This is a genomic window from Nocardia rosealba (assembly GCF_020216065.1).
Taxonomy (GTDB): domain Bacteria; phylum Actinomycetota; class Actinomycetes; order Mycobacteriales; family Mycobacteriaceae; genus Nocardia; species Nocardia rosealba.
This window is the reverse complement of the sequence record NZ_JAIWNA010000004.1, coordinates 227692-341154: the sequence shown is the minus strand read 5'-3', so window position 1 is coordinate 341154 and position 113463 is coordinate 227692. Positions and strand designations below refer to the sequence as shown.

General features: G+C 68.3%; 114 protein-coding genes, 1 tRNA gene and 1 pseudogene (1 of these 116 only partly in view). 41 read left to right on the top strand and 75 right to left on the bottom strand.

Annotated features, from left to right (window positions below; translation table 11 throughout):
• Positions 1 to 256 (bottom strand): annotated as a pseudogene (locus tag LDL21_RS18445) (DUF6223 family protein); the annotation flags it as partial.
• 528 nt (positions 257 to 784) lie between these two features.
• Between LDL21_RS18445 and LDL21_RS18440 the strand changes: the two are divergent.
• Positions 785 to 1873 carry a sensor histidine kinase gene (locus LDL21_RS18440; protein WP_225281092.1) on the top strand — a complete coding sequence of 363 codons (1089 nt, stop codon included), beginning with the start codon at positions 785 to 787 and terminating at the stop codon, positions 1871 to 1873.
• Positions 1870 to 2532, top strand: coding sequence for a response regulator (locus LDL21_RS18435; protein ID WP_225281091.1), 663 nt, complete (start codon positions 1870 to 1872; stop codon positions 2530 to 2532). The genes LDL21_RS18440 and LDL21_RS18435 overlap by 4 nt, the downstream gene beginning before the upstream one ends.
• A 188-nt stretch (positions 2533 to 2720) precedes the next feature.
• Here LDL21_RS18435 and LDL21_RS18430 read toward each other — a convergent pair whose 3' ends face one another.
• The 7 genes from LDL21_RS18430 to LDL21_RS18400 form a co-directional block, all read right to left on the bottom strand.
• Positions 2721 to 3056, bottom strand: a complete 336-nt coding sequence (locus LDL21_RS18430) for a hypothetical protein (RefSeq protein WP_181698034.1) — start codon at positions 3054 to 3056, stop codon at positions 2721 to 2723.
• 26 nt (positions 3057 to 3082) lie between these two features.
• Positions 3083 to 4324 carry an oxygenase MpaB family protein gene (locus LDL21_RS18425; protein ID WP_225281090.1) on the bottom strand — a complete coding sequence of 414 codons (1242 nt, stop codon included), beginning with the start codon at positions 4322 to 4324 and terminating at the stop codon, positions 3083 to 3085.
• A gap of 466 nt (positions 4325 to 4790) precedes the next feature.
• Positions 4791 to 5189, bottom strand: coding sequence for a DUF4870 domain-containing protein (locus LDL21_RS18420; protein ID WP_225281089.1), 399 nt, complete (start codon positions 5187 to 5189; stop codon positions 4791 to 4793).
• 71 nt (positions 5190 to 5260) lie between these two features.
• Positions 5261 to 5680 carry a hypothetical protein gene (locus LDL21_RS18415; protein WP_225281088.1) on the bottom strand — a complete coding sequence of 140 codons (420 nt, stop codon included), beginning with the start codon at positions 5678 to 5680 and terminating at the stop codon, positions 5261 to 5263.
• A 92-nt stretch (positions 5681 to 5772) separates the two neighbouring features.
• A complete protein-coding gene (locus LDL21_RS18410) occupies positions 5773 to 6000 on the bottom strand; it encodes a hypothetical protein (RefSeq protein ID WP_181698038.1) in 228 nt (75 codons plus the stop codon).
• Positions 5997 to 6653, bottom strand: coding sequence for an RNA polymerase sigma factor (locus tag LDL21_RS18405; RefSeq protein WP_225281087.1), 657 nt, complete (start codon positions 6651 to 6653; stop codon positions 5997 to 5999). Before LDL21_RS18405 ends, LDL21_RS18410 begins: the two co-directional genes overlap by 4 nt.
• Positions 6650 to 6883, bottom strand: coding sequence for a hypothetical protein (locus tag LDL21_RS18400; protein ID WP_225281086.1), 234 nt, complete (start codon positions 6881 to 6883; stop codon positions 6650 to 6652). The genes LDL21_RS18405 and LDL21_RS18400 overlap by 4 nt, the downstream gene beginning before the upstream one ends.
• 87 nt (positions 6884 to 6970) lie before the next feature.
• Here LDL21_RS18400 and LDL21_RS18395 point away from each other — a divergent pair, with 87 nt between their 5' ends.
• Together LDL21_RS18395 and LDL21_RS18390 are read left to right on the top strand one after the other, a co-directional pair.
• Positions 6971 to 7456, top strand: a complete 486-nt coding sequence (locus LDL21_RS18395; RefSeq protein WP_225281198.1) for a hypothetical protein — start codon at positions 6971 to 6973, stop codon at positions 7454 to 7456.
• 46 nt (positions 7457 to 7502) lie between these two features.
• The gene (locus LDL21_RS18390; protein ID WP_225281085.1) at positions 7503 to 7778 is read left to right on the top strand and encodes a hypothetical protein; all 276 of its coding nucleotides are present in this window, start codon (positions 7503 to 7505) and stop codon (positions 7776 to 7778) included.
• Positions 7779 to 7839: 61 nt separating this feature from the next.
• On the opposite strand, the gene LDL21_RS18385 is transcribed toward LDL21_RS18390, so the two are convergent.
• The 3 genes from LDL21_RS18385 to LDL21_RS18375 all read right to left on the bottom strand — a co-directional run bounded on the left by LDL21_RS18385 (position 7840) and on the right by LDL21_RS18375 (position 8530).
• Positions 7840 to 8094 (bottom strand): Txe/YoeB family addiction module toxin, encoded by a 255-nt coding sequence (locus LDL21_RS18385; protein WP_067486864.1) that lies wholly within the window; start codon positions 8092 to 8094, stop codon positions 7840 to 7842.
• Positions 8091 to 8348: a type II toxin-antitoxin system Phd/YefM family antitoxin gene (locus LDL21_RS18380; RefSeq protein WP_067486861.1), complete on the bottom strand. Its 258-nt coding sequence runs from the start codon at positions 8346 to 8348 to the stop codon at positions 8091 to 8093. Before LDL21_RS18380 ends, LDL21_RS18385 begins: the two co-directional genes overlap by 4 nt.
• Before the next feature lie 109 nt (positions 8349 to 8457).
• Positions 8458 to 8530: transfer RNA gene (locus LDL21_RS18375), tRNA-Asn, on the bottom strand.
• Between the two features lie 196 nt (positions 8531 to 8726).
• Between LDL21_RS18375 and LDL21_RS18370 the strand changes: the two genes are divergently transcribed.
• Positions 8727 to 8978 carry a hypothetical protein gene (locus LDL21_RS18370; protein WP_067486858.1) on the top strand — a complete coding sequence of 84 codons (252 nt, stop codon included), beginning with the start codon at positions 8727 to 8729 and terminating at the stop codon, positions 8976 to 8978.
• Here LDL21_RS18370 and dnaG read toward each other — a convergent pair.
• The 4 genes from dnaG to LDL21_RS18350 all read right to left on the bottom strand — a co-directional run bounded on the left by dnaG (position 8975) and on the right by LDL21_RS18350 (position 13664).
• Positions 8975 to 10915: a DNA primase gene (dnaG, locus tag LDL21_RS18365; RefSeq protein ID WP_225281084.1), complete on the bottom strand. Its 1941-nt coding sequence runs from the start codon at positions 10913 to 10915 to the stop codon at positions 8975 to 8977. The genes LDL21_RS18370 and dnaG overlap by 4 nt on opposite strands.
• Positions 10916 to 10938: 23 nt before the next feature.
• Positions 10939 to 12192, bottom strand: coding sequence for a deoxyguanosinetriphosphate triphosphohydrolase (locus tag LDL21_RS18360; RefSeq protein WP_225281083.1), 1254 nt, complete (start codon positions 12190 to 12192; stop codon positions 10939 to 10941).
• A 1-nt stretch (position 12193) separates the two neighbouring features.
• Positions 12194 to 12772 carry a YdcF family protein gene (locus LDL21_RS18355; RefSeq protein WP_181701335.1) on the bottom strand — a complete coding sequence of 193 codons (579 nt, stop codon included), beginning with the start codon at positions 12770 to 12772 and terminating at the stop codon, positions 12194 to 12196.
• Positions 12773 to 12986: 214 nt separating this feature from the next.
• Positions 12987 to 13664 (bottom strand): MBL fold metallo-hydrolase, encoded by a 678-nt coding sequence (locus tag LDL21_RS18350; protein ID WP_225281082.1) that lies wholly within the window; start codon positions 13662 to 13664, stop codon positions 12987 to 12989.
• 262 nt (positions 13665 to 13926) lie between these two features.
• On the opposite strand from LDL21_RS18350, the gene LDL21_RS18345 reads away from it, so the two are divergent.
• Together LDL21_RS18345 and LDL21_RS18340 are read left to right on the top strand one after the other, a co-directional pair.
• Positions 13927 to 15795 (top strand): TPM domain-containing protein, encoded by a 1869-nt coding sequence (locus LDL21_RS18345; protein ID WP_225281081.1) that lies wholly within the window; start codon positions 13927 to 13929, stop codon positions 15793 to 15795.
• 44 nt (positions 15796 to 15839) lie between these two features.
• Positions 15840 to 16658 (top strand): MerR family transcriptional regulator, encoded by an 819-nt coding sequence (locus LDL21_RS18340; protein ID WP_225281080.1) that lies wholly within the window; start codon positions 15840 to 15842, stop codon positions 16656 to 16658.
• 143 nt (positions 16659 to 16801) lie between these two features.
• Here LDL21_RS18340 and LDL21_RS18335 read toward each other — a convergent pair whose 3' ends face one another.
• Entirely contained in the window at positions 16802 to 18058 is a 1257-nt protein-coding gene (locus tag LDL21_RS18335; protein ID WP_225281079.1) for a phthiocerol/phthiodiolone dimycocerosyl transferase family protein, read from the bottom strand.
• Between the two features lie 127 nt (positions 18059 to 18185).
• Entirely contained in the window at positions 18186 to 19586 is a 1401-nt protein-coding gene (locus tag LDL21_RS18330) for a glycine--tRNA ligase (RefSeq protein WP_210740697.1), read from the bottom strand.
• Between the two features lie 178 nt (positions 19587 to 19764).
• On the opposite strand from LDL21_RS18330, the gene LDL21_RS18325 reads away from it, so the two are divergent.
• The 9 genes from LDL21_RS18325 to LDL21_RS18285 all read left to right on the top strand — a co-directional run bounded on the left by LDL21_RS18325 (position 19765) and on the right by LDL21_RS18285 (position 26352).
• Positions 19765 to 20115: an ArsR/SmtB family transcription factor gene (locus tag LDL21_RS18325; protein WP_067486782.1), complete on the top strand. Its 351-nt coding sequence runs from the start codon at positions 19765 to 19767 to the stop codon at positions 20113 to 20115.
• Positions 20116 to 20120: 5 nt separating this feature from the next.
• Positions 20121 to 20564: a Fur family transcriptional regulator gene (locus LDL21_RS18320; RefSeq protein ID WP_225281078.1), complete on the top strand. Its 444-nt coding sequence runs from the start codon at positions 20121 to 20123 to the stop codon at positions 20562 to 20564.
• Between the two features lie 85 nt (positions 20565 to 20649).
• Positions 20650 to 20943 (top strand): hypothetical protein, encoded by a 294-nt coding sequence (locus LDL21_RS18315; protein ID WP_225281077.1) that lies wholly within the window; start codon positions 20650 to 20652, stop codon positions 20941 to 20943.
• Positions 20943 to 22745, top strand: a complete 1803-nt coding sequence (locus tag LDL21_RS18310; protein WP_225281076.1) for an alpha/beta hydrolase — start codon at positions 20943 to 20945, stop codon at positions 22743 to 22745. Before LDL21_RS18315 ends, LDL21_RS18310 begins: the two co-directional genes overlap by 1 nt.
• Complete coding sequence (locus LDL21_RS18305; RefSeq protein ID WP_225281075.1) at positions 22742 to 23242, top strand: hypothetical protein; 501 nt, start codon at positions 22742 to 22744, stop codon at positions 23240 to 23242. Before LDL21_RS18310 ends, LDL21_RS18305 begins: the two co-directional genes overlap by 4 nt.
• 80 nt (positions 23243 to 23322) lie before the next feature.
• Positions 23323 to 23901, top strand: a complete 579-nt coding sequence (locus LDL21_RS18300; protein ID WP_308017146.1) for a DUF3558 domain-containing protein — start codon at positions 23323 to 23325, stop codon at positions 23899 to 23901.
• Between the two features lie 12 nt (positions 23902 to 23913).
• Entirely contained in the window at positions 23914 to 24294 is a 381-nt protein-coding gene (locus LDL21_RS18295) for a hypothetical protein (protein ID WP_225281074.1), read from the top strand.
• Positions 24291 to 25607: a hypothetical protein gene (locus tag LDL21_RS18290; protein WP_225281073.1), complete on the top strand. Its 1317-nt coding sequence runs from the start codon at positions 24291 to 24293 to the stop codon at positions 25605 to 25607. Before LDL21_RS18295 ends, LDL21_RS18290 begins: the two co-directional genes overlap by 4 nt.
• Complete coding sequence (locus LDL21_RS18285; RefSeq protein ID WP_225281072.1) at positions 25594 to 26352, top strand: ESX secretion-associated protein EspG; 759 nt, start codon at positions 25594 to 25596, stop codon at positions 26350 to 26352. The genes LDL21_RS18290 and LDL21_RS18285 overlap by 14 nt, the downstream gene beginning before the upstream one ends.
• Before the next feature lie 5 nt (positions 26353 to 26357).
• Here the strand turns inward: LDL21_RS18285 and LDL21_RS18280 are convergent, their stop codons facing one another.
• A complete protein-coding gene (locus LDL21_RS18280) occupies positions 26358 to 26660 on the bottom strand; it encodes a hypothetical protein (RefSeq protein ID WP_225281071.1) in 303 nt (100 codons plus the stop codon).
• A gap of 156 nt (positions 26661 to 26816) precedes the next feature.
• Between LDL21_RS18280 and LDL21_RS18275 the strand changes: the two genes are divergently transcribed.
• Positions 26817 to 27344: an HAD domain-containing protein gene (locus LDL21_RS18275; protein WP_225281070.1), complete on the top strand. Its 528-nt coding sequence runs from the start codon at positions 26817 to 26819 to the stop codon at positions 27342 to 27344.
• A gap of 283 nt (positions 27345 to 27627) precedes the next feature.
• Here the strand turns inward: LDL21_RS18275 and LDL21_RS18270 are convergent, their stop codons facing one another.
• Positions 27628 to 28593, bottom strand: coding sequence for a hypothetical protein (locus tag LDL21_RS18270; protein ID WP_225281069.1), 966 nt, complete (start codon positions 28591 to 28593; stop codon positions 27628 to 27630).
• Positions 28594 to 28695: 102 nt separating this feature from the next.
• Here LDL21_RS18270 and LDL21_RS18265 point away from each other — a divergent pair, with 102 nt between their 5' ends.
• Both LDL21_RS18265 and LDL21_RS18260 read left to right on the top strand, forming a co-directional pair.
• Positions 28696 to 29298, top strand: coding sequence for a TetR/AcrR family transcriptional regulator (locus tag LDL21_RS18265; protein WP_181698393.1), 603 nt, complete (start codon positions 28696 to 28698; stop codon positions 29296 to 29298).
• Positions 29299 to 29415: 117 nt separating this feature from the next.
• Positions 29416 to 30159 carry an LGFP repeat-containing protein gene (locus tag LDL21_RS18260; protein WP_225281068.1) on the top strand — a complete coding sequence of 248 codons (744 nt, stop codon included), beginning with the start codon at positions 29416 to 29418 and terminating at the stop codon, positions 30157 to 30159.
• A 3-nt stretch (positions 30160 to 30162) separates the two neighbouring features.
• On the opposite strand, the gene LDL21_RS18255 is transcribed toward LDL21_RS18260, so the two are convergent.
• From LDL21_RS18255 to LDL21_RS18235, 5 genes are all read right to left on the bottom strand, one after another.
• A complete protein-coding gene (locus LDL21_RS18255) occupies positions 30163 to 30516 on the bottom strand; it encodes a hypothetical protein (RefSeq protein ID WP_225281193.1) in 354 nt (117 codons plus the stop codon).
• Between the two features lie 74 nt (positions 30517 to 30590).
• Entirely contained in the window at positions 30591 to 31403 is an 813-nt protein-coding gene (locus tag LDL21_RS18250; protein WP_067486738.1) for an isoprenyl transferase, read from the bottom strand.
• Between the two features lie 119 nt (positions 31404 to 31522).
• Positions 31523 to 32293 (bottom strand): DNA repair protein RecO, encoded by a 771-nt coding sequence (recO, locus tag LDL21_RS18245; RefSeq protein ID WP_067486735.1) that lies wholly within the window; start codon positions 32291 to 32293, stop codon positions 31523 to 31525.
• Positions 32294 to 32358: 65 nt separating this feature from the next.
• Positions 32359 to 32961, bottom strand: coding sequence for a TetR/AcrR family transcriptional regulator (locus LDL21_RS18240; RefSeq protein ID WP_225281067.1), 603 nt, complete (start codon positions 32959 to 32961; stop codon positions 32359 to 32361).
• The gene (locus LDL21_RS18235) at positions 32948 to 33814 is read right to left on the bottom strand and encodes an alpha/beta fold hydrolase (RefSeq protein ID WP_225281066.1); all 867 of its coding nucleotides are present in this window, start codon (positions 33812 to 33814) and stop codon (positions 32948 to 32950) included. Before LDL21_RS18235 ends, LDL21_RS18240 begins: the two co-directional genes overlap by 14 nt.
• Positions 33815 to 33963: 149 nt before the next feature.
• On the opposite strand from LDL21_RS18235, the gene LDL21_RS18230 reads away from it, so the two are divergent.
• The gene (locus tag LDL21_RS18230) at positions 33964 to 35388 is read left to right on the top strand and encodes an amidase (protein WP_225281065.1); all 1425 of its coding nucleotides are present in this window, start codon (positions 33964 to 33966) and stop codon (positions 35386 to 35388) included.
• Between the two features lies 1 nt (position 35389).
• Here LDL21_RS18230 and LDL21_RS18225 read toward each other — a convergent pair whose 3' ends face one another.
• From LDL21_RS18225 to hrcA, 12 genes are all read right to left on the bottom strand, one after another.
• Positions 35390 to 37123: a serine/threonine-protein kinase gene (locus LDL21_RS18225; protein ID WP_225281064.1), complete on the bottom strand. Its 1734-nt coding sequence runs from the start codon at positions 37121 to 37123 to the stop codon at positions 35390 to 35392.
• Positions 37120 to 38331, bottom strand: a complete 1212-nt coding sequence (locus LDL21_RS18220; protein ID WP_225281063.1) for a DUF7373 family lipoprotein — start codon at positions 38329 to 38331, stop codon at positions 37120 to 37122. The genes LDL21_RS18225 and LDL21_RS18220 overlap by 4 nt, the downstream gene beginning before the upstream one ends.
• Complete coding sequence (locus tag LDL21_RS18215) at positions 38318 to 39961, bottom strand: serine/threonine-protein kinase (protein WP_225281062.1); 1644 nt, start codon at positions 39959 to 39961, stop codon at positions 38318 to 38320. The genes LDL21_RS18220 and LDL21_RS18215 overlap by 14 nt, the downstream gene beginning before the upstream one ends.
• A 182-nt stretch (positions 39962 to 40143) precedes the next feature.
• Entirely contained in the window at positions 40144 to 42984 is a 2841-nt protein-coding gene (locus tag LDL21_RS18210; protein ID WP_225281061.1) for an ABC transporter substrate-binding protein, read from the bottom strand.
• A gap of 91 nt (positions 42985 to 43075) precedes the next feature.
• Entirely contained in the window at positions 43076 to 43981 is a 906-nt protein-coding gene (gene era, locus LDL21_RS18205) for a GTPase Era (protein WP_181698384.1), read from the bottom strand.
• Positions 43974 to 44309, bottom strand: coding sequence for a cytidine deaminase-like protein (locus LDL21_RS18200; RefSeq protein WP_225281060.1), 336 nt, complete (start codon positions 44307 to 44309; stop codon positions 43974 to 43976). Before LDL21_RS18200 ends, era begins: the two co-directional genes overlap by 8 nt.
• Positions 44302 to 45651, bottom strand: coding sequence for a hemolysin family protein (locus LDL21_RS18195; protein WP_225281192.1), 1350 nt, complete (start codon positions 45649 to 45651; stop codon positions 44302 to 44304). Before LDL21_RS18195 ends, LDL21_RS18200 begins: the two co-directional genes overlap by 8 nt.
• Positions 45652 to 45656: 5 nt before the next feature.
• The gene (gene ybeY / locus LDL21_RS18190) at positions 45657 to 46211 is read right to left on the bottom strand and encodes an rRNA maturation RNase YbeY (protein ID WP_067486705.1); all 555 of its coding nucleotides are present in this window, start codon (positions 46209 to 46211) and stop codon (positions 45657 to 45659) included.
• Between the two features lie 110 nt (positions 46212 to 46321).
• Positions 46322 to 47416, bottom strand: coding sequence for a PhoH family protein (locus LDL21_RS18185; protein ID WP_067487115.1), 1095 nt, complete (start codon positions 47414 to 47416; stop codon positions 46322 to 46324).
• A 172-nt stretch (positions 47417 to 47588) separates the two neighbouring features.
• Entirely contained in the window at positions 47589 to 48329 is a 741-nt protein-coding gene (locus LDL21_RS18180) for a 16S rRNA (uracil(1498)-N(3))-methyltransferase (RefSeq protein ID WP_225281059.1), read from the bottom strand.
• A 6-nt stretch (positions 48330 to 48335) separates the two neighbouring features.
• A complete protein-coding gene (gene dnaJ, locus LDL21_RS18175; RefSeq protein WP_067642316.1) occupies positions 48336 to 49490 on the bottom strand; it encodes a molecular chaperone DnaJ in 1155 nt (384 codons plus the stop codon).
• Between the two features lie 133 nt (positions 49491 to 49623).
• Positions 49624 to 50658 carry a heat-inducible transcriptional repressor HrcA gene (gene hrcA / locus LDL21_RS18170; RefSeq protein ID WP_181698380.1) on the bottom strand — a complete coding sequence of 345 codons (1035 nt, stop codon included), beginning with the start codon at positions 50656 to 50658 and terminating at the stop codon, positions 49624 to 49626.
• Positions 50659 to 50954: 296 nt separating this feature from the next.
• On the opposite strand from hrcA, the gene LDL21_RS18165 reads away from it, so the two are divergent.
• Together LDL21_RS18165 and LDL21_RS18160 are read left to right on the top strand one after the other, a co-directional pair.
• Complete coding sequence (locus tag LDL21_RS18165) at positions 50955 to 51308, top strand: hypothetical protein (RefSeq protein WP_225281058.1); 354 nt, start codon at positions 50955 to 50957, stop codon at positions 51306 to 51308.
• Positions 51305 to 52675 carry a hypothetical protein gene (locus LDL21_RS18160; RefSeq protein WP_225281057.1) on the top strand — a complete coding sequence of 457 codons (1371 nt, stop codon included), beginning with the start codon at positions 51305 to 51307 and terminating at the stop codon, positions 52673 to 52675. The genes LDL21_RS18165 and LDL21_RS18160 overlap by 4 nt, the downstream gene beginning before the upstream one ends.
• 57 nt (positions 52676 to 52732) lie before the next feature.
• Here LDL21_RS18160 and LDL21_RS18155 read toward each other — a convergent pair whose 3' ends face one another.
• The 4 genes from LDL21_RS18155 to LDL21_RS18140 all read right to left on the bottom strand — a co-directional run bounded on the left by LDL21_RS18155 (position 52733) and on the right by LDL21_RS18140 (position 55692).
• On the bottom strand, positions 52733 to 52975 hold the full coding sequence (locus tag LDL21_RS18155; protein ID WP_067486687.1) for a hypothetical protein: 243 nt from the start codon (positions 52973 to 52975) through the stop codon (positions 52733 to 52735).
• 189 nt (positions 52976 to 53164) lie between these two features.
• Positions 53165 to 53698, bottom strand: a complete 534-nt coding sequence (locus tag LDL21_RS18150) for a DinB family protein (protein WP_308017145.1) — start codon at positions 53696 to 53698, stop codon at positions 53165 to 53167.
• Between the two features lie 131 nt (positions 53699 to 53829).
• On the bottom strand, positions 53830 to 55050 hold the full coding sequence (gene hemW / locus LDL21_RS18145) for a radical SAM family heme chaperone HemW (protein ID WP_372462201.1): 1221 nt from the start codon (positions 55048 to 55050) through the stop codon (positions 53830 to 53832).
• A gap of 216 nt (positions 55051 to 55266) precedes the next feature.
• Positions 55267 to 55692 (bottom strand): SgcJ/EcaC family oxidoreductase, encoded by a 426-nt coding sequence (locus tag LDL21_RS18140; protein WP_225281056.1) that lies wholly within the window; start codon positions 55690 to 55692, stop codon positions 55267 to 55269.
• A gap of 430 nt (positions 55693 to 56122) precedes the next feature.
• Between LDL21_RS18140 and LDL21_RS18135 the strand changes: the two genes are divergently transcribed.
• From LDL21_RS18135 to LDL21_RS18115, 5 genes are read left to right on the top strand one after another with little or no spacing between them, the layout of a single operon-like run.
• Positions 56123 to 57916 carry a nitrite/sulfite reductase gene (locus tag LDL21_RS18135; protein WP_225281055.1) on the top strand — a complete coding sequence of 598 codons (1794 nt, stop codon included), beginning with the start codon at positions 56123 to 56125 and terminating at the stop codon, positions 57914 to 57916.
• A gap of 20 nt (positions 57917 to 57936) precedes the next feature.
• On the top strand, positions 57937 to 58656 hold the full coding sequence (locus LDL21_RS18130) for a phosphoadenylyl-sulfate reductase (protein WP_067642387.1): 720 nt from the start codon (positions 57937 to 57939) through the stop codon (positions 58654 to 58656).
• Positions 58635 to 59612: a sulfate adenylyltransferase subunit CysD gene (gene cysD / locus LDL21_RS18125; RefSeq protein ID WP_443678044.1), complete on the top strand. Its 978-nt coding sequence runs from the start codon at positions 58635 to 58637 to the stop codon at positions 59610 to 59612. Before LDL21_RS18130 ends, cysD begins: the two co-directional genes overlap by 22 nt.
• Position 59613: 1 nt before the next feature.
• Positions 59614 to 60909: a sulfate adenylyltransferase subunit 1 gene (locus tag LDL21_RS18120; RefSeq protein WP_067642321.1), complete on the top strand. Its 1296-nt coding sequence runs from the start codon at positions 59614 to 59616 to the stop codon at positions 60907 to 60909.
• Positions 60909 to 61754 carry a sirohydrochlorin chelatase gene (locus LDL21_RS18115; RefSeq protein WP_225281053.1) on the top strand — a complete coding sequence of 282 codons (846 nt, stop codon included), beginning with the start codon at positions 60909 to 60911 and terminating at the stop codon, positions 61752 to 61754. The genes LDL21_RS18120 and LDL21_RS18115 overlap by 1 nt, the downstream gene beginning before the upstream one ends.
• A 333-nt stretch (positions 61755 to 62087) precedes the next feature.
• Here the strand turns inward: LDL21_RS18115 and LDL21_RS18110 are convergent, their stop codons facing one another.
• Positions 62088 to 62363 carry a hypothetical protein gene (locus LDL21_RS18110; protein ID WP_225281052.1) on the bottom strand — a complete coding sequence of 92 codons (276 nt, stop codon included), beginning with the start codon at positions 62361 to 62363 and terminating at the stop codon, positions 62088 to 62090.
• Between the two features lie 30 nt (positions 62364 to 62393).
• Between LDL21_RS18110 and LDL21_RS18105 the strand changes: the two genes are divergently transcribed.
• A complete protein-coding gene (locus tag LDL21_RS18105; protein ID WP_225281051.1) occupies positions 62394 to 63089 on the top strand; it encodes a DUF8832 domain-containing protein in 696 nt (231 codons plus the stop codon).
• 54 nt (positions 63090 to 63143) lie between these two features.
• On the opposite strand, the gene LDL21_RS18100 is transcribed toward LDL21_RS18105, so the two are convergent.
• On the bottom strand, positions 63144 to 63752 hold the full coding sequence (locus tag LDL21_RS18100) for a TetR/AcrR family transcriptional regulator (RefSeq protein WP_225281050.1): 609 nt from the start codon (positions 63750 to 63752) through the stop codon (positions 63144 to 63146).
• Positions 63753 to 63854: 102 nt separating this feature from the next.
• On the opposite strand from LDL21_RS18100, the gene LDL21_RS18095 reads away from it, so the two are divergent.
• Positions 63855 to 65258 (top strand): MFS transporter, encoded by a 1404-nt coding sequence (locus LDL21_RS18095; RefSeq protein ID WP_225281049.1) that lies wholly within the window; start codon positions 63855 to 63857, stop codon positions 65256 to 65258.
• 147 nt (positions 65259 to 65405) lie between these two features.
• A complete protein-coding gene (locus LDL21_RS18090; protein ID WP_181698371.1) occupies positions 65406 to 65765 on the top strand; it encodes a hypothetical protein in 360 nt (119 codons plus the stop codon).
• Here LDL21_RS18090 and LDL21_RS18085 read toward each other — a convergent pair.
• A complete protein-coding gene (locus LDL21_RS18085; RefSeq protein ID WP_225281048.1) occupies positions 65739 to 66701 on the bottom strand; it encodes a helix-turn-helix transcriptional regulator in 963 nt (320 codons plus the stop codon). The genes LDL21_RS18090 and LDL21_RS18085 overlap by 27 nt on opposite strands.
• Before the next feature lie 92 nt (positions 66702 to 66793).
• Between LDL21_RS18085 and LDL21_RS18080 the strand changes: the two genes are divergently transcribed.
• Complete coding sequence (locus tag LDL21_RS18080) at positions 66794 to 67216, top strand: VOC family protein (protein WP_225281047.1); 423 nt, start codon at positions 66794 to 66796, stop codon at positions 67214 to 67216.
• A 2-nt stretch (positions 67217 to 67218) separates the two neighbouring features.
• On the opposite strand, the gene LDL21_RS18075 is transcribed toward LDL21_RS18080, so the two are convergent.
• Positions 67219 to 68013 (bottom strand): HAD family hydrolase, encoded by a 795-nt coding sequence (locus tag LDL21_RS18075; protein WP_225281046.1) that lies wholly within the window; start codon positions 68011 to 68013, stop codon positions 67219 to 67221.
• 723 nt (positions 68014 to 68736) lie between these two features.
• Positions 68737 to 70836, bottom strand: coding sequence for an Hsp70 family protein (locus LDL21_RS18070; protein ID WP_225281045.1), 2100 nt, complete (start codon positions 70834 to 70836; stop codon positions 68737 to 68739).
• Positions 70837 to 71361: 525 nt separating this feature from the next.
• Between LDL21_RS18070 and LDL21_RS18065 the strand changes: the two genes are divergently transcribed.
• Positions 71362 to 72123 (top strand): SDR family NAD(P)-dependent oxidoreductase, encoded by a 762-nt coding sequence (locus tag LDL21_RS18065; RefSeq protein WP_181698366.1) that lies wholly within the window; start codon positions 71362 to 71364, stop codon positions 72121 to 72123.
• Between the two features lie 70 nt (positions 72124 to 72193).
• On the opposite strand, the gene LDL21_RS18060 is transcribed toward LDL21_RS18065, so the two are convergent.
• From LDL21_RS18060 to LDL21_RS30210, 7 genes are all read right to left on the bottom strand, one after another.
• Complete coding sequence (locus tag LDL21_RS18060) at positions 72194 to 73786, bottom strand: FAD-dependent oxidoreductase (protein ID WP_225281044.1); 1593 nt, start codon at positions 73784 to 73786, stop codon at positions 72194 to 72196.
• 12 nt (positions 73787 to 73798) lie between these two features.
• A complete protein-coding gene (locus tag LDL21_RS18055; protein WP_370465790.1) occupies positions 73799 to 74812 on the bottom strand; it encodes an AurF N-oxygenase family protein in 1014 nt (337 codons plus the stop codon).
• 306 nt (positions 74813 to 75118) lie between these two features.
• Complete coding sequence (locus tag LDL21_RS18050; protein ID WP_181698364.1) at positions 75119 to 76114, bottom strand: sulfate/molybdate ABC transporter ATP-binding protein; 996 nt, start codon at positions 76112 to 76114, stop codon at positions 75119 to 75121.
• Complete coding sequence (gene cysW, locus LDL21_RS18045) at positions 76111 to 76917, bottom strand: sulfate ABC transporter permease subunit CysW (protein ID WP_067642329.1); 807 nt, start codon at positions 76915 to 76917, stop codon at positions 76111 to 76113. The genes LDL21_RS18050 and cysW overlap by 4 nt, the downstream gene beginning before the upstream one ends.
• Entirely contained in the window at positions 76914 to 77813 is a 900-nt protein-coding gene (gene cysT / locus LDL21_RS18040; protein WP_372462200.1) for a sulfate ABC transporter permease subunit CysT, read from the bottom strand. Before cysT ends, cysW begins: the two co-directional genes overlap by 4 nt.
• Positions 77814 to 77848: 35 nt before the next feature.
• Positions 77849 to 78898, bottom strand: coding sequence for a sulfate ABC transporter substrate-binding protein (locus LDL21_RS18035; protein ID WP_225281043.1), 1050 nt, complete (start codon positions 78896 to 78898; stop codon positions 77849 to 77851).
• Between the two features lie 209 nt (positions 78899 to 79107).
• Positions 79108 to 79197, bottom strand: coding sequence for an Ms4533A family Cys-rich leader peptide (locus tag LDL21_RS30210; protein WP_019045829.1), 90 nt, complete (start codon positions 79195 to 79197; stop codon positions 79108 to 79110).
• Positions 79198 to 79270: 73 nt separating this feature from the next.
• Here LDL21_RS30210 and LDL21_RS18030 point away from each other — a divergent pair, with 73 nt between their 5' ends.
• Entirely contained in the window at positions 79271 to 80320 is a 1050-nt protein-coding gene (locus LDL21_RS18030) for a M48 family metallopeptidase (RefSeq protein ID WP_225281042.1), read from the top strand.
• Between the two features lie 113 nt (positions 80321 to 80433).
• On the opposite strand, the gene LDL21_RS18025 is transcribed toward LDL21_RS18030, so the two are convergent.
• The gene (locus tag LDL21_RS18025; protein ID WP_067642389.1) at positions 80434 to 80673 is read right to left on the bottom strand and encodes a hypothetical protein; all 240 of its coding nucleotides are present in this window, start codon (positions 80671 to 80673) and stop codon (positions 80434 to 80436) included.
• Between the two features lie 96 nt (positions 80674 to 80769).
• Here LDL21_RS18025 and LDL21_RS18020 point away from each other — a divergent pair, with 96 nt between their 5' ends.
• Positions 80770 to 82743, top strand: coding sequence for a glycoside hydrolase family 15 protein (locus LDL21_RS18020; RefSeq protein ID WP_225281041.1), 1974 nt, complete (start codon positions 80770 to 80772; stop codon positions 82741 to 82743).
• Here LDL21_RS18020 and LDL21_RS18015 read toward each other — a convergent pair.
• Together LDL21_RS18015 and LDL21_RS18010 are read right to left on the bottom strand one after the other, a co-directional pair.
• Positions 82737 to 84539: a P-loop NTPase family protein gene (locus LDL21_RS18015; protein ID WP_225281040.1), complete on the bottom strand. Its 1803-nt coding sequence runs from the start codon at positions 84537 to 84539 to the stop codon at positions 82737 to 82739. The two genes, LDL21_RS18020 and LDL21_RS18015, sit on opposite strands and share 7 nt — an antisense overlap.
• Before the next feature lie 45 nt (positions 84540 to 84584).
• Positions 84585 to 86978, bottom strand: a complete 2394-nt coding sequence (locus LDL21_RS18010) for a hypothetical protein (protein WP_225281039.1) — start codon at positions 86976 to 86978, stop codon at positions 84585 to 84587.
• Positions 86979 to 87256: 278 nt separating this feature from the next.
• Here LDL21_RS18010 and LDL21_RS18005 point away from each other — a divergent pair, with 278 nt between their 5' ends.
• From LDL21_RS18005 to LDL21_RS17995, 3 genes are read left to right on the top strand one after another with little or no spacing between them, the layout of a single operon-like run.
• Positions 87257 to 87634: a hypothetical protein gene (locus LDL21_RS18005; RefSeq protein WP_225281038.1), complete on the top strand. Its 378-nt coding sequence runs from the start codon at positions 87257 to 87259 to the stop codon at positions 87632 to 87634.
• A gap of 35 nt (positions 87635 to 87669) precedes the next feature.
• On the top strand, positions 87670 to 88362 hold the full coding sequence (locus LDL21_RS18000; protein ID WP_225281037.1) for a response regulator transcription factor: 693 nt from the start codon (positions 87670 to 87672) through the stop codon (positions 88360 to 88362).
• A complete protein-coding gene (locus tag LDL21_RS17995; RefSeq protein WP_225281036.1) occupies positions 88359 to 89660 on the top strand; it encodes a sensor histidine kinase in 1302 nt (433 codons plus the stop codon). The genes LDL21_RS18000 and LDL21_RS17995 overlap by 4 nt, the downstream gene beginning before the upstream one ends.
• A gap of 1 nt (position 89661) precedes the next feature.
• Here LDL21_RS17995 and lepA read toward each other — a convergent pair whose 3' ends face one another.
• Positions 89662 to 91509: a translation elongation factor 4 gene (gene lepA / locus LDL21_RS17990; protein WP_181698354.1), complete on the bottom strand. Its 1848-nt coding sequence runs from the start codon at positions 91507 to 91509 to the stop codon at positions 89662 to 89664.
• 106 nt (positions 91510 to 91615) lie between these two features.
• Between lepA and LDL21_RS17985 the strand changes: the two genes are divergently transcribed.
• On the top strand, positions 91616 to 92170 hold the full coding sequence (locus LDL21_RS17985; RefSeq protein WP_067642340.1) for a type II toxin-antitoxin system PemK/MazF family toxin: 555 nt from the start codon (positions 91616 to 91618) through the stop codon (positions 92168 to 92170).
• A gap of 52 nt (positions 92171 to 92222) precedes the next feature.
• On the opposite strand, the gene LDL21_RS17980 is transcribed toward LDL21_RS17985, so the two are convergent.
• The 4 genes from LDL21_RS17980 to LDL21_RS17965 form a co-directional block, all read right to left on the bottom strand.
• Positions 92223 to 92999, bottom strand: coding sequence for an aquaporin (locus LDL21_RS17980; protein WP_181698353.1), 777 nt, complete (start codon positions 92997 to 92999; stop codon positions 92223 to 92225).
• A 64-nt stretch (positions 93000 to 93063) separates the two neighbouring features.
• Positions 93064 to 93894, bottom strand: coding sequence for a transglutaminase family protein (locus LDL21_RS17975; protein WP_225281189.1), 831 nt, complete (start codon positions 93892 to 93894; stop codon positions 93064 to 93066).
• Between the two features lie 8 nt (positions 93895 to 93902).
• Positions 93903 to 94880, bottom strand: a complete 978-nt coding sequence (locus LDL21_RS17970) for an alpha-E domain-containing protein (RefSeq protein WP_181698352.1) — start codon at positions 94878 to 94880, stop codon at positions 93903 to 93905.
• 4 nt (positions 94881 to 94884) lie between these two features.
• The gene (locus LDL21_RS17965) at positions 94885 to 96414 is read right to left on the bottom strand and encodes a circularly permuted type 2 ATP-grasp protein (protein ID WP_225281188.1); all 1530 of its coding nucleotides are present in this window, start codon (positions 96412 to 96414) and stop codon (positions 94885 to 94887) included.
• Between the two features lie 397 nt (positions 96415 to 96811).
• Between LDL21_RS17965 and rpsT the strand changes: the two genes are divergently transcribed.
• Together rpsT and LDL21_RS17955 are read left to right on the top strand one after the other, a co-directional pair.
• The gene (gene rpsT / locus LDL21_RS17960) at positions 96812 to 97072 is read left to right on the top strand and encodes a 30S ribosomal protein S20 (RefSeq protein ID WP_067486282.1); all 261 of its coding nucleotides are present in this window, start codon (positions 96812 to 96814) and stop codon (positions 97070 to 97072) included.
• 91 nt (positions 97073 to 97163) lie between these two features.
• Positions 97164 to 97409, top strand: a complete 246-nt coding sequence (locus LDL21_RS17955) for a hypothetical protein (protein ID WP_067486280.1) — start codon at positions 97164 to 97166, stop codon at positions 97407 to 97409.
• Between the two features lie 3 nt (positions 97410 to 97412).
• Here the strand turns inward: LDL21_RS17955 and holA are convergent, their stop codons facing one another.
• From holA to LDL21_RS17940, 3 genes are all read right to left on the bottom strand, one after another.
• Entirely contained in the window at positions 97413 to 98381 is a 969-nt protein-coding gene (gene holA / locus LDL21_RS17950) for a DNA polymerase III subunit delta (RefSeq protein ID WP_181698350.1), read from the bottom strand.
• Positions 98344 to 101094: a ComEC/Rec2 family competence protein gene (locus tag LDL21_RS17945; protein WP_225281035.1), complete on the bottom strand. Its 2751-nt coding sequence runs from the start codon at positions 101092 to 101094 to the stop codon at positions 98344 to 98346. Before LDL21_RS17945 ends, holA begins: the two co-directional genes overlap by 38 nt.
• Positions 101095 to 101287: 193 nt before the next feature.
• Positions 101288 to 102313 carry a ComEA family DNA-binding protein gene (locus tag LDL21_RS17940; RefSeq protein ID WP_225281034.1) on the bottom strand — a complete coding sequence of 342 codons (1026 nt, stop codon included), beginning with the start codon at positions 102311 to 102313 and terminating at the stop codon, positions 101288 to 101290.
• 161 nt (positions 102314 to 102474) lie between these two features.
• Between LDL21_RS17940 and LDL21_RS17935 the strand changes: the two genes are divergently transcribed.
• Complete coding sequence (locus LDL21_RS17935; protein WP_225281033.1) at positions 102475 to 103437, top strand: DUF2332 domain-containing protein; 963 nt, start codon at positions 102475 to 102477, stop codon at positions 103435 to 103437.
• A gap of 5 nt (positions 103438 to 103442) precedes the next feature.
• Here LDL21_RS17935 and lexA read toward each other — a convergent pair whose 3' ends face one another.
• The 12 genes from lexA to LDL21_RS17875 all read right to left on the bottom strand — a co-directional run.
• A complete protein-coding gene (gene lexA, locus LDL21_RS17930; RefSeq protein WP_255675189.1) occupies positions 103443 to 104051 on the bottom strand; it encodes a transcriptional repressor LexA in 609 nt (202 codons plus the stop codon).
• Between the two features lie 75 nt (positions 104052 to 104126).
• Entirely contained in the window at positions 104127 to 104615 is a 489-nt protein-coding gene (locus tag LDL21_RS17925) for a GNAT family N-acetyltransferase (RefSeq protein WP_225281031.1), read from the bottom strand.
• Positions 104616 to 104678: 63 nt separating this feature from the next.
• Positions 104679 to 105521, bottom strand: a complete 843-nt coding sequence (locus LDL21_RS17920; protein WP_181698346.1) for a DegV family protein — start codon at positions 105519 to 105521, stop codon at positions 104679 to 104681.
• Between the two features lie 3 nt (positions 105522 to 105524).
• The gene (gene octT, locus LDL21_RS17915) at positions 105525 to 107186 is read right to left on the bottom strand and encodes a diglucosylglycerate octanoyltransferase (protein ID WP_225281030.1); all 1662 of its coding nucleotides are present in this window, start codon (positions 107184 to 107186) and stop codon (positions 105525 to 105527) included.
• Entirely contained in the window at positions 107176 to 107835 is a 660-nt protein-coding gene (locus LDL21_RS17910; RefSeq protein WP_067486266.1) for a histidine phosphatase family protein, read from the bottom strand. Before LDL21_RS17910 ends, octT begins: the two co-directional genes overlap by 11 nt.
• Positions 107832 to 108248 carry a ribosome silencing factor gene (rsfS, locus tag LDL21_RS17905; protein WP_067486264.1) on the bottom strand — a complete coding sequence of 139 codons (417 nt, stop codon included), beginning with the start codon at positions 108246 to 108248 and terminating at the stop codon, positions 107832 to 107834. The genes LDL21_RS17910 and rsfS overlap by 4 nt, the downstream gene beginning before the upstream one ends.
• The gene (nadD, locus tag LDL21_RS17900; protein WP_067486262.1) at positions 108245 to 108889 is read right to left on the bottom strand and encodes a nicotinate-nucleotide adenylyltransferase; all 645 of its coding nucleotides are present in this window, start codon (positions 108887 to 108889) and stop codon (positions 108245 to 108247) included. Before nadD ends, rsfS begins: the two co-directional genes overlap by 4 nt.
• A gap of 11 nt (positions 108890 to 108900) precedes the next feature.
• Complete coding sequence (locus LDL21_RS17895; protein WP_225281029.1) at positions 108901 to 110058, bottom strand: hypothetical protein; 1158 nt, start codon at positions 110056 to 110058, stop codon at positions 108901 to 108903.
• A 161-nt stretch (positions 110059 to 110219) separates the two neighbouring features.
• Positions 110220 to 110555: an MmcQ/YjbR family DNA-binding protein gene (locus LDL21_RS17890; RefSeq protein WP_181698344.1), complete on the bottom strand. Its 336-nt coding sequence runs from the start codon at positions 110553 to 110555 to the stop codon at positions 110220 to 110222.
• Positions 110556 to 110566: 11 nt separating this feature from the next.
• Entirely contained in the window at positions 110567 to 111958 is a 1392-nt protein-coding gene (locus tag LDL21_RS17885) for a vWA domain-containing protein (RefSeq protein WP_225281028.1), read from the bottom strand.
• 3 nt (positions 111959 to 111961) lie between these two features.
• Positions 111962 to 112840 carry an AAA family ATPase gene (locus tag LDL21_RS17880; protein ID WP_157105062.1) on the bottom strand — a complete coding sequence of 293 codons (879 nt, stop codon included), beginning with the start codon at positions 112838 to 112840 and terminating at the stop codon, positions 111962 to 111964.
• Positions 112837 to 113463: the 3' portion of a glutamate-5-semialdehyde dehydrogenase gene (locus LDL21_RS17875; protein ID WP_225281027.1), read on the bottom strand. It continues 639 nt past the right edge of the window; 627 of the gene's 1266 nt are visible here — the last part of the coding sequence; its start codon lies beyond the right edge, outside the window; the stop codon is at positions 112837 to 112839. Before LDL21_RS17875 ends, LDL21_RS17880 begins: the two co-directional genes overlap by 4 nt.

The following is a 113463-nucleotide window of genomic DNA, read 5'->3' as shown; positions in this document are numbered from 1 at the left end:
CGGCGCCCCCGCCGTGGCCTACCTGCCCCGCCCCCAGCCCTAACACCGCTCGGGCCGCGGCGGGTCGGGCCAGCGCCCAGCCACCCGCGAGCACACCGAGCAGGCCGATGACCGCGGCCGATGACGCGACGAGACGACCGGAAGTCATGCCGTAGGACGCGGCGAGCGCAGTCGCCGCCGAAGCGGGGGCGGCCGTGCCGACGGCAAGCGGAGCGATGACAGCGAGCGCGGCCAGGGTGCGAATCGAGGTGGGCATGATGTTCTCCTTCGTGTGGACGTGTCAGTGAGATGCACGACCGGGCGGTCGTTGCACGCGCCGAAATCGATGTGGACGCGGCACCGGCCGATCGCCGACTGCGAACCGGAGGCGGAATCACCGCGTGGCGACGATCGACCTGCTTCGGAGTACGCCTCGCACGAGCGGCGCAGCCCACGAGCCGATGTGCCACCATCGACCTCCCCGGATGTCGAGGAGCGTCCCACCGCCGCGGGTGGTGGCGATCGGTTTTTGGAGTGCGCCGACGGGCGAGCGATATCGTTCACCGCGCCGATGTGCCGTCGTCGCCACCGGCTTCGTGCCGGAGGTCGTCGGCGATCAGTTCAAGAATGGCTGAAGCGCAGGGTCCGGTCATCATGCCGCAGTGGACAATTCGTGATGCTGCGGATGCGGTACCGACGGAGCGGGGCGGAGCCGTTCTTCGCTCGGAGTACCGCGTTCGTGGTAGTCGACGAGTCACCCAGCCGGACGACGCGGTCGATCGTGGGTCCGGGCTAGGGTGCACGGATGAGTAGGGCACGGGTGGTCGACTGGGTGGTCGCCGTCGGTGTGGCGGTGGCACTGCTGGTCACCGGGGTGAGCCGAGCGCACGGCAGCCCCGAGTGGCTCGGCTACGCGCTGCTCGTCGCGAGCGGTCTGGCCTTGGCCGGGCGTCGGCGTGCACCGGTGGCCGTGCTGGTGGTGACCGGGTTGTGCGCGGTGGGTTATCAGGCGCTCGGCTTCGACGTGCCCGTTGTGGCGTTCCTGTTCGCGGTGTATTTCGCGGTCCGCGCCGGGCACCATGTCGTGACGGTGATCGCGGCGGTCGCCCTGATCGTCGCATTGCCGCTGGCCGCCATGATCACCCTGCACGACACCGCCGCGGCCCTCGCTCGCGGTCGCGACGCACTCGAACTCGCCTGGTTGATCGCGGCGGGCGCGGCCGGTGAAGCCTTGCGGCAGGCCGAGCGCCGAGCCGACGAAGCCGAACGCACCCGCGAGGAGACCGCGCGCCGCCGAGCCGACGAGGAACGCCTGCACATCGCCCGCGAGCTGCACGACTCGCTCACCCACCAGATCTCGGTGATCAAGGTGCAGTCCGAAGCCGCTGTACACGTGGCACGCAAGCGCGGCGAGGACGTGCCCGCCGCCCTCCTCGCCATCCGGGACGCAGGCCGGGAAGCTGCCCGCGACCTGCGGGCGACCTTGACCGCCCTGCGCGACGACGAGGCACCACGTCCCGGCCTCGCCCACCTCGACGACCTGCTGGAACGTGCCCGCGCAGCCGGTGTGGCCACCTCGTTGACCGTCGAGGGAGACCGCACGGACGTGCCGGTGGCCGTCGACCGAACCGTGTACCGCATCGTGCAGGAAGCACTCACCAATACCACCCGCCACGCCGGCGCGACGACCGCGACGGTCCGCGTCGACTATCGAGCAGACGGTCTCGTCATCGACGTCGAGGACAACGGCCGCGCCGCTCCCGTCGGCACGGGCGGGGTCGGGCTACTCGGCATGCGTGAGCGGGTCACCGCACTCGGTGGACGCCTGCACACCGGGCCACGGCCGACCGGCGGTTTCGCCGTGCACGCCGAATTACCTTTGGAGCGATCGTGATTCGCGTTCTATTGGTCGACGACCAGCCCCTGATCCGCAGTGGGTTCCGCGCCCTGCTCGATATCGAGGACGATATCGAGGTGGTCGCCGAGGCCGGTGACGGTGGCGAAGGTGTCGACCTGGCCCGTACGCACCTGCCCGATATCGCGCTCGTCGACATCCAGATGCCACACGTCGACGGCATCGAGGCGACCCGCAGAATCGCCGCCGACCCCGCCCTTGCCCACGTGCACGTGGTCATCCTCACCAACTACGGCCTCGACGACTACGTGTTCGAAGCTCTCCGCGCAGGCGCCGCCGGTTTCCTCGTCAAAGACATCGAGCCCGAAGATTTCCTGCACGCCATCCGGGTCGCCGCCCGCGGCGACGCCCTACTCGCCCCGTCCATCACGCGCCGCCTCATCGCCCGCTATGTCACCGAACCACCCACTCCCCCAGTCGGTTCCGGTCTGGAAGAACTCACCACCCGTGAACGCGAGGCCGTCGCCTTGGCGGCACGAGGAATGTCCAACGACGACATCGCCAACCAGATGTTCATCAGTCCCCACACCGCCAAGACCCACCTCAACCGGGCCATGACCAAACTCCACGCCCGGGACCGAGCCCAACTCGTCGTCTTCGCCTACGAATCGGGCCTGGTCAGTCCCCGCAGCCGCTGAACCCCGCCCGGTGATGCTCGCGGCGGAGCTCTGCAAAGGGTCAGCCACCACAGCAATGCTGCGGTGGCTCGACGTGAAAGGAAGTTGGTCCAGGCCCCTCAGAACGAATGACAGTGCCCTGGTCAGGAGACGGAGTCGACTGGCCGCCGCCGGTTCGAGGTGAGCCCTCCGGCGGCGGCAAAGCCGATTCAGCTGTGTGGCAGGGGTTCCGAGTTCGCCACCGTGTAGTGGGCGCGCCCCGGCGAGCAAGGGCTGTAGAGCGACGACATGGTGGCGAGGTCGCAGATTCCGCTGGTCAGCATCTGGAAGGGTGTGATGCCGAGCAGAACGATGAGGCCTATCAGGTCGCCGTTCTGGGCGAGGTAGCCGGCCGACTGTGCTGCCGCCGACCCGGCGTCGGCTGCGGACGAACCGGTTTCGGATTCGGTGGCGATCGGCGCCGGTTGCGCTGCGGCGGTGGCCGTCGCGGTGAGTACGCCGGTCGCGACGATCGCGGCGGCGGTGAGGCGGAGGGTGGTACGCATAATGCTCCTCGGTCGGTGCGGGTGAATCAGCGTGGGGGAACGCTCATGTCGCGGTTCATGGTGGGGATCTCGATGCTGATCGGCAGGCGCAATTCGGCCAGATAGGTCAGCGCCGCCTTGCGCAGGAACTCGTCGAGCAGCCAGTAGGCGTCGGCCACCGGCGGGACGGCACCGAGCACGCCCTCGCGCACGGCGATGAACGGGCCCCAACTGAAGCGCAGCAACGGATCCCAGACCGGTTCGCGCGGGATGCCGAGACCGTCGGCGATCTTGTCGCCGAGCAGGAAGCGGGTGAACGAGCCGAGCACGGGCTTGGTCAACACAGCCAGGTCGATATTGGCGCCGAGGCTCAGCAGCCGGTCGGCGAGTTTCGCGCCCTCCGGGGTGGCGGCGATGATCGGGTCGAGCACTTGTGCCGCTTGGGAATTGGCGGCGGGCCAGGATTTCGGGATGTACTCGTCGCGCACGCCGAGCATGTGCGCGGCCACCTGCCAGGAATGCAGGAACGCTTCCGATTCGTACTGCGGGATGGGCACTTTCCAGTTGTTCAGATGCTTCATGACCGTGGTCGGCAAGCTGTGCCAGGTGACCATGATGTCGTTCTGGCTGATCGGCACGTCCTCCTCGGCCACGTGCACCCAGTGCGGCGACTGTGGCAGCAGGTGGCGCACCGCCGCGTGCACAAGGCGGGTCTTCACACAGGTGACGACCATTTCGCCATCGGGTGCGTAGGCGTTGGCACTACCGATGTCGTAGCCGAGTTTCGCGGTCTTGGAGATACGGTCTTCGAGGTCGTGGCCACCCTTGGAGTAGTAGACCGACCGTGCCTCCTTCGGGATGACGGTGCTCATCATCCCGCTGGCGAACCCGTACAGCACCCCGAGATACAGTCCGCGCTTCTTGTTGAATTCGATCGCGGTGTTCAGTTTCCCGTAGTCGGTCCACTGCGGCATCCGCCGCGCGTATTCCATGAAATCCCTTAGTTCCGAGGGCAATCCGTCGGGCAGCGGCTGACCGTTGCGCGTCCAGGTGCGCAGCAGTTCGTTGACCCGCGGCACCTGGCCGCTGTCGATCAGCCGTGCCACCACCGGGTCGGCCTCGGGATCCCACACCGTCAACGGGTCGGCCCCCGACCCCGACCCGGCGACTGATTCCTCCGGCGACCAACTCCACGGCTCCGCCCGCGCCGTCGTCGCCAACCCCAACGCCCCCAGCGCCCCCAGGACGCCACCAGCTTTCAGCGCATCACGCCTGTTGAGTCCATCCATTGCGTCACTCCTCGTCGAGTACAAGCACACCGCGACCGCAGGGAACGACCGATTCTGGTAGCCCGAGCACGCGCGGAATGAGTATTAACTTAACAGCGACGATCGCGGCTATGCAGGCGTTTTGCCGAGGATGGTCGGCAGCGCTCGATCCCAGAACTCAGCGGGCTATTCGGCCGTAACTTCTCCGATTGCAACCTGTTCTAGCCATATTTTCGACACCAGGGTCGTTAGCGACGACGGCCTTGTGCAACGTATACGGTCGCTACCCACAAGGCTGATGACGCCTACCGATGCCAGAAACAGCCAGTCACATAATTCGCAGTCGGCTTCGGAGCCGAGACGGGCGAGAATCGGGGGCATGCAGGACCGGGCTCCCCGAGCTCCTGCCGGACGGCACCGATGCCGACGGCCCGAGATGGACTCGGGCCGTCGGCTTCTCGGTGTCGTGGTTACTTCGGATACGCGGCTACTTGATCGAGCCGGCCAGCTGATCGGCGTAGGGTGCCGTGAACTTTCCGACGATGGGAAGTTCGGCACGGACACCGCCCTTGTTGTTCGCACCGACCATGGCCATGATCCAGACGACGAGCGCGAAGACCCCGAGCGCGAGCCCGGCGAGGCTGAAGATGATCCCCAAGGCCCCGAGGAGCGAGCCGGCGATGCTCAGGACGATGTTGAGTACCGAGACGGCGCCGAAGAAGACAATGGACTGTGCGGCATGGAATTTCACGTCCGGATCGTTCTTTCCCACGAAGAGGAAGATGATTCCGGTCAGCCAGCCCAGCGCGTACGACAGGATCGCGCTGGTCTTCTTGTCCAAGCCGGTGGACGGGGACTGGTTCGGGGGGAGCTGAGAAGATGTCATGGGTTCAGTAGACGGTGTCCCTCGCCGCCTACCGATCCCAACTTTCGACAGAAACCCCAGGTCGCGGGGGCTCAGGATCGGGCGGGCAGCCCGTTCGGGTAGGCCCAGGCCAGCCGGGTGAGCACCAGGGCCGCCGCCATGAGGCCGAAGTCGCGCAGGGCGATATCGCCGTAGCCGCCCACCATCAGCAGGTCGACGATGATCGTGCCCAGCCAGACCGCGACGAGCGGGGCACCGAGCCGAGGCAGCACCAGGACCGCGATGCCCGCGACGATTTCGATCACGCCGACGATCTGCATGGCGGTGTTCGCATCACCAGGGGCGAGGGTGTCGAACGCGTCGGCGAGATAGCGGGTCCAATCGGCGGTGAGGAGGGTGGTGAATTTGTCGATGCCGAACAGAATCGGGAGGACCCCGAATCCCAGCCGTAGAGCCCAGAAAGCTTGGTAGCCCGGATTTTTGACGGACACAGCGCGATCGGTGGCGGTCATGGTGTTCTCCTCGAAGTGGGCACGGCCGAGCGTCGGGCCGCGCGGAAGTGGTTCGTAGTGTTTGTTGCGGCGAGCGCGCCGTGTCTTACCGATCAGGACCTGTTCAGATCCTGGGCGAGCAGTTCGCGCAGGGTCTGTTCCTCCTCGGCGCACGCGCCGCAACCGGCCAGATGGATGCGCATGGCCGGGTCGTCGTAGCCGGGATCGGCGAGACGGCGCTCGACATAGACGTCGATGCGGTCGAAGCACTCGTCGCACGACAGGTAGGGGCTGGTGTCGGTCAGCAGGGCGTCGATCACCGTGGGAGTCGGATCGGTCATGGGGTGCTCCGATCGGGACGGTTGTCGAGATGCCCGCTCGCGATCAGAGCGGCGCGCAGCTTCCGGCGGGCATCGTGGAGTGTCTTGTAGAGGGCGTTGCGGGTACTGCCCAGCCGCTCGGCCAGCACGTCGATCGGCACCTGCTCCACCACCAGCGACAGCAGAATGCGGCGTTGGTGCGGCGTGAGTTCGCGGGAAATGGCCGCTTCGAGCGCGCGGGCGAGGTCGGCGGCGCCGGCGAGGGCGTCCGGGGTGGGTGCGGGATCGATGTGCCAGGCGAGGGCGTCGGGCAGCAGGATCTCGCGGTGCCGCCATGCCTGCCTGCGCACGGCCACACCGGCGATATTGACCCCGAATTTGTACGCCCAGGTGGTGAACCTGCTGCGTCCTTCGAAGGTCGAAAGTCGTTGCAGGACAGCTACAACTGCGTCGTCCGCGCACTGCTGGGCGAGGTCTTCCAGTTCGGTGGCGCCTGCTCCGGGCAGCAGGTCACGCAATCGCCAAATCTGATGCCGGGCGGCGCGCAACAACACCTCCCGCAACCGCCGCACCGCGTGCCGGCCCGCGGGCCCGTCGTCGACCAGGTCGGTGAGCCATTCCCGATCGGCGTCCGGCCGCGCGACCCCCGACGTGGTCGGCGGCAGCGTGCTCATCGCGGTTTCCCCGGCAACGGCGCCAGGATCCGCACCGCCAGCTCCGGCGCACAGCCCTGGTCGACGAGCTGCGACAACGCATGCACATCGACCTCGGGATCGGACGTCACCGTCTCAGCCAACCACGGCGGAAACCCCGACGCCACCAACCACCGGCTGCGCCATTCCCGCACCTCCCCCGGCACGGTGTCGACCGCGGACAACGCGGCCTGTGTGAGTTGAACAGTCATGATCTCTTGGTGTCGCGCGCCGCCGATTTCTTACCGGGTTGTTCGCGAGGCATTGGCGGGTCGCGAGGCCCGTGGTAGGCATGGAGCATGTCCACGCCGGACGATCCACGTGACGCCTCCCGGTTGCACCGCCTCGCGGGCCGGTGGGCCACCAAAGGCCACGTCCTGGCCGACCCACCCATTCCTGTCCTCGGTTTCGACACCTACGACGTCTTCCCCGGCGGACACTTCCTGATCCACCACATCGACGTCACCGTCGGCGACCAACCGGTCCGCGGTATCGAGATAATCGGCGAACCCGACCCCGACGGCCCCGCCTTCCTCGCCCGCTCCTACGACAACACCGGCAGCACCGAACTGATGCGCGTGGAAATCATCGACATCCACACCTTCCACTTCACCGGCGGCCCCCAAATAGCCACCCCCGCCGCCCCCACAAACACCGAAACCACCGCCGTCCGCTCCACCCTCACCGTCGCCCCCGACGGCACCTCGATGACCGCCCGGTGGGAACGCTCCGAAGACGGCACCACCTGGCACTCCTGGATGCACATCGCCTTCACCAAGCAATGACCGAACTCACGGGCAGCGATAGAACTCAAGCGCGGAAGGCCGACTCATGAAGGACGGACGGCCTTTTCGCCAACCCGCCCGGGTAACCATGCACCTGAACGGTGGGTTCACCAAGGTGGTGCTGGAGGGCGTCACCGGCGAGTCCGTCATCACCCGCGACATCCCCACCCGAACCATTCCCCTCCACCTCCGAGCCATCGGAACCCGCATACTCCTCGTCGGCCACTTTCAAATCCCAGAAACCGACGATTCCGCGGAGGACATCAGACGCGCCCTGCAACACCCCGAAGTTCTCGACTCGGGCAGGCACCCGTCCGGCTGAGGCTCTGTACGCTCGATCGTCGCCGCTGAGCGTCGAAGTCCTTCGGACAGCACAGGACTGATCAGTAGTGGTACCTGGCCTGAACGACCGTGACGGTATCTCCCGAGACCGAGTAGACCAGCCGATGCTCGCTATCGATGCGGCGAGACCAGTAACCCGACTTGTCACCGCGAAGCGGCTCCGGCTTGCCGAGGCCCTCGAACGGGTCGCGTGCGATGTCATCGATCAGGCGGTTGATCCGGATGGCGATCTTGCGGTCAGTGCTGACCCAATGTGTGTAGTCTTCCCAAGCAACCTTGACGAAGACGACTCTCATCGGTCTCCTTCAGGCTGGAACTCGACCACATCACCGGACTCCGCCTGTGCGATGCCCTGCGCCAACCTCGCCGCGTTGGCAGGCGAACGCAGCAGGTACAGAGTTTCCTGCATCGAGTTGAATTCCTCTTCACTCAGCAGGACGGCGTTGCCCTTTTTGCTGGTGATGTGAATGGCGGTGCGGTCGTTGTTGACCTCTTCGATGAGCGGGAACAGCTTGTTCCGTGCTTCGCTCGCAGAGACGGTATCTGTCATGAGATTCCCAATCCTTGTACGGGATACCTGTACCGTACAGGTTTTCGGCACGATACGCATCGTACTGCAACAAAAAAGCCCCCTACCGCTGCGGTAGAGGGCTTCACTGCTCCCCCATCTGGACTCGAACCAGAAACCTGCCGATTAACAGTCGGCTGCTCTGCCAATTGAGCTATAGGGGAATATCCTGAGCTGTAGGGCTCGGGTCAGCTTGGCTGGCTGAACGAGATGAAACTTTAGCGTATGGGGTCGTGGGTTCCCAAATCGGGCTGCTACCTGCGGACATGTGGGGCGGTTGGGGGGTGGGGCGGATCGACAGGGGTGGGGTGTGTCGGGCAGGATGGGGCGCGCACACAGACGTGGGAGGAGCTCCAGGAGATGCTGCGGTTGATCATCGGCGTAGCGGCCGGGTATGTGCTCGGCACGAAGGCCGGGCGGGCGCGCTATGAGCAGATCAGTGCGGCGACACGGGCGGTGACGGGTAGCCCCGTGACGAAGAAGCTGGTGTCGGTGGGCAGGCAGAAGCTGTCGGACAAGCTGAGCACTCAGCCGAAGCTGGAGCCGATGGAGCCGCTCGACGAGCGGACCACGGTGATGGTGCCGCACAACCAGCTGCGCCGGGGGCGTTAGACGCCGGTGACGTTGGGGTCGTTTCCCATCGCTCGCTGCCCGAGGTCCTTGCGGTACGCCTCGAGGGCCACCAGGTCGCCGAACAGCTCCATGTAACCGTCGGGCTGATCGGACGCCGACATGCGCTGCAGGCGCGACTTCAGCTCGGCGATCTGGCGGCCCACCCAGATCTCCTGCACGCGGGCGAGCACCCCGGAGATGAGCCGCGGGACGTCCTCCTGGGTGCGGACGGGCAGTTGTTCGTTGGCCAGCTCCGAGACGAGGGCCCGGATGAGCAGGTCCTCGCTCTGATCGGCTACTGCGGCGACCCACTCGGCGCCGGTGAGACCCGACGCGGTGCCGCCGGCTTTCGCGATCATCAATCGGACCATCACGTAGGCGGGGTGGATGAACGCGTCGGCCTCGACGTCGTCGAAGGCCGGGCCCGCGATCCCCGGGTATTGCAGAGCCGCGCACAGGCTTTGGCGCTGAGCGAGCAACGTCGGTTCGCGGGGGTCGGGGCGGGCCGAGTCGCCGTTGCCGCGGGCGGGCGCGACGGGCCGTGGTGCGACGGCGCCGCGGCGGCCACCCTTGTCGTCGGCGGGCGCCGCGCCGCCGCGGAAGTGCTTGCGGGCTTCGTCACCGACCTGGCGCACCAGGGACTGGATGTCGTCCACGCCGAGCCAGCCGGCCAGCTTCGTCGCATAACCCTTGCGGGTCGCGTTGTCCTTGATCTGGGCGACCACCGGAACCGCGCGCCGACGCGCCTCGACCTGTCCTTCGACCGTGTCGAGGTTGTATTCGGCGAGCACGCCGCGAATCACGAACTCGTAGAGCGGGGTTCGGCGGGCGACGAGGTCGCGCACGGCGGAGTCGCCCGAGCGCTGACGCAGCTCGCACGGATCCTGCCCGTCGGGCGCCACCGCGATATAGGTCTGCCCGGCCAGCCGCTGGTCGCCGCTGAAGGCCTTCAGCGCGGCCGCCTGGCCCGCCGCGTCGCCGTCGAAGGTGTAGATGATCTCGCCGCGCCAGAAGTTGTCGTCCATGAGCAGCCTGCGCAACACCTGCAGGTGTTCTTCGCCGAAGGCCGTTCCGCAGGAGGCGACAGCCGTCTTCACGCCCGCCAGGTGCATGGCCATCACGTCGGTGTATCCCTCGACGACCACGGCCTGATGCCCCTTGGCGATCTCGCGCTTGGCGTGATCGAGGCCGAACAGCACCTGAGACTTCTTGTACAGCAACGTTTCCGGCGTATTCACGTACTTGCCGGGCATGGTGTCGTCGTCGAAGATCTTGCGGGCGCCGAACCCGATCACCTCACCACCGAGGTTGCGGATGGGCCACAGCAGCCTGCGATGGAAACGGTCGATCGGGCCGCGTTTGCCCTGCTTGGACAGCCCGGCCGCTTCCAGTTCCTTGAACTCGAAACCCAGGCGCTGCAGGTGTTTGGTGAGGGTGTCCCAGCCCGCGGGCGCGTAACCGCAGCCGAACTGCTGCCAGACGGCCTGGTCGAAGTTTCGGTCGGTCAGGTACTTGCGGGCGGCCTCGGCCTCGGGTTCGTACAGCCGCTCGGCGTAGAACTCCTGCGCGGCGGCGTTGGCGGCGACCAGCCGGGAGCGGGTGCCGCGGTCGCGCTGCACCGAGGTGCCGCCGCCCTCGTAGTTGATCTGGTAGCCGATGCGGTCGGCCATCTGCTCGACGGCCTCGACGAATCCGATGTGCTCGATCTGCTGCAGGAACTTGTAGACGTCACCGCCCTCGCCACAGCCGAAGCAGTGGAACAGGCCGTGATTGGGCCGCACATGGAACGACGGGGACTTCTCGTCGTGGAACGGGCACAGGCCTTTGATCGAGTCGGCACCGGCGCGTTTGAGCGCCACGTACTCTCCGACAACGTCTTCGATCCGGACACGTTCACGGATCGCCGCGATATCGCGATCTGGGATTCGTCCGGCCACGCGGCAAGTCTAGTGGGTCCAGGTCAGCGGCAGTCCAGCGCGGTCGCGACCCGCTCGAAGCGGCTTTCGGTGTAGGAGGCGATCTGGTCGATCACCACACGCACCCGGGCGGTGTCGTCGGTGGCGGCGTTCCACCAGGGCAGCATCTGGTCGTCGAGGTGGGCCGGAGCGGTGGTGAGCAGGCGGTCCGCGACGGCCTGGACACGTTCGCGCTGGGTCTGCTGCCTGGCCAGGTGCCCACGATCGGAACGCACGTACCGCAGCGCGACCGTCTTGAGCACGGCCACCTCGGCCGCGACCACCGGCGGCACGATCAGATCGGCCTCGTAGCGCGTCAGCGGGCCCGGCCCGGCGTGCTCCTGGGTGGCGACGATGGCGGCGGTCGCGAAGCGCCCGACCAGTTCACTGGTGAGCCGTTTCAGGGCGACCGACGCGGCGAAGGTGCCGTCGTAGCCCGCCGCCTCGGCGACCACGTCGAGTTCGGACAGCCGTTGCGCGGCGGCGGCCAGGGCGTCGATCGACTGGTCGGGGTGTTCGCCGTGGCCCTGTTCGGCCAGGGCCGCCTGTTCGGCGGGGTCGGCGAGGGCACGCAGATCGATGCGGCCGACGATCACGCCGTCTTCCACATCGTGCACGGAGTACGCCACGTCGTCGGACCAGTCCATGATCTGGCATTCCAGGCTCTGCTTGCGCTCGGGAGCGTCCTTGCGCACCCACGCCAAGCGCTCCAGGTCGTCGACGTAGGCGCCGAACTTGGTGCCGGAACCGCTTCTGCCCCACGGGTATTTGAGGGTGGCGTCGAGGGCGGCGCGGGTGAGGTTGAGTCCGGCGCTCTCGCCGTCGGCGTCGAGGACCTTGGGCTCGAGGCGGGTGAGGATGCGCAGATTCTGGGCGTTGCCTTCGAAACCGCCGTAGGCGTCGGCGAATTCGTCGAGGGCGCGTTCGCCGTTGTGGCCGTAGGGCGGGTGGCCGATGTCGTGGGCGAGGCCGGCCAGGTCGGCGAGGTCGGGGTCGGCGCCGATGCCGTCGGCGATGCTGCGTCCGATCTGGGCGACCTCGAGCGAATGGGTGAGCCGGGTGCGCGGGGTGTCGCCTTCGCGCGGGCCCATGACCTGGGTTTTGTCGGCCAGGCGACGCAGCGCGGCCGAGTGCAGCACACGCGCCCTGTCCCGGGAGAATTCGCTGCGGTGGCCCTTGCCCGCCGCACCCGGCCAGGCGGTTTTGCCCGGTTCGGTGACCATGCGTTCGCGGTCGTGCGGGGTGTAGGTATCGGTCATCTCACTGTCCCGCCTCGTAAGGGAAATCTGCCGAGAAATGAGTGAGCTGGTACCACAGCAGCGCACCGGTCTCGCGGGCGATGCCGTGGAATTGCGACTCCCTCGTGTAGACGGCCGGCCCGGTGCGGGTGGGTGCGGTCCAGGCGTGCAGACCGGCGTCTCGCGCCATCGTCCTGGTTCGCAGTGAATGCCACGGGTCGCTCACGAGTACGGCCGATGACAAGCCGTTCTCGTGCATGGCGGCGGCGACGGCTTCGATGCTGCGCAACGTGTCGGAACCGGTTTCGACGGCGAGGATGTCGGCGCTCGGCACACCCTTGTCCTCGAGATATTGCTTGCCCGAGGCGGCTTCGGTGTAGAGGTCGCCCTCCTGCTTGCCACCGACGGTGATCACCAGGGGCGCCACACCCGTCTCGTAGAGCCGCCACGCCTGGTACAGCCTGGCCTCGAAGACCGACGACGGCGTCCCCGAGTACTGGGCGGCGCCGAGCACCACGATCGCGTCGGCCGGGGTGTGGTCGTCGATCCGCGCGACCTGCCACACCCGGAACGCCGTCCCACCGACCAGGACCAAGCCCATCACGATCGCGCCGGCGACCAGCCTGGTGATCCAGATCGAGACCGTCGAGAGCAGGCCGCGCCGGTGCCGGGCATCCGGAGCGGGCACGGTCGTGCGCGAAGAACCCGATTTCACCTTGCTCAGTCTGCCAGGTGGCACCGACCGGCCGTCGGCTCAGCGGTCACTACTGAATTCCGGTCCGGTGAACGACGCGCCGTGCCTGGTCGGCCTCGGACTACCAGCCCCGGGCCCGCCACTCGGGCAGCTGGGGTCGCTCCGCGCCGAGGGTGGTGTCGTCGCCGTGACCGGGGTAGACGACGGTGTCGTCCGGGTAGCGGTCGAACAGTTTGGTGGTCACATCGGTGAGCAGGGAGTCGAAATCCTCGGCGTTGTGCGTTTTGCCCACGCCGCCGGGGAACAGGGAGTCACCGGTGAACAGGTGAGTGCGGCCCGCGCCGTCGGTCAGGGCCAGCGCGATCGAGCCAGGGGTGTGGCCGCGCAGGTGGATGGCGGTGAGGGTGAGTTCGCCCAGGTCGATGGTCGCGCCGTCGGCGAGGAGGCGGTCGGGGGTGACGGGCAGTGGTTCGGCGTCGAGGGGGTGCGCGGCCGACGGGACGGCGAGGGCGCCTGCCACATCCGCCAGCGCCCACCAGTGGTCGGGGTGCTGGTGGGTGGTGACGATGAGTTCGACCTGCCCCTCCGCCTCCTGGTTCACCAGTTCGAGGATGCGGCTCGCCTCGTTGGCGGCGTCGATCAGCAGGGTTGATCCGGTGGCGGCGCATCGCACGAGGTAGGTGTTGTTGTTCATGGCGCCGACGGCCATTTTCACGATGCGGGCGCCGGGTACTTCGCGCTGGTGGGCGTCGCCGCCGGGGGCGACCTGACCGGTGTAGCGAGCATCGACAGTGACCATGCCCCGATGGTAATGAGGCACGCGCCGCCCTGTCGTACCCGTCTCACTCGGCCCGGGCCGTTAGATTCGACTCATGCCGCTGCCGAGGAAGAGTCCGCATATCCGATCGGTGAGGTGCGTCGAGCGAGCCCGCACGTCCGATCGATCAGCGGCGGGGCAACTCTGGGGCGCGGACACGGGGAAGCGCTTCGTCGCGAATCTGCTCGGCGCGTTGCTGCTTCTGCTGTGTGCCCCGGCGGCCGGTGCGGAGCCACCGACACGGATGGGTCCGCAACTGGTCGACTCCGCCGAGGCGCTCGGCCCGGCAGACGAACAACAGGTGCTCGGCGCCATCGACACCCTCTACCGCGATCACCAGGTGAAACTCTGGCTCGTCTACGTCCACGACTTCGGGTCCATGTCCGCCCGCGATTGGGCAGCGCGCACGGCCGAGCTCTCCGATTTCGGCGACCGCGATCTGCTGCTCGCGGTGGCCGTCGACGATCGCGGCTACTGGTTCGACGGCGTCCCACCCGCCAGCATCACCGACGCCGAGGTGGAGTCGCTGCTGGCCGACACGGTGGAACCCGATCTGCGCGAACAGAAATGGGCGCAGGCGGGGATCGACACCGCCGAGGGACTCGGGGCGGCGGCGCGCGGTGGTGGCACGTCGTGGGGTGTGCTGGTGTTGATAGCTCTGGCCGTGGTGGTGGCGGCCGGCCTGCTCGTTCTCGTCATGCGCAGGCGTCGCCAGACCAAGGACCGGGCGGAACTCGCGACAGCACGCGGCATGGACCCCACCGATTCGGCTGCGCTGTCGCGTCTTTCGCTGCCGACGCTGCACGCGTTGTCGAAGGAGCGCCTGGTCGAGATCGACGACGCGGTGCGGACGAGCGAGGAGGAATTGGCGCTGGCGACCGGCGAATTCGGCGAGACGGCGGTGACACCGTTCCGGAACGCCCTCGACGCGGCCCGCGCGGCGACCGCGAAGGCGTTCGCCCTCCGTCAGCAACTCGACGACGCCGTTCCCGAAACGCCCGATCAGCAGCGCGCCCTGCTGCTGGACCTGCTGTCGACCACCGGGACGGCCGACCGTGAACTAGACGCCCAGGTGGCCGACTTCGACGCTATGCGCGATCTGCTCATCGACGCGCCCGCCCGCCTCGACGCTCTCACCCGCACCGTCGTCGAGCTCACCGCGCGCCTGCCCGCCGCCGACACCGAACTGACCCGGCTCGACGCGACCTATCCCCCGACGATGCTGACCTCCGTGCGCGACAACGTGCGCATGGCCCGCGAGCGAATCGCCTTCGCCCAGACCAATATCGACGCCGCCCGCGACGTACTCACGAAACCGGCCGGGCAGCAGGGTGGTGCGGTGGCGGCGATCCGCGCGGCCGAGGCCGCTCTCGGCCAGGCCCGCACGCTGCTCGACACCGTCGAGCACGCTGCGGCCGACATCCAGCAGGCCCGCGACGGATTGCCCGCCGCTCTGGACGAACTGCGCGCCGATCTCGCCGCCGCGTCCACCCTGACCGAATTCGGTGGCACCCAGCTCAGCGGCGCGATGGCCACCGCGACCACCACTCTGAACACGGTGGACGACGCCGATCCGCTCGGCGCCTTCCACGAGGTGGTCACCGCCGACGCCGACCTCGACCGGGCCATCGCCGCCGCCTCGGACCGCAAGCTCGCCGTCGAGGACCTGCGCCGCCGGCTCGACCGCACACTGCTCGACGCGACCAGCCGTATCGATGCCGCCTCGTCGTTCATCACCACGCGGCGCGGCGGTGTCGACGCCGAGGCACGCACCCGGCTGGCGGAGGCACAACGTCATCTCGGACAGGCGCGGCAGCAGGCAGGCACCGATCCCGAACTGGCTTTGCAGAGCGCACAGGCCGCCGCCGAATTGGGCGGGCGGGCCCTGCAACAGGCGGAGGCGAGCGTACGGGCCTGGGAGACAAGACAACCCATGTCCGGAAGCGGACAGACCGGTGCGGTGCTCGGCGGGATCCTGCTCGACGGTCTGCTGCGCGGGGCGATCAGTGGCTCGCGTGGGGGCGGGTACGGCTCACGCGGGGGCGGGTACCGGCCCGGATCGTTCGGTGGATCGTCGGGGTCGCGCCGCGTGAGCCGAGGCGGCAGATTCTGATCGTTGACTCTCACACTGTGTGAGGCCGTACACCGGAGGGCGTCATGTTCAGTATCGGAGATTTCGCCAGACACGGTCAGGTGTCGGTGCGCATGCTGCGCCACTACGACGCGGTCGGATTGTTGCGACCAGCCCGGGTCGATCCGGCCACCGGCTACCGGTTCTATTCGGCCGCGCAGCTGGCCAGGCTCAACCGGATCGTCGCGCTCAAGGGGCTCGGGTTCAGTCTCGAGCAGGTGGGCCGGATGCTCGAGCCGGGGCCACAACCCCGGGAGCTGCGCGGCATGCTCACGTTGCGCCGGGCGGAACTGGAACAGCGGTTGGCGGCCGACCGCGCGCGGCTGACCGAGGTCGAGGCGAGACTCCGCATCATCGAGAAGGAGGGCGTCATGCCCGAGCAGGATGTTGTGATCAAGTCCGTGCCCGCGGTGCGGGTGGCCAGGTCGAGCGGGGTGGCGGCGGGTTTCGAACCCGCCCACGTCAGCCCGGTGATCCAGCCGTTGTTCGAGGGGCTCAGCGATCGGCTCGCACAGGCGGGCATCGCGATCGCCGGTCCGGCCATCGCGTACTACGAGCCCGCCGACGACGGCACCGTTCGGGTGCACGCCTGTGTGCCGGTGAATGCCGAACCCGGCGCGGTACCCGACATTTCGATCGTCGACCTGCCCGCCCACGACCGGGTGGCGACGACGGTTTACCACGGGAATGTCAGCGGGATCGGTGAGGCGTGGCAGGAACTGGGTCGCTGGGTGGAGGACAACGGGTACCGCACGGCCGCCCCGGTGCGTGAGGTGACGCTCGAATGGACACCGGATCCGAACGGATGGGTCACCGAGTTGCAGGAACCACTGGCCGCGAGGTAGTGGAATCGGCCCGCCGCTGCGGATGGACCCTCCATGGGCGGGCGCGCGGCACGACTTCCGGTCGGCCGCGTGGTCGAGTCGACCAGCCGCCTTGGCTCCGGTGCCGCGTGGGCGGTCGGCCGTCCCCGATGCGCCGGGTGACTTCAGGCGGACGCTGCGGTTTCGCGTGAGCAGGCCCAGGTGAGTTCTGCGACAACGGCTGTCAGCAATTCGGCTGCGCGTGCACCGCCGCCGAGGCGGCCGATCGTCAGCCTGCCGAGGTAGGTGTAGACGAGGAAGGTGACCGCTGCGGCCGCACCGGTGGACGGGCGGGGGTGGGCGGAGAGGTAGACGATCTCGTAGTCGTCGAGGATGAGGCCGGCCGGTGCGCGGAACAGCGGCACCGTTCCGGTGTTGGTGACGGCGATGTGGCCCGCGGTCGAGTGGATCCGGTCGGGGCCGTAGTAGTCCGGGAAATGCAGCACCGACTGTTCGACGACGCCGTCGGCCAGGTCGTTGTGCAGGCTGGTGCCGATGCGGCGGGCCAGGCCGACGACATCGTCGGTGTCGTCGGTCGCGAACGCCGCGAGCCCGGACACGTTCGTCCCCGCTTCCGCCGCCACCGGCGGGTCGAGTCGCCTGCGCAGATCGACCGGGTAGACACAGCCGACCCGCTCCCCGCCGTACAGCCCGCGGTATGCCCGCAGCACGGCGGCGGTGACCAACCCGTTGACGCTCACCGCATGCGCGCGAGCCAGCTCGAGCACGCGCGCGGTCTCGGCCGGATCCAGCTGCACGCGAGCGGGTCTGGCGAGGGCGGCGGGCTCGGCGCGCTGGGACCCACCGGTCTCGGCCACGACGAGCGGCCGCGTCACCGCTTCCAGCCCCGACCTCGGACCGCGCCCGATCCCCCGCTGCGCCAGCATCATCTCCAGCGACACCGGCAGCGTCCGCGCCCCCGCGGTGATCTTCCCGGTCTCCACATGATCGGTGTAGTACCCCCACAGCCGCGCGAACAGCTCGACGCAATGCCCGGCGTCGGCCACCCCGTGGTGCACGAACAACGTGACCCTGGCCCGATCCTCCTCGGCGAGAACGACATCCAGGTATCCGAGCTGATCGGCGGGGTCCATGGTCTCGGCGGGCACCCGCACCTCGTCGGGATCACCGAAACTCACCCACGCACCGACGGCCTCGAAATCTCCCGGCCGCAACAGGATTCCGTGTCCGTCGGAGTCCTCGACGATCCGGCACACCAGAATCGGGAACGCCCGCTGCAATGCCGCGAACGCCGCCCCCAGCGCGGCGGCGTCGAGTTCCCCGTGCACCGTCACCGAGCGCCCGGTGAACGTGCCGTGCCGAACGAATCGTTGTTCCGACGGGTCGAGCACCCGCACCACGTCTTCCGGTTCCCACAGCACACCGAAATCGTGAACTACCCACCCAGCCGACGCAAACCGTCAGCTACACAGTGTGATCAACGCGGCTCGACCATGATCACGTGTCCAGACATGCGAAAGCCCGCGACGAGCGCGGGCTTTCGGCGGGTCAGGCGCCGATGAGGCGCGCGGCGAGGTAGGACTCGACCTGGTCGAGGGCGATGCGTTCCTGGGCCATCGAGTCGCGCTCGCGCACCGTCACGGCCTGGTCGTCGAGGGTGTCGAAGTCGACCGTGATGCAGAACGGGGTACCGATCTCGTCCTGACGGCGGTAGCGGCGGCCGATGGCACCCGCGTCGTCGAAGTCGATGTTCCAGTTGCGGCGCAGCTGGGCGGCGAGGTCCTTGGCCTTCGGGGTGAGGTCGGCGTTGCGTGAGAGCGGCAGCACCGCGGCCTTGACCGGCGCCAGGCGACGATCCAGACGCAGCACCGTGCGTACGTCGACACCGCCCTTGGCGTTGGGCGCCTCGTCCTCGGCGTAGGCGTCGACCAGGAACGCCATCAGCGAACGGGTCAGACCGGCCGCGGGCTCGATGACGTACGGGATGTAGCGCTCACCGGAGGCCTGATCGAAGAAGCTCAGGTCGGTGCCCGAGTGCTCCGAGTGCGTCTTGAGGTCGTAATCGGTGCGGTTGGCGATGCCCTCGAGCTCGCCCCACTCGCTGCCCTGGAAGCGGAAGCGGTACTCGATGTCGGTGGTACCGGCCGAGTAGTGTGACAGCTTTTCCTTCGGGTGCTCGAACAGGCGCAGGTTGTCCGGGTCGATGCCGAGGTCGGTGTACCAGGCCAGGCGGGTGTCGATCCAGTACTTGTGCCACTCGGCGTCTTCACCGGGCTTGACGAAGAACTCCATCTCCATCTGCTCGAACTCGCGCGTGCGGAAGATGAAGTTGCCGGGGGTGATCTCGTTGCGGAAGCTCTTGCCGATCTGGGCGATGCCGAACGGCGGCTTCTTGCGCGCGGTGGTCTCGACATTCTTGTAGTTGACGAAGATGCCCTGCGCTGTCTCGGGGCGCAGATAGTGCAGGCCCTCTTCGTCGTCGACCGGGCCGAGGAAGGTCTTGAGCAGACCGGAGAAGTTCTTCGGCTCGGTCCACTTGCCGGGCTGGCCGGTCTCGGGGTCGTTGATATCGGCCAGGCCGTTGGCAGGCGGGCGGCCGTGCTTCTCCTCGTAGGCTTCCAGGAGGTGGTCGGCGCGGTAGCGCTTGTGGGTGTGCAGCGACTCGACCAGCGGGTCGGAGAACGTGGCGACGTGGCCCGAGGCCTCCCAGACCTGGCGGGGCAGGATCACCGAGGAGTCCAGGCCGACAACGTCTTCGCGGCTGGTGACCATGGTCCGCCACCACTGCCGCTTGATGTTCTCCTTCAGCTCCACGCCCAGCGGACCGTAGTCCCACGCCGACTTGGTGCCTCCGTAGATCTCACCGCACGGGTAGACCAGACCCCGGCGCTTGGCGAGGTTGGCAACGGTGTCCACCTTCGACTTGGGTGCCACGCGAGATTTCTCCATCCACTGCGAGTCGGTTGTTCGGTAACCAGCCTGCACGGTTTTCCGAACGCATTTGGTCCAGCGTATCGGGCCGGGTCCAGGGAGATATCAGCAGCCGACCCATGCCACGCCGCGCCACATTCGACATGCGCACTTTTGCATGTCAAAATGGTATCGGTTTCCATTAAGGAGTTGGTTGATGACCACCGATGCCGCGCCTGCGCACCAGCACAGCCCGTATCAGTCCCTGCCGCCCGCGCCGGTGCCCGCGCGCACGGTGCTCGAGGACGCGGGTGAGCTGCTGCGCGCCCTGGCCGCCCCGGTGCGGATCGCGATCGTGCTGCAATTGCGCGAGTCACCGCGCTGCGTGCACGAGCTGGTCGACGCGCTCGGGGTCACCCAGCCGCTGGTCAGCCAGCATCTGCGCATTCTCAAATCGGCGGGCGTCGTGCACGGGGAACGCTCGGGTCGCGAGGTGCTCTACGAACTCGTCGACGATCATCTGGCGCACATCGTCGTCGATGCCGTCGCCCATGCCGAGGAAGGGTGAAACCGTTGACAGACAACCACTCCGGCAAGCAGGTCGGTGTTCGCAGCACCCGTCAGCGCAGCGCCATCTCGGCGCTGCTCGGCGATATCGACGAGTTCCGCTCGGCGCAGGAGCTGCACGACGAACTACGCAAACGCGGCGAAGGCATCGGCCTGACCACCGTGTATCGCACCCTGCAATCGCTGGCCGACGCCGGCATGGTCGACGTATTGCGCACCGACTCCGGTGAGTCCGTGTACCGCCAGTGCTCGAGCGGACACCATCACCACCTGGTGTGCAGGCAGTGCGGCAGCACCGTCGAGGTGGAGGGCCCGACCGTGGAGGCGTGGGCCGAGGCGATCGCGGGCGAACACGGCTTCACCCAGGTGAGCCACACGTTGGAGATCTTCGGCACCTGCCGCGACTGCGTGCGCGCCGCCGCCGAGAACAGCGAGTCCGCCTCCGTGTGACTCACGTCACATGATGGAACCCTTGCTCCGCGTGCCCCGTCCAACCATCACAACGACGAGGCGCGGTAGCGGAGGAGGGGATTTCGTGAGTGGATTCTTGGGGGTCGAACCCGGGCAGCTGACGGCGATGGCGACCACCTGGCGTGCGGAGGCCGGGGCCGTGGAGGCGCTGAGCTGGGCGGTGATGAACGAGGCGACCGGCGAGGGAAGTGACGTGCTCGCCGTGCTGCGGGGCGTCCCCGATCCGGCGCGCCAGGCGATGACCTCGATCGCGACCAGGTATTCGGCGCTGGCCGATCTGCTCGACAAGTTCTCGGCCGACATCCAGGCCGCCGACGGCGCGACCGCCGCCGAGATCACGAAGCTGGAGCCGCGCTGATGCGGCCGACGATCCCCCAGCTCGACACCTGGAATCTCGACGCCGTGCACCGGGCCGCCGAAGCTGCCCGCGCGAACGCCGACCTGCTCTCCACCTCGGTGGACGATTGTTCGCGCGCACTGTCGGCGGCGGGAAGCTGGCACGGCCGGACGAAAGACGCGGCCACGCAGCGCATCGATGAGGAAGTCGATCACGGGTACGAAGTGCGTGCGGTGCTGCTGCGCATCGCCGACGACGCCGCCGATGTGTGTCAAGGGCTGAAGCACGCGAAAACGTATGTGCTGGAACAGAAGAACCTCGCGGTGTCGCAAGGGTTCACTGTTTCGGCCGACGGTGCCGTGAGTCATCCGGAGCCCGAAAAGGAAGGCGCCGCAGGGGTTTTCCAGCTGAACCTGCGCAGCGGACTGGACGAGATCGAACGGCTCGACACCCTGTTCGGTGGTCGATTGCGCGAGGCGGTGGGTGATCTGGCCGCCATTCGCGATGGTCAGCCCAGCATTGCGCTCGCCGATGGCTCGATGCACGACCCCGACGCGGTGGTGACACGGTTGGCGGCGCTGTCGCCCGATGAGCGGGCCGCCTTCCTGGCCGGGTTGAGTCCGGAAGCCCAGCGTCAGCTGGTGATCGCCGCGCCGGAGACCCTCGGCAACCTCAACGGCGTGCCGTTCGCGATGCGGGTCGAGGCGAACGAGATCAACATCCGCAACGCGCTCACCAGGGAGAAAGCCAAGCCGGTGCCGGATGCGGCCCGGGTGGGGCAGCTGGAAGCCATGCTGTCGCCGATCCCGGATCCGGAGGCGACCGTCTCGGCCGCGGCGCTGGGCATGGTGGACCGCAAGTTCGTCATGTTCAGCACGGAGGGCAACGGGCGGATGATCGAGATGCTCGGCAGCATCCGATCGGGGGTACCCGGTGTCGGTGTCTACGTGCCGGGCACCAGCACCAATCTCAATGCGTCCGGTTCGAACCACGTCGCCGCCTGGAACCTGGCCGACCGGACCGGCGGACCGATCCTCCTCTACATGGAGGGCGACTTTCCGCAGAGTCTCACCAGCCTGTCCGATGGTGCGCCGAGCCCGTCGTTCGCCGCGGAGATGGCGCCGAAACTGGTCGAGTTCGGTCGGGAAGTGGATCGGGAGGTGAGCAGCCACGCGCCGGGCACGCCCGTGACGTATGTCGGGCACTCCTACGGCGGGTCGGTGGTTGGTTCCGCCGAGCAACTCGGGCTGCGGGCCGACCGGATCCTGCACGCGTCGTCGGCGGGAACCGGTGTGTTCGAAGGTGGGTGGAACAACCCGAATCCCGATGTGCAGCGCTATTCGATGACCGCGCCCGGCGACCTCATCGGCGTCGTCCAGTCCTACCCGGATGCCGGGCTCAGCCTCCCCGGCCTGCGCCTGCCCGGCAACCCGCACGCCTCCGATGTCCTCGGCGGCGACCCCGACGAGGTTCCCGGCGTGATCCGGCTCGACACCGGCTACTACGGCGACAGCTCGTCGCGTGCGGGTGAGGTCGTGTTCGGCACCGACGGCCACGGCAAGTACTGGGACGATCCCGGATCGACCGCCTTCGGCAATATCGTCGGCGTCATCGCGGGAACGGACGCGACCGCCTACGTGGAGCGCGGCATCGAAACCCCCTGGGTGGATGTGGGTCTCGGCGACAACGGCAACGGCGGCAAGGAAGCGTTCGACGCCGGTCGCGCCGCCACCGCGCAGGCCGTCCTCGATATCGAGAACCCGTACGCCGACCCGCGCGTGACCGACAATCCGCAACTCGGCGCCCGGATCGAGATCCGATGAGAATCATTGCCGTGCTGGCGGTTTCGCTGGCGCTCACGGCGTGCTCACTGGTCGAGGAGCACGGTCCGACCAATGAGGACATCATGCGGCGGTCGGGGCTGACCGTGACCGAGAGCAAGCCGGTTGTGGCTGACAACTTCGAGCTGATCTGGCCGGAGGAGCTGTCCGTCGACCCGGCGACGGTCGACACGAGCACCGGATGCCGCAGCAGGATGGACTCGATCAGCATGGACGGCCCACCCTGGCGGCCCCGATATCAGCGGGAGCAGGTCGACCCGTCGCAGGAGTTCATCGACCGGGCGATGGCCAAGCTCGAGGCGATGACCGCTCGCGGGTTCACCCTGGTGCCGAGTCAGAACCCCGATGCGGACCCGGTGAGCAGGTATTACCGGGACGCGCGTGGGTTCTCGGTGTCGTCGTCGCGCAGCCGGGTGGGGCCCGACAAGCAGGAGGTGCGCTTCACCATGGCGTCCACCTCACCGTGCGCGGCCGAGTGAGACTTCGGGGTGTCGCAGTGGGAGACAACAGTGGCTACGATCGCGGGAACGTCGTGCACGGTACCGGTTCTGCGGGAGGGATGACAGACATGGCAGTTCGACGGGGTACAGGCATGGTGGGGGTTGTGGCGGCAGTGGGGTTTGCCGTCGCCGGGTGCGGGAGTGAGCAGGGGGCGGCCACTCCGCAGCCGAGCCAGGTGAGTGTGGCGGCCAGTCCTACCTCGGTGGATGCCGAGGCGAAGGTGTGGGATCCGTGTTCGCTGCCGGATTCGGCGGTCGGTGGGGTCGGGTTGAATGTGGGGAGTAAGAAGAAGGATGTTGCGGGGGTGGATTTTTCGGGGTGGAAGGTGTGCAGTTGGAGCGATTCCGCCAAGCAGTACACGTTCTCCGTGATGTCGTCGGAGCACCCGATCGCAGATTCGCGGGCGAGAACCGACTTCACCGACTTCGTTCCGATGACCGTCGGCTCCCACAACGCTCTGCAGCTCCGGACCACCGGGTCCACGCATGACAGCGGCTGCAGCATCGTCGTGGAAGTTCCCGACGGCTCCGTGATGTTCCGGGTGCTCAACCGCGTGAGCGCGTCGGCGCCGCCGTCTCCGTGCCCGGAGGTGGGGCGACTGGCCGACTCCTTGGTTCAGTACATTCCGGCGAACTGACCGGGAGCCACAATGCCGCTGAGCATCGACCCCAACGAATGGAATCAACTGCTGGTTCAGGCCGAGTCCGGTCAGCTGTCGCTGGACCCCGACATCGGCAAGGGCCTCGACCAGGCGTGCGACTACCACCTGGACCGGCTCGAGGAGATCTATGCCCAGGTCGACCAGGTACGCAACATCACCGGTTTCGGCTCGTTCAACTCCAGCCAGACCTTGGAGCGCAAGTTTTCGTTGACCGCGTCCGGCGGCGACCGCCCACTCGACGAAGTACTCAAGAAGCACATCGAAGTCGTCCAGACCGCGAAAGAGGTTGTCGCCAAGGCGATCGCGAATTTCGTCGCCCAGGACCAGGCGGCAAGCGACCAGATCTCCGCGACGGGAGAACACCTGTGACCTACGAGGATTACAAGAGCAGAGTGATCGCCGCGCAGGAACAGTGGAACATCGAACGGTCGAAGATCTACGCCAGCTATGCCGACGGCAACTACGCCACCATTTTCGACGGCGACCTGCAACCGCCGCATATCACCACCCCCGACAATTACGACAGCATGTCACTCGAACAGATGCAGGCCGCGGTCGCCGCGATGAAACCCCGCCTGGTCGACGACGCCGTGACTGCCTGGGCGAATATCGGCATGAATCTGATGGGCACCTTCCTGAAGTTCAATCAGGAGTTCTCCCGCACGGTCACCGGCGCCAACGGGCACAGCGGATGGACCGGTGCGGCGGCGTCGGCGGCGGTCGCGGCGGTGAACAACTACTCGGAACGTTCGATCCCGCTGTCGCAGGCGGCAACCGCGATCAGCTGGAAGCTCACCGAGATGCGCACCGGAATCGAGCAGACGCAGGCATTGATGCCGGGGCTCACCGAGCGCGAGAATGTCACCGGTAAGACGTTGCCGACCGAGGGGGTGATGAAGGTCGACGATCACAATCGCGAAGAAGCCACGCAGGAGGCGCGCAGGATTCTGCGCACCGTCTACAGCCAGGTGGCGGGACAGGCCGATGTTGGGGTGCCCTTCCTGCCGACCGCACCGGTCATCGCGGGCGACGGCGGCGGTCCCGGTGGTCCCGGCGCGGGCGGTGGTGATTCGAATACCGGCGACACTCCCGGAGACTCGGCCGGCAGCAGCCCTGAAGACACCGGCGCGGGCGACGACCCGACGACCACCGAGAACCCGAATTCCGACCCTGCTGCCACCACACCGCAATCCACCGACCCGAGCTCGACCACCTCGCAGAGTTCCACGGCGACACCACAATCCAGCACGCCGTCCACTTCGGCCCCGTCCGCCGGTTCCCCCACGGCGACCGGGCCCGGCGTGACCGCTCCCGGAGCGACCGGGCCCGGCGGCGGGAGCAACGGTGCCCGAGGTGGAGGCAGCAGCGCGGGCCGTGGCGGTGGCTCGGCAGCCGGCAGTCCCGCAGCGCCGGGCAAATCGAGCCCCGGCAACCACTCCCCTGCCGCAGCTGCCGCCGCCGGTTCACGGGCAGGCGCGGCGGCCGGTGGCGGTCGCGGAGCACCCGGGATGGGCGCCATGGGCGCGCCCGGTGCCAGGGGCGCCGGCTCGGACGAGGACCGGACCAAAGGCATTCCCGATTACCTGATCACCCAGGACAACGGCGACCTGCTGATCGGAACCGACGGAATCAAAACCGTGCCCCCAGTGATCGGCGGAGACCACGACAGTGCACCGAGTTGAGTTCACCGGCATCGAATTCGAGATCCTCTGGTCCGGTTACGGCCGCGACCGCCTCCCCTACCCACTCCAGTACCGCACCGACATCGCCGATTTCGACGAACTGAAACGCAACCGAGAAGCAGCCGTGGAAAAGCTGCTCGCCAAATACGATCCGGCGATCGAACAGGCCATCGACGTGCTGCTCGTACCCGATGCCAGGGTCGAGTCCAAAGGTTATGTCGGCCAAGACGTCTCGAACGTCATCCGTTTCCACGGCGCTATTCGGGGCCGGGCCGGCGCCACCCTCGCCCAGGCACCGGGGACCGCCGAGGACACCGGCAGCGATGTCGTTCTCACCTGTTGCACCGCGGACCAGGTCGCCGCCCTGACCGTCGCGGCGCTTCCCCGTACCAAGCCCGGCACCAAACCGCCCGTCGAGGTGCGTCGCGAACGCCTCGCCGAGGAAGAGGAACACTTCGAATACCGCGCGGGACGCCTGAGTTCCCTGGAACAGCTCAACCGGATCTTCAGCCGCCCCCGCCACGCTGTCGGCGAAATCTCCGCCCTCGCGGGCCCCGCCCTCGACTCGCGCCCCACCCCCGCCCGCAGCTTCTGGTGGATGGACTACCCCGACGGCCGCTACTACGTCAAAACCGGCGACCCGATCATCGCCGAACCCCTCCCCACCTCACGAATGATCGCCGGCATCCACCGCATGCTCACCCGAGCCCAGCGCTACCACCAGGAATTCGGCCCCAACCCCTGAATTCTCTACCGCTGAGGCGGCATCCCCTGCGGCGGATATCCCGGCTGCTGCGGGTAACCCTGCTGCACAGCATTCGGATTCCCCGGGTACTGCTGATATCCGGGCTGGGGCTGATACATCCCCTGCTGCGGGTACGCCCCCTGCTGCGGAAACTGCTGCCCCATCGGCGGAACCTGCCCCGGGTAATACGGCGGCACCCCACCACGGACAGGCGGCCGCCGAGACCCGGACGACACCTTCACGATCACAAGAATGATCCCCCCGAAAACCAGCACGAACGCAAACAAACTACCCAATGCTTCGAACATGCCCGCATCCTCTCACACCCGAGCGGGACACCCTCAATTCCCGAAAATCGTTGACCGAGGCCATCTTCGACTGGTCACCAGGTCGCGATGAAATCATCAGATCGTGGCCTACGGAGTAACACCCGAGATCGCCGCACAATCCACTAGCCTGCGAAGATGCCGAACGAGCTGCCTCGTCCACTGCTCTTCCTCGATGTCGATGGACCGCTGCTTCCTTTCGGTGAAATACCTGAACACGAGTCGGTTCCAGCGCCATGCCGCGAACCCCGGCCCGGCACCAATCCGCTTCTGGCACGCCTGGATCCCACGCTCGGCCCACTGCTGACGGCGTTGCCGTGCGAGCCGGTGTGGGCAACAACTTGGATGCATGAGGCGAACCGCGTGGTGAGCCCGGCCCTCGGGTTGCCGACACTGGCCGTTGTGGAGTGGCCCGAGACACACAACGATCGCGTCGACGAATGGTACGGATTGCATTGGAAGACACGCGCATTGCTCGCTTGCGCGTCGGGTCGCTCGTTCATCTGGATCGACGACGAAATCGGCGACGGCGACCGGGAATGGGTATCTGCTCACCACGACGGACGGGCGCTGCTCTACCGCGTCGAACCACAGATAGGCCTGCGCCACAATGATTTCCCTGCCCTATTGGACTTGATCCAGTCCCTGCCGGCTGAGAGCCGATAGTGACCAGACCTATGACTCCCTGTGCTACGCGACCGTTGACGACAAGCGGCCTGCTCCGTAAGTCGGTCGTATGAGGTTCAAGCGCTTCGCGAGCAGCGCGCTCGTTGCGAGTCCGGAGATCGACTCGGCGTGCAGCGATTACGCCCGCTATTCGCTGCACAATGTGAAGCGAATCCACCCGACGTCGACGTCCGCTGAACGCAGCGTGTGGGGGGTGGGCTTCCGAATGACGCAAAGATCCCCCACGCGACAGTTGTTCGCGCGGGGGATCTTTGGTGAATGGTCAGGCGGGGACGGGCTGGTGGGATTCGGTGGGGTGGGGCTGGCGGGTGCGGAGGGCGCCCAGACCGAGGAGGGCGATTCCGGCGATGGCCCAGGTGAGGAGGATGGCGAGGGGGAAGGTGGCTCCCGCGCCGTCGAAGTAGGCGATCGAGCGCATCAGGGTGGCGGCGGCGCCGGGTGGGAGGAGCTGGCCGAGGGTGCCCCAGGGCTGCGGGAGGAGTTCGGGGGCGGAGGTGGCGGCGGAGAAGGGGTTGCCGATGAGGAGCATGAGGAGGGCGCCGAGGCCGATGCCCGCGCGGCCGATGGTGGCGGCGAGGCCGACGATGGTCGCGGCTACGGCGAAGGAGGCAAGGGCGGCGATGGCGGCGAGGGTCGGGTAGGAGCCGGGGACGATCGAGAGCCAGGTGTGGAAGATCAGGGCGCTGAGGAGGCCGCCGACGATGCCGAAGGTGGCAAGACCCGCCAGGCGGGCACCGAGGGTGGGGACCACCAGGGTGAGCAGGACGCCCGCGGCGATGCCGGACATGACCAGCGGGAGCACCATCGCACCGAAGCCCGCGCCGCGCGGGTCGTCGGGGTCCGAGGCGATCACGTCTTGGACCGGGACGGAAGTGGCGCCGCCGAACTGCTGAGCCAGCGCGGTGAGCTGCTGGGCGACGGCCGGTGACGCGGCGGAGGCGACGAGCACCTGGGGTGCGCCGCCACCGGTGACGATCGCGCCGTAGACCTCGCGGTCGGCGAGGGCGGTGCGGGCGGCGTCCGCGCCGGCGAGGGTGGTGACCTCGAAAGCGCCGGGGCTGCGCTGTTGCAGCTGCTGACCGACCTGCGCGGCCTGCGGGCCTGCGACGGCGATCGGGAGGTCGCGGGGGGCGAGATTGACAGCGGGCCAGGCGAATGCAATCAGCATCAAAGCCTGCAGCAGGGTGGCCGCGAGCCCGAGACCGACCGCTCGGCGGGTGATCGTCATGGCATTTCTCCCTAAAAGCGAATGTTCGTTCTTTTTGTTGGTTCAACGATGACACCGCCCTCGCTCGCTTGTCAAGAACGAGTATTCGTTTTACTTTTAGGCATGCCCCGAGTCAGCGAAGAACACCTGGAACGCCGCAGGCAGCAGATCCTCGATGCCGCGCAACTGTGCTTCGCCCGCAAGGGCTTCCACGAGACGTCCATGCAGGACGTCTTCACCGAATCGGGGATGTCGGCGGGCGCTGTCTACCGGTATTTCGCGAGCAAGGACCAGATCATCTGGGCGCTCGTCGCCCGCACGCTCGGACCCCTGCGCGAGCTGCTCGCCAACAAGATCAGGGCAGAGAAACCGCCGACCCCGGCCGAGGTGGTCCGCATGCTCACCGGCGAGATCGTCGCGCGCAGCGGTCCGGACGGACCGTTGCGGCTCGCACCGCAGGTGTGGGCGCTGGCGATGGTCCAGCCCGACGCCGCCGCGATCCCGGTGCGCGAGTCGATCGCGGGGATGCGGGATTTGTGGGTCGAGTACGCGACCAGGATGCGCGAGCTCGGCTGGGTCCCGGCCGACACCGATGTCGACGCCCTCGCCAAGACACTGATCGGCCTCCTACCGGGTTTCATCCTCCAGCATCTGCTGCTCGACGACGTGACGCCAGAGGACTTCGCGCGCGGCGTCGACGTGATGCTTCCCGGGCCGCGACCGTAGCTGTTGTCAGGAACCTCACTGTTGAGACCGGCGCGTTCGGGGTAGGTTCGGGGGCGGCACCGGAGGGGGTCCCGTGCGCCGGACATCGCCGATATCGATCCGACCAGGGAGTTTCCTGTGGCACTACACCGACGAACGCTTCGCACACGCGGCCTGACCGTCCTGGCCGCCGTCACCGTGGCAGCCGCTGCCGCCGCCGGGACGGCACAGGCGAGGACGATCGGCGCATTCGAGGTGGGTGGTGCGATCGAAACCGAATACGACCAGGTGGGCGGTGCCGCGCTCGGCGACCCCACCGGCCCGGAGGCCGACGCGGCGGCGGGCGGCAAGTACCAGACCTTCGCCAACAACGCGGCGATCTACTGGCACCCCGACACCAACGCCAACACCGTCGCGGGGCAGATCCGAGACAAGTACGCGGCCCTCGGCAACGAGTCGGGGACACTCGGCTACCCGGTCACCCGCGAACTGTCCACCCCGGCGGGCAACGGCCGGTTCAACCACTTCCAGCGCGGCTCGATCTACTGGTCCGTCGGCACCGGCGCGCACCAGATCAGCGGCCCGATCAAGGACAAGTGGGCGGCCCTGGGCTGGGAGTCCAGCCCGCTCGGCTTCCCGCTCACCGATGTGGCCAAGGCGGGCAAGGCCGACGGCCAGTTCACCATGTTCCCCACCGGCGCCATCTACTGGTCCTCGACCACCGGCGCGCACGCGGTATGGGGCAGCATCCAGGCCGACTGGATCCGCGCGGGCGGCGAGAACGGCCGCTACGGCTACCCGACCAGCGACGAATACGACTACCAGGGCGGCAAGGCCCAGGACTTCCAGGGCGGCAAGATCACCTGGAAGCCGAGCAGCTAGCGGCTACGGCGCGAGTAGACCCTGCCTGGCCTTGCTCGCGCCGGACAGCGTGAGCAGCAGCATGGTGGTGAGGGCCTGATCGTCGAGGCCCTCGGCCGGGAACGTGTAGCGCAGGATGATGTCGGCCAGCTTGCCGCGCGAGATCAGGGTGACCGAACCGAACTGGATCTCGGCATTGCGTTCGGCGACCCGCTTGTGCAGTTGCGGCTTGAGCGGTCGGTCCCAGGCCAGCACACACGTCATCGACAGGACCGTGAGGCCGGGCGCCAGGGTGACAGCGCGGATCGACGACAGCGCGCCGTCGTACTCGAAACCGAGCGAACCGTCGGCGTCCACGCGCACGTCGACGTCCTGCATCTGCAGGCAGGCGCCGGTGCGCGCCTGCAGGTCCAGTTCGGGGGTGACCGTGGCGTCCATGTCGGCTCCGTCGCTCATTTGGTTCCACCGAAACGGCGGTCGCGCTTGGCGTATTCCAGGCACGCGGCCCACAGGTTACGCCGGTCGAAGTCGGGGAAAAGCGTGTCCTGGTAAACGAATTCGGCGTAGGCGGCCTGCCAGATGAGGAAGTTGGAGCTGCGGAACTCACCCGACGGGCGAAGGAACAGGTCCACATCGGGCATGTCCGGCTCGTCGAGGTAGCGGGCGACGGTCGACTCGTCGACCTTCTCGGGGTCGATCTCCCCCGCCGCCACCCGGCGCGCGATTTCGCGTGCGGCGTCGGCGATTTCGGCGCGACCGCCGTAGTTGACGCACATGGTCAGCGTCATCACGTCGTTGTCCTTGGTGAGTTCCTCGGCCACCTCGAGTTCCTTGATGACGCTGCGCCACAGGCGCGGTCGGCGCCCGGCCCAGCGGACCCGCACACCCATCTCGTGCATCTCGTCGCGGCGGCGGCGGATCACGTCGCGGTTGAAGCCCATGAGGAAGCGGACCTCGTCGGGGCTGCGACGCCAGTTCTCGGTGGAGAAGGCGTAGGCCGACAGCCACTTCACGCCGATCTCGATGGAACCCTCGACCGCATCCATGAGCACGGCCTCGCCGCGTTCGTGGCCCGCGGTGCGCGGCAGACCACGCTCTTGAGCCCAGCGTCCGTTGCCGTCCATCACCAGCGCGACGTGGTTGGGCACCAGCTCCGGCGGAATGGCCGGCGGGCGGGCACCGGAGGGGTGCTGCGACGGCGGACGGACGGTGCGGGTCGAGCTGCTCCCAGCGGCGGGGTCACGACGGAGGATCACGGCCTCCATCCTGCCTGATCCCCCGCTGCACTCCGCACGGGCTCCGACATCGCGGCCGGACCGCACGACAACACGGGCTCCCCCGTCGATGCCCGATCCCTCACAGAGCCCCGCACGCGCTCCGACTCTCAGCCCGCGCGACCGGCCGTCGCGGCGCCGGGTTCGACACGACTGCGCTCGATCAGCGGCAGGGTGCGCAGCTGGCGTTCGAGATGCCACTGCAGATGGGCGGCGACCAGACCGCTGGCCTGGCGGCGCACATTGTCGGGAACCTCCGCGATGTAGGCCCACTCCCCCTTCAGCAGCGCGACGAGCAGGTCGAGCACGCCTGCGGCGGGCGTGCTCGCGCCGGGTGGGCGGCAGTGCACGCACACCGCGCCACCGGCGGCGACGTGGAAGGCGCGGTGCGGGCCGGGGGTGGCGCAGCGGGCGCATTCGTCGAGCGCGGGTGCCCAACCGGCGAAACCCATGGCGCGCAACAGGTATGCGTCGAGGATCAGCTCGTGGGGGCGCTGCTTCGCGGCGATGGCACGCAAAGCGCTCGCGGTGAGCGCGTGCAGTTTCGGGGCGGGGGCGCGTTCCTCACCGGCGAGACGCTCGGCGGTCTCGAGGATCGCGCAGGCGGTGGTGTAGCGGCCGTAGTCGTCGATGATGTCGGCGGCGAACGCTTCGACGGTGGTGACCTGGGTGACGATGTCGAGGGTGCGGCCCGGGTGCAACTGCACGTCGATGTAGGCGAACGGCTCGAGCCGGGCACCGAACTTCGACTTGGTCCGCCGCACACCCTTGGCGACGGCGCGCACCAGCCCGTGTTGCCTGGTCAGCAGCGTGACGATGCGATCGGCCTCGCCCAGCTTGTGCTGACGGACCACCACCGCCTCGTCCCGATACAACCGCACGCGCCCAGTCTTCCACGTCGCCCCGACACCGCGTCCACGGACACGGCGGACTCCTCGCCCAGCGGTCAGCTCGGCCTGAGCAGACCGGTGATGAGCAACAGCAGCGACTGCTGGGTTTCGGCGCGAGCGCGGTCGGGGTCCTCGGCGTGCGCGACGATGAGCGAGGCTTCGGTGATCGCGCTGAGCAGCAGCTGCGCGAGCACCGGGACCGGGACAGCGGGGACGATGCCGGAATCGACGGCGCGCTGGAGTTCGGCGGTGATCAGACCGAGCCCGTGCCGGGACTCGAACTCCCGAAAGTCGGGCCAGCCCAGCACCGTAGGGGCGTCCATCAGGACGATGCGCACCATCTCCGGGCGGCCGCAGATATCGAGGAAACAGGCCAGACCGGCCGTCATGCCCGCGACGACGTCACCGGGGTCGACCGCGTCGATCGCGCTCGCGATCTCTGCCGTGGCCTCGGTCTCGATCTGTTCGAGCACCGCGAGGAACAGCCCGCGCTTGTCGCCGTAATGGTGGTGCAGGGCACCGCGGGTGACGCCGGCGGCCGCCACCAGTTGCTCGGCGGAGGTACCGGCGAAGCCGCGCTCGGCGAACAGGTCACGGCCTGCCCGCTCGAGCGCGGCGCGGGTGGTGCGGGAGCGGTCCTCCTGACTACGGCGCTGCATGCAGCCGAGTGAACTCCACGATCAGTTCGGCGAGCAACTCCGGCTGGTCCTCGGGCAGGAAGGTGTAGGAATCGCCGACGGTACGCAGGCTCGCCTGCGGCAGGTCGGCGACCAGCCGATGGGCCAGCGACATCGGGAACAGCTTGTCCTCGGTGGACCAGACGACGAGGACCGGCAGATCGACCTCGGCGAACCGTTCGGCGGCCGCCATGGTGTGCCGGGCGTCCACGCCCGCGGCGAAGCGACGCAGGTCCGCTCTGATCGCGGCGTCGCGCCGGGCTGGACCGAGGTAGGACTCCGCGATCGGTTGAGGCAGTGCGTGTTTGGTCACCCAGCCGAAGGCGAGCGGCAGTCGCTGTGCGGGCCGCCAGCGCAACGGGGCGAGCAACGCGGCGATTGCGCCGGGGATCTTCGTCAGGCGGACCAGGGTCGTGAAGGGCTGCGGCGGGAAGACCTCGTAGCAGTCGACGGCGGCGAGGACGACGCGGCCGATCCGCTCCGGGTGGCGGGTCATCAGGATCTGGGTGAGCGCGCCGCCGGTGTCGTTGGCGACGATCGTGACGTCGGTGAGGTCGAGCGCGTCGAGGAACTCCGCGATCAGGTCGGCCAGGCCGACGGGTGAGAGGTCGGCGTCGGGCATCGGAATCGAATGCGAGCCGAGCGGCCAGTCGGGTGTGAGGCAGCGATGTCCGGCCGCGACGAGGCCGGGAACGACACCGCGCCACAGATCGGCGTTGACGAGCAGGCCGTGGACGAAGACGACCGGCGATCCTGTTCCGGTGTCGTGATAGCGGATGCGGCCCGACGACAGCGTGAGGTCGTGCGCCGGGCCGAGTGCTGAGCTGATTCCCATGGGGTCCTCCCCTGATCGAAAGCTTGGCCTCACCACTGTCACATACATACCGTATGTATGTCTAGGCTGGAATATCCACCTAGGGTATGTGGACGAGTGACCAGTTGAGGGATAGCGTCGAGGCGACTACCTGCAGAGACGGAGTTCACATGTCCGCGCCCGACCGCATCGCGCCGCCACCGGCCGACCTCGGCCTCGCCGAACTCGCCTCGGCCCTGACCGGCGGCACGACCAGTTCGGTCGCCGCCGTCACCGACGCACTCGACCGCATCGAGGCGTCGCAGCCGACGCTCAACGCGTTCCGGGTGGTGCGCAGGGCGGCCGCCCTGCGCGAGGCCGCCGAGGCCGACGCTCGGCTGGCCGCCGGTGTCCGGTTGCCGCTGCTGGGGGTGCCGGTCGCGGTCAAGGACGACACCGATGTGGCCGGTGAGCCCACCGCCTTCGGATGCGGCGGCGAGTTCCCTACCGCCACCGAGGACGCCGAATCGGTGCGCCGGTTGCGTGCGGCGGGTGCGGTGATCGTCGGCAAGGCCAACACGTGCGAACTCGGCCAGCTGCCGTTCACCAGCGGCGCGGCCTTCGGGCACACCCGCAATCCATGGGACCGCACCCGTACGCCGGGTGGCTCCTCGGGCGGTTCGGCGGCGGCGGTCGCGGCCGGAATGGTCCCTGCCGCATTAGGATCCGACGGCGCGGGTTCGGTGCGGATCCCAGCGGCGTGGACCAATCTGGTCGGCATCAAACCGCAACGCGGCCGGATCTCCACCTGGCCGCTGCCGGAGGCGTTCCACGGGCTCACCGTCAACGGACCGCTGGCGCGCACGGTGGCCGACGCTGCCCTGCTGCTCGACGTGGCCGCCGGCCCGCACGACGGTGACCTGCACACCCCGACCCAGATCGACGCGCGCGCCGCAGTCGGGCGCGACCCGGGCAAGCTGAGAATCGCGGTGTCCCTGAACATTCCGTTCACCGCGACCAGGACAGCACTCGATCCCGAGATCGCGGCAGCCGTGCACGCGATGGCGGGCACCCTGCGCGAACTGGGACACACGGTGACCGTGGCCGATCTGCACTACGGTCTGCTGGTCGGCGCGTCGTTCCTGCCACGCTCGATGGCCGGGATCAGCCGAGTGCATCGTGCGATGCCCGGCGCCGTCGTCGATCCACGAACCACCGCCAACGCGCGCATCGGACGACTGCTCGACGGTCCGGCACTGTTCGCCGCCCGCCGCCTGGAACCATTGCTGCACAAGCGGATCGGCGGCTTCTTCGACGACTACGACCTGGTGCTCGCGCCCACCACCGCTACTCCCGCACCTCGCGCCGAGGACATCGACGGCATCGGCGTGAGCTCGACCAATGCGCTCATCACCGGCGCCTGCCCGTATACGTGGCCGTGGAACGTCCTCGGCTGGCCGAGTGTGAACGTGCCGGCGGGCTTCACCGAGACCGGCCTACCGATCGGCGCGCAACTGATGGGCACCGCGAACACCGAGCCCCTGCTCATCTCTGTTGCGGCGCAGCTCGAATCGGTCCTGCACTGGGAGCGCCACCGGCCGGCACCGTGGTGGTGAGTCAGAGCGGGGCGTTCACCCACCAGCGGTTGTAGAGGTCGGTGCCGTCCGTCCCGCCGAGGACGACGATCAGGCAGAAGTTGCGGGCGGTGTCGTCGAATTGGATGCTCAGCGCGCCGGCGACGGTACCGGGAACGCGGCCGGGGATGTCCTGGATGACGATCCGCCCCCGGCCCGACGGCCGCTCCCACAACTCTTCCCTGGTCGCGAAGGCATCGTCGAACTTACCGGCGGTGCCCGGTGCGCGATTGCCTTTGCAGGCCACCGTCATCCGCTCGACCGGAGCGCGATCGCCGTTGCAGCTGAGGGTGCCCATGTCACCGAGTTGGTCCAGCGGTACGGGGTCGTAGTTCTTGTCGATCGCGGCGCACCGGGTGCCCTGATACCCACTGGTGAACGGAGTCTTCGGGAGCAGCTCGGGAAACGCGCGCACGATGTATTCGTGGGCCTTCCAGGGTGATTCGGCGGCCGTCGTCGGGGCCGCCGATGTCGCAGCGATCTCGGGGGTCCTCGCGTCGTCCCGGTTCAGCGCGACGATCCCCACGGCGAGTGCGGCGACGGTGACCACGACGGCCGCGCCGGCCACCAGCGACCGCCGCCTGCGCGGTCGGTCGACGGTCAAGCCGCCGCCGGAAACCCACCCCTGCTGTGCACCGTGCGAAATAGCCTGTGTGTGTACTCCTCCCGGAGTCTCCGGTGCACGCCCCTGCACGCTGCGTGCGCCGTGCAAAGCGCCCTGTGTACCCGGCGATCCGCCCGGCATTGCCGGCACGTCGCGCGAAACTCCTGGCGCACCACTGGACACGCCGACCCCCGGTGACGCGCCGAGTTGTCCGATCGGTGGATTCCGCGGCAGCAACGCCCCGGGCTGCCCGGCGCGCGCCGGAGGCACCGGCGTGCCGAATGCCGCGGACGCGGCCGCGGCGAGGGCGCCGCAGCTGGCGTAACGATCGTCGGGGTTCTTGGCCAGCGCGCGGGCGATCACCGCGTCGACGGCGGGTGGTAGATGCGGATTCAGCTCGGTGGGCCGGGGCGGCGGCGCGGTCAGGTGGGCGTTGATGACGGCGGCGGGTGTGTCCCGGGGGAACGGCTTGCGGCCGGTGAGCAGCTCATACAGCGTGCAGCCCAGCGAGTACTGGTCGGCGCGGTGATCGACGGCGTCGAGCCGGATCAGTTCCGGCGCGGCGTAGGCGAGGGTGGCCAGGAAAGCGCCGGACTCGGTCAGTGCGGTGCCGTCGGCGCCGGATTTGGCGATGCCGAAATCGGCGACCAGCACTCGGTCCGGCTCGCCCGCACGCGATTCCAGCATCAAGTTGGCGGGCTTGACGTCGCGATGCAGCAGTCCGGCGCGGTGGGCCGCGTCCAGACCGGCGGCGGCGTAGGTGACGATGTGCAATGCCAGCCGCGGATCGGGCAGGCCGTTGCGCAGTACGGAAGCGGCATCAGTGCCTGCCACATACTGCATCGCGATCCACAGCACGCCCTGGTCCACCCCGCGATCGTGGACCGCAACCACATTCGGATGGTCGATCCGGGCCGCCAGTTCGGCCTCCCGGACAAACCGGGCCCGGAATTCGGCGGAGGTGCTGTGCGCGTCACCGAGCACTTTGAGCGCATCCCAGCGCGGGAGTCGCGGATGACGCGCGGCGTAGACGGTGCCCATGCCACCACTGCCGAGCACTCGCTCGATCACATACCCGGCGAAGACCGAACCCGGGCGCAACTGCGCGGTCATTCGGCCAGCTCCAGCAGGCTGTACTGGGCAGCCGACTTCTGCCGGATCTGCTGCTCGGTCGGCGCGAAGACAGTGGCGATATAGCGGCCGTGCAGCAGTGCGCACACATAGCGAACCTCCGGCTCGCTACCGGGCGCGCCGAAGTCACCGCACCGGATGTCCTCGATACCCGCGGGACCGGGCAGCGGTCGCAGGTCCGCCCAGTCTGTGTCGCCGCGCTCGTAGGCCTGGCGCGCCTCGGTGGCATCGGAATAGCGCTTGAGTCCGTCGAAGCCGATCAACGCCAGGGCATTCGCGGCGCTCCGGTGCTGGCGTGAACTCATCAGAAAGGTCGCGTTGGGGCCGTACACCACGCCCCGGGCGTGCAGCACGCCCTTGCCGCCCGCGATGTTGTCCGCGTCGACCAGCACCACCGCGGGCGCCGACCAGCGCCCCACCTTCTCCGGCACCATCCTGGCCAGCATGCCCTCACCGTCGATCGGCAGGTCGGCGAACCGCTCGGGCGGCGTCGGTACGAAGCGGTCCAGTTCGGGCAATTGCGCATCCAACGCTGCGCCGATCAGAGTGGTCAGCGCTGCGGCATCGGGGGTGGTGTGCACGGCGTACACGCTGACCACGAACGCGCCGTGCGCGATGGTGGCCGCCATGCTCGCCACCGTGGGACGCCAATGAGCTTTGGCCGCAGGATAGTTCGGGATCGATACCGCGACGTTGTCGGCGTTGACCGCGGCGTCGGTGGCGTCGAGTCCCGCCGCCGCCGCGGTCGCCGCATCCGCGGTCGGCATACGCAGGGCCAGCACGGTCAGTTGCCGGACCTGAGCCGTGTCGGTCCCGCCGACGACGAAACCGGCGAGCATGCCGTGCTCGGCGAGCACGGCACGTGCCTGATCGGACAGCACACCCGATACCTTCGCCGGAGTCGGCAGCGGAACGGCATCCCATCTGGAGGGCGGGACCGACAGCGCGGAATCGGCTTCGGCCGGATTGACCATGACCTCGCCGATCCGCAGCGACTCGATCACCCTGCCCGAGTATTCGGTTCCCGGCGGCGCCTGCAGCGGAACATGCTGGTAGTGCCCATAATCCAAGGTGGCGAGGTCGACCCGGACCGGCTCTGCCGTCCCGGAGACCCGGCAGCCCGTCACCCCGGCGGTCAACAGGACGGCACCGAGCAGACCGCGGGCGGCGCGGGAATCACAGCGGCGCATCGGCCCACCACCTTTCGCGCAGTTCGGCGCCGTTGGCGCCGCCGACGACCCTGATCCGGCAGAACGACCGGGCGGGATCATCGAAGTAGATCGACAGGTTGCCGAGGAGATTCCCGTCCACATCGGTGTTCCTGCCCCAGTGCAGATTTCCGGTCCCGGACGCACGCCGCCACTGTTCGCTGCCCTCCACCGTGTCCGTGCTCGGCGGCGGTGACATCAGCGAGCGGTCGGTCTTGCATTCGATGGTGACCGACACCGCCGGGTCGCGGTTGCCTTCACAGCGCATTCGCGCGAAAGGCGCGAGTGTGTCGGTCGGAACATGGTCGCCGTTGTCGTTGATCATGTAGCAGGCCGTCAACTCCTGGTATCCGACGCCGAGCTGAAAGGCGGGCAGCAGGTCGGGAAACAGGTCGGCGATGAAGCTGTAGGCGCCCCACGCGGTCGCCGGGGGCAGGGGCGGCGGCGAGGTGGTGGCCTGCGCGCTCGGCGACTCGGTGCCGCCACCGGTCCCGAGCATCGCGGCGGTGACGACGCCGATCATGAGCACCGCCGCTGCCGCGATCCAGAAACCACGGCGGCGGACGAGCCGGGCGAACGGGGTGCGCCGTGGTAGCAGCACCGCTGTGAAAGGGTCTTCGTGGATGAAGCGCGCTCGTGGATCCGGCACTGCCGCAGCAACTCCCGCGACGTACTGCGGAGACGGGGTGGACGGATGCACCGAGTTCGGGACAGCGGCGGAGGCGGGTGCCGCAGGGCTGCGCACCTGCGGTGCCGACGGTGCGGGTACCGACCCGTTCATCGCCTCGCGGGCCGCGGCGGCCAGCGCACCACACGAATCGAACCGCTGCGCCGGGTCTTTGGCCAGCGCCCGCGCGATCAACGCGTCGAAGCCCGCCGGAAGCTCGCGGCGCAACGCGGACGACCGCGGCGGCGGTTCGTGCAGGTGGGCATACATCACCGCGGCGGGCGTCTGCCGGGGGAACGGGACTGTGCCGGTGAGCAATTGGAACAGCGAGCAGCCGAGGGCGTAGACGTCGGCACGGCGATCGACGTGGTCACCGCCCAGTTGCTCGGGCGCGACATAGGACAGCGTCGCGGTGAAGCCGCCACCGGCCGACAGCGTCGCGGTGTCCTCGGCGTGCCGGGCGATGCCGAAGTCGGTGATCAGCACCCGATCGGGCAGGCCCGCCTCTTCGGCGACGAGGATATTGGCCGGTTTCACGTCGCGATGCAGCAGTCCCGCACGATGCACCTCGTCGAGGCCGCGGGCCGTTTCACCGATGATGTGCACCGCGCGCGCCGGGTCGAGCCCGCCGGGAGCGCGCCGGATCAGGTCGGCGGCGTCGGAACCCGCGACGTACTGGGTGGCGATCCAGAGCTTGCCGTCGGTTTCGCCGCGATCGCGCACCGCGACCAGATTCGGATGCTGCAGCCCGGCGGCGAATTCGGCTTCGCGCAGGAACCGCGCCCGGTACTCCGCGTCCTCGGCGTGGTCGTCGGCGAGGATCTTGATCGCGTCGTGGCGGGGCAGACGCGGGTGCCGCGCCAGGTACACGGTGCCCATGCCACCGGAGCCAAGCTTCCGCTCGATCAGATAGCCGGCGAACTCCGCGCCCTCGGCAATACTCACCCGCCTGGTCTCCCACGTTCACCACACTGCCGGGACCCTTCCGGCAGAGAACAGGCGCGAGGACCGCAATGGTCGGCCCGCACCAGGTCAGCCCCCGGAAATCGACGGTTCCCGACCATGCCCGAGCGACTATAACAGCACGGATCAGGCTGTGCGGTCCAGCAATTCCGGGTGCGAACGGGCTACCGGCCCGGTTCGCGCCAGCTTTCGAGATCGCTCTTGGTTCCGGACGGGCACCCGTCTTGGCCGGGTTGGCGGGGGAACATCATCAGGCAGCGCTGCGGCCCACCCCCGCCCACCGCGGTGGTGACGAGCACCGCGATCGACGACCCGTCGGCGACCCGTTTGGTGGAGAAGCCCAATGTGCCGGTGACACCGCGATAGTCGGCCTCGCGCAACTGCACCGCGATCGCCGTGCGGTTCGGCGGCTGGTCGCCGAGCACGCCACGGCTGGCGCGTACCGCCTGCAGGAACAGCCCGCTCACATCGAAGGCGAGCCCGGTCCTGTCCCCCGCCCAGGTCGGCTGGTATTCGGCCATGTCCGGATAGGCGCGCAGGTCCTCGATGAGACCGGCGAGCTCGGCGCACAACTGTTCGTGTTCGAACGGCACCGGCCGGTCACCGAGTTTGCCGACGCCCTTCACGCAGTCGGCACCGCCGAGCATCACCGGCGCCGCCTTGGCCACGTAGCGCACCGTCAGGTTGGCCGGCAGGGCGATGGTCGCACGCGGATCGGTGATCAGCCTCGTCACCGCGTCGTTGCCGAGCAGCGCCGGTCCGTCACCGCTGATACAACCGCGACTGAGGGCCTTGGCGAAGGTCGGGAAGTCGTCGTTGCGGCCCGCGAAGAAGAGCAGTTCGCGCCGATCGAAGGACTCCGCCTCGCACGGTGCGGGCAGACCGTAGAGCTCCTGCTGCGCGCGCCAGCTCGTACTCCGGTGCGTCACACCGCGTTCGGTGAGCTCCTTCTGCAGATCCTCGACCAGGGTCGTCACGTACAGGTCGTCGGGTGCCTCGGGGTGGTAGATGGTGACTTTGTCGTAGCGCGGAGTGCCGTCGGCGGCGCGCGCGCCCTGCATGTAGTCGGCGACCAACCGGGCCTGGACCGAATTGCTCGGCGCCGCTTGGAAATACAGCGGCGATGCCTGCTCCAGCCCGTCGGCCGACAAGGTGGTCGCCACCGCGGGCACGCCCAGCTCACCTAATCGCGTGATGGCCTTGCGGGTTTCGTCGGTGCTACGGTCGATGCCGACCACGCCGAGCACGCTCGGGTCGTCGGTGACGAGCGGGCGCAGCCGGTTCTCGACCACCCACCGGGCATGGCGCATATCCGAGCCGCCGTTGGCGATGATGATCCGCAGCAACGGCTCCGACTCGTCGGAGGCGAGCAGGGCACGGCGCTGCTGCACCGCGAGCCCCGCCAGTTCCTCCACCTGCGCGTGCGGGTAGCGCACATTCGTGTCGACATAACTCAGCCCGGCGAAGTACACCAGCGAGATCAGCGGCCGATTCGGGTTGCTCTCGCGCGCACTGACGGCCGCCTCGTTCAGGCGGAACACCTCGCGCTGCATGGCCGACAGTTCCGGATCGTCGGCGAAGGTCTGGGCGACGTTGTCGCTGTAGCCGACGCATTCGCCGTCGACCATGCTGACACTCACCCCGCCCGTCCACGGCCAGTGCGAGCACGAGGCGCCGCGCAGTGGCGGGAAGTACACCAGCGCGGCGGCCACCGCGAGCACGATCGGGATAAGCACACACAAACCGACGAACCAGCTGCGCGAGGCCATCGGCGGGGCGGGCGGTAACGACTGCCCACGGAAACGCGGATCACCTACGCGCGGTGCGGAATCCGGCGGTATCAGCGCGCGCAGCGGCAGGAACCAGGCGTCGGCCTGGCGGTGCGTGCGCCTGCTGTCGATCTCCCTGATCCAGGTCTGCAGCGGGTCGGGTGGCTGTGCGGTCGGCTGATCGGCGAGACTTTCCAGCGTGCGAAGGGTGCGCAGATCGCTGATGTTGGACAGCTCCCCCACCTCACGCGTCGGCCCTTCGTCACGGAAGGCGACGACCACCAGCGGATCGAAAAGGCCGGTCTCGTTGCGGATCTCGTTGATCCAGGTGAGGATGCGCGCACCGTCCCCGCCCTCGCTGAGACCACCGAGCAGGGCAACCGGGTAGGCGGTGCGCCGCCAGCTCGACGGCCGCCAGATGCGGCGGCGATACGCGTCGCGCAGGTCTTCCAGGAAGGCGTGGATCAGGAGTTTGGCGACCTGTTCCTCGTTCTCGTCCACCCGGTGCGAGGCGGTGAGGCGGGCGGCGAAACCCAGGAAACTGCCCGACAATTCGGGTGCGAGATAGCGCTGATGCAGGAACCAGCGGGTCACCTTCGACATGCCGGGAATGCGTCCCGACACCCACAACCACAGGCGCAGCACCGGCCACAGGGCCAGCACAGCGAAGACTACGCTCGAAATCATGCCGCCCGCTGCGCCTTCGGTGGCGTCGGCACGGTTGGCGGACGAACCACTACGGAGCAGTCTCGGCAGACGCCTACGCAGTTCGTCGGGCGCCTCGGATTCGTCGGCGGTGACGCGCTGCCTGGTCAGCCAGTCCGCGGTGCGGTAGCGCGGGAACTTGATGGCCCCCATCGCGGTGTCGTCGGTGGCGAAACCGGCGATCAGGTGCTGGATGATCGGCAGACAGTGGTCCGGGATCTCCTGGTCGTCGGCGTGCGGACCGGCGTTGAACGCGTTGACATCCGGGCTCAGCCGGGTGGGCGGCAGATCGGCGGCGTGCAGGTCGATCTTGGCGCGCGGAGCGGCCCGCCGACCGCCCGACTCCCCAAGCCAGCCGTAGAGATCGGCGACCAGCGCGGAGTGGCCCTGCAACCCGACCATCTCCACGATCGGGCGCGGCAGGGTGCGCCTGCCGTGCACCAACGTGCGCCACACGCGGGGGCGCGTGTCGGGGATCTCCAGTGCCCGCAGCAGCTCCAGCAGCTTGCCGACATCGTTGGCATCGGGCACGTCCAAGCCTCCCCGGGGTGATCAGCGAACAACGCCGATCACAATCGACGTGTTCGCCGAACGATACCCCGAACCGCCGACACGCAAACGGTCAAAAACCCAGCTTCCCCAGCTGTTTGGGGTCGCGCTGCCAGTCCTTGGCCACCTTCACGTGCAGATTCAGGTAGATGCGTGTGCCGAGGATGTGCTCGATCTGCTTGCGGGCATTGGTACCCACCTCCTTGAGGCGAGAACCGTTCTTGCCGATGACGATCGCCTTCTGGCTCGGCCGTTCCACATACAGCAGGGCATGCACCTCGAGCATGTCCTCGTTGGCCTCGTAGGGCTCGATCTCCTCGATCACCACGGCCAGCGAATGCGGCAGTTCGTCGCGCACACCCTCGAGCGCGGCCTCGCGGATCAGCTCGGCCATGAGGGTTTCCTCGGGCTCGTCGGTGATCTCGCCGTCGGGGTAGAACGCCGGTCCCTCGGGCATCTTCGAGGCGATCACGTCGATGAGCACCTCGACCTGTTCGCCCTTCACCGCCGAGACCGGAACGACCTCGCTCTCGGGGCCGAGCAGCTTCGACAGCGCCATCAGCTGGTGGGCGATCTCGTCGCGACCCACCTTGTCGATCTTGGTGACCACCCCGATCACGGTGGTCTTGGGCGCCATCTGCTTGATCTGCTCGACGATCCAGCGGTCGCCGGGACCGATCTTCTCGTCGGCCGGGATGCACAGCGCGATCACGTCGACCTCGGAGTAGGTGTCGCGCACCAGATCGTTGAGACGCTGACCGAGCAGGGTGCGCGGACGGTGCAGACCGGGGGTGTCGACCAGGATCAGCTGGGCGTGCTCGCGATGCACGATGCCGCGAATGGTGTGCCGGGTGGTCTGCGGACGCGAAGAGGTGATCGCGATCTTCGACCCGACCATGGCATTGGTCAGCGTCGATTTGCCGGTGTTGGGGCGGCCGACGAAACAGACGAAGCCGGAACGGAATTCGGTGTCAGCCACCGCGCACCTCGCTCAGCACGGCACCCGAACGGTCGGTGTGGATCACCGTCGCACCGGGCGACACCTCGTGCATTGCCGCGATGCCCGCGTCCGCCCCGCTCGTGCCGACCACCACGGCCGCCTCGAAACCCTCGGCGCCACTGGAGATCGCGGCGGCCACCGCGGCCTGCAACGCGGTCAGGCGGAGTGCTGCGAGGTTCACCTCGCCCGCGGCGTAGGTGCGGCCGTCGGTGTCACGCACCGCCGCGCCACTCACGCCACCGGTACGGCCGAGCGCGCCGCGCGCCAGTACCAGCAGTTTGTTGTCCTCTGCGTCGAGTTCACTCATCGGTCTCTCCATTGTCTGCGGGCACTGTCACCGGGTCGGTCTCGGCCTGCGCCTCGTCGGGCTTGCCCTTGCGGGCCTTGTCTGTCTTCTTCTCTTTGTCGGCCGCGCGGCGCACCAGCACGGTGTTCACCCGCATCCGCCCGCGCGCGTCGGCGCCACCCTCGCCGCGCAGCACCAGGCCGTGCACGGTCACCTTGGAACCCGGCAGCGGGACGCGGCCCAGTTCGTGGGCGAGCAGGCCACCGACGGTGTCCACGTCCTCGTCCTCGATGTCGAGGCCGTACAGCTCGCCGAGGTCCTCCACCGACAAGCGGGCCGACACGCGGTAGCGGCCCTCGCCGAGGTCCTCCACCGGTGGGGTCTCGTCGGTGTCGTACTCGTCGGCGATCTCACCGACGATCTCCTCGAGCACGTCCTCGATGGTGACCAGCCCGGCGATGCCGCCGTATTCGTCGACGAGCAGGGCCATGTGGTTGCGGCGGCGCTGCATCTCGTCGAGCAGCGCGTCGAGCGGTTTGGAATCAGGGATGAACACCGCCGGGCGCATCACCTCGCGCACCGCCACCTTGCGGGCGCGATCGGCATAGGGCACAAGGTCTTTCAGGTAGACCACGCCGAGTACGTCGTCGACGTTCTCGCCGATCACCGGGATTCGCGAATGTCCGGAGCGCACCGCGAGCGACATCGCCTGGGCGGCGGTCTTGTCGTTTTCGATCCACACCATCTCGGTGCGCGGCACCATCACCGCGCGGGCGGCGGTGTCGCCGAGTTCGAAGACCGACTGGATCATGCGGCGTTCGTCGTCGGCGACCACGCCGCGTTCGCGGGCCATGTCGACCACCTCGCGCAGCTCGATCTCCGACGCGAACGGACCATTGCGGAACCCCTTACCAGGAGTAATGGCGTTACCGAGCAGGATGAGCAGCCGGCTCACCGGACTCAGCACCGCGCCGATGATCTGCATCGGGACTGCCGCGGCCAGCGCGATCGAGTAGGCGTGCTGGCGTCCGAGGGTGCGGGGGCCGACCCCGATAACGACATACGAGACGACGACCATCGAGGCGGCGGCGACCAGCAGCGCCGTCGTCGGGCTCCACAGTTCCAGCGTCGCGGCGGCCAAGAGCACGGTGGCACTGATCTCGCACAGAATGCGCAGCAGCACCATCAGATTCACGTAGCGGGGACGGTCGTCGACGATCGTGCGCAAGCGCGCGGCGCCGGGCCGTTCCTCGCGGACCATGTCGTCGAGCCGTGCGCGCGAGACGGTATTGAGGGCCGAGTCGACTCCTGCGAACACACCACCCAGGCCGATCAGCCCGATGGCGAGCAGGATCTGCACCATCGAGGTCACGCGGGGCCCAGTGCGTCACCCGGTGCGGTGAACCCTGCCTTACCGAGCAGGCGGGCGTCACGTTCGGCCAGTTCGGCGCGCAGCTGTTCTTCGCGCAGGCTCTGGTACCACTCCTCGAGCAGCTGGGCCTGCAGCGCGAACATCTCCTTCTCCTCCTCCGGCTCGGCATGGTCGTAGCCGAGCAGGTGGAGCACGCCGTGCACGGTGAGCAGGGCCAGCTCGTGGTCGAGCGAATGACCGGCCTTCTGCGCCTGGCCCATGGCGAATTCCGGGCACAGCACGATGTCGCCGAGCATGGACGGGCCGGGCTCGGGGCTGTCGGGGCGACCGCCCGGCTCGAGTTCGTCCATCGGGAACGACATCACATCGGTGGGGCCGGGCAGGTCCATCCAGCGCACGTGCAGGTCGGCCATGGTGTCGAGATCCACGAGCACCATCGACAGTTCGGCGGCCGGATGCACGTCCATCCGTCCGATCACGAAACGGGCGACGCTGACCAGGTCTTCTTCGGGGATGTCCATACCCGATTCGTTGGCGATCTCGATGCTCACGTGTTCAGGGTACGGGCCGCTGGACCGAGTCCTGTGCACCGCCCTACGACGCGACGTACCGAGTACGCCGCGTCGTATCGATGGGCATCGTCGCAGCGTGTGGCTGGTGACTACCGGCGATCCGCCCGGCCCGCTGCCCGGCGCTGGGCCCGGTTGCCCGGGTAGTGCGGGGCGGGAACCGCGCGGGTCTCGGATTCGAAGCGGTCGTAGGCGTCGACGATGTCGGAGACCAGCCGGTGACGCACCACATCGGAGCTGGTGAGTTCCGAGAAGTGGATGTCGTCGATATCGGTGAGGATCTCCGAGGCCGCCCGCAGACCCGAACGCTGCCCGTTGGGCAGGTCGACCTGCGAGATATCGCCGGTGACCACCATCTTCGAGCCGAAGCCGAGACGGGTGAGGAACATCTTCATCTGCTCGGCCGTGGTGTTCTGCGCCTCGTCGAGAATGATGAACGAATCGTTGAGGCTGCGACCACGCATGTACGCCAGCGGCGCGACCTCGATGACACCGGAGGCCAGCAGCTTGGGGATGGCTTCCGGATCCATCATGTCGTGCAGGGCGTCGTAGAGCGGACGCAGATACGGGTCGATCTTGTCGTTGAGCGTGCCGGGCAGGAAGCCGAGACGCTCACCGGCCTCGACCGCGGGCCTGGTCAGGATGATGCGGGTGACCTGCTTGGTCTGCAGGGCCTGCACCGCCTTGGCCATCGCCAGGTACGTCTTGCCGGTACCGGCCGGGCCGATGCCGAACACGATGGTGTTCACGTCGATCGCGTCGACGTAGCGCTTCTGGTTCAGCGTCTTGGGCCGGATGGTCTTGCCGCGCCGCGACAGGATGTCCAGGCTCAGCACCTCGGCGGGCGATTCGGACACGCCCGCGTCGGTGAGCATGGACACGGTGTGCCGGACCGCCTCGGGTGTGATCACCCGGTTGCGGCCGGTCAGCGCGACCAGCTGCTCGACGACGCGCTCGGCCAGTGCCACATCGGCGGCCTTGCCGGTGATGGTGACGGTGCTACCGCGCACGTGGATGTCGGCCGGAAGCAACTGCTCGAGCTGACGGAGGTTCTGGTCGGCCGAGCCGAGGAAGGGGAAAACGGATTCGGGGGCGAGTTCGATGCTGGAACGCACGGTTCGCGCCGCCGGGGATGCTCCGTTGCCGTCGGTGCCGACGCCTGGGACGGGGAGGGTGGGATCGCCGATCTCGCCTGTGTTCTTCAAAAGTGGCTATAGCCTGCTTCCGGTCTCGACCTGGTGTTCGATGAGACCAGTTTACCGCCGCCCACCGACACCGCACAGCGGTTAAAAATCAGGACGTGGTAGAGGACCCGCCCCTACCCGGCCGGGGTACCCCCACGGCGCGATTTCGCGTGCCTCACCAGCGCTCGGTCAGCGCTCCGAGGGCGCCGAGAGCGACCGCGGCGGCGGTGGATGTGCGCAGGACGGTCGGGCCGAGCAGCACGATCTCGGCGCCCGCGTCGGCTAGAGCGACCAGTTCGGCGTCGTCCAAGCCGCCTTCCGGGCCGACGATGAGAACCACTTCCCTGCTCTGTGCGAGCGGAAGCTCGGTGAACTTGCCGGTGCCCGACTCGTGCAGAGCGGCAACCACCGCGCCGTCGGCCTTCGCCGCGCGCACCAGTTCGAGCAGGTCACGGGTGCGGTGCAGGCCGGCGACCTCGGGAATGTAGGCGCGGCGCGACTGCCGTGCCGCGGATTTCGCCGCTGCCCGCCACTTCTCGATGCCCTTGGCGGCCTTGGCCTCCCAGTTGGCGACGCAGCGCGCGGCCTGCCAGGGCACGATCAGGTCGGCGCCCGCCTCGGTCATCAACTCGACGGCCAGCTCGGAACGATCCGATTTCGGCAGTGCCTGCACCACGGTGACCTGCGGGATGACCGGTTCGGCCAGCCTGCGGTTGCGCACCGTGAGCTCGAGGCGGTCCTTGGCCGCCGCGATCACCTCGGAGTCGGCGAGCACACCGTGTCCGTCGGACAGGGTGATGAGCTCGCCCACCCGGGTCCGGCGCACCGTCGCGGCGTGCCTGCCCTCCGGGCCGTCGAGCACCGCGACAGCGCCCGGCTCGGGAATGTCGTCGAGGTAGAAGACCGTGGCGGCCATCGGGCCTCAGCGACCGCTGAACGAGGCGCGCAGCCGGGCGAACAGGCCGCTGTTGTGCTCGGACTGCGACGACATCACCTCGGCGCGATCCTTGTCACGCATGCCCTTGAACTTGCGCAGCAGTTCGGTCTGCTTGCCGTCGAGCTTGGTCGGCACCACGATGTCGAGGTGGGCCAGCAGGTCGCCGCGCGCGCCCGAACGCAACCGGGGCATGCCGTGTCCGCGCAAGTGGATGACCTCACCCGGCTGGGTGCCCGGGCCGATAGTGAGTTCGGTGGGCCCGTCGAGGATGGTGTCGACGACCACGGTGGTGCCGAGGATCGCGTCGACCATCGGGACCCGAACGGTGCAGTGCAGGTCGTCGCCGTCGCGGACGAACGTGTCGTGCGGCTGCTCGACGACCTCGACGTACAGGTCGCCCGCATGGCCACCGCCGGGGCCGACCTCACCCTGAGCGGCCAAGCGCACCCGCATGCCGTTGGCGACACCGGCCGGGATCGGCGCGGCGATCTCGCGGCGCGCACGCACGCGGCCGTCGCCACCACACTTGGTGCAGGGGTCGGGGATGACCTCGCCCGCGCCGCGACAGGTCGGGCAGGGACGCGAGGTGAGCACCTGGCCGAGGAACGAGCGCTGTACCGACTGCACTTCGCCCGCGCCGCCACAGGTTTCGCAGCGCACCGGCTTGGAGTTGCCGTTGGTGCCCGCGCCGTGGCAGAGGTCGCAGAGGATGGCGGTATCGACGGTGAGGTGCTTGGTGACGCCCACCGCGCACTCGGCCAGGCTCAGCCTGGTGCGGATCAGCGAGTCGGCGCCGGGCTGCACGCGGCCGCGCGGCTTGCGCGCACCGCCGCCCTGGCCGCTCATCCCGCCGAAGAACGCCTCGAACACATCACCGAGACCGCCGAACCCGGCACCGCTGAATCCCGCACCGCCGCCGCCGTTTTCGAGCGGGTCACCGCCGAGGTCGACGATCCGGCGCTTCTCCGGGTCGGTCAGCACCTCGTAGGCGGTGGACACTTCCTTGAACTTGGCCTGCGCGGCCTCGTCCGGGTTCACGTCGGGGTGCAGTTCGCGGGCGAGTTTGCGGTACGCGCGCTTGAGCTCCTGGTCGGTGGCATTCTTGCCGACGCCGAGCAGTCCGTAGTAATCCCGTGCCACTTGAGTTCTCTAGTCCTTGGTCGCTGTGGTCCAGCCGAACGCCGGGCGCATCCTTTAGTCTGTTCGACTCAACTTTACCCCGGTCGAAGTACCGACCATAACAGTGCCCGCACGGTCGCCGCCGACCCGGCGGTCACCTTTCGGCCAGGACCTCGCCGATATAGCGGGCAACGGTCGCCACCGACGCCATGGTGCCGGGATAGTCCATCCGGGTCGGGCCGAGCACGCCCATACCGCCCAGCACCGCGCCCGCCGCGCCGTATCCGGTGGACACCACGGAGGTGCCGCGCATCTGCTCGACCTGGGTCTCCTCGCCGATCTGCACGGTCACCTGACCCGGCTGCTGGGCGGCCGCCAGCAGCTTCAGCACGATGACCTGTTCCTCGAGCGCCTCGAGCACGGTGCGCAGCGAGCCGGGGAAACCGAAGTCGGCGACATTGCGAGTGAGGTTGGCGGTGCCGCCGAGCACCAAACGCTCCTCCGGGTGCTCGACCAGAGTTTCCACCAGCACGGTCGACACCCGGATCAGCACATCGCGGATCTTGGCCGGCGCGCGTTCGGGCAGTCCGGCCACCGACGCGCTGGCCACCGAGAGCAGTTTGCCGTCCATCGCGCCGCCGAGCAGGCCACGCACGGCGGCGAGGTCGTCCTCGGAGATCACCGCGCCGAGGTCGACGATGCGCTGATCGACGCGACCGGTGTCGGTGATGACGACCAGTAACAGGCGGGCGGGATTGAGCGCGACGACCTCGATGTGGCGCACGGTCGACGCCGACACCGTCGGATACTGCACGACGGCGACCTGGCGGGTGAGCTGAGCCAGCAGTCGCACTCCTCGGCGCAACACGTCGTCGAGATCCACGCCGGATTCGAGGAATTCCATGATCGCGCGGCGTTCGGCGCCCGAGAGCGGCTTCACCTCGGCGATCCGGTCGACGAATTCTCGGTAGCCCTTGTCGGTCGGCACGCGCCCGGAACTCGTGTGCGGCTGGGTGATGTACCCCTCCGCTTCCAGGACCGCCATGTCGTTACGGACGGTGGCGCTGGACACTCCGAGATTGTGCCGTTCGACCAGCGACTTCGAGCCGATCGGTTCCTTGGTGGCGACGTAGTCCGCGACAATCGCTCGCAGGACCTCGAATCGCCGATCTTCGGTGCTCGAAGCCATCGACCCCACCTCCTCGCTCGTGCCGGGTACGTCGTCGGCCCGCGTTGCTTGTAGTGCTGGGCACAGACTCGCACGCGGGCGCTCGGGGCGTCTTGCAGTCCAGTCTAAATTGTCTCGTTCTCCGGTGAGTTCTCCACAGGGCGGAGTTATCCACAGGGCGAGGATCGGGGCTTGTCGCGGTATTGCGCCCAGCGTACGTTCGGTCGTGAATCAGGCGCTTTACCAGCGCTTTTCCGGGGCGGGAGGGGTTTGCTATGCGATTCGGTGACGAGTGGTGCCGGGGTGACTCTGCGGTCGTGGTGTGGCCGGAGGAATTCGCCGGGATAGATCGGGCGTGTGTGACGCTTCTCGAGGTAGTCGAGAGGGTGTCGTTGCTTGCCGGGCAGATCCGTTCGCAGACGCACTGGGGTCTCGGGGAAGGTGACGGGCGGCTGATCTCCGGGCCCGCGCTGGTCGGCCGGTTCCGGGAGGCGGCGGAAGCGGTGGGTGCCGCGATGGAGGCGCACCGCCGGATCGTCGGTGACCTCCGCGAGGTGTATCGGATCGCGCGGGACCGGCTGGTGGCGGTCGACGAAGAGTGGGCCCTGCGTCTGACCGACGCGGAAGCCGCGCTGGGGACGCGTGATCTGTTCGCGGTCGGTGCCCGATGACGCCGGGCGGTGGTGAGAACGTCCACCATTGGCGGCATCGAGAGATCACCGAGGTGTTCTCATCCCTCGATGCCACCGATGCTGTCGCACAAGCGGACACGTTCCAGCAGGTGGCGCGGTGCTGGGAAGAGGGGCTGGATGCCTTCGATCACGCGATCAGCGTGGGGCTGCCGGCGGCCTGGTCGGGTGTCGGTGCGGAGGTCGCGATGTCTTCCATCCGGCGATATCTCGATCAGGCACGGGAACTCGTCGCCGCGGTCCATGCCATCTCCGTTCTGGTGCAGGCGGCGGCCGACGCGGTAGTCGCGACCAAGTACGCGATTCCCGAAATCGTCGAGGAGTCCGCTGTGCCGGTGTGGTCCACCGATTCGGGTGGCATGCGGGAGGCCGGCATCCGGGAAGAAGAGGCGAGAGCCGCCATGCGTGATCGCTACATCCGGCCTTTCGGCGAGATCTTCAGCCGAATTCCTTTGATACTGCGGCCAATTCCTCTCGACGCGACTACTGGGAACGGCGGCCCTCTCGGCAACGACCTGCCCACGCCCTTGCCGGCCCACGTAGTCCCGGGCCCCGAGCATTACCGACCCATCGGGACCGACCCTGCCATTGACGCGAATGTGCAGAGAACATGCGACGAATCATCCGGGCCCGCAGCGTCTTCGGGCCACGATGTGGATCGGTCTGCCGTTACCGGCGCGGTGCCCAGTTCCCTCGCTGACCTGCCGGGTACTGACACAAGGCGATTCGACGCGAACCTCGACGGCGCGAGCGGAGCTGCGACGGGTATCCGCATCGGAGCCGGTGGCGAAGGAACAGCAGGCGCACTGGACGTCGGCGCGGCGAAGGTCGATGTGATGCGTGTCGGTGAATCCCCAGGGCCGAATGCCTGCGGTGGCCCGAGCTCGAGCAGCGGGCAACGCGAGGCAGGCCAGGCGAACACAGAGGCTGATAGCCCCGGTGCGGCGGCACGCAATACATTCGCAGACCGCATCGCGCTCGCAAGTATGGCGTTGACCGCAAACGACGCTCTGGCTGGCAACGCAGTCGCCGCAAACAACGCCCCAACAGGCAACGTACTAGCGGCGGATAGGGCCCCGGCAGGAAATGCGCCGACGGCGGGCGATGCGGGAGTCGAGACGAAGGCGTCCGGCGCGGGGCAGGTGGCCGCGCGGTGGTTCCACTACGTTGCGCCGGCGCCGGGTGTGCCTGACACAGAGCAGGAGGAGCACGCCCGTGGGGTGCCGGAGTACTTGATCACCTCGGCCAATACCGAGGTGTTGCTCGGTCGACCGGCGCCGACCATTACCGATGGGGTGATCGGTGGGGTGCGGGGTGACGGGCACGGGTCCACGGTGCGGAGGTATTGATGTCCGCGGGTGGAGGAGTCGGGTCACGGTCGCCCGGGGTGGGCGACCGTGAGCCGATCAGATGCGGCGGGCGGCGCCGACGCGGGCGGGTGAGTGGGCGGCGCCCACTTCTTTGCCCGCGAGGGCATCCAGGCCGAGCATGGCCAACAGTGACACGCAATCTTCGGCATCGTTGGAATGCGAAGCGACCGTCCGTGCGGCGACCGCGCACTGACGAGCGTTCTCCGCCTTCTCAGCAGAGCGCGCTTCAGCGAACTCGCTCTGCTCGTGGACGAGGGTGATGTGCCGTTCGGTGGACATATAGCTCCCTAGGTTTCGACCCGAAGCCTACGCCCCCAATCGTTATCTTCGGCCCCGAACCCACCGAAGAATCGGTTCGGATACCCCGGTGGCCGACCCCCGCCGATGGGTGTGCATCAGGCCACATCATCCCGATGACCGGGGGATAACCGAAGCCGCGGTGAGCGCGACCATGCCACGAAAAAGACGTCACGAAACGGCATCGCGTACCGCGCGTTGCAACCGCAGCTGTCCGATCTCGGCCACGTTCTTCATCAGTTCGGCATCGACCCAGCCGACCAGATGCGCGACGGTCAGGCCGACGTCGGCAGGCCATGGATAACGGGAGGGGAGGTCGAAGTCGGCGTCGTCGAGTTCGCTCAGCGTGTCGAGCCACTCCTGCCGTAGGCGGCGGAGCCACTCGATGGTGCTGTCGCCGGGTCCCGGCCAGGCGATATCCGTTCGCTCACGTGGTGCTCGCTGCCGCAGATGATCGATGGCCACGCTCCACCACCACCCGATGTGCCAGGTGAGCCAGCCGATCGTCGGTACCGGAATCGGATCGGGTTCGGTATCCGCCCAGTCCGCAACCCACCCGCCTGCGGGATCTTCGCGCATCGTCCAGCACAGGGCGCTCGGCTCCCACAGGAAGTCCTCCTCGTGCAACCGCTCGAGGTGATACTCGAACAACGACCAGACGAGATCGAACTGCCACCGCAGCAGCTCACTTCGTGATGTGGACACGAGCCGGATCGTGCCACGACCCCCGCGAACGAGCGAACGAATTCCAGGGCCGGCACGGGGGCAGTCCGACGAGACCACGCAGCGCAAGGCGCTACGACGAGTAGCTGTTGGTGAAAGAGCGTCGGTGGCGCTCAGCCGAGGAGATCGCGGACGATGCCGTCGGCCAGCAGTCGTCCACGATCGGTGAGGACGAGGTGGTCGTCGACGACCTGGGCCAAGCCGTCGGCGAGAACACGGTCGAGAGCTGGGCGCGAGGAGGCGGCGAGGTCGGCGAGGGGAAGGCCGGTGCGCAGGCGAACGGTGAGCATGAGGTGTTCGGTGTAGCGCTCGTCGTCGGTGAGGGCTTCCCAGCCCGCGGCGGGCAGACCGCCGAGGGCGACGCGGTCGGCGTAGCGGGCGGGGTGCTTCACGTTCCACCAGCGCACACCACCCACGTGACTGTGTGCGCCGGGACCCGCACCGAGCCAGTCACCACCGGCCCAGTAGCCGAGGTTGTGTCGGCAGCGCGCGGAATCGTTTGCGGCCCAATTGGATACCTCGTACCAGCCGAGCCCGGCCTCGGCCAGGCGGGCGTCGATGCGCTCGTAGCGGGCGGCGAGCACATCGTCGTCGGGTGCGGGCAGTTCACCACGGCGGACCTTGCGCGCCAGCGCGGTTCCGTCTTCCACGATCAGGGAGTAGGCGGACACATGATCCACACCGGCGGCCAGCACCGCGTCCAGGCTCGCGTCCAGATCGGCGTCGGTCTCACCGGGCGTGCCGTAGATGAGGTCGAGGTTCACGTGCTCGAATCCGGCGGCGCGCGCTTCCTTCGCCGCGGCCACCGCCCGGCCCGGCGTATGGGTGCGGTCGAGCACCTTCAGAACGTGCGCTGCGGCCGACTGCATGCCGAGCGAAATCCGGGTGTACCCCGCCGCGCGGAGGCGGTCGAAGAACTCCGGCGAGGTCGATTCCGGGTTGGATTCGGTCGTCACTTCGGCATCGGTGGCGAGGGTGAAGTTCGCGCGCACCGCGTCGAGCACCGAGGCGAGCCCGTCACCGCCGAGCAGCGACGGTGTTCCGCCGCCGACGAAGATCGTCGAAACCTGTGGAGTGGCGCTCGGCAGCGCGTCGAACTCGGTCGCCGCCGTGGCGAGCTCGCCACGCAACGCCTCGAGCCACGATTGCGGCGACGCCGAGGTGCCGAGCTCCCCCGCCGTGTAGGTGTTGAAGTCGCAGTACCCGCAGCGTGTGGCACAAAAGGGAACGTGCACATACACCCCGAACGCACCGCCCCCGAAATCGCGCAGCACCGGGCGCTCGGCGTCGGCCGGTGTCGCCACGGGAGCCACGGGAGTTGCGCTGGTAGTCACCCCTACAGTCTGCCGGGCCTCGGCGAACTGCCGCGTCCGGCCCCGGAACCGGTCGTTGCGCCCACGCTTAGCCACGCGGGACCCAGCCGGACTCGGCACCGCGCGGGCCGCTCGACCGACCGGGCGAGCGACCCGTGGCCCAGCTATGCGCCTGTCGCCGGAAAGTCCGAACCCCGCCCGGACGCCGGCGACGGGCAGTGCACGATGGCGGGGCGGTCAGTCCACCACGGGGGTGTTCTGATTGGCCGTGAGCACCCAGGCGCCGTCCTCCTTGGTCATCACGTACATGGGCGTGCCCTGCCCCGACAGCTCGCCGTCCAGCGTGAAGTAGCTCTGCCGGATCTTCACCGCGGCCACGTCGGGCCGCAGGAACAGCACGTGCTCGATCTCGTAGGTCGCCTTGCCGTGGGTGGTCGCGCCGGGCAGCACCTCGGCGGTGAACTCGGCGATGGCGGGACGGCCGAACAGCCGCTTGCCGTGGCCCGTGGTCCAGATCGCGTCCTCGCGGAAGACCGAGGTGAACTCGTCGATCAGTTCGTTGTCCTGCGCGTGCGCGATGGTCTCGACGACGGCGCGGATGGCCGCGAGTTCGGTGTCGAGACCGGCCGGGGTCCGGCCCGCTACGGTGACGTCGTTGCTCATGCGATCACTGTGGGCCCTCAACGGCGGTTGAGGTCAACCGATGTGACACCTGACACACGCGTGCCGCCGTCGAATCGCCGATAACTTCGCGGGCCGGAAATATGACCCCTGTCACAGAACGGTACGGTCGTCCAGGGGATTTCCCTCAAAAGTGCGGGAAATATCTCCTTGCGGTCGGAACGACCCCCCTGACATGGCACAATAGGCGCATGCACGCAACTGGAGTACGACTCGTGGCCCGTCGCCACGTCGACTTCCAACGTGTCTGCAGCGCCTGTTGTCGGCCCGGTTTCCACCGGTAGCGCAGCGGCGTCCGCCCGGGAATCTCCCGGTGCCTTCGACTTTCATCGGCCCGCTGACCACCTGACGCGAGCCAGCCCCTCGCGCCTTCAGCACGGATGTTCACCCACCCCCGCAGGAGCGACCCCACATGACGTCGAGCACCGACGCCGGTTCGACCGAACAGTCGACGGCGCAGGCCCGTCCCGAGCGCCCGGTCACCGAGCGCCGCGTCCGGCCCGACCGCCCGCGCCCCGAAGGCGCGGTCGCGCCGCGCGAGCGCACCGGCAAGCCGGTCCGCCGCCGCTCCGAAGGCCAGTGGGCCCTCGGTTACCGCGAACCGCTCAACCCGAACGAGCAGTCCAAGAAGGACGACAACCCGCTCAATGTGCGGGCCAGGATCGAGAACATCTACGCCAAGGGCGGCTTCGATTCGATCGACAAAGCCGACCTGCGTGGCCGTTTCCGCTGGTGGGGTCTCTACACCCAGCGTGAAGAGGGCTACGACGGCACCTGGACCGACGACGACAACATCGACCTGCTCGAAGCCAAGTACTTCATGATGCGCGTGCGCTGCGACGGTGGCGCGCTCAATGCCGCCCAGCTGCGCACCATCGGCCAGATCTCCACCGAGTTCGGTCGCGACACCGCCGACCTGTCGGACCGCGAGAACGTCCAGTACCACTGGATCGAGGTCGAGAATGTCCCGGAGATCTGGCGGCGGCTGGAGTCGGTCGGTCTGCACACCACCGAGGCGTGCGGCGACTGCCCGCGCGTGATCCTCGGTTCGCCGCTGGCCGGTGAGTCGCTCGACGAGATCATCGACCCGACGCCCGCGATCGACGAGATCGTCAAGCGCTACATCGGGAAGAAGGAGTACTCCAACCTTCCCCGCAAGTTCAAGACGGCGATCTCGGGCCAGCAGGACGTGGTGCACGAGATCAACGACGTCGCGTTCGTCGGCGTGAACCACCCCGAGCACGGGCCCGGCCTCGACCTGTGGGTCGGCGGCGGTCTGTCGACCAACCCGATGCTGGCCAAGCGCGTCGGCGCGTGGGTGCCACTCGACGAGGTGCCCGACGTCTGGGAAGCCGTGGTGTCGCTGTTCCGCGACTACGGCTACCGCCGCCTGCGCACCAAGGCGCGCCTGAAGTTCCTCATCAAGGACTGGGGCATCGAGAAGTTCCGCCAGGTCCTCGAGGACGAGTACCTGAAGCGCAAGCTGATCGACGGTCCCGCCCCGGAGCAGCCCGCCAAGCCGATCGACCACGTGGGCGTGCAGAAGCTGCGCAACGGCCTCAATGCCGTCGGCTTCTCCCCCATCGCCGGTCGCGTCTCGGGCACCGTCCTGAGCCAGGTCGCCGACGCCGCCGAGAAGTACGGCTCGGACCGCATCCGGTTCACCCCGTACCAGAAGCTGATCGTCCTCGACATCGCCGACGACCAGGTCGACGCGCTGATCGACGAGCTGGAACCGCTGGGCCTGCAGGCACGTCCGTCGGCCTGGCGGCGAAACCTGCTCGCGTGCAGCGGCATCGAGTTCTGCAAGCTGTCGTTCGTCGAGACCCGCAAGCGCTCGCAGGTGCTCGCCCCCGAGCTCGAGCAGCGCCTGGCCGACATCAACGCGCAGCTCGACGTGCCGATCACCATCAACATCAACGGCTGCCCGAACTCCTGCGGCCGGTCCCAGATCGCCGATATCGGCTTCAAGGGCCAGCTCGTCGACGACGGCAACGGGAATCAGGTCGAGGGCTTCCAGGTTCACCTGGGTGGCAGCCTCGGCCTGGACAGCGGGTTCGGCCGCAAGCTGCGTCAGCACAAGGTGACCAGTGTCGAGCTCGGCGACTACATCGAGCGAGTCGTGCGCAACTTCGTCAAGAACCGCGAAGACGGTGAACGTTTCGCGGTGTGGGCGGTTCGCGCCGACGAGGCCGACCTCCGTTAGTGGATGAGGAGATCTCAACTGTGACAACGAATCTCGCCGCCAAGCTGTCCGAAGACGAACTGCGCGCGCTCGCCGAGCAGGGCGCGGCCGAACTGGGCCCCGACGCCTCGGCCGCCGACCTGATCGCCTGGACCGACCGCACTTTCGGCAACAACTACATCGTCGCCTCCAACATGCAGGACGGCGTGCTGGTGCACCTGGCCGCGCAGACCCGCCCCGGCGTCGACGTGCTGTTCCTCGACACCGGTTACCACTTCGCCGAGACCATCGGCACCCGTGACGCGGTCGAGGCCGTGTACGGGGTGAACGTGATCAACGTGCGCCCCGAGCACAGCGTCGCCGAACAGGACGAGCTGCTCGGCAAGGACCTGTTCGCCCGCGACGCCGCGGAATGCTGCCGGTTGCGCAAGGTCGTGCCGCTGAAGAAGTCCCTCGCGGGCTACAACGCGTGGGTCACCGGCATCCGCCGCGTGGAGGCACCCACCCGCGCCAACGCACCGCTGATCTCCTTCGACGAAGCCTTCGGCCTGGTGAAGATCAACCCGATCGCACCGTGGTCCGACGACGAGATGCAGGCCTACATCGAGGCCAACGGCATCCTCGTCAACCCCCTGGTGGAGGAGGGTTACCCGTCCATCGGCTGCGCACCGTGCACGCGCAAGCCCGAGCCGGGGTCCGATCCGCGCAGCGGCCGCTGGGCAGGCCTGGCCAAGACCGAATGCGGATTGCACCAATCATGACCATCACCACCACCGGGAGTGAGCCTGTGAGCACCAACACCACCGAACGCGACCTCGGCCTGACCGAGTTCGACACCCTCGCGGCGCTGGAATCCGAGGCGATCCACATTTTCCGTGAGGTCGCGGGCGAGTTCGAGCGGCCGGTGATCCTGTTCTCCGGCGGCAAGGACTCCACGGTGCTGCTGCACCTGGCGCTCAAGGCCTTCTGGCCCGCGCCGCTGCCGTTCGCGCTGCTGCACGTCGACACCGGGCACAACCTCGACGAGGTGCTCGAGTTCCGCGACAAGGTGGTGGAGAAGTACGGGCTGCGCCTGCACGTGGCCTCGGTCGAGGAGTACCTGGCCGACGGCCGCCTCACCGAGCGTCCCGACGGCATCCGCAACCCGCTGCAGACCGTTCCGCTGCTCGACGCCATCACCGAGCACCGCTTCGACGCGGTCTTCGGCGGCGGTCGCCGCGACGAGGAGCGTTCGCGCGCCAAGGAGCGGATCTTCTCGCTGCGCAACGCCTTCGGTCAGTGGGACCCGAAGCGCCAGCGTCCCGAGCTGTGGAACCTCTACAACGGCAAGCACGCGCCGGGTGAGCACGTGCGCGTGTTCCCGCTGAGCAACTGGACCGAGCTCGACATCTGGCGCTACATCGCCCGTGAGGACATCGACCTGGCCTCGATCTACTACGCCCACGAGCGCCCGGTGTACCAGCGCGACGGCATGTGGATGACCCCCGGCGTGTGGGGCGGCCCGAACGAGAACGAGGTCCTCGAGACCCGCTCCGTGCGCTACCGCACCGTCGGTGACGGTTCGACCACCGGCGCCATCATCTCCGACGCCGCCGACAACGAGGCCATCCTGGCCGAGGTCGCCGCGTCCCGGCTGACCGAGCGTGGTGCCACCCGTGGCGACGACCGCGTCTCCGAAGCCGCCATGGAAGACCGCAAGCGAGAGGGTTATTTCTGATATGTCCGACCTATTGAGGCTGGCCACCGCCGGTTCTGTCGACGACGGTAAGTCCACTCTGGTCGGACGGCTGCTCTATGACACGAAGTCCGTGCTGGCCGATCAGATCGATGCCGTGACTCGCGCCTCGGTGGACAAGGGTCTGTCGACCCCCGACCTGTCGCTGCTGGTCGACGGTCTACGTGCCGAGCGTGAGCAGGGCATCACCATCGACGTGGCCTACCGCTACTTCGCCACGCCCAAGCGCTCGTTCGTGCTCGCCGATACTCCCGGCCACGTGCAGTACACCCGCAACACCGTGTCGGGCGCGTCCACCGCGCAGCTGGTGATCCTGCTGACCGACGCGCGCAAGGGCGTCATCGAGCAGACCCGTCGCCACGCCGCGGTGCTGGCGCTGCTCGGGGTGCCGAAGCTGGTGCTCGCGGTGAACAAGATCGACCTGGTCGACAATCCGGCCGAGGTGTTCGCCGAGATCTCCGCGGAGTTCAACTCGCTGACCTCGAAGCTGGGCTGGGCCGACGAGGACGTTCTCGAGATCCCGGTGTCGGCGCTGCACGGCGACAATATCGCCAGCCGCTCCGAGAACACCCCGTACTACGACGGTCCTTCGCTGATCGAGCACCTGGAATCGGTTCCGGTGGATGCGGATTCGACGGGCACGCACGCGCTGGGGCTGCGGTTCCCGGTGCAGTACGTGATCCGTCCGCGCACCGCCGAGTACCCCGATTACCGTGGGTACGCCGGTCAGATCGCCGCCGGTTCGGTGTCGCCCGGCGACGAGATCGTGGTGTTGCCCTCGGGTATTCGCACCACCGTCGAGCGCATCGATACCCCCGACGGTGAGCTGGCCGTTGCCCAGGTGGGACGCAGCGTAACCCTGATCCTCGCCGACGAGGTCGACATCTCGCGCGGCGACATCATCGCCTCGGTCGCCGACGCCCCTGAGGCGATCGACACCTTCGACGCCACCGTCTGCTGGCTGGGCGACAAGCCGCTGCGTCCCGGCGCGCGGCTGCTGCTCAAGCACGGCGCCAAGACCACGCAGGCGATCGTCGGCGCGCTGGTGGAGCGGTTCGACGAGCAGACGCTCACCGCGCAGCCGAGTCCGGAGACGTTGGAGCTCAACGACATCGGGCGGGTGTCGCTGCGGCTGGCCGAGCCGATCCCGGCCGACGACTACCGCACCAACCGGCACACCGGTTCGTTCCTGCTGATCGATCCCGCCGGTGGCAACACCCTCGCGGCCGGCCTGGTCGGCGATGTGCTGACCTCGGTCGAGGTCGGTACCACGGTCTGATGACACGCTCGCTCGTCCCGTCGCGCGGTGCCGTTCCGGTGCCGCGCGGCGGAGGCGGGTCCGCGCTGATCGCGGTGGCCCACGGCAGCCGCGATCCGCGTTCGGCGACGACGATGGCGGCGGTGGTCGCCTCGGTCGCCGCTGCCCGGCCGGATCTGACGGTCCGGTTGGCTTTTCTCGATCTCAGCGCGCCCTCGCTCGACCAAGTTGTCGACGAACTCGCCGCGCTCGGGCATCGCGATGTGATCGTTGTTCCGTTGTTGCTCGGCAATGCTTTTCACGCGCGAGTCGATCTGCCCGCCCTCTTGGCGGCATCCGCGAGCAGGCATCCGCTGGTGCGGCTGACCCAGACCGAGGTGCTCGGCGCGGATTCGCGGTTGATCGCGGCGTTGGCGGACCGGGTCGCCGTTGCGGCGGGTTTCCCAGTGCCCGAGCCTGTTTCGCTTTCCCGGCAGTTTATGCCCGCGGCCTCAGCGTCCGAAAGCGGTCCTGCCGCCGTCGGGGTCGCGGTTGCCGCTGTCGGATCTCGGGACGAGTCGGCGAATCGCCGGACCGCCGCCGTGGCTCGACGGCTCGCATCGACGACCGGACTTCGCACCGAAATGTGCTTCGCGACAGTCGAACCCAGCATCAAGGTGGCGGTCGAGCGGTTGCGTGCGCGCGGTGTCGAACAGGTCGTCGTCGCTCCGTGGTTCCTCGCGCCGGGGCTGCTCACCGATCGCCTGCTCCACCACGCGCCGCGTCTCGTGCACGCCGATGTCATCGGCCCGCACCCCGCGCTCACCGAGGTGATCTGGTCCCGCTACGACGCGGCGATCGCGACAGACCTCGAACTCTCCGCCTGACGAATCCCGCCGGCGCACCGCCGAGGATCTGGTCGCGCCCGCTCTCCGCGCCGATCTTCGGCGCACAGAATCCGCAGACGCCTCCGGGCGCCTTTCCTGCGCATAGCTCGCGCCCTTGACGCCTCGCCTGCATCTCCCGAAATGCTCCCGAAGTCAGCTGCGCTAGTGCGCCAGATCACACTCCGATCCCTTTACTGCATACCCCTAGGGGGTATAAATTCGTGTCAACGCACTAGGGATCAGAGAGGCAAGACAATGACCATCAACTCACACACCGCCCACAACACGAACGCTCTCGACACCACTCCCGAAAGCGCTGCGGCACAACACACCTCACACCTTGGCGCGCACGGCGAACACGCCGCCCACAGCGCCCACGGCCATGCCGAACACGGCACTCAGGCGCAGCAGGAATCGCACGCAGGACACGGGCACAGCGCACATGCAGCGCAGGCAGCCCATGCGGATCACGTCGACCATGCAGCACACGGCGGCCGCGACAGCCAGGCCGCGCACGAGGATCACGGAGCGCATTCCGGCCATGTGGGTCATGGCACCGGCGACGCAGTCGCAGCACAGCAGGGGAATCATGCCGGTCACGGCGACCACGACGCGCACGCTGCCGGGCTTCCCGGCGGGTTGCAGATCACCCAGGACGGCTACACCCTCGACCTGGAGACCACCGTGGCCCAGCCGGGCGTGATCGACTTCCGGTTCCGGATTCTCGGTCCCGACGGGACCGCGGTGACCGAGTTCGATCCCATCCACGATCGCGAACTGCACCTGATCGTGGCGCGGCGCGAGCTGACCGGGTTCTGGCATGTGCATCCGCGCCGGGAGGCCGACGGCACCTGGACGATCCAGCTGGAACTGCCGGAGGCGGGCGCCTACCGGGTGTTCACCGATATCGCGCCGCGCGCTCTCGGCCGCACCATCACCCTCGGAGCGGACCTCGCCATCGCCGGTCAATATGCGCCGCAACAGGTTCCGGCGGTTAATCGCAGCACGGAGGTCGACGGGTACACCGTGACCGTCGACGGTGAATTGCGCGCCGAGGGCGATCTGCTCACCCTCACGGTACGCAAGGATGGTGCGCCGGTCACCGATCTGCAGCCCTACCTGGCGGCTTTCGGTCACCTGGTGATCCTGCGGGCGGGCGACCTCGCCTACGTCCACGTGCACCCCAACGGCGAACCCGGCGACGGCATCACACCTTCCGGACCCGAAATCTCCTTCCACACAGCCGTTCCCGGACCGGGAACCTACCGCTTGTTCCTGGACTTCCAGCACGGCGACGTGGTCCGCACCGCGGCTTTCACCCTCACCGCCGAATAGCCGACCCCGCGAGCGGCGCCTCCACCCCACGGTGGTGGCGCCATCGGCATTTCCTCACCGATCCGCCAACAGGCGGGCGGTGATGGTCCGCGCGGCGCCCAAACGGGTCGAATCACCAAGCTGGCGGGCGATATTAGCGGCGCTGACCAGCGCGTCGAGCTCGAAAACCAGCTGATCGGGATCGGTTACCGCCAGATCGCCGCGTTCCTGAGCCTCGCGAACCTCGGTCGTCAACAGGCCAAGCCACTCCTCTCGATCGGCCACGATCGCATCGTGCACGGCGCCCTGCTTGCTACTGAACTCGGTCAATGTCGCGACCCGGAAACAGCCACCAGGGAACGGTGGATCAGCGATGTGGTCGAACCAGCGATCGATCAGCGCCCTGACTCGGTCGATGCCGCGCGGCTCCCGCAGGCTCGGCGCGATCACCCGCTCGATGAACACGTCGCGGGCGGCTTGCACGGCCGCGAGCTGGAGCGCCTCCTTGGTACCGAACAGCGTGGCGATACCGCTCTTGCTGATACCGAGATCCGCGGCGAGCTTGCCGATACTCAGGCCGTCGAGACCCTCGACAGAGGCCAATTCGGCCGCGCGGCGTGCGATCGTGGCACGCGCGCGGGCCCCCTTCGCCAGTCGCTGATCGCCGGGCTCGATCTGGGTCATAGCTGCCATTATCCCACCCGCAGTTGCTCGCACGAACGATCGGTCGTACTTTATTTACGAACGATCGTACGTTCTTATTTCTCTCCCCGAAGGGGCCCTCTCATGACCGACGTCTCCACTCGGCCCGAGCATCCGCGGACCAGTTCCGATACCCGCGCTGCGACGCGCACCCTGGCCGTTGCCGTAGGCGCGGCGTTCATCGCCTTCATAGATCTGTCCGTGGTGAACATCGCCTTCCCGACCATCGCATCCAGTTACCCCGACACCCCGGCCAGCACGCTGACCTGGATCGTCAGCGGCTATGCGATCGCCTTCGCCGCCCTGCTGACCCCTGCGGGGCGACTCGCCGACCACCTCGGACGGCGGCGGATGTTCGCGTTGTCACTGGCGGGTTTCGCCGTCACCTCCGTGCTGTGCGGGCTCGCGCCGGGTGCGGGCTGGCTCATCGCCGGACGCCTGCTGCAGGGCTTGACAGCGGCATTCATGGTTCCCTCGGCGCTCGCGCTCGTCCTGGTCGCCACCCCGAGGGAGAAGGTCGGCGCCGCCATCGCCGCCTGGACGGCCGCAGGCGGATTCGCCGCGGTGATCGGTCCGGCGATCGGCGGCGCGCTGGTGGAGACCCTCGGCTGGCGCGCGGTCTTCCTGGTCAACGTGCCGGTCGCGGTGGCATTGATCGTGCCTGCCCTGCGCCTGCCCATCGACGAGCCGCGCGCCGACACGGCCCTGCCCGACCCGCTCGGCATTGTCGCGATCGCACTCGGCCTCGGCGCGGTCGTCGCCGCGATCACCGAGGGGCAAACCTGGGGCTGGACCGCACCGGGCACTCTCGTCGCGCTGATCGGCGGCGCCGCGCTCGTGGGATTCGCGCTGGTTCGCTCGCTGCGCCACCCCGCGCCCGCGGTGGCCGTCAACCTCTGGCGGAATCGCCGATTCGCTCTCGCCAACGCCGGATCGCTGCTGTTCGGCGCGACGATGTTCGCTTGGCTACTCGCGGGACCCTTGTTCCTCGACGCGATGTGGGGGTACTCGGTCCTCGAATCTGCGGCTGCGCTCACCGTCGGCGCGAGCGCCTCCATGGTCACCTCGGTGCTCGTCGGCCGGATAACCACGGCAACGGCGCAGCGGTGGGCCGCAGTGCTCGGTGCGCTGATGTACACGGCCGCGCTCGCCTGGATGAGCACCGACGCTTTCGGCCCGGACACCGCACTGTGGTCGGCGTGGGTGCCCGCCGGGCTGCTCGGCGGCGGCGGCATCGGCATCGTTGTCACCGTGCTCGGTACCGCTGCGGCGAGTTCGGTTCCTCCACAACAGTTCGCGGCAGGCATCGGCATGAACGTGACCGCTCGTCAGGTGGGTGGCGCGGTCGGTGTCGCCGTACTCGCCGCGGTCTTCACCGCCGTCCCCGATGACGCGGTGCGCGCCTTTCATACAGTCTTCGCCATCGGCGCGGCGATCGGCCTGGCCGTCGCGCTACTCCTCCTCGTGCCGTCGAACGCACAGAACTAGGAGCCGATCTTGCACCGGACCACCACCGCACAAGAGACGGCAGCAACGGCGGCGGACAGCGCGCTGGTGGCAGACCAGAAAGCCGTTCGCCGAAGCAGCGGATGACCACCTTGACATCAACCGCGCTCGAGGTTTCACGATGACCTCATGAGCATCCTGTTTCACAACACCATGCGGATCACCGAAGGGCACACCGAGGAATTCAGCGAGGCGGTTCGGCGGGCGGTGTCCTTCGTCCGAGAGCACGGACCGCAGCTGATGGTGCAGGTCTTTCTCGATGCCGAGGCAGGGCTGGCGCACAGCTTCCAGCTCTATCCGGACTCCGAAGCGGTTCTCGCGCACTGGCAGATGTCGGACCCCTACATCCAGGACGTGATGGCGCACTGCACCATAGAGTCGTTCGAGACCTTCGGGGAGATGTCGGACGCGGTGCTCGAGGGATTGCGATCGGGCCCGGTCGGAGCGGTGACCGTGCGACCGCTATTGACCGGGTTCACCAGGTTGTGAACTGTTGGCGCGCAACAGTTCCGCACCGATAGCCGCCAGTTCGGCTTTCACCTCGGCGGGGCCGAGCACCTCCACATCGCCCGCCCAGCCCGCGAGCTGGCGGGCGACCATCTTGGGGGTGTCGGCGGTGATCTCGGCCAGCACCCGGCCGTCGTCGGTGCTGCCGACCAGGGCGCAGTTGCGGCCCTGCTGATCGGCGAGGATGGGAGCCAGGCGCTCCGACACCGCAACGCGGGCGGCGACGGCCGAGCGGCGTCGCTCCATTCGGTTGACCACCCGGGACCACTCTGCGTGCAGGTCGAAGTCGGCTGGTCGCTCAGCGGGTTCGTCGAGAACGGTCACCGCGCCGATGCGGTCGAGACGGAAGGTGCGCTGCCCTCGCTCGGTCCCCGCGAGGAGGTACCAGATCGTCTCCTTCTCGACCAGGCCCCACGGGTCGACGGTGCGCATCGTGCGCTGCCCCGCCCGCGTGTATTCGATGCGGACACGTCGTCGATCGACCACGGCACGCTGCAACGTGTCGAGCACGGCGGGTGGTTGCGGGTCGGGCCTTCCCCAGCGCGCCGGGTCGACGACCACCGCGTCGGCGGCCGCCGCGGCGTCGGCACGGAAGGTCTGCGGCAAGGCCCGGACCAGTTTGCGCAAGGCGGATTTCACCTCGGGAGCCGCGGCGGCCGCCGGGCCCGCGAGCAGGAACAGCGCCCTGGTCTCCCCGGCCGTGAGACCGGACAGGTCGGTGCGCGCGCCACCGATCAGCGACCACCCGCCCCCGCGTCCGGCTTGCGGATACACCGGAATGCCCGCCGCCGAGAGAGCCTCCAGGTCGCGGCGAGCCGTCGCCACCGACACCTCGAGTTCGGTGGCGACCTCGGCCGCCGTCACCCGGCCTCGCGCCTGCATGAACAACAGGGTCGCTACCAATCGGTCCGCTCGCATACTCACGATTCTGCCGAAGAAAGTGCTCATTCGGTGAGCACTTTGGCTGGCAGAGTTCAGGGAAACACCAGCACACCGACCCAGGAGCAGACATGTTGCGCGGAATGGCCACCACCACCTACTACGCCGACGACCTCACCGCCGCCAAGGACTGGTACACCGAGTTCCTCGGCCTGGCACCGTATTACGAGGTGCCGGGCGGTTACTACGAGTTCCGGCTCGGCCCGGGGCAGGACGAGCTCGGCATCATCAACCGGGCCTACGCGCCGGCCGGTGCCCGTAATGCGCCCGGTGGCGGCGGAATCGTGTACTGGCACGTCGACGATCTCGCCGCCACCCGCACCCGGCTGCTCGAACTCGGCGCCACCGAGTACGAACCGGTCACCGAACACGGCGACGGAGCGGGTTTCGTCACGGCGTCGGTCCTCGATCCCTTCGGCAATGTCCTCGGCATCATGTACAACCCGCACTTCGTGGCGATGACGGCCGTACGGGAGGCGGCGCTGAGCTCCTGAAGTCAGAACCAGCGCTCGAGGACGGTGGCGACACCGTCCTCGGTGACGTGGCCGGTCACCTCGTCGGCCATGGCGAGCACGTCGTCGGGTGAGCCCGTCATGGCGACCGAATGTGCCGCCCAGCGCAGCATTTCGCGATCGTTGAAGCCGTCGCCGATGGCGAGAGTCGCCGATGCGTCGACGCCGAGGGCGCACCGGAGGCGTTCCAGCGCCCAGCCTTTCGACACGCCACGACGTGAGACGGTGAGCCACGGCCCGAATTCACCGTGGACCCACGATGTTTCGGGCACCACGAGACTGTCGAGCTGACGCACCATCTCCGCGACGTCGCCACCGGGCCACCACCCGTTGAGACGGGGTGTGGGCTCGCTGCTGAGCACGTGGTGGTCGACGAGCTGGAAATCGCCGATCGAGTACTCCCCCGGGCTGTGACCCGTTGCCCAGATGCCGACGCCGACCCGCTCGGCGGCGAAGATCATCTCGGGGAACAGCGTTCGCAACGCGCCGACAGCGGGTGCCGGGTCGAACAGTTCCACCGCGACCGGTTCACCACGTGCCACGTCGATCTGCACCGCACCGTTGGAACACAGCGCGTGCCCTTCGATGAGACCGAGTTCGCGCAACACCGGCCGGGTGGTGAGGACGGTCCGCCCGGTCGTCACCACCACATGCGATCCCGCGGCCACTGCCGCCCGCACTGCCGCGACCACCCGCCCGCTGATGGGGCAACCGGACTCCAACAAAGTCCCGTCGATATCGAGCGCGATCAGTTTCGGCGCTCCCCCGAGTGCAGCCATCCACCCATTCTGCCCGCCGCCACCCCGATCTGCCCTGGAATTCACAGCCCTTGACGCCCTTGCTCCAGCCCGCGCAGCCGAATCTTCTCTACCCCATGGCCTCTCAGCGGTCCGGGATGCGCGACCAACGGTAGATCCGGCAGCACCTAGCGGAACCCGGACGCGGATCCGTGCAGTGTCGGATCACCTGGATGCTCGGTCCAGCAGATTTCCGATAGGGCCGCAGGTGTCGGTGTGCGGGGAGGGTGCGAATGGGCTCCGAGCGCACCACTTTGCAGCCCAAGGACTTTCAATCGGTGGTCACCCAGACCGAGGACACTCCGCCGCCGGTCGATGCCTGCCGCCGCCCGACGTAATGCCTGCCGCCGCTCGAGGTCTGCCACCGCTCGACGAAATGCCTGCCGCCGCTCGGCAACTACCGCCGCCCGACAAAATGCGCTCCGCCGCTCGGCAACTACCGCCGCCCAACGAAAAGACCACCGCCGCTCAGCATCTGCCGCCGCCCGACGAAGAACCGCGCCACGCTCCGCGTCTGCCGCCACCCGACAAAATGCGCTCCGCCGCTCGGCATCTGCCGCCGCCCAACGAAAGGACCACCGCCGCTGAGCGTCTGCCGCCGCCCGACGAAATGCTTGCCCCTGACCGACGAAATGCCTATCGTCGCTGAGCATTTGCCGCCGTTCGACGTGTTGTCTGACGCCGCCCGACGTACTGTCTTCGACCTCAGCGGCGCGAACCGCCGCCGTCTCCACCGCCGTCGCCGCCGGACGAGCCACCGGAGTCGCTGCCGCCGGAGGTGCCACCTGAAGTCGAGCCGCCCGAGGTACCACCCGAGGTCGACCCGCCCGAGGTACCACCCGAAGTCGAACCACCCGACGTGCCATCCGAGGTCGAGCCACCGGATGGGGAGCCACCGGACGTTCCGCCCGAGGTGGACCCGCCGGAGCTGCTGTCGCCGGACGTGCCGCCGGAGCCGGCGCCGCCGGAGTCACCACCCGAGGCGCCGCCCGTGGAACCGTCTGCGTCCGAACCGCCGGAGGTCCCACCCGATGTTCCGCCGGCAGTTCCACCCGACGCGCCACCGGATGTCCCGCCGGAGACGCCGCCGGTCGTGCCGCCGGTCGACGCACCCGAATCGGTACCGCCGGTGCCACCCGGATAACCGCCGGACGTGCCGCCGGATGGGATGCCGCCGGTACCACCGGGGTTGTACGGGTTGTCGGAAGGCCCCGCACCGCTGCCGATTCCGTCGGACACGCCGATATCGATGCCACCCGTGGCGGGCGGTGAGATGTCGGGAGCACCGGTGCCGGGCGCCGGGAGGGAGGTGTCACCGGGAACGGTCGGGGTTCCGGCGGACGGAATTCCGGAATTCGGCGATCCCGCCGAGGGGACACCGGCGATCGGATCGGGGTCGGTGATGGGGCCCGGACCAGGGTTGGTGATGGGGCCGGGGTCCTTCGGCAGCTCGGCGGAAGGCTTGTCGAACGGCAGCGGGTTGACGAAGTGGGCGGGGTCCCCGTAGGACGTGCGGGCCGGGACCGGGGAACGGCAGTCGTCACCGCCGGGCCGGAACCGTTCGCCACCATCGGAATCCGCCTGCGATGCCCCACGCTCGGGTGCACCCGACGCCGCACCGACGATCATCTCGTACGCGGTGCGCGCGGCCGCGCTGACGACGCGCACCTTGCCGGTGACCGGGTCGATCGTGTTGACCAGTCCCGTGGTCTGGGCGGCGAGCAGGTCGGCGCTCATGTCGTAGAGCAGGGCGTCGGCGGGAGCGCCGAGGGCGGGGAACCGTTCGAGGACGGGGGTCAGGCCCGGATCGAACGGGCTGCCGAACACCGTCATCGCCGACATCGCGAGCGCGGAAACCACGGCGGCGCTGGAGAAGACGGCCACGTGCGGCGCCGAGTTGCCGCTCTGCTGAGCCGGTGCGAAGGTGCGGGCGGCCAGGGCGGCCGCACCAGCCGCGACGACCTGACCGGGATCGGCGACGGTCACCAGCGGGACGCCGAGCTCGGCGAGGGTGCGCGCCACCTCCGGCGGCCGTGTGGCCCCGCCCACGAGCAGGATGCGGGAGATGTCGGCCAGCCGCAGGCCCGCGGCGGCAACAGTCTTGCTGACCAGCGGGAAGGTGTCGCGAATGTGTTCGGCGCGCAGGCTGTCGGTGTTCACCATCGAGGTGAGTGTCGCCGTGGCGCGGCCGTTGCGTGACTCGACGGCATACCGGGCGACCATCTCGCCCAACGGCTTTCCGCCGAAGTCGGTCGACCGCGCGGGTGTGCCGACCATCGGGTGGTGCGGCCAGTCGGGACCGACGCGCAGCACGGTCAGGTCGAGGCTGTTGGCGCCCAGGTCGTAGACGAGTACGAAACCCGGTGCGAGCGGGCCGTGTTCGACCTCGAGCCATTCGGCGGCGGCCACCGGTTCGGGCACGAGTAGCACCTGACCGGCACCCGCCAGGTGTAATGCCTGACCGAGCAGGGCGACCTGCTTCTCGGTGTAGGTGGCCGGGTAGGTGAGCACCACCCCGGCGGCCGGCTCGGCCAGTTCGATGAGCCCCGTGGCGACGGCGGCGATCAGGTTGGTGGCGGAGTAGAAACGCCCCGCGATCACCATCGGCTCCGGTTCGCGGCTCAGGTCCGCGAAATCCGTGATCGCCGAGGCGAATTCGTTGATCGCGCCGATGCGGGGGCGGCCCGCTTCGTCGAATGTGAGGGCGGTACGGCGTGTGCGTACCGTCGGCTTGGCCGGATCCTCGGCGACAACCGCCGAAATCGCATTGACCGTGCCGATGCTCAAACCCAGACCTCTGGTCATTGTTTTGCTATCCCGTCAACGCACCGTGACCACGTCCAGCACGCGAGCGCACTCATGTGGCCGCGGTCGTCTTCCAAACAGCTCGCCTAGATTAACGGCAACATGGCCGAATTGCTGTGAGATTGATACCCGACACTCCACCTCGGATGCAAGAGGGTGCATATTCGCAGGTAGGACACCATGAGGTCGACCGTCCAGTCCCCTGAACGTCCGCGCGAGCGCTTACAGACTCCGAGAAGCAGCTACCCAGGAGTAATCGTCGGAAGCTGATCGAAAATACATTCTTTCGGTTTGTTATGACCGGCATGACAGTAATTACCGACCGGTAATCAATTCATTTACTGCGAGTTCGCATACCTGTGTCGGGAAAACCAAAAGTTCGATTTGTATAACCCCCGGAAAGCGTGACATGTCAACGCAACGGCTGAAATCCGCCAGCGCGCACGGCCCCCCGACGGTTGACTCGAAGACCGGGAGACCGACCCACACGGTCTTCGAAACATCAAGGGAGAGAAGGTACTACGCATGTCCACTCGTTTCGCCGACCAGGTCGTCCTCGTCACCGGTGCCAGCTCCGGCGTCGGCAAGGCGGTGGCGCTGCGGGTCGCGGCCGAGGGTGCGGCCGTCGTACTCGGGGCCCGTGGCAAGGACCAGGGCGAGCAGGTCGCCGAGCAGATCCGGGCCGAGGGCGGGCGCGCACTGTTCGTGCCGACCGACGTCACCGTCGACGCCGATGTCGAGCGGCTCACCCAGGCCGCGCTCACCGAGTACGGCAGGCTCGACGCCGCCTTCAACAACGCGGGCGCGGTGAACGCCTTCGGGCCGGTCGCCGAGATCGGCGACGACGCCTGGCGCGCCGACCTGGAGCTGAACCTCACCGGCGTGTTCTACGGGCTGCGCCATCAGGTCCCCGCGATCATCGCCTCCGGCGGAGGCGCCATCCTGAACAACGCCTCCAACCTCGGCGTGGTCGGAATGGCCTCGGTGGCGCCCTATGTGGCGGCCAAGCACGGCGTGGTCGGCCTGACCAAGTCGGTGGCGCTGGAAACCGCGGCTGCCGGTGTGCGGGTGAACGCGCTGGTCTCCGGCGCGGTCGACACCCCGGCGTTCCGCGCGTCGATGGGCGCCACTCCCGAAGGGGAGGCGGCGATCGCGGCGCTGCACCCGATCGGGCGTATCGCGCAGCCCGCCGAGATCGCGGCGCTGTGCGCGTTCCTGCTCAGTGCCGAGGCATCGTTCGTCACGGGCGCTGCGGTGACCGTCGACGGTGGCTTCACCGCACAGTGAGCACCGCTCGGTGAGAACGACGAAGGCCCGCTACACCGCGCAGTCGGTGTAGCGGGCCTTGGCTGTTCGCTCAGCCGCGAGCGAGCAGGCGCTTGATGCCGCCACTCGCCGCGCGCGGTGCGGCGGCCCCACCGGCCACCGCCTGCGGACGACGCGAACGCACCAGCTTGTCGAACTCGCCCGAATCACGTGCCGGGTCACGCAGCGCGCCCCGGTTGAAGTCGTCGGCGAGCTGCTGCACGGTTTCCTGTGCACAGGACTTGTTGGTGCCGATGAACCCGGTGGGACCACGCTTGATCCAGCCGGTCACATACGTTCCCGACACGACATCGCCGCCGGGAGCGTCGAGCACCCGGCCCGCCTCGTTCGGGATCACGCCGCGCGCGTCGTCGAACGGCAGGTCCTTGGTCGGTACGCCTCGATAACCCACCGAGGTGAGCACGACGCCGGCTTCCAGGAGTTCGGTGTCGCCGGTCGGCACCGCGCTGGTGCGACCTTCGGCGTCGGTGACCAGCTCGTTGCGCTCGACCCGCACCCCGGTCACCGTCTCGGCACCGAGGATCTCCACGGGCGAGGACAGGTACCGGAACACGATGCGCTTGCGGTCGCCGAACGGGCGCTGCGCCACGCTGTGCAGCAGACGCAGTTTCTGCTCCACCTTGTAGGGCAGATCCGGGGTCACCGGGGGGAGCTCGCCCTCGATCGCGATGTCGATATCGGCGGCCAGCAGGCCCACGAACTCGGGCACCGTGAACGCCGACTCGGCCGGACCACGGCGGCCGAGCACGACCACCTCTTCGATCTTGCTCTCGCGCAACGCCTTCAAGGCGTAGGGCGCGATGTCGGTATCGGCGAGGGTGGCCGGGTCGACGGTCAGGATGCGGGCCACGTCGAGGGCGACGTTGCCGTTGCCCACGATCACGACGCGCTTCTGGTTCAGATCGAACTGATCCTCGGCATGGTCGGGGTGACCGTTGTACCAGGCGACGAAGTCGGTGGCCGACACGTTGCCGGGCAGCCCCTCACCGGGGATGTTCAGCTTGCGATCCGCCGACGCGCCGACCGCGTAGATCACCGCGTGGAAGTGCTCGAGCAGTTCGGCGTGGCTGATGTGCGTGCCGATCTCGACATCGAGGTAGGTGCCGAAGTCGTCCTGCTTCGACATCACGTCGAACAGGTCGGCCACCTTGCGGGTGCGCTTGTGGTCGGGCGCGACGCCGAGGCGGGCCAGGCCGTAGGCCTGCGGCAACCGGTCGAACATGGTCACCGCCACCCGGGGCTGGGTGAGCAGCTCGTCGGCGGCGTACATCGCCGACGGTCCCGACCCGACGATCGCCACCCGCAGCGGCGAGCGCTCGGTGTCGATGGCGGGCGGCATCACCGGGGCGGCCAGCGTGGGACGCGAGCGCTGCACCCGGTAGAAGTCGGCGTTGATCTCGATGAAGGGCTTCTGCTCTTCGGTGAGTTTCTTCGAGGAGGTGATCGCGTCGACCGGGCACGCGGTGGCACAGGCGCCGCAGTCCACACACGCGGCCGGGTCGACGTAGAGCATCTCCGCCGTACGGAAGTCCGGCTCATCCGGAGTCGGATGAATGCAGTTCACCGGGCATGCGTAGACGCACGAGGCGTCGCTACAGCACGACTGGGTTACAACGTAGGGCATCTATTTATCGTCTCAGGCGGCGTGCTTCGCGGAGCGCTTGGGCTCGGAACGGTAGCGGCTCGACGGACCATCGATGCCGAGCAGCTTCCAGACCTTCTTGGCGACCGGGTTCATCAGACCGATCTCCTCGGCCAGGGCACGCACGTCGATGAAGTAGTCCGCGAAGACCTGCTTGGCCTCCTTGGAGCCGTAGAACAGTTCCTTGCGGACCGCCTTGGGCATCTCGAACTGCTTGAAGAAGGTCTTCGGCGGGGTAGCGATGGCACGGCCCAGCACGAACATGACGATCGGCATGGCGATCGACAGCACGAACTTGTTGACCGCGGGCTGCGCGGGCACGTTCTTCTTCAGGAACTCGTGGGCGAAGGAGATGTGGCGAGCTTCCTCGGCCACGTGGATCGCCATCACGCCGCGCATGATCGGGTGGATGTCGTCACCCGAGCGCAGGATGTCCTTCTGGATGTGGTCGATCGGCTCTTCGCCGGCGAGCACGGCCATGAAGAAGAAGTTCGGGAACAGCGCACCGGCCGGGGCGGCCAGGTGGCGCAGCTGACGCACGAGCGGGTTCATGCCCGGCACGTCGGCGACGCGGTTCACCATCTCCTGGAACATCAGGGTGTGGTTGTGCTCTTCGATCATCTCGTGCGAGCAGTACCGGAATTCCGGATCGTTGTTCTTCAGATTGAAGATGTGCTGCATCATGCCGATGATCAGGATGGCCTCGAACTGCAGGCCGACCTTGGCGACATTGGCCTGGCGAACCTTGCCGATGGCGATCTTCTCGTCCAGCGGCAGAGCCTGGTACCAGGGGTGGCGACCGATCGGGTCGGCGGAGGTGACAAGCACCCAGCGCTCCGGCTTGTAGTCCGGATCGAATTCGGGGTTGTCCCAGTCGATGTCCTCGAACGGGTCGAAGTGGCGATTCACCGAAGCCTCGGACAGCATCAGCAACTTCTCGGCGTACGCCTGAGCCTCCGCGACTACAGGATCGACGTCAGGGTTGGTGGGCGCAGACATCGTCGTCACTGCCTCTCCTCAAGGGACGTTTACTGTTTCCAATAGTTACACCTACGAGTGGTCACGTCAACTCCGCGAACCCCTGGAATCCGGCCGGCGCGCGCGTCGACGCGGCGGCTGGACAAGCTACTCACCAGTAAAAACGCCCCTACCTGTGACACCGTGTCATGCACAGTCCGTGAGCCCACACGGTGAGATCGGGAAAATTCTTCGCGGAGGGGCGTGTCGCGGGACCGGCGGTACCGACTACCTGCGGCGATCCACGCAAGAACAAAGGCCCCGCGACAACTGTCGCGGGGCCTTCGCCTTGGAGATTCAGGAGTGCGGCAGGTCCGGAATCCGGGTGGCGCGGGCGTAGACGGTCTCGCCCTCGTTGAGCCGGAGGGCGGCCGCGTCACCGCGCGTCACCTGCGCGGCGAACTGATCGCCGGTCGCGGCATTGCGCAATTCGAGACGAACCTCGAAACCCAGCCGGACGATGCGTTCCACGGTGGCCCGGGTGACCCCGGCCGACTCGGCGGTGCCCTCGTGCTCGGCCAGCGCCATGCTCGGATCGCGCCCGATGCGGATGTCGTGCGGGCGGACCAGGTGACCGTTGAGCCGGGCGACCGCGCCGAGGAACGACATCACGAACTCGTTGGCGGGCCGGTCGTAGACCTCCTCGGGCGAACCGACCTGCTCGATGCGGCCCTTGTTCATCACCGCGATCCGGTCGGCCACGTCCAGGGCTTCCTCCTGGTCGTGGGTGACCAGCACGGTGGTCACGTGGACCTCGTCGTGCAGCCTGCGCAGCCACTGACGCAGATCGGTGCGCACCTTGGCATCGAGCGCGCCGAACGGCTCGTCGAGCAACAGCACCTGCGGGTCGACGGCCAGCGCGCGGGCCAGTGCCATGCGCTGACGCTGACCACCCGAGAGCTGCGCCGGATACCGGTGCTGGAAACCGTCGAGGCCGACGATGCCGAGCAGCTCGTCGACGCGCTTGTCGATCTCCTTCTTGGGCCGCTTGCGGATGGTCAGCCCGAAGGCGACGTTGTCGCGCACGGTCATGTGCTTGAACGCGGCGTAGTGCTGGAACACGAAGCCGATGTCGCGCTTCTGCGGCGGCACGTGGGTGACGTCGTTGCCCGCGATCACCACGACGCCCGAATCCAGATTCTCCAGGCCGGCGATCGAACGCAGCAGGGTGGACTTGCCCGAACCGGACGGGCCGAGCAGGGCGGTCAGCTCGCCGGAGGGGATGTCGATGCTGACGTCGTCGAGAGCGGCGAAGGAACCGTAGTTCTTGCGCGCGTTGGTCACGGTGATCATTCGGTGCCCCGCTTGCGTTCGAGAAGAGTCATCAGGAGGAGTACGACCAGCGCCATGCCCATCAGGAGGGTGGCCGCGCTGTAGGCGCCGAAGGTGTTGTGGTCGTTGATGTAGCGGCCGTGCACCAGCAGGGTCAGCGTCTGGGATTCGCCGGGCAGCGCGGTGGAGACCATGATGACCGCACCGAACTCGCCGAGCGCGCGGGCGACGGTGAGCACGACACCGTAGGTCAGACCCCAGCGGATGGCGGGCAGCGTGATGCGCCAGAACGTCTGCCAGCGCGACGCGCCGAGCGTGGCGGCCGCCTGTTCTTGATCGTCGCCGATCTCGTGCAGCACCGGCTCCACCTCACGCACCACGAACGGCAGCGTGACGAAGATGGTGGCGATGACCATGCCGGGCAGGCTGAAGATGACCTTGAAACCGAGCGTCTCCAGCCCGCCGAACCAGCCACCGGCACCCCAGAGCAGGATCAGCGAAACACCGACGACCACCGGCGACACCGCGAACGGCAGGTCGACGATGCCCTGCACCAGGCTGCGCCCGGGGAACTTGCTGCGCACCAGCGCCAGCGCGGTGACCACACCGAACACCACGTTCAGCGGAACGACGATGGCGACGATGATCATCGACAGCTGGAACGCCGACTGCGCGGCCGGCGTGGTGATCGACTCGAGGAACGCCCCGATCCCCCGTTCGAACGTGCGCCACAGGATGATGACCAGCGGCAGCACCAGCAGCACGGCCAGGTAGCCGAGCGCGACGGTACGCAACGACAGCCGGGTGAACGCGGACAGTCTCATCGGGCCGCCTCTTCCTTGCGCGCGGACCGTTCGGCCAGCAGCCGCAGCACGAGCAGGCTGACGAACGAGATCACCAGCAGCGCCACCGACACCGCGGCCGCGTTGATCGGCCGGTCGACTTCGATCTGCTGCTGGATGTACTGCGAGGTCATCTGGGTCTCGCGCGGGATGTTGCCACCGATCAGCACCACCGACCCGTACTCGCCGATCGCCCTGGCGAAGGCGAGGCCGCCACCGGAGATGATCGCGGGTGCGAGGGTGGGCAGCACGATCCGCCGGAAGGTGATCCAGTTGCTCGCGCCGAGCGACAGCGCCGCCTGCTCGACCTCCTTGTCGACCTCGATGAGCACCGGCTGCACCGAACGCACCACGAACGGCAGCGTCACGAAGGCGAGCGCGACCACGAGGCCCGGCTGGGAGGCGTTGAGATGGATGTCGATCGGGCTGTTCGGGCCGTAGAGCGAGAGCAGCACGATCGAGGCGACGATCGTGGGCAGCGCGAACGGCAGATCGATCAGCGCGTTGACGATCCCCTTGCCGGGGAATTCGTCGCGTACGAGCACCCAGGCGATGAGGGTGCCCATCAGCACGTTGATGACGGCGACGATCACCGAGACGCCGATGGTCACCTTCAGCGAGTCGAGCGCGGCGGGCGCGGTGACCGCGTCCCAGAATCCGCCCCAGCCGTCCTCGAACGAGCTGACCGTGAGCGCCGCGAGCGGCAGCAGCACGATGACGCTGAGCCACAGCACAGCCACACCGATGCCGACCGGGCCGACCGAACCGGTCACGCGCAGCCACGGCAAGCGGCGGACTGCCGGGCGTTTTTCGGGTTTCGTGGCACCGCCGGGATCGGGGGTTGCCCCAGTCCCGGCGTGCCCACTGCTGTCAGTCACAGTTGTCCAGTATCGCGTGTGCGCTGGGTCACGGCCTACTTGGTGGCCTGGTCGTAGATGACCGCGACCTTGCCGGTGCCCTGGGCGAACAGCTCCTTGTCGACCGTCTTCCAGCCGCCGAGGTCGTCGATGGTCCAGAGCTTGGCCGGCTGCGGGAAGTCGTCGGCGAACTCGGCGGCGACCTTCGGGTCGACCGGGCGGAAGCCTGCCTCGGCCCAGGCCTTCTGACCGGCCGGGGTGAACAGGAAGTCACGGAAAGCCAGCGCCTTGGCCTGGTTCTTGGCGTTCTTGAGCACCGCGACCGGGTTCTCGATCTTGAAGGTGACCGGCGGGTTGACGTGCTCGATCGGGTCGCCGTTGCGCTCGGAGAAGATGGCCTCGTTCTCGTAGCTCAGCAGCACGTCACCGGTGCCCTGCAGGAAGGTCTCGGTGGCTTCGCGGCCCGACTTGGGCTGCACCTTCACGTGTTCAGGCGAGATCAGCTGCGTCAGGTAGTCCAGGCCCGCCTGTGGGTTCTTGCCGCCGTCGCTCTTGGCAGCGTACGGCGCGAGCAGGTTCCACTTGGCCGAACCGGAGCTGAACGGGTTGGGGGTGACCACCTCGACGCCCGGCTTCACCAGGTCGTCCCAGTCCTTGATGCCCTTGGGGTTGCCCTTGCGCACCACCAGGGTCACCACCGAGCCGAACGGGATGCCCTTGCTCGCGTCGGCGTTCCAGTTCGACTCGACCAGACCCGCGTCGACCAGGCGGGTGATGTCGGGCTCGACCGAGAAGTTCACGATGTCGGCCTCGGCGCCGTCCTTGACCTTGCGCGACTGGTCACCCGAGGCACCGTAGGACGGGCGGATGGCGACGCCCTTGCCCGCCTCGGTCTTGTTGAACTCGGGCACGACCTTGTCGAAGCCCGGCTTGGGCACGGCGTAGGCGTAGAGGTTGATGGTGCCCGCGCTGCCGTCGGCGGCCGAGTCACCGCCGGTGGAGTCGCTGGCGCCGCCGCTGCACGCCGACAGGGTGACGGCGGCGACAGCGGTGAGGGCGACAGCGGCGACGCGACGGCGCGAGCCGAATCGGGTGATGCGAGACATCGGGGTGAACCTTTCGGAAAAAGCCGACCGGACAACGGTTTTCGTTGGCGCGGGTTGATGCTTGTCGATCGGTAGACCTACCGGGCGAACAGTGCCGGGCAGTTGGCGCGACTCGGGCTCCGGGCCCCCGGGGTGACGGACGACACCTGCGAAAGGAAAGCGCGCGCCAGTCTACTGGGAGGAAACGCGCAGGAGTGTCCGGTGGCCGATCAACGACAGAGGATATCGGCGACAGCGAGGTTGCCGACAGCGATCAACGCCAGTTCATGGCGGATCTGCGGAGCGACACTCGATGACACAGGCGAACTGTAGCAGATTTGTGCATGATGGTTCGAATCGACGAGAGTTCAACAACGAGGGGGGATTTCAGCCATGACCATGGCTCCTGACCGGGTACGGACCAGTTTTCCGGAGATCAGCACGCGCACCTGGGAGCACCCGGCCGACCGCACCGCGCTGGTGACACTGCGGTCGCTGAGCGGGTTCGACACCGTGCTGCGCGCGCTGTCGAGTCTGCTGCGGGAACGTCAGCACCGGTTGCTCTACCTGGCCACCGCGGTGCGGGTCGACGATCGCCAGTTCCGCACCCTGCACCAGTTGCGCGCCGACTGTGTGGGCGTGCTCGACGCGCAGGCCACGCCGGAGATGTTCGTGCTGCAGGACCCGTCGGTGAACGCCTTCACCATCGGGATGGACAAGCCGTTCATCGTGCTCACCACCGGCCTGCTCGAGCTGATGGACACCGAGGAGCTGCGGTTCGTCATCGGGCACGAACTCGGGCACGCGCTGTCCGGGCACGCCGTGTACCGCACGATGCTGATGCATTTGATGCGGTTGTCGGCCTCGGTGGGCTGGATGCCGGTGGGTGGCTGGGCGCTGCGCGCGATCGTCGCGGCGCTGATGGAGTGGAGCCGCAAGTCCGAACTGTCCGGCGACCGCGCGGGGCTGCTGTGCTGTCAGGACGTGGACGCCTCGGTGCGTGTGCACATGAAGACGGCGGGTGGCGCCTGGCTGAAGGAGATGAACCACGGCGCCTTCCTCGACCAAGCCGACGACTACCTGCGTTCGGGCGACCTGCGCGACGGGGTGCTCAAGCTGCTCAACCTGGAGTTGCAGTCGCATCCGTTCTCGGTGCTGCGCGCGGCCGAACTGCGCCGCTGGATCCAGTCCGGCGAATACGACCGGGTGCTCTCGGGCACTTATCCCCGACGCGAGCAGGATCGCAACGCGCGCATCAGCGACGAGGTGAAGGAGGCGGCCCGCCACTATCGCGAGTCGTTCGACCAGTCCGAGGACATGCTGGTGCGCACCGTGCGCGATCTGGGGCGCGATGTGGGATCGGCGGTGAACACCGTCGGCCAGGAAGTCGGCCGTACCGTCGCCGACCTGGGCAAACGTTTCGACGACTGGCGAAAGAACTGATCCGGACGACCGGTGTGGGCTATTCGCGCGCGCCGGTCACCTGGTGAAGAACCAGGCGATGACGACCAGGACGAGCAGGGCGACGAGGGCGAGCTGAACGCGCGAACGTGGCATCAGCGGGCCCCGCTGCCGACCGTCGGGCGCGCCGGAGCGGGCGCCGGGACAGGCGCGAGCTCGGGACGGTCGTCGCGGCCGAGCGCACGGAAGATCGCACGCAGGGCGCGGTCGAGGCCGTAGGCGATGGCGAAGCTGATCGGGACCATGCCGACCAGGACGACGAGGAATTGGGGAATGAACGGCAGCCCGGCCACCCACAGTTCGAAGCCGTCCCACCATCCTGCGATCCGTTGCACGACGACCACCCTAGTCGGTCGTCGTGAACACCCCTCACGACCGGGCGGTTTATCCGGTGCGGTGGACGCGGGCCGACATCGCACAGATCATGGGGTATGCCCTCTTCTCACGAAGACAGCCTGCCGATTCTGACGCCGGTGCTCTCGAGTGGTCGACGAGGCGCCTTCCCACCGATCGACGACTACGCCTTTCTGTCCGACTGTGAGACCAACTGCCTGATCGCCAGCAGCGGCTCGGTGGAGTGGATGTGTGTGCCGCGGCCGGACTCGCCGAGCGTGTTCGGCGCGGTCCTCGATCGTGCCGCCGGCCATTTCCGGATCGGCCCGTACGGCGTGCACGTGCCCGCCGCGCGGCGTTATCTGCCGGGCGGGATGATCCTGGAGACGACCTGGCAGACCGAGACCGGCTGGATGATCGTGCGCGACGCGCTGGTCCTCGGCCCCTGGCACAACACCACCTCGCGTTCGCGCAGCTTCCGCCGCACCCCGATGGACTGGGACGCCGAGCACATCCTGCTGCGGACGGTGAAGTGTGTGAGCGGCACGGTGGAACTGGAGATGAGCTGCGAGCCGTCGTTCGACTACCACCGCGACGGTGCGCGCTGGGAGTACACCGGCAAGGTGTACGAGCAGGCCACCGCGTCGTGCGCCGCCGACGACACCTGCCCGAGCCTGACACTCACCACCGATCTGCGGCTCGGGTTGGAGGGCCGCGAGGCGCGGGCGCGGACCAGGCTCAGCGAGGGCGACAACAGATTCGTCGCGCTCACCTGGTCGGAACTGCCCGCGCCAGCCACCTTCGACGAGGCGGCCGACAAGATGTGGACCACGGCCGAATGCTGGCGGCGCTGGATCACCCTCGGCGATTTCCCCGACCACCCGTGGCGCAACTATCTGCAGCGCAGCGCACTGACCCTCAAGGGCCTCACCTACGCCCCCACCGGCGCCCTGCTCGCCGCGCCGACCACGTCGCTGCCGGAAACACCTGGTGGCGAACGCAATTGGGACTACCGCTACACCTGGGTGCGGGACTCGAGTTTCGCGCTGTGGGGCTTGTACACCCTCGGTCTCGACCACGAGGCCGACGACTTCTTCAACTTCCTCAACGACGTGACCACCGGCGACAACGGCGACGCCGTCCCGCTGCAGGTGCTCTACGGTATCGGCGGCGAACGCCACCTCACCGAGGAAACGTTGCCCGAGCTGTCGGGTTACGACTACTCCCAGCCGGTCCGTATCGGCAACGCCGCCTACGACCAGGACCAGCACGACATCTGGGGCACCATGCTCGACGCGGTGTACCTGCACATGAAATCGCGCCAGCAGGTGCCGGACTCGTTGTGGCCCATGCTCGAACGCACGGTGAACGCGGCGATCAACCACTGGCGTGAACCCGATCGCGGCATCTGGGAGGTTCGCGGCGAACCGCAGCATTTCACCGCGTCGAAAGTGATGTGCTGGGTGGCGCTCGACCGTGGCGCCCGGCTGGCGCAGCTGCACGGCAAGCACACCCATGCGACGCGCTGGTTCGAGATCGCCGAGGAGATCCGCGAGGACGTCCTGGCCAACGGTGTCGATGCCGACGGGGTGTTCACCCAGACCTATGGCGGCACCACTCTCGACGCCTCCCTGCTGCTGATCGTGCTCACCCGGTTCCTGCCCGCCGACGACCCGCGAGTGCGGGCCACGGTGCTCGCCATCGCCGACCGGCTCACCGTGTCCGGGCTGGTCCTGCGCTACGACACCGATACCACCGACGACGGATTGTCCGGCGAGGAGGGCACTTTCACGATCTGCTCGTTCTGGCTGGTGTCGGCGCTGGTGGAGATCGGTGAGCTCGAACGCGCCACCCACCTGTGCGAACGGCTGCTCGGCTTGGCCAGTCCGCTCCGGCTCTACGCCGAGGAGATCGACCCGCGCACGGGCAGGCACCTGGGCAACTACCCGCAGGCGTTCACCCACCTGGCGCTCATCAACGCGGTGACCCACGTGATCCGGGCCGAGGACTCACGCCAGGCCGGACAGTTCCAGCCCGCGCACAGCCCGGCGCATCACCAGGCGAGTCAGTAGGCGAGTTTCTCGGCGCGAGCCCGCAGGGCGGCCACCGTGCGCAGTCCGGCGTCGATCTCGGTGAGGCGCAGCTCGCGGTGGTCGCCGTAGCGCAGCCCGGTCTCCTCGGCGGCGCGCAATGCCTCCTCGGCGGTGCGCGACACCTCGGCGGCGATCTCGGTGTAGTGGTCGCGCAGCACCCGCTGCAGCGTGCGCAACCGGTTGCGAGACTCCTTGCCCACCTGGAAGATCACGTCGTCGGCGAGCCGGGCGACGGCCACCTTGGCCTCGGCCTGCCTGCGCTGCTTGCGGTTTCGCCGGTCGTCCCACAGCGCGTTCACACCGAGCAGCACACCCGCGCCCGCCGAGTACCAGTTCACCAGCGACATACCGAGCAGGCTGGTAGCAAGACCCACCATCAGGATGCCGCCGTAGGAGCCACGCAGGGCGGACAGGAACTGCTGTCCCACACCGGCTTTGGCGCTCTCCAACGGTTCCAGCGGCTGCACCGGTTCGAGCACCTCGCCCGGATTGGTGAGCCGCAGTTCCGGCAGCGGCGGGGTGCGGTTGTCGGGCGGGAATTTCGCGGCCACCTGCTCGGACAGCTCGACGGCACGGTAGTGCGCCATCACGAAGTTCTCCTCGACCGCCTCACAGATCCGCGCGTCGAGTTCGGTGGCGAAATCGGCCCACTTGCGCGCCGGGTCGATCCGCGAGATCTCGGCCTCGGCCTCCCGGACCAGGCTGCGCAGGCGATGGCGCAGGTCGTGTTCGATATCGGCGCCCAGTTCGGCGCTGCCGTCGACCAGGGTGACCTGCCAGGTGGCGGTGCGCTGACGCAGCTGATCGGCCTCGGTGCGGGCGGCGGCCAGTCGCTGCGTGATCTCGGCGCGGCGGCGCGGGTCGCGCAGGGTGTCGGCCTCGGCGCGCAGGGTGACGGTGAGCTGGTCGGTGACGAGCGCGATATCGCGCACCGCCGCCGTCACCGCGACCGAATCGGCGCGGGCGACCACGAATTCGCGCAGATGATCGATGAGCTGGGGTACCCCGGATTCGATATCGCGCTGCGGGTCACGGGTCTCGCCCGCTTGGCGGTGCAGCACCGCTGACACGGGGGCGACGGCGAAGTTCAAGCCCGCCTCGTCGAGCAAGGCCCGGTTGCGGCGCTGGGTGAGCGACCAGTGCGGGTTGCGATCGATCTTGGTGAGCACACACACCACCGACGGGCAGACCCGTTCGACGCGGCGCAGGTAGTCCAGCTGGGCCGGGGTGAGTTCGGCAGCCGAATCGGTGGCGTAGAGGACCACGTCGGCGGCGGCGATCATCGACCAGGCCGCCTTGTCGTGGGTGGTCGAGCCCGGTGCGTCCATCACCACGAGACCGTCGGCGAGCAGGGGGCTCGGTTCGGCGAATTCCGCGCGCACGACGCCGAGCGAGATCAGCGCCGGGCCGGGATCGAGCGGGTCGACCGGCACGCGCTCCATCCGCCCGCGCGGATCCGACTTCACCAGCGTCGCGGTCGGTGTCCGGCCGTATTCGACGATCACCGGCACGCTCGGCTTGCCGTCGGTGGCGCTGACCGGGGTGCCGACCATGCTGTTGACCAGGGTGCTCATCCCGGCGCCCGGTTCACCGACGACGACCATGCGCACCCGGGGATCGGTGAGCCTTGCCCGCACCATGCCGAGGCGGGCATCGAGGTCGTCGCGCCCGCCGGAGCGGACCAGGTCCCGCAATTCGTCGACGAGCGAGACCACCGGTGCCATCGCGTCCGGGTGCTTCACCGTCGCGGTCTGCAGTCCGGTCGCGGCAGACAACCTGTTCCTCACTCTCGTCGCATGGGCCCGGTCCTCGTTCTGGGACTAGACGAAGTCGTACCCAGCGTGCGCGGTGGGAAACGCCGACGACAAGTCGGCGGCACCGACGCCCGGCTCGAACAGACCGGCCGAGGCGCCATAGTAGCCGCCGTCGTGCTGGTCGAACTCGGCGGCGATGGGCTTGGTCTCGATGACCGGCGGTTTCACCGGTGCGACGGTCGGCGCCACCGTGGCGGGCGGGGTGACCACCGCAGGCGGGTCGACGTCGACGGTCGGTTGCTTGGTCGGCGCGGTCGGCTGCTGCGTGGGTACGGTCGCCGTCGGCACCGACGCGGTCGGGCCGGTGGGGTCGGTGGGGTCGGTGGGGTCGGCGGGCGTATCGACGCTGGGGGTGCTCGGTGTGGTCGCGCCCGTGCCGGGGCCGGTGGTGAGGTCGTCGTCGGGGTAGGTGGGCGTCACCGGGACGGTGACACCGGTGGTCGGCACGGTGACCGTCGGCACCGTCACGTCGGGGCGCGTGGTGGGGACGGTCACGGTCGGCACCTCGGGCAGCTTCACCGTCGAGGGCGTGCTGAGGTCGACGGTGGTCGGCGACGAGGGCGGGGTGACCGTCGGCAGGGTCGTCGGTGTGCTGGTCGAAGGCTCGGGAACCACAACGGGTTTGGTGACCGGCGCCGGAGCGAGCAGGCCCGGCACAGCCGCGGCGGGCGCGGTGAGCGGGGACGCGCCCGCCGGGCCGCCGAGCACATTGGCGATGGGGGTGGTCGCCGCGTCGGGCTGGATGGTGGTCTGCAGGGGCGTGCTGACCACCGGGCTCGGTGCGATCGGCGCGGCGACGACCGGAACCGGAGCCGGGACCGGGGCGACGGGTGCCGGAGCGGGTGCCGCGGCGATCGGTGCGGGCGCGATGGCGGCGGGGGCCGGAGCGATCGGCGCCGGGGCCACCGGTGCGGGGGCGACGGGCGCCACGGCGGTGGGCGCGGGCGCACCGGTTACCGGTGCTACGCCGCCGGGGGCCGCATGGCCGGGGGCCGGCGCGGACTGACCCGGCACGACCGTGCCTTGCGTCGGTGCGGTCTGACCCGGTCCGGTGTGACCGGGCACGGTGGCGCCGGGCACGGCCGATCCGCTGGGGCCAGGTGTGACGGAATCGGTCTGACCGGGCGCGCCGGGCGCGGGCTGACCGGGTGCGCTCTGTCCGGGTGCGAGGGGCCCACCGGTCGAGCCGGGAACAGTCGCTGCGGGCAGGTCGGCACCCGCTGCGGATCCTGGGAGACCAGGGCTCGCCGCAGGGGCCTCGGAGCCGGGCAGCGCCGGACCCGTCGATCCACCGGGTACGTCCGAGCCAGGCAGTGCCGAACCGGGCAGCGCCTGGCCGGTCGAGGCACCGGGTACCCCATTCGCCGCACCGTCGAGCGGTGCGGGCTCGCCGGGGATGCGAATTCCGTCGCCGAGCCACTGGCTGTAGTCGTCGAGCGCGTCGCCGACATTGCCGACCTGCACGTCGACCTTCATCTGGGAGGTGAACCACACACCGTCGAGCCCGGCGTGCATGTCGACCTGCCAGTCGGAGGTCACCATCGCACCGAAGCCGTCGAACAGGTCACCGATGCCGTCGAAGGCGCCGCCGGGGTCGGCGACCTGGCTGGCCCCGTCGGAGCCGGGCAGCCCACCGAAGCCGGGCAGGCCGTGGTCGTAGCCGGGGATGCCGCCGCCGAAACCGGGGGCGCCACCGTCGTAGCCGGGGATGCCCGCACCGGGCAGACCGTCGTAGCCGGGGATCCCGATGCCGCCGCCGGGGATGCCGTCGTAACCGGGGATACCGCCGGGGAGTCCGTCGTATCCCGGGATGCCGATGCCGGGAATGCCGTCGAGTTCAGGGAATCCGGCGCCCGGCTGGCCGGTGCCGGGCTGGCCGGCACTCGGCTTGTCGGTGCCCGGGATGCCGAAACCGCTGTCGCCGTAGCCCGGTTTCGGCCCGTAGGACGGGATGCCGATGCCGTTCGACGAATCGTCGTCGTCGGTGCCGGGAATCCGCATGCCCTGGTCGCCGTCGGAACCCGGAATCTCGGGGCGCCAACCGCTTTCGCGTGGCTGCGAGGTCAGCGTGACATCGCCGTCCATGGGACGCTGCGTGCCGAAGGGGCTGTAGGGCAACGGGTTCGGAGCCGGTTCCGCGGGCAGGTCGGGGAAGGTGAGGACCGGGCTCGGCGCGTCGGGTTCCGGATCGGTCGGCACCTGCGACGACCAGCCGGCGTAGCGGCTGTCGGCGTTGCTGCTGCCCTGTTCCGGGCTCGTCCCGTTGGCGGCGACCAGCGCGCCACCGGTGACGTACGCGCCGGCCCGCGCCACCCGAGCCACACCGTTGGCCACCAGATAGGCCGTGTCGGTGCCGTCGGCGCGCGCGTCATCGTCGTCGAAAGGCAGTTCCCGCGTCATTCTTGCTCCACCACTCGCATCGCTGACTCTCCCCACCCACGAACGAGGCGAAGTGAAGATCATCCAACACTAATTGCCCGGATTCGTACTGTCATTTCCACCAGGACGGCCGGTCCCACCTTATGGCGAGCAACGCCTTTCGGCGAGCCGTCGGAACCAGGGGGGCGCAGATCCCAAGAGAACTCTAACGATCGCTCAACGAAGCGTGAAGATCGCCTGCCTAGCGTCGGTTTCGCCGACCGAGACGAGTCGGCGACCGCACAGCCAGGAGACCGATCATGACCACTTCCTCCCTGCGCCGCCGCATCGGCGTCGTCACCGCGACCGTCGGCGGCGTGGCGCTGCTCACCGCGACTCTCAGCGGCGCCGCGCTCGCCCAGCCCGGCGCACCCGACCACGGCGAACACGTCCGGATCATCTGTACCGCTCCCGGTGGCGACCTGCCCGTGCCGCCCGAACCCCCGCACGAACCGCGCATCGACCTCGAGCGTTTCCCCGCACATCCCGGCCACGACCACACGATCCACATCGGCCCGGGCGCGCCCGGCGAGCTGCCCGAGGGCGTCGAGTGTGTGCGGATCGCACCGGGCGGGGAGCGGACCGTCATCGAGCTGCCCGACGGCGCGCGCCCCGCGCGTCCGGCTCTTCCGCGCTGACCTGCTGTCACGATCGATCGCACTAGGGTGAGCAGATGACCGGACAGCAGATCTTGGTCGTCGACGACGAGGTCCGCGTGCTCGCGTCGCTGCGGCGCGGGCTGGAACTGTCGGGGTTCGAGGTGCTCACCGCGAGCGACGGCGCCGCTGCCCTCACCCTGGTGCGCTCGGCCACCCCAGACGCCATGGTGCTCGATGTGAACATGCCCGAGCTCGACGGCGTGGGCGTGGTCACGGCGTTGCGGGCGTTGGGCAACGACATCCCCATCTGCGTGCTCAGCGCCCGCAGCGCGGTGACCGACCGGATCGCCGCCCTGGAAAAGGGTGCCGACGACTATCTCACCAAGCCCTTCGACCTCGGCGAACTCGTGGCCCGGTTGCGTGCGTTGCTGCGGCGCAGACCGGTCACCGGCGCGTCCAACGGCGAGACGATCCGGGTCGGTGAGGTGGCGATCGATCTGGCCGGGCACCGGGTGCGCGCGGCCGGGCGCCCCGTCGACCTGACCAAGCGCGAGTTCGAACTGCTGGCGATGCTGGCCCGTAACGAGGGCATCGTGCTGGGTCGCGAACAGATCCTGTCCACCGTGTGGGGCTACGACTTCAGCACCGACACGAATGTGGTGGATGTGTTCGTGTCGTATCTGCGCCGGAAACTGGAGGCCGACGGGGTGGAGCGAGTGGTGCACACCGTGCGCGGGGTCGGGTTCGTCATGCGGGAGCAGCCGTGAGAACGCGCTCCTGGTCGTTGCGTACCCGGGTGGCGGTGGTGTCGGCGGTGGTCGCCGCGGTCGTCGCGGTGACACTCGGGCTCACCTACGCGGCACTGTTGAAAGCGGCGGGTGATCGTCAGCTCGACGAGACCGTGTCGACGATGCGGGTGATCGTCGCCCATCCCGCCCATCGAATCCCTTCCGCACCACCGGTTCCGCCCGAGCCTGCGACTCCCTTCGAAACGTCACCTGCGCCCGCACCGGACGAGGTCGCACCGGACGGCTCGGCCGGTCCGCTACCCAACGGTCGACCGCTCACTCGCCCCGCGCCGCCGGATGTCGGGCTGGCGCTCGTGCAGGGCGCGCCGGGCATGGTCGTGCGGCTGAACCCCGACCGCGATCTGATCGATGCCGCCATCACCCGCAGCCAGCTGATCGGGCTCGGCATCGGCGTGGGCGGAGTGCTCGTCGCGGCCGGATTGGGTTGGGTGCTCGCCGGTTTCGCGGCCCGGCCGCTGCGCAGGCTCGCCTCGGCCACACACGAGATCGACACCCTCGACCGCCTGCCACCGTTGCCGGGGCGCGGGGTCAGGGAGGCCGAGGAACTGTCCGACGCCATCAACCGCATGCTCACGCGTCTGGAAACCGCGCACGGACAGACCAATCAGGCCCTGGCGAGCGCCCGCGATTTCGCCGCCGTCTGCGCGCACGAACTGCGCACCCCGCTCACCGCCATGCGCACCGATCTGCAGGTGCTCGCCGGTACCGAACTGCCCGCCGAGCAGCGCGGCATTGTCCTGGCCGACGTGCTGGAGGCCGAACGCCAGATCGAGCACACCCTCACCGATCTCGAGCGCCTGGCCGTCGGCGAACTCACCGACCGCGCCGCATTCGAACCGTTCGAACTGTGCGAAACCCTCGACCGCGCCGTACAGAACGCGCGCCGCACCCACCCCGGCACCGAGATCACCCTCACCGCCTGCGATCCGGTCCCGATGACCGGGCTGCCCGGCGGCATCATGCTGATCGTGACGAACGCCGTGGCCAACGCGGTACACCACGGCCGGGCGAGCGTGGTGCAGGTCCGGGCGGAGCCGGGCTCGATCACCATCGACGACAACGGCACCGGCATCCCGGAGCACCTGGGCGCCAACGCTTTCGACCGCTTCGTCAAACGTCCCGGTTCACCCGGATCGGGACTCGGCCTGGCGCTGGTTCGTCAACAGGCCGAATTACACGGCGGTACAGCCCAATTGAGCCGCAGCCCGCTCGGCGGCACACGCCTCACCGTGCGTGTGCCCACCGAACCCGGCTGAGTTACTTGCCCTTCGGCTTGTCCGAGGAGGCGTCCGAGGACAGCGCTGCCACGAAAGCCTCCTGCGGCACATCGACCCGGCCGATGGTCTTCATGCGCTTCTTGCCTTCCTTCTGCTTCTCGAGCAGCTTGCGCTTACGGCTGATGTCACCGCCGTAGCACTTGGCGAGCACGTCCTTGCGGATGGCACGGATGTTCTCGCGCGCGATGATCTTCGAGCCGATCGCCGCCTGGATGGGCACCTCGAACTGCTGACGCGGGATGAGTTCGCGCAGCTTGGTCGTCATCTTGTTGCCGTAGGGCTGGGCCGCGTCCTTGTGCACGATGGCGCTGAACGCGTCGACAGCCTCACCCTGCAACAGGATGTCGACCTTCACCAGCGCGGCTTCCTGCTCGCCCGCCTCTTCGTAATCGAGGCTGGCGTAGCCGCGCGTGCGCGACTTCAGCGAATCGAAGAAGTCGAAGATGATCTCGGCCATCGGCAGCGTGTACCGCATCTCGACGCGGGTCTCGGACAGGTAGTCCATGCCGAGCAGCTCGCCGCGCCGGGACTGACACAGCTCCATGATGGAACCGATGAACTCGCTCGGTGCGATCACGGTGCACTTGGTGACCGGCTCGAAAGCCTGGCGCACCTTGCCCTCCGGCCAGAACGAGGGATTGGTGACGATGTGTTCTTTACCGTCTTCCATGACCACGCGGTAGATCACATTGGGCGCGGTGGAGATGAGGTCGAGACCGAACTCGCGCTCGAGGCGTTCGCGGGTGATCTCCATGTGCAGCAGACCGAGGAAGCCGCAGCGGAAGCCGAAACCGAGCGCCACCGAGGTTTCCGGCACGTAGGTGAGCGCGGCGTCGTTGAGCTGGAGCTTGTCCAGGGCGTCGCGCAGGTTCGGGTAGTCCGAACCGTCCACCGGGTAGAGGCCGGAGTAGACCATCGGCTGGGGTTCGCGGTACCCGGTGAGGGCCTGCGTCGCGCCGTCGCGGGCGCTGGTGATGGTGTCACCGACCTTGGACTGGCGAACGTCCTTCACGCCGGTGATGAGGTAGCCCACCTCGCCGACGCCCAGACCCTGGGTGGGCTTGGGTTCGGGCGAGACGATGCCGATCTCGAGCAGTTCGTGGGTCGCGCCGGTCGACATCATCTTGATCTTCTGACGCGGGGTCAGCTTGCCGTCGACCACGCGGATGTAGGTGACCACACCGCGGTAGGTGTCGTAGACGGAGTCGAAGATCATGGCGCGGGCGGGCGCGTCGGCGTCGCCGACCGGCGGCGGGACCAACCGGACCGCCTCGTCGAGCAGCGCGGGCACACCGACGCCGGTCTTGCCGGACACGCGGAGCACGTCGTCGGGTTCACAGCCGACGATGTGGGCGATCTCGGCGGCGTAGCGATCCGGGTCGGCGGCGGGCAGGTCGATCTTGTTCAGGACCGGGATGATCGTGAGGTCCTTGTCCATCGCCAGGTAGAGATTGGCGAGGGTCTGTGCCTCGATCCCCTGCGCGGCGTCGACCAGCAGGATCGCACCCTCACAGGCCTCCAGCGCGCGCGACACCTCGTAGGTGAAGTCGACGTGGCCCGGGGTGTCGATCAGGTGCAGCACGTAGTCGGTGCCGTCGACCTGCCACGGCAGGCGGACGTTCTGCGCCTTGATGGTGATCCCGCGCTCGCGCTCGATGTCCATCCGGTCCAGGTACTGGGCGCGCATCGCCCGCTCCTCGACCACACCGGTCAGCTGCAACATCCGATCGGCCAGGGTCGACTTGCCGTGGTCGATGTGGGCGATGATGCAGAAGTTCCTGATCCGCGACGGATCGGTGAACGTCGTATCGGCAAAGCTGGAAGCCACTCCACTCCTCGAGGGGTATCGGCGAACTGGGTCCATCGTCCCATGACCACACGCGCGGCTCTGTCACCGGTGCACCGGAGCCGGGTCAGTCGTTATATTTCCAAGCATGGCCAGCAGTTGGAACACTCTCGGCAAGCAGCTCGGCGTGATCGCCAAGGAGCAGGGGCCGAAGATCGTGCGCAAGCAGGGACCTCGGCTGCTCGAGAAGCTGGCGGGTGCCTTGGGCGGCGCCAAGCCCGGCCCCGTCGTGCCGGTGCGCCCGACCGCCTCGACACCGGTGCCGACCGCGCATCGGGCCCGCCAGATCGTGTACTGCCCGCAATTGGACGGGCGCGCCGACCCGGGTGAGGTCGTGTGGACCTGGGTGCCGTTCGAGGAGGACCCGACCAACGGCAAGGACCGGCCGGTGCTGGTGGTCGGCCGCGACCGTAAAACGCTGCTCGGGCTGATGCTGTCGTCGAAACCCGAACGCGCGCACGACCGCAACTGGGTGGGCATCGGCTCGGGCCCCTGGGACCACGCGGGCCGGGCGAGCTGGGTGCGGCTGGACCGGGTGCTCGATGTGCCCGAGGACGGTATCCGGCGCGAAGGCGCGATCGTCGAACGCAAGACCTTCGACCTGGTCGCGCATCGGCTGGTGGCCGAATACAGCTGGAGCTGACGCGACGACCCCCGACCCGGACGCACCGGATCGGGGGTCGTGACAGCCCGGTTCAGCTCAGTACATCCCGGGAACGGCCGAAGATCATGCCGTACACCAATGCCCCGAGCACGCCGCCGATCAGCGGGAACACGAAGAACGCCCACACCTGACCCATCGCGCCGTCCTGGTACGGGGCGACCGCGAGGCTGCGCGCCGGATTGACCGAGGTGTTGTCGACCGGGATCGAGATCAGGTGGATCACCGCGAGCGTGAATCCGATCGACATACCGGCCAGCGGCACATCCGAGAGGCGGTCGGTCGACGCGAGCACGACGAAGACCAGCACCGCGGTGAGCATCACCTCGATGATGATCATGGCCGCCATGCCGTACCCGTTCTGCACCACGACCTCGCCGAGCGGGCCGGTGGCCGCCGACGGACTGTGCTTGCCCCAGCCGTTGGCACCGAGACCGTCGACCGGCCGGTCGTAGCTCGGCAGGTTCTTGGCCACCGCGAACAGCACCAGCCCGGCCAGGAGGCCACCGATGAGCTGGGCGACCCAGTACCCGACCGCCGAGACGACCGTGACCCGCCCGAGCAACAACTGGCCGAGGGTGACCGCGGGGTTCACATGGCAGCCCGAGATCGGCCCGATGGAGTACACGAGGAACAGCAGGGTGAGACCGAAGGCCAGCGCCACACCGAGCGCACCCACCCGATCACCGGCGATGACCGCGGTGCCGACACCGCCCATGACGAGAAGGAAGGTGCCGAGCGCTTCCGCGGCCCATTTCTTGGGCTCGGGGATGACTTCGGGTTCACTGAGTTCTTGTGCTGTGAGCGACATCGCGACCACCTCTCCGGGAGAATGATCCCCGCGACGAGCGGGGTCCGCACGAGCGTTTCGGACATTACGCCAGGCGAGTGACCTCTACAACGACCGCGAGGTCCGTCGAGCCGCCGCCGGAGAACACCCCTTTCAACGGCGGTACGTCCGCGTAGTCCCGCCCGACACCCACCGACACGTGCTGCTCATTGAGCGCCAGATTGTTGGTCGGGTCGTAACCCCACCACTGTCCCGTCCACGCCTCGACCCAGGCGTGCGACTCCCCCGCGACCGCCTCCCCGATCGGCGCGGCCGGGTTCGGATGCAGATATCCCGACACATAGCGACTGGGAATTCCCATGGCGCGCAACAACACCAGGGTCAGGTGCGCGTAGTCCTGGCAGACACCACGCCGTTCGGCGAAGGCCTGCGTGGCCGAGGTGTGCACCGAGGTGGTGCCCGCGCTGTAGTCCATTTCCCGGTGCACCCATTCGGCCGCCCGGACCACCGCTCGGGCGGGCGAGACGCCGTGCGCCAACTGCCCGGCCACGGCGTCCAGGGACTCGTCGCGGGGAACGTAGGAGGTGGGACCGAGCATTTCGTCGAACCGGTCGACGGTGCGTTCGCCACGCAGCTCGGCCCAGGTCAGTTCCGTCGCCGGTTCGGTGAAGGGTTCGGTTTCCACCACCGAGGACCCGCTCACCTCCAGCTCGGTGTGCGGGGCGTGCAGATCGAACGCGGTGACGGCCGTCCCCCAGTAGTCGGTGTAGCGGTAGGACCGGGTGGCGGGCACGGTTTCGACGCGGTTGAGGATCACGTTCTGCCTGCTGTCGGCCCTCGGAGTGAGCCTTGCCTCGTTGAACGAGCGCGTCACCGGCGCGTCGTAGATGTATCCGGTGGTGTGCACCACCCGCATTCGCCAGCTCACAGCTCCCCCTCCACGGTCACGGTGGCGTCGGTGCCGCGCCGCACATCGGTCCAGGCCACCCACGGGGCGGCGTGGAAGTACTGCCGCGACACCGCTTCCCCGACATCGCGGCACGCCTTCTGCAAGGCGAGCAACCGGGTCTGCAGGTTTTCCAGCAGCACGCCGGGCGGCAGGAATTCCAGTTCGCTGCGGGCCCGGCCGAGCACCCGTTGCGCTTCGTGGCGGGCACCGACGCGGCTGCCCGGCCGCTGATCCAGCTCGGTCAGGCAGGCCTCGGCGACCAGCAACGCGTGGAACACCGAACGCGGGAAAAGGCGGTCGAGCAGGATGAATTCGGCCACCCGTGCCGCGTCGAGCGCGCCACGATGGGTGCGCAGGTAGGTGTCGTGGGCGCCCGCCGAGCGCAGCACCGTCACCCAGGCGGGTGAGGAGGTGCGGTCACCGGCGCGCGACAGCAGCAAGCGGACCATCATGTCGATGCGTTCGATGGAACGACCGAGCAGCAGGAAGCGGTACCCGTCGTCGCGGCTCAGCGTCGAGTCGGTCAGGCCCGTGAACATCGCCGCGCGATCCTTGACGTAGGCGAAGAATTCGTGCGGACCGAGCCCACGTGCCGCCTGCTCGGCGGCCGCCAGCCCGTTGTAGGTGGTGTTGAGGCACTCCCACATCTCGCTGGAGGTGACTTCCCGTGCACCACGGGCATTTTCACGCGCCTTCGCGATGGACTCGCTGATGGACACACCGTGCTCGTGGCTGAACGCGACCAGATCGGTGACCGACCAGACGTCCAGGCGCAACCCGTCGGGCGGTTCGATGCCGAGCACCTCCAGCAGGACCCGTGAGGTGCGGTCGGCATCGACGGTGGCGTCCTCGAGCAGCTGATGGACGGCCACATCGAGGATGCGGGCGGTGTCGTCGGCGCGCTCGACGTAGCGGCCGATCCAGTACAAGGATTCGGCATTGCGGGCGAGCATGTGGTCAATCCCCGATCAGCCGCTGGGTCTGTTGTTGCTGCTGCTGTTGCTGATGAGCCTGCGAGGTGGTCAGGTCGCGGCCCTGCTCGAACGGATCGGCGCGGAGCGGATCACTCACCAGCTGCGGACCGGCCAGCTCGCTGTCGTCGGAGCGGCCTGCCAGCACCCAGGTGTCCTTGCTGCCACCGCCCTGGCTCGAGTTCACCACCAGCGACCCTTCGGGCAGCGCGACGCGGGTGAGGCCGCCGGGCAGCACCCAGATGCTGTCGCCGTCGTTCACCGCGAACGGGCGCAGATCCACGTGCCGCGGGACCAGGTCGTCACCGATCTTGGTCGGCACCGTCGAGAGCTGCACCACCGGTTGCGCGATCCAGCCTCTCGGATCGGCGCACACCTTGCGGCGGACGGCATCGAGTTCGGCGCGGTCGGCGTCGGGGCCGATCACGATGCCGTAGCCGCCCGACCCCTCCACCGGTTTGACCACCAGTTCGTCGATCCGGTCGAGCACCTCCGCGCGTTCGTCGTCGAGCCAGCACCGGAAGGTGTCGACATTGGGCAGGATCGGTTTCTCGCCCAGGTAGTACTCGATGATCGCCGGCACATAGGTGTAGATGAGTTTGTCGTCGCCCACGCCGTTGCCGACGGCACTGGAGATCACCACATTGCCCGCGCGGGCGGCGTTGAGCACACCGGCGACGCCGAGCACCGAGTCCGGGCGGAAGTGCATCGGGTCGAGGTAGATGTCGTCGATGCGGCGGTAGATCACGTCGACCTGCCGTTCCCCCTCGGTGGTCCGCAGGTAGACGACATTGTCGCGGCAGAACAGGTCACGACCCTCGACCAGCTCCACCCCCATCTGCCTGGCCAGCAGCGAATGCTCGAAATACGCCGCGTTGTGCACGCCGGGCGTGAGGACGACCACCGTCGGATCGGCCTCGTTGGGTGCCGCCGAGGCACGCAATGCCCGCAACAGGTGCGCCGGATAGTCGCCGACCGCGCGGACCAGGTGCGAGGAGAACAGGTCGGGGAAGACGCGCGCCATCGTCCGCCGGTTCTCCATCACATAGGAGACCCCCGACGGCGAGCGCAGGTTGTCCTCGAGCACCCGGAAATCGCCGTGCTCGTCACGCACCAGGTCGATGCCCGACACATGGATACGCACACCGTTGGGCGGGACGATGCCCGCGGCCTCGCGGTGGAAATGCGCGCAGGAAGTGACCAGGCGCTTCGGGATCACCCCGTCGCGCAGGATGTTCTGCTCGCCGTACACGTCGGCCAGGAACAGCTCGAGCGCGCGGACCCGCTGGGTGATGCCCCGCTCGAGATGCGCCCACTCGGCGGCCGCGATCACCCTCGGCACCAGATCGAGGGGAAACGGCCGCTCCTGGCCCGACAGGGAGAAGGTGATGCCCTGATCGATGAACGCGCGATCCAGGGCAGCGGAGCGTTTGGCCAGATCGTGGAGGTCGTTGGCGGCCATCGCCGCGTGAATGCCCCGGTAGGGCGCGCGGGCCTTGCCGTTCGCGTCGAACATCTCGTCGAAGGCATCGGCGAAGCGACCGGGCCCGTAGCCGTGGAACAAACCGGTGTGTGCGACCGCCGGATGACCGTTCGTGCTCACCAACGCCGGTGAGGCGGATCGTGCCGTACCCGGCGTTGTGGTGGAGGTCATGGGAGAAAACTGTCCACTACCCGGCGACAACGTCGTGTGAGCCACACGTAAATTTCTCGCATCACCTGAAACGGGTGAACTCGCCGCCCACACCGGCGCGGACGGGCAGGGCCGATTTCGCCGGGCGGTGCGGAGCTGGTAACCTCGATCTTCGGCGCGGTGTTACCCGTAGTTCAGCACCATCTGCTGCATCGTGGGCGCGCGCCCGACGAGCTTTCAAGACATACCACCCAGCGACAGGAAACCAGAGGATACAGGCGTGGCCAACATCAAGTCCCAGATGAAGCGGATCCGTACCAACGAGGAAGCGCGCAAGCGCAACCAGTCGGTCAAGTCCGCGCTGCGCACCGCGATCCGCAACTTCCGCGAAGCTGCTGCCAGCGGTGACAAGGAAAAGGCTGCCGAGCAGCTGCAGTTCGCGAGCCGCAAGCTCGACAAGGCTGCCTCCAAGGGCGTCATCCACGCCAACCAGGCCGCCAACAAGAAGTCCGCGCTCGCGCTGGCTCTGAACAAGATCTGATCTGCCCGGGTCGCTGTACCCGGTTCGCAAGACGCAGCCGCCGTGGCCTCGATGACCACGGCGGCTTTTGTCGTCGGCTACCATTCCGCGCATGTTGACGGTGTACGCGAATCAGACGGTGGTACGAGGCGACGACCTGGCCGAGGTGATCCGCGCGGCGGAGATCCTCGGGCTCGGTCTCAAGATCGAGAACGTGATGGTGCCCGACGAGGACGGCGGCTACAGCGTCGCCTGGGTCGTCACCCGTGAGGACGAGATCCCGCTCTACGAGGAGTGGGAGGGCCGGTACGAGGACCTCGAGGAAGACGAGGAGGCCCTCGCCGTCATCGGCGACTGACCCTCAGCCGGTGGCACGCAGGTCGAGGATGCGCGCGAGCGCGTGCTCCACGGCGAAGGTGGCATCGGCGGCGCCGCCCTTGACGTCGGCGTTGAGGGCGGCCACCACCTGCAGGGCGGTGCCGATCGAGGCCGGGTTCCAGCCACGCGCCTGCGCTTGGGCCTTCTTCACCTTCCACGGCGGCATACCGAGCTGCTGAGCCAGCTTGAACGGGTCGCCGCGACCGGCCGATCCCACCTTGGCGATGGTGTGGACCGAGTCGGCCAGCGCGTCGGCCAGCAGCACGTGTGGGACGCCCCGGTCGGTCGCCCAGCGCAGCGCCTCCATCGCGGCCGACCGGTCGCCTGCCACAGCGAGTTCGGCGACATCGAAACCGGTCACCTCGGCGCGGCCCGAGTAGTACCGGCGCACGGCGTTCACATCGATCTTGCCGCCGGTGTCGGACACCAGCTGCGAACAGGCCGCGGCCAGTTCACGCAGCTCGAACCCGACGCATTCGATCAGCACCTGCACCGCTTCGGCACCGACCTTCACGCCCGCGGCCCGGAACTCGCCGCGTACGAATTCCACCCGCTCCGCCGGTTTGGTGAGCTTGGCGCACTCGTGCACCACGGCGCCCTGCTTCTGCAGCGCCGGGACCAGCGCCTTGGCGCGGCCGCCACCGGAGTGCAGCACCATCAGGACCACGCCGGGCGGCGGGTCGGCGGCCGCGTCGGTGATCACCGCCACCGCGTCCTTGCCCGCCTCGGCCGCCGATTCGAGCACGATCACGCGGTCTTCGGCGAACAGTGAGGGGCTGAGCAGTTCGGCCAGTTCGGCGGTGCTGGCGTCACCGGCGCGCATCCGGTCCACCGGCACCGAGTCCGGGTCGGGTGCCCCCGCCCGTACCTCGCTCATCACCCGCGCGACAGCGCGCTCGACCAGCAGTTCCTCGTCACCGAGAACCAGATGCACCGCAGGGAGTTCGCTCACGAGGCGATCCTACGTAGGGGGACCGACGGGATCGGCGAGGGTCGCGATACCGCTGCTCGTCCGCCGCGCACGGGTCCTGTCGCGCGAGCGATCGCGTTGTGTCGGCTTCTCCCTGTAGCGCCTCACGGATGGGATCGCTCCGTCCCCGGCACCGAAGTGCTCGACGTGAACGAAGTGTCGGTGGCGGTAGTCGGCGGGACTTGACCATCCGTTGTTCTGTCGCTGTCCCGAGCACGATGACATCGCCGTCGAGGTCGGTTCGGGCGATTGTCGCGCCCAGGGCGGTGAGCACCCCGATGACATCGGGATGTGGATGTCCGAAGGTGTTGTCGGTGCCGGAGCTGATCAATGCCAGGCGCGGCCGGACCGCGCGCAGGAATTCCGCTGTCGTCGTCCGCGAACCGTGGTGCGGAACTTTGAGCACGTCGGCCCTGATGTCGTTGTCGCGCATCATCTTCCGCTGAGCCTCGCTCTCGATGTCCCCCGTCAGCAGAACCGTCCCGAGTGCCGTGCGCGCCCGCACCACCAGCGACCGATCATTGGCATCATCGAGTTCCAGCGAACCAGGTGCCCGCTCCCCCGGCGCGAGAACGTCGAGTTCTGTCGCCCCGAACCGCAACACATGCCCCTGATGCAGCTCGATCAGCGGGATCCCCGCGTCCTCCGCAAGCTCCACGACCCTGCGCACCCCGTCGCCTGAATGGTCATGAGCGCCAATGCTCTCCGTTGCGGTCGTCTCACTCGACGCAGACCGAGCACAGGCTGTCGGCAGCCCCGAGGTAACTCTCAGCATCTCCGCAGCAGTCCTCGGCTGTGATCCAAAAGTTGGCGTGGGGCAGGTGGGTGGGTGGGTTTCGCCGGGGGCGGTGGCGATGACGTCTACTGCGCGGCCGTGGAGGGCGCCCGCGAAACCGTCGATGTGGTCGGCGTGCGGGTGGGTGAGGATCAGGAGGGGAATCCGGGTGACCCGGAGGCGGTCGAGGCAGCGGCGGATGGGGCGGGGGTCGGGGCCGACGTCGACGACTATGGCGGCATCAGGGGCGACAGCGACAGCGAGGGCGTCTCCCTGGCCGACATCACACATGGCCAGGACCCAGCCCGCGGGTGGCCACCCGGGGTGCCAGAGCCGGACAGGGACCAGGACGATGGCGATACCGAGACAGACGACGGCAAGGAGCCGACGCGCCCGCGACCAGCGCAGGGCCGCGACCAGGACGATCATCAGAGCGGCCGCCACAAGGCCCGCAGCAGTGCCCGACTGCACCGTGACGGCGGCACCGGGGAGGGCGGCGGCGTGTTCGGCGACGCCGAGCAACCACCACAGTGGCGGGCGCGCACACCACAGCACCCACACGGCCGCGTCCACCCACAGGCACGCGACTACGGCACCGACCGCTCCGATCACCGTGATCACTCCGACCACGGGTGCGACGAGGGCATTGGCGGCGACGGCTACCAGGCTCACCCGCCCGGACAGGGCGACCATCAGTGGCAGTGTCACGACGAAGGCCGCCGCCGACACCGCGAGAATCTCGGCGGATACACGCCACCACCCGCGCTCGCGCAACCAGTCCGCCCAGCTCGGTGCGAGCAGGATCAGCCCGGCCGTGGCGAGTACCGACAGTGCGAATCCCGCGCTCACCGCTAATTCCGGTGCGACGGCGAGCAATCCGATCACCGCACCACACAGTGCGGGTAGTGCCTGTTTGCGTCGGCCTGTCAGCAGGGCAAGCACCGTCACCGAACCCATTGCGGCGGCGCGCAGCACGCTGGGATCCGGGCGGGCGAGGATCACGAACATCACCACTGCCCCCGCGGCGGTCGCTGCCCTGGTTCGCGGTCCGGCGGTGAGGATACGGGTCAAGCCGAGCAGCGCGCTCAACAAGATTGTGAAATTGGCGCCGCTGACGACGCATAAGTGTTGCAAGCCGGCGATTTCGAAGGCATCCCTGACCTCGTTCGACAGCGCGGCGGTGTCGCCGACGACCAGGGCGGGTAGCAGTCCCGCCGCGTCGGGCGGGAGGGCGCGCGCCGCTGCGTCGGATAGGTCGGCGCGTACACCTGTCGCGAGTCGTTGCCACCAGGGCGGAACACCGATGCGCTCCGGTTCGGCGATCGCCCGCAACGTGGCAACGGTGAGGTCGGTCCGCAACGGTTCGCTCACCGTTCCCCGGAACCGAACCACCTGTCCCGGCGCGAGTTTCGCCCACTCCTCCCCGGCAGCGAGAACCACCAGCGCGCCACCGGCGTGTGTGCGGTGCGCACCATTGCCGAACTCGCGCAGTCCTGCCCGGATGATCCATCGCCGTTCACCGCCGAACGAGCCTGCCCGAATCTGTTTGGCGTCGTCGGAGATCTCCGCTACCACGGTCACGGTTCGCCCGACCGATTCCCGCAACGGATGCGCCTGCATGTGATGTTCGCGCCACGCGGCCGCCGCCCCGAACCCGGCGCCGAGCAGCATCGTCGCTGTCCCCGCCACAGCGACGACCCGCCACCGTTCCCGCCGATGCGCTATCGCCCACAACAACCCGACCCACGCGCCGATCGCTCCCAGCACCACCAAGACGGCCAGCACCACCCCCGCTCGCCACCCGAGGGTCAGGGCGATGAGCGTTGCCGCCCAGCACCCGAGCGCCGCGGGTACCAGCCGCATATCGAGGACCTCGGGCTCCTCCTGATCCTCGTCGGCCGCCGTGTTCTCCGGCCTCACCGATGGACGACGGCTCGACCCCGGCGATGTGAACGACCTGCCGACCGACGCGGAACCGGTCGCCAACGGCCGATCGACAGCCCCACTCAGCGTTTTCGCTCTCGCCCTATCCGCCCCGACCCTCATCCCGCCGCACCGGCGGTGTGCACAGCCTGATCACGCCGGCCGGTGCCGACCGCGCCCCGCACACGGGTCATGTCGTGACCAGATCGCGCAGGCGAGCCAGTCGGGCCGGACCGATACCGTTCACCTCACCGAGTTGCGCCACATCGGTGAACGGGCCATTGGTCGTCCGCCACGTGATGATCGCCTTCGCGGTGACCGGTCCGACGCCGGGCAGCGCATCGAGTTCGGCCTCGGTCGCCGAGTTGAGGTCGACTCGCGAACTGCCTCCGGCCGCACCGGGACCGGGGCCCGCGATGGCCCCCGCCGAGCTCGAACCCGGTGGCCCACCGGCGGCACTGATCATCGCGCTGCCCTGCACGGGTTGGCCCGCCAGCGGCCCTGCGGCACCGACAACCACCTGATCACCATCGGTCAGCCGCTGGGCAAGGTTCAGCCCCGCGAGGTCGGCACCCTCGCGGGCACCACCTGCCACCTCGATCGCGTCGGCGACCCGTGCCCCGCCGGGCAGACGATGCAATCCGGCACGGTGCACCAACCCAACGACGCTGACGACGAGTTCCCCACTCCCGCCCCCGATTCCGGCTCCCGGATCAGCGGTCGCGGCACCGCTCGCCGCCGCGACCACAGCGGTCTGTTCAGCGCGTGGAGTGATGTGCTCGGCGCGCAGTGCCGGTACCGGTGGCACCGCCTGCGATACCGGGCGATCGCGCATCACCATCACTCCGGTCAGCACCACCGCGACCAAGCCGATGATCCCGAGCGCCAGCGCACCGCGCCGTCCCGGATCCATACGAGCCTGACGAAAACGTTCCGGCACCAGTTTGTTCCGTCCGCGTCGACCTTCCTCGTCCAGCCAGCCGGGCGTCCCCACCTCGCCCGGCGGACCGTCCGCAGGAGTCAGTTCGTCGTCGTCCCAGTGGCCGGCCCGTGGCGGGTCAGCGGCCCCGCCTCGCCGGTAATCGAGGGGCTCGTCGTCCGCCTCCCACCGAGCCGTCGTGTGCGGTCGTGGTTTGTCTTGCACCGCGAGCCCGCCCAACCGCTGCCGAACTCGCTCGTGCTCTTCGTGTCGTGGCATGGCGGCGACGCTAGCCATCGGCTCTCCTCGAAACCCGCTGCCCACCTGCACTTTCGACGGGCCTGTGGATAACTCGCACCCTGTGGACAACTCTCGGTCAGCGGCGCTTTTCCGCCGACCCCCGGCGGTGCTCACCGAATACCGTGCGCTCATGGCCGATTCGCAGTACGCAGGTACACATGGACCTGGCACAACGCTTCCGCGACTTCGCGGTGCGGGAAGTCCACACCAACTCCCCGCTGTACTACCGCCGTGCCCTCGACATCGCCGAGGACCCGGCCGTGCTGGCCTTGCTCGCACGGCTGCCCGCCGAGAAACAGCAACCCAACCTCGTGCTCGCCGCCGCGACGGTGAACGGTGTGAACGCGGTGGCCTACAGCGAATTCCGCACGCAGCTGATCGAACGGTGGGACGCGATCGCGACAACCGCGTTGTCCCACCGCACACAGACCAACGAGGTCGGCCGTGCGGCGACACTGCTTCCGATGCTGGCCGGGCTGCCGGGCCCACTCGCACTCGTCGAGGTCGGTGCCTCCGCGGGTTTGTGTCTCTACCCGGACCGTTTCAGCTACCGATACGGCACAACAGTGCTGAACCCGCCGGACGGCGAGTCACCGGTGGTGTTGCCCTGCACCGTGACCGGCCCGGTCCCCGTGCCGACCGCCCTGCCGGAGGTCGTCTACCGGGCGGGCGTCGATCTGAACCCCCTCGACGTCACCGACCGGCACAGCCGCGAATGGTTGGAGGCACTCGTCTGGCCCGGCCAGGAGGACCGGAAGACCCGATTGCGCGCGGCCTGCGAGATCGTCGCGGCCGACCCACCGATCCTTGTCACGGGCGACCTGAACGAACGCATCACCGAACTCGTGTACGCCGCGCCGCCCGACAGCACCGTGGTGGTCTTCCACAGCGCCGTCCTCACCTACCTGGCGCCGGAAGCCAGGGAACAGTTCCGCGCGACAGTGCGATCACTGCCCTGCCACTGGATTTCCCAGGAAGGCACGGGCGTGCTGCCCTGGCTGTCCGACCGGCTCCCGCCACGAGCGTCCGAGAAAGCACGCATGGTGCTCGCGCTGGACGAGGTCGCGTCGGGCTTCGCCGACCCGCACGGCCGGTCGCTGGACTGGTTCGGTCCGGCGTAGCGGGATCAGAGGCGGCGCATCACCGAGACGACTTTGCCGAGGATGACGGCGTCGTCGCCGTCGATCGTCGAATAGGCGGGGTTGCACGGTTCGAGGTGGATGTGGCCGTTGCGGCGGCGGTACACCTTCACGGTCGCCTCCTCACCGATCATGGCCGCCACGATGTCGCCGGAGTCGGCCTCACGCTGGCTGCGGACGACGACGAGATCGCCGTCGCAGATGGCGGCGTCGATCATCGAGTCGCCGCGCACGCGCAGGCCGAAGACCTCACCGCGTCCGACCAGCTCGCGTGGCAGCGTCAAGACATCGTCGGCATGCTGCTCGGCGGTGATCGGCGTGCCTGCCGCGATGTCACCGACAACCGGCACGCTGACGGCGGAATCGGAGCCCGCGCCGGGTGCGCCACGCAGGAACAGGCGCACGTCGATGGGCCGGGTCATCGCCGCACTGCGGCGCAGAAAACCGTCCTCCTCCAACGCCTTCAGATGTTTGGAGACCGTCGAGGTGGATCGCAGCCCCACCGCCTCGGCGATCTCGCGCGTACTCGGCGGATAACCGTGCGCGAGCACCGAATCCCGGATCACCGCGAGGATGTGTTGCCTGCGCGGCGGCATGTTCGAGGTATCGGGAAAGTCGAACTCGTCGAATGCGGTCACGCTGGCATCGTAGAGCCCGGCCACCGCACCCTTTCAGGCCAGGTTCTTGGCGAAGCAGTTCGACAGCGGCAGCTCGTGATACGGCGCGAACAGTGGGATCCGGTGATATCCGCTGCGTTCGTAGAACCGCACAGCATCGGGTTGCAGATGCCCGGTCTGCAGGATGAGTCGCGGTTGCCCCGCCTCCCGCGCCGCCGCTTCGGCGGCCGCGAGCAAAGCCGTGGCTGTGCCCGTGCCACGAAAGGCCGGTCGGACGAACATCCGCTTGAGCTCCAGATCCCCGGCGTTCCAGCGTACTGCGGCATGGCCCGCGGGCGTCCGGCCCGCGTAGGCCACGAAGGTCTTGTGGACGGTGCGCGGGTCGACGAGTGTCGGCGGCGGCCCGACGAATTCGATGTAGGCGTAGCGCGGGCCGACCTCTGCCGACATCTCCGCGCGCAGCACGTCCGCGTCCGGATGCTCCCAGTCGACGGTCAGCACTTCGACGGCAGGCGGGGTCGGTCGCGTGGTGGAGGCGGTCATGTTCTCTACCGTAAGCAGGCAACCGATCCGGGCGCGCCGGTTGTCGTCACCGAGATTCTCTACCTAGGTGCATCCGCCGGGCAGCACCGCGACACCGAGGGCGCCCACACCCAGATGGACACCGAGAGTGGGGCCGAATTCCGCGATGTGGAGTTCGGTGAGGGTGGGATTCTGTTCGCGCAATTGGCCGGCCAGGGACTCGGCGGCCTCGGCGGCACCCAGATGCTGGATACCGAGGGCTACGCCGTCGGTGCCCGCGGCGGACGTCGCGGCGGCGACGAGCTTGGTGACGGCGCGCGACCGTGTACGCACTTTTTCCCGCAGCTCCAGTTTGCCCTCGACCAGCTGCAACAGTGGTTTGGTGACGAGCTCGCTGCCGAAGAAGGCAGCCGCGCTGCTGAGCCTGCCGCCCTTGCGCAACTGTTCGGTGCGGTTCACCAGAATGAAGGTGCGGGCACGGGTGGCGGCGGCCGCCGCACACTCGTAGACCGCGTCGAGGGTGTCACCGGCCCGGGCACGGCGGGCGGCGCCGAGTACAGGCAACCCCGTGGCCAAGCCCGCGCCGAGCGAATCAACCAGGCGCACACGGCCGTCGGCGCCCATCTCGCGCACTGCTTGTCGCCCGGCCTCCCAGGTCGCCGACAGCATGCGCGACAGATGCACGGCGACCACTCCGTCGCCGCCGCTGTGGTCCATGGCGCGTTCGTAGGCCTCGCGCAATTCACCCGGCGAGGCCGCCGACGTGGTGACCGAGTCGGCGCTGTAGTCGATCTCGACCGGCTCGACGCCCTCGCGCAGCTGCCGATCACCGACCAGCACGTGCAGAGGCACCACTTCGATACCGAGATCGGCGACGAGGTCGGCGGACAACCCGGCCGCCGAATCGGTGACCACCACAACGGCCACGGACTACCGAACCTCCTGCAGCGCCTTGGTCATGGCGGTGGCAACAGCCTGATGCCCGGCCCAGCCCCAGTGGATACCGTCGGGGTTGGCCGATCCCGATTCGATGTCGTCGCGCACGGCTTCGCCGAGGTCGACCAGCGGCACCGAGGTGCGCGCCGACCACGCCCGCAACGCCTTCACCGCGCGCGGCCGACCACGGTGCACGCGACCGTAGGCATCGCAGCGATGCACCGACGGCAACACCGCGACCACCGGCAGCTCCGGACGCAACTGGGTCAGCGCCTCACGCGACTGCTCCAGATAGTCCACGCTCACCCTCGGTGGAAGAGCAACGGGGCGACCGAGTTTCGACAGCTTCGGCTGCAGCCAGTTGTAGGTGGCCCGCACCCCGCGACGCAGCCGGGGCGGACGGATGTAGCGGATCGTCTCCCGCAGAGCGGTGGGCAGCGGAGACGGCAGGGTGTCCATGCCGCCGACAGCGAACACGACAGCCCCCGCGCGCGGCACGGCGGCCCACACCCGGGGATCACCGATCAGTGCCCAGTAGGCGTCACGGCAGGTCCATCCGATCCGGGCGACCAGCTCGACATCCCAATCCAGTTCGGCCGCCACGAGATTCGGCCAGATCCTCGGATCATCGGCCGGCAACCCACCCTTGGGCCCGAAGTAGGCGAGCGAATCGGCGATCACCAACAGCACCGGCCGAGGCGAGGCCTGCTCGACCACCTCGGTCGATACCTCCTGCCGAACCGCGGGTGCCTCCGCATCGACGGTGCTGATCGACTGATTCTGCGGGACAGAAGGTTCCGCGAGAACACTCGGCATCGCGCTCACACCGTCGGCAGGCTGGACCGGGGAAGGCGCGAGCAAGGCCTGCGACTGCACACCGGGCTCCCCTTCGGCCGTGGAGCCGGATTCTGCCGTCTCAGCTCCGAGCAGCGCTTCGGCGGCCGTATCAGCGCGCGCCGAAACCGATTCCGCGTGAGCGATACCGGAAGCGCCGTCCTGCGCGGGAGTAGCTTCGACCTGAGCAACAGTCGAAGTGCTCGCCTGCGGCTGAGCCGTTTCCGTCTGCCTGGGACGGGATTCCGCTTCGGCAGCAACCGATTCACCTGCCCGAGGCAGAGTCGAGTCGGCCCGGTCCACAGTCTGCGTGTCGACCGTGGTGTTCGAGTCGTCCTGCGCACGCGACACGGAGTCGGTGCCCGAGGCCGAAGTCACCGGAGTGCCGGTATCAACCTGGGCCGCAGAGGAATCCGAGCCCTCGGTCAGCGCGTCGGTGCCATCCGCCGAGCCCGCGCCGACAGCATTACCGACATCGTCGACAACCTTCGCCGCTACGGAACCCTCGTCGTCGGACGACTCCTCACCGGAATCGTGTGCACCCGAACCGGACTCGTCATCGGCCGACGAATCGGTCTCGGGTTCGGCGACCGGGGAAGGCGGCGGCCCGAAAAGCGCGTCGGGCAGCGAACGGGTACTGCGAGCGGTGACCTGCTTGAAGAGTTCGTCGGGTACCGAACGGATCGGCTCCTCACGCTCGGGGCGTGCGGGCCGCGCCGGTGGCGGGCCGAACAGCGCGTCCGGCAATTGCCGTCCGGGCTTGGCCGTCACCTGCTGGAACAATTCGTCCGGTACCGATCGGACGGGCTCTTCAGAGGACATCGGGAGCTACCTTCGCCGCTGCGTTCCAAACATCGAGGCGCCAGCCGGGTCGGTCGACATCCGGGCCGTGACTGGACAGCTGCACCCAGCTCGTATTGGCCAGCCCACCGAGGGCAGGCCAGTTCTCCGGTGGCAGATCCAGCAACGCGGCCGTCAGGGCAGCGATCAGCCCGCCGTGCGCAACCAGGATGATAGTCCGACCGGGCCAATCCTGCCGCTCGTTGTACAGTTCGCGCACCACGGGCAGCGACCGGGCGCCGACCTCGAGTTTGCTCTCGCCGCCAGGCGGACGGTAGGTGGCGTCGAGCCGCCACTGCACCCGCGCACCGGGGTAGTCGGCGTCCACCTCGAGGTGGGTCAGGCCTTCCCAGTCACCCAGGTTGGTCTCGCGCAAGCGGGTATCGGTGATCACCGGCAGATCGCTGAGGTCACCGAGAGCCTGGGCGGTCTCCTTGGCCCGACGCAGATCGGAGGCGTGGATGGCGATGGCGTTGCGTGAAACCAGTTCTCGGGCAGCCTCTTTGGCCTGCTGACGACCGAGCTCGGTGAGATCGGTGTCGATCTGGCCCTGCATCCGGTCGGCGGCGTTCCATTCGGTCTGCCCGTGCCGCAGCAGGATCAACGTGCGCACATGGGCGTACTTGCTCACTCGCTGTCTGCCTCTGCCTGCGCGTCGTCGTCGGCGGCCGGGGCCTTGGGTGCGGCGATACCGTCGACGGGAACCGTCGGGCAGTCACGCCACAGGCGTTCGAGGGCGTAGAAGTTGCGCTCGTCGTTGTGCTGGATGTGCACGACCACGTCGACGTAGTCGAGCAGCGCCCAGCGTCCCTCGCGGGTGCCTTCGCGACGAACGGGCTTGTGCCCGGCCTCGCGCAGCTTCTCCTCGACGTTGTCGACGATCGCGTTGACCTGACGCTCGTTGGGCGCCGACGCGATCACGAAGCAGTCGGTGATCACCAGCTGTTCGGAGACGTCGAGGACAACGACATCGGTGGCGAGCTTGTCGTCGGCCGCGAGTGCGGCGACTCTGGCCATCTCGACCGCTTCGGCGGTGGCGCTCATGCCTTACCTTCCGTTCCTGCGGGCACATAGAGGTGCCGCTTCGATATGTACTGCACCACGCCATCGGGGACGAGGTACCAGACCGGCCGACCCTGGGCGGCGCGGCGCCGGCATTCGCTCGACGAGATGGCCAGCGCGGGGATCTCGATCATCGTCACGGCATCGGCGGGAAGGTCCCGCAGATGTTCCTCGAGATGGTCGGTGTTCAGCTCGTACCCCGGACGGCTCACCCCGACGAACTTCGCCAGTTCGAACAGTTCGGCCCAATCCTGCCATGTCAGGATGTTGGCCAGCGCGTCCGCACCGGTGATGAAGTACAGCTCGGCGTCGGGATGGGCGCTCTGCATCTCGCGCAGGGTGTCGACGGTGTAGGTGACCTTGTTGCGTTCGATGTCGGCCCGGCTCACCGAGAACCTCGGATTGGACGCGGTGGCGATCACCGTCATCAGGTAGCGGTCCTCGGCGGGACTGACCTGTTTGCCCGCCTTCTGCCAGGGCTGACCGGTCGGGACGAAGATCACCTCGTCCAGGTCGAACAGGTGCGCGACCTCGCTGGCGGCGACGAGGTGACCGTGGTGAACGGGATCGAACGTGCCACCCATCACACCGAGCTTGCGGCGCGGCCGGGCTGTCTCGTGCATGAGGTCCGAGCTTAATAGGACCGCCACCATTCGTACGGATCGGAGGGCTCCGGGAATCGGGACCGATCGGCTCGCGGTACTCGCGGGCCCGCTTCGGCCGGTCGGTGCTCGACCGTGCCCGAGGCCTGGGCGCACATCTGAGCGAACTGACTGCGGGTGCGACGCAACTCCTCGACGTGGTGGGCGGCCGGGTCGGTGGCGACGAGGCGGTTCAGTTCGGTGAGCAGCACGTCCAGGGTCACCCACCACGGGCCGCGCAGCGTCCCGCCGGGGCCGCGCAGTTGCAGCCAAGCCGCCGCGCGCAGGCAACGCGCGCGGGGCACGATCTTGTCCTGTTCGCCCCAGAGCCCGGCCGCGCGCAGATAGCCCCCGAGCGCCTCCGATTCCTGCCCACAACATTCCCTGGCCACCGCAGCCGACCACAGCAGATCGGCGTGCCGGTGCCGCTCGGTGGGCGAGCCGGCGATCAGGCGGGCGGCCTCGGTGAACTGCCAGGCCGCCTCGCGGTATCGGCCGAGGTGATTGAGCGATTCGGCGAAGACCGCACGGACCCGCGCGAGCTCGCCGGGTGGGTAGCCGACTGCGGCCCCGTCGAGCAGCGCGTGGTCGAACGCCCGCGCCGCCTCGGTATGTGCTCGTGCTCGATGCCAGGAGCGGCCCGCGACGATCCACAGATGTGCCGAGTCGGCCGCCGAGATCGGCGCCCAATCGGCGGCGGCCGCGGCAGCCGCGCGGGCGATATCGCGAGCGCGACCGGGTTGGGCGGCGATCGCGGTGACCAGCCGGGTCCGTAGCTCCGCCCGCTCCCGTGCCCCGAGCTCCGCCGCGCCGACGACGAGGGCGCGCCGCAACTGCTCCTCCGCCGCGCCCGGTGCGTCGAGCAGGCGCGCCGCCGCGATCGTCGCGAGCTTTCGCGCGGCGCGGGCCAGCGAACCGGGCTCGAGCAGGCGGGCTGCCTCGGCGGCAGCCGAACCGGCGGCATCTACCTGGCCGGCGGGAGCACCGACCCGGAACTGCGCATCGTGGACAGCGCCCTCGTCGATCGCCCCTGCGACTCGCACGGCGTGGTCGGCCGACCCCGCGAGTGCGGCTTGGGCAGCGGGTTCGGCTGGGGCGGCGAATTCGGCTCGAGCGTCATCGTTCTCGGCGGCGGCGAACCGATCGCTCACCGGGCGAACCACATCCGCACGACACAGAAGCGGGCGACGGTCCCGATTCTTCGATCCGTCCCCCGATGTTCAGTTCGCCCGTCGTCGCGCGACGCCCCTGCCAGCATGGCGGTGATCTTGGTGGTTCGCCCCTACGAGTGGCTTAACGTCCGCTCAACGTCTCAGCGCAGCGGCCTTTTCGACTTCGGGAGTTTGGCGACGACGGCGTCGTAGGACGCGTCGATGAGTTCGCGTATTTCGTCGTCGGGAACGGCGCCGCCGACGCGAATGCTGTTCCAGCCGTAGCGGCCGATGTAGGCCGAGGCGGCGACATCGTCGGGGTAGATGGTGACCAGTTCGTCGGCTTCGGCGCGGTCGCGCCCGCATTTGAGACCGATCGATGTGCCCGCGCCGAGAAACGCGAACACCTTGTCGCCCACCTTGGCCACGGTGTCGCCCTCCCACGGTTCGTCTTCCCACGCACCGGGTTTGGCCAGGCAGTACGCCAGTACATCCATCTCGCGGCTCCTCAGACCGGCAGCAGTTTCGACACGACGTCGGTGAGCTGGCGCGCCGACCGGCATTCGTGCATCTCGATCACCGCACCGTAGTCGGGTGCGGCCGAATCGCCTGTGCCCCAGAGGTTGTGCGGCTCGGGGTTGAGCCAGTGCGCGTGTTTGGCGGTCTCGACCAGCCCGCGCAGCGTGTCCACCTTCGGGTTGCGGTAGTTGGTTCGACCGTCGCCGAGGACGAGCAGCGAGGTGCGGCTGGTGACGGCGTCACCGAAATTGTCGGCGAAACTGGTGAAGGCCTGGCCGTAGTCGGAGTGGCCGTCGGAGTCGATGACGGTGGACTCGGTGAAGATTCTGGTGAGCACGTCGTCGAGACCGGTTTGCGGGCCGAAGTAGTCGGTGACTTCGTCGGTGCGGTCGACGAACGCGAAGATCCGCACCCGGGAGAACTGTTCGCGCAGGGCGCTCACCAGCAGCAGGGTGAAGCCGCTGAAGCCGGCCACCGAGCCCGAGATGTCGCACAGCAGAACCAGATCAGGGCGCCCGGGGCGTGGTTTGCGCTGCACCAGGTCGATCGGCACGCCCCCGGTGGACATCGATGCCCGCAGGGTTTTGCGCAGGTCGATCTCGCCGCGACGGGAACGCTTGCGCCGCACCGCCAATCGCGAGGCGAGGATCCGTGCCAACCGGTGGGTTCCCCGCCGCAGATCGGCGAGTTCACGTTCGGAGGCGCGCAGGAAATCGGCGTCCTCGGCCTGCCGGGCGACCCCGTAGGTGGCGACCCGTTCCCGTCCGATCTGCTCGGCGACGCGGCGGTTCGTCTCCTCTTCCACGGTGGCCCGGAACCCGGCGATGCGCATCCGCAGCAGGCGCTGCGCGATCTCGGCGTCGCGTTCGCTCGCGTCGGGCGGGAGGGCGAGACCGGCCAGCGCACGCGCCAGCAAGGTCTGCGGCGCAAGGTCTTTGAGCGCCTGATAGGCGGAGAACGATGGTCCACGCGCCGATTGGTATCGCCCGAGCTGCTCCACCACCTGGGCGGCGAGCAACTCGAGCTGGTTGCCGCTGTCGGGCGTGGCGAGCAGTTCGGCGAGTTGTTCGCGCAGGGCGGGCAAATCGACGCGTCCGTCGGGGGTGCGGGGCAGTTCGGGCGCCTCGGCACTGCGCTGCCCGACGGCAACCGGGAACCACAGGTCGAAGAGGCTGTCGAAGGTGGCGCGGTGGGTTGGGCGGCGCAGCAGCGCACAGGCCAGGCCCTCCCGCACCGCTTCCCGGTCGAGCAGGTCGAGCACCGTGAGTACCTGGCCCGCGTCGACGGTTTCCGACGGACCGACCGGCACCCCGCGCGAGCGCAACGCCGCGACGAAACCCGCGACGTGACCACTGATGCCGTGGGGCGCGGGCGCGGTCATTCCTCAGGCCAGTTTCAGCTCGGACAGGGCACGCTGGTGGTCGCTGCGGTGCTTGAGCACCACGCCGAGCGTGGCCCGCACCGTGGCGTCGTCGAGGTCCTGGGAACCCAGTGCGAGCAGGGTGTTGCCCCAGTCGATGGTCTCGGCCACCGACGGCAGCTTCTTGAGTTGCATTCCGCGCAGCACATGCACGATGCGCACCAGTTGCTCGGACACCACCGCCGACAGCTCGGGTACCCGGCTGGCCAGGATGCGGCGCTCGAGGTCTTCGTCGGGGAAGTCCAGGTGCAGGTACAGGCAGCGACGCTTGAGGGCCTCGGACAGTTCGCGGGTGGCGTTGGAGGTGAGCACCACGAACGGCTTACGGGTGGCGGTGATCGTGCCGAGTTCCGGAACGGTGACCGCGAAATCGCTGAGCACCTCGAGCAGCAGGCCCTCGATCTCGACGTCGGCCTTGTCGGTCTCGTCGATCAGCAGCACCGTGGGGTCGGTGCGCCGGATCGCGGTGAGCAGCGGACGCGAGAGCAGGAACTCCTCGGTGAAGACGTCGGCTTTGGTTTCGGCCCAATCGTTTTCGCTCGATGCCTGGATCCGCAGGATCTGCTTGGCGTGGTTCCACTCGTAGAGGGCGCGGGCCTCGTCGACACCCTCGTAACACTGCAAACGCACAAGTTCGGCGTCGGCCACCTGGGCGACCGCGCGCGAGAGTTCGGTCTTGCCGACGCCCGCCGGGCCCTCGATGAGCAGCGGTTTGCCCAGCCGGTCGGCGAGGAACACCGAAGTGGCCGTGGCCTTGTCGGCCAGGTAGCCGGTGGTGGCCAGCCGGGCGATGACGTCGTCGACCGAGGTGAAGATCGGTTCCTGTACCAGAGTCACGGTCACACCGGCCGAGTCTGGCCGTCGCCCCACACGATCCACTTGGTGGAGGTGAGTTCGGGCAGTGCCATCGGGCCGCGGGCGTGCAGCTTCTGGGTGGAGATGCCGATCTCGGCGCCGAAGCCGAACTGCTCGCCGTCGGTGAACGCGGTGGAGGCGTTGACCATCACGGCTGCGGCGTCGACGCGGGCGGTGAACTCGCGTGCGGCGGCCAGGTCGGCGGTGACGATGGCCTCGGTGTGGCCGGTGCCCCAGGTGTTGATGTGCTCGACCGCGGCGTCGAGGTCGTCGACGACCTTCACGGCGATATCCATGGTCAGGTACTCCTCGCCCCAGTCGGCATCGGTGGCGGGCACCTGACCGGGCAGGTCACCGTGAATGGTGACGCCCGCGTCCTCGAGTGACTTGCTCAGCCGCGGCAGCGCGGTCTCGGCGACGGCGGCATCGATGAGGACCGTCTCGGCGGCGTTGCACACGCTGGGACGGCGGGTCTTGGCATTGAGCACGATCGCCTCGGCCATGTCGAGATCGGCGGCGCTGTGCACGTAGACGTGGCAGTTGCCGGTGCCGGTCTCGATGGTCGGCACCTGTGCGTCGCGGACGACGGCGTTGATGAGGCCCGCGCCGCC

Bases quoted from the DNA above. Each gene is read 5' to 3' on its own strand.
- LDL21_RS18440 (WP_225281092.1), top strand. From the start codon at position 785: ATGAGTAGGGCACGGGTGGTCGACTGGGTGGTCGCCGTCGGTGTGGCG.
- LDL21_RS18430 (WP_181698034.1), bottom strand. From the start codon at position 3,056: ATGCGTACCACCCTCCGCCTCACCGCCGCCGCGATCGTCGCGACCGGC.
- LDL21_RS18425 (WP_225281090.1), bottom strand. From the start codon at position 4,324: ATGGATGGACTCAACAGGCGTGATGCGCTGAAAGCTGGTGGCGTCCTG.
- LDL21_RS18420 (WP_225281089.1), bottom strand. From the start codon at position 5,189: ATGACATCTTCTCAGCTCCCCCCGAACCAGTCCCCGTCCACCGGCTTG.
- LDL21_RS18415 (WP_225281088.1), bottom strand. From the start codon at position 5,680: ATGACCGCCACCGATCGCGCTGTGTCCGTCAAAAATCCGGGCTACCAA.
- LDL21_RS18410 (WP_181698038.1), bottom strand. From the start codon at position 6,000: ATGACCGATCCGACTCCCACGGTGATCGACGCCCTGCTGACCGACACC.
- LDL21_RS18405 (WP_225281087.1), bottom strand. From the start codon at position 6,653: ATGAGCACGCTGCCGCCGACCACGTCGGGGGTCGCGCGGCCGGACGCC.
- LDL21_RS18400 (WP_225281086.1), bottom strand. From the start codon at position 6,883: ATGACTGTTCAACTCACACAGGCCGCGTTGTCCGCGGTCGACACCGTG.
- LDL21_RS18395 (WP_225281198.1), top strand. From the start codon at position 6,971: ATGTCCACGCCGGACGATCCACGTGACGCCTCCCGGTTGCACCGCCTC.
- LDL21_RS18390 (WP_225281085.1), top strand. From the start codon at position 7,503: ATGAAGGACGGACGGCCTTTTCGCCAACCCGCCCGGGTAACCATGCAC.
- LDL21_RS18385 (WP_067486864.1), bottom strand. From the start codon at position 8,094: ATGAGAGTCGTCTTCGTCAAGGTTGCTTGGGAAGACTACACACATTGG.
- LDL21_RS18380 (WP_067486861.1), bottom strand. From the start codon at position 8,348: ATGACAGATACCGTCTCTGCGAGCGAAGCACGGAACAAGCTGTTCCCG.
- LDL21_RS18370 (WP_067486858.1), top strand. From the start codon at position 8,727: ATGCTGCGGTTGATCATCGGCGTAGCGGCCGGGTATGTGCTCGGCACG.
- LDL21_RS18360 (WP_225281083.1), bottom strand. From the start codon at position 12,192: ATGACCGATACCTACACCCCGCACGACCGCGAACGCATGGTCACCGAA.
- LDL21_RS18355 (WP_181701335.1), bottom strand. From the start codon at position 12,772: ATGGGCTTGGTCCTGGTCGGTGGGACGGCGTTCCGGGTGTGGCAGGTC.
- LDL21_RS18350 (WP_225281082.1), bottom strand. From the start codon at position 13,664: ATGGTCACTGTCGATGCTCGCTACACCGGTCAGGTCGCCCCCGGCGGC.
- LDL21_RS18345 (WP_225281081.1), top strand. From the start codon at position 13,927: ATGGGTCCGCAACTGGTCGACTCCGCCGAGGCGCTCGGCCCGGCAGAC.
- LDL21_RS18340 (WP_225281080.1), top strand. From the start codon at position 15,840: ATGTTCAGTATCGGAGATTTCGCCAGACACGGTCAGGTGTCGGTGCGC.
- LDL21_RS18330 (WP_210740697.1), bottom strand. From the start codon at position 19,586: ATGGAGAAATCTCGCGTGGCACCCAAGTCGAAGGTGGACACCGTTGCC.
- LDL21_RS18325 (WP_067486782.1), top strand. From the start codon at position 19,765: ATGACCACCGATGCCGCGCCTGCGCACCAGCACAGCCCGTATCAGTCC.
- LDL21_RS18310 (WP_225281076.1), top strand. From the start codon at position 20,943: ATGCGGCCGACGATCCCCCAGCTCGACACCTGGAATCTCGACGCCGTG.
- LDL21_RS18305 (WP_225281075.1), top strand. From the start codon at position 22,742: ATGAGAATCATTGCCGTGCTGGCGGTTTCGCTGGCGCTCACGGCGTGC.
- LDL21_RS18300 (WP_308017146.1), top strand. From the start codon at position 23,323: ATGACAGACATGGCAGTTCGACGGGGTACAGGCATGGTGGGGGTTGTG.
- LDL21_RS18295 (WP_225281074.1), top strand. From the start codon at position 23,914: ATGCCGCTGAGCATCGACCCCAACGAATGGAATCAACTGCTGGTTCAG.
- LDL21_RS18280 (WP_225281071.1), bottom strand. From the start codon at position 26,660: ATGTTCGAAGCATTGGGTAGTTTGTTTGCGTTCGTGCTGGTTTTCGGG.
- LDL21_RS18275 (WP_225281070.1), top strand. From the start codon at position 26,817: ATGCCGAACGAGCTGCCTCGTCCACTGCTCTTCCTCGATGTCGATGGA.
- LDL21_RS18270 (WP_225281069.1), bottom strand. From the start codon at position 28,593: ATGACGATCACCCGCCGAGCGGTCGGTCTCGGGCTCGCGGCCACCCTG.
- LDL21_RS18265 (WP_181698393.1), top strand. From the start codon at position 28,696: ATGCCCCGAGTCAGCGAAGAACACCTGGAACGCCGCAGGCAGCAGATC.
- LDL21_RS18255 (WP_225281193.1), bottom strand. From the start codon at position 30,516: ATGCAGGACGTCGACGTGCGCGTGGACGCCGACGGTTCGCTCGGTTTC.
- LDL21_RS18250 (WP_067486738.1), bottom strand. From the start codon at position 31,403: ATGGAGGCCGTGATCCTCCGTCGTGACCCCGCCGCTGGGAGCAGCTCG.
- LDL21_RS18240 (WP_225281067.1), bottom strand. From the start codon at position 32,961: ATGCAGCGCCGTAGTCAGGAGGACCGCTCCCGCACCACCCGCGCCGCG.
- LDL21_RS18235 (WP_225281066.1), bottom strand. From the start codon at position 33,814: ATGGGAATCAGCTCAGCACTCGGCCCGGCGCACGACCTCACGCTGTCG.
- LDL21_RS18230 (WP_225281065.1), top strand. From the start codon at position 33,964: ATGTCCGCGCCCGACCGCATCGCGCCGCCACCGGCCGACCTCGGCCTC.
- LDL21_RS18225 (WP_225281064.1), bottom strand. From the start codon at position 37,123: ATGACCGCGCAGTTGCGCCCGGGTTCGGTCTTCGCCGGGTATGTGATC.
- LDL21_RS18220 (WP_225281063.1), bottom strand. From the start codon at position 38,331: ATGCGCCGCTGTGATTCCCGCGCCGCCCGCGGTCTGCTCGGTGCCGTC.
- LDL21_RS18200 (WP_225281060.1), bottom strand. From the start codon at position 44,309: ATGAGTGAACTCGACGCAGAGGACAACAAACTGCTGGTACTGGCGCGC.
- LDL21_RS18195 (WP_225281192.1), bottom strand. From the start codon at position 45,651: ATGGTGCAGATCCTGCTCGCCATCGGGCTGATCGGCCTGGGTGGTGTG.
- LDL21_RS18180 (WP_225281059.1), bottom strand. From the start codon at position 48,329: ATGGCCGCCACGGTCTTCTACCTCGACGACATTCCCGAGCCGGGCGCT.
- hrcA (WP_181698380.1), bottom strand. From the start codon at position 50,658: ATGGCTTCGAGCACCGAAGATCGGCGATTCGAGGTCCTGCGAGCGATT.
- LDL21_RS18160 (WP_225281057.1), top strand. From the start codon at position 51,305: ATGACGCCGGGCGGTGGTGAGAACGTCCACCATTGGCGGCATCGAGAG.
- LDL21_RS18155 (WP_067486687.1), bottom strand. From the start codon at position 52,975: ATGTCCACCGAACGGCACATCACCCTCGTCCACGAGCAGAGCGAGTTC.
- LDL21_RS18140 (WP_225281056.1), bottom strand. From the start codon at position 55,692: ATGAGCAACGACGTCACCGTAGCGGGCCGGACCCCGGCCGGTCTCGAC.
- LDL21_RS18135 (WP_225281055.1), top strand. From the start codon at position 56,123: ATGACGTCGAGCACCGACGCCGGTTCGACCGAACAGTCGACGGCGCAG.
- cysD (WP_443678044.1), top strand. From the start codon at position 58,635: ATGCGGATTGCACCAATCATGACCATCACCACCACCGGGAGTGAGCCT.
- LDL21_RS18120 (WP_067642321.1), top strand. From the start codon at position 59,614: ATGTCCGACCTATTGAGGCTGGCCACCGCCGGTTCTGTCGACGACGGT.
- LDL21_RS18115 (WP_225281053.1), top strand. From the start codon at position 60,909: ATGACACGCTCGCTCGTCCCGTCGCGCGGTGCCGTTCCGGTGCCGCGC.
- LDL21_RS18100 (WP_225281050.1), bottom strand. From the start codon at position 63,752: ATGACCCAGATCGAGCCCGGCGATCAGCGACTGGCGAAGGGGGCCCGC.
- LDL21_RS18095 (WP_225281049.1), top strand. From the start codon at position 63,855: ATGACCGACGTCTCCACTCGGCCCGAGCATCCGCGGACCAGTTCCGAT.
- LDL21_RS18090 (WP_181698371.1), top strand. From the start codon at position 65,406: ATGAGCATCCTGTTTCACAACACCATGCGGATCACCGAAGGGCACACC.
- LDL21_RS18085 (WP_225281048.1), bottom strand. From the start codon at position 66,701: ATGCGAGCGGACCGATTGGTAGCGACCCTGTTGTTCATGCAGGCGCGA.
- LDL21_RS18080 (WP_225281047.1), top strand. From the start codon at position 66,794: ATGTTGCGCGGAATGGCCACCACCACCTACTACGCCGACGACCTCACC.
- LDL21_RS18075 (WP_225281046.1), bottom strand. From the start codon at position 68,013: ATGGCTGCACTCGGGGGAGCGCCGAAACTGATCGCGCTCGATATCGAC.
- LDL21_RS18070 (WP_225281045.1), bottom strand. From the start codon at position 70,836: ATGACCAGAGGTCTGGGTTTGAGCATCGGCACGGTCAATGCGATTTCG.
- LDL21_RS18065 (WP_181698366.1), top strand. From the start codon at position 71,362: ATGTCCACTCGTTTCGCCGACCAGGTCGTCCTCGTCACCGGTGCCAGC.
- LDL21_RS18060 (WP_225281044.1), bottom strand. From the start codon at position 73,786: ATGCCCTACGTTGTAACCCAGTCGTGCTGTAGCGACGCCTCGTGCGTC.
- LDL21_RS18050 (WP_181698364.1), bottom strand. From the start codon at position 76,114: ATGATCACCGTGACCAACGCGCGCAAGAACTACGGTTCCTTCGCCGCT.
- cysW (WP_067642329.1), bottom strand. From the start codon at position 76,917: ATGAGACTGTCCGCGTTCACCCGGCTGTCGTTGCGTACCGTCGCGCTC.
- LDL21_RS18035 (WP_225281043.1), bottom strand. From the start codon at position 78,898: ATGTCTCGCATCACCCGATTCGGCTCGCGCCGTCGCGTCGCCGCTGTC.
- LDL21_RS18030 (WP_225281042.1), top strand. From the start codon at position 79,271: ATGACCATGGCTCCTGACCGGGTACGGACCAGTTTTCCGGAGATCAGC.
- LDL21_RS18020 (WP_225281041.1), top strand. From the start codon at position 80,770: ATGCCCTCTTCTCACGAAGACAGCCTGCCGATTCTGACGCCGGTGCTC.
- LDL21_RS18010 (WP_225281039.1), bottom strand. From the start codon at position 86,978: ATGACGCGGGAACTGCCTTTCGACGACGATGACGCGCGCGCCGACGGC.
- LDL21_RS18005 (WP_225281038.1), top strand. From the start codon at position 87,257: ATGACCACTTCCTCCCTGCGCCGCCGCATCGGCGTCGTCACCGCGACC.
- LDL21_RS18000 (WP_225281037.1), top strand. From the start codon at position 87,670: ATGACCGGACAGCAGATCTTGGTCGTCGACGACGAGGTCCGCGTGCTC.
- LDL21_RS17985 (WP_067642340.1), top strand. From the start codon at position 91,616: ATGGCCAGCAGTTGGAACACTCTCGGCAAGCAGCTCGGCGTGATCGCC.
- LDL21_RS17980 (WP_181698353.1), bottom strand. From the start codon at position 92,999: ATGTCGCTCACAGCACAAGAACTCAGTGAACCCGAAGTCATCCCCGAG.
- LDL21_RS17975 (WP_225281189.1), bottom strand. From the start codon at position 93,894: ATGCGGGTGGTGCACACCACCGGATACATCTACGACGCGCCGGTGACG.
- LDL21_RS17970 (WP_181698352.1), bottom strand. From the start codon at position 94,880: ATGCTCGCCCGCAATGCCGAATCCTTGTACTGGATCGGCCGCTACGTC.
- LDL21_RS17965 (WP_225281188.1), bottom strand. From the start codon at position 96,414: ATGTTCGACGCGAACGGCAAGGCCCGCGCGCCCTACCGGGGCATTCAC.
- LDL21_RS17955 (WP_067486280.1), top strand. From the start codon at position 97,164: ATGTTGACGGTGTACGCGAATCAGACGGTGGTACGAGGCGACGACCTG.
- LDL21_RS17940 (WP_225281034.1), bottom strand. From the start codon at position 102,313: ATGGCTAGCGTCGCCGCCATGCCACGACACGAAGAGCACGAGCGAGTT.
- LDL21_RS17935 (WP_225281033.1), top strand. From the start codon at position 102,475: ATGGACCTGGCACAACGCTTCCGCGACTTCGCGGTGCGGGAAGTCCAC.
- lexA (WP_255675189.1), bottom strand. From the start codon at position 104,051: ATGCCGCCGCGCAGGCAACACATCCTCGCGGTGATCCGGGATTCGGTG.
- LDL21_RS17925 (WP_225281031.1), bottom strand. From the start codon at position 104,615: ATGACCGCCTCCACCACGCGACCGACCCCGCCTGCCGTCGAAGTGCTG.
- octT (WP_225281030.1), bottom strand. From the start codon at position 107,186: ATGTCCTCTGAAGAGCCCGTCCGATCGGTACCGGACGAATTGTTCCAG.
- rsfS (WP_067486264.1), bottom strand. From the start codon at position 108,248: ATGAGCGCCACCGCCGAAGCGGTCGAGATGGCCAGAGTCGCCGCACTC.
- nadD (WP_067486262.1), bottom strand. From the start codon at position 108,889: ATGCACGAGACAGCCCGGCCGCGCCGCAAGCTCGGTGTGATGGGTGGC.
- LDL21_RS17890 (WP_181698344.1), bottom strand. From the start codon at position 110,555: ATGGATGTACTGGCGTACTGCCTGGCCAAACCCGGTGCGTGGGAAGAC.
- LDL21_RS17885 (WP_225281028.1), bottom strand. From the start codon at position 111,958: ATGACCGCGCCCGCGCCCCACGGCATCAGTGGTCACGTCGCGGGTTTC.